General features: G+C 62.7%; 87 protein-coding genes, 2 tRNA genes, 3 rRNA genes and 10 pseudogenes (2 of these 102 running past the window's edge). 41 read left to right on the top strand and 61 right to left on the bottom strand.

Translation table 11 applies throughout. The features are described from left to right. Positions 1 to 1,363, top strand: the 3' portion of a protein-coding gene (locus B0G77_RS34670; RefSeq protein WP_208116538.1) for an iron ABC transporter permease. Its footprint begins 236 nt before the window's first position; only the last 1,363 of its 1,599 coding nucleotides appear in the window; its start codon lies beyond the left edge, outside the window; it ends in the stop codon at positions 1,361 to 1,363. A 38-nt stretch (positions 1,364 to 1,401) separates the two neighbouring features. Further along, entirely contained in the window at positions 1,402 to 2,475 is a 1,074-nt protein-coding gene (locus B0G77_RS34665) for an ABC transporter ATP-binding protein (protein ID WP_133666287.1), read from the top strand. On the opposite strand, the gene B0G77_RS34660 is transcribed toward B0G77_RS34665, so the two are convergent. Continuing rightward, positions 2,460 to 3,332: a LysR substrate-binding domain-containing protein gene (locus B0G77_RS34660; RefSeq protein ID WP_133666286.1), complete on the bottom strand. Its 873-nt coding sequence runs from the start codon at positions 3,330 to 3,332 to the stop codon at positions 2,460 to 2,462. The genes B0G77_RS34665 and B0G77_RS34660 overlap by 16 nt on opposite strands. Positions 3,333 to 3,438: 106 nt before the next feature. On the opposite strand from B0G77_RS34660, the gene B0G77_RS34655 reads away from it, so the two are divergent. Then, positions 3,439 to 4,359: a DMT family transporter gene (locus B0G77_RS34655; protein ID WP_133666285.1), complete on the top strand. Its 921-nt coding sequence runs from the start codon at positions 3,439 to 3,441 to the stop codon at positions 4,357 to 4,359. Positions 4,360 to 4,430: 71 nt separating this feature from the next. Here the strand turns inward: B0G77_RS34655 and B0G77_RS34650 are convergent, their stop codons facing one another. Next, entirely contained in the window at positions 4,431 to 5,729 is a 1,299-nt protein-coding gene (locus B0G77_RS34650; protein WP_208116537.1) for an MFS transporter, read from the bottom strand. 243 nt (positions 5,730 to 5,972) lie between these two features. Here B0G77_RS34650 and B0G77_RS34645 point away from each other — a divergent pair, with 243 nt between their 5' ends. The 8 genes and pseudogenes from B0G77_RS34645 (at position 5,973) to mdcH (ending at position 13,213) form a co-directional block, all read left to right on the top strand. Then, positions 5,973 to 6,770: a GntR family transcriptional regulator gene (locus B0G77_RS34645; protein ID WP_133666283.1), complete on the top strand. Its 798-nt coding sequence runs from the start codon at positions 5,973 to 5,975 to the stop codon at positions 6,768 to 6,770. 8 nt (positions 6,771 to 6,778) lie between these two features. Next, a pseudogene (gene mdcA, locus B0G77_RS34640) lies at positions 6,779 to 8,468 on the top strand (malonate decarboxylase subunit alpha). Between the two features lie 25 nt (positions 8,469 to 8,493). Further along, positions 8,494 to 9,579: a triphosphoribosyl-dephospho-CoA synthase gene (locus tag B0G77_RS34635; protein WP_243751424.1), complete on the top strand. Its 1,086-nt coding sequence runs from the start codon at positions 8,494 to 8,496 to the stop codon at positions 9,577 to 9,579. Next, the gene (locus tag B0G77_RS34630) at positions 9,567 to 9,881 is read left to right on the top strand and encodes a malonate decarboxylase subunit delta (RefSeq protein ID WP_133666281.1); all 315 of its coding nucleotides are present in this window, start codon (positions 9,567 to 9,569) and stop codon (positions 9,879 to 9,881) included. The genes B0G77_RS34635 and B0G77_RS34630 overlap by 13 nt, the downstream gene beginning before the upstream one ends. Then, entirely contained in the window at positions 9,878 to 10,756 is an 879-nt protein-coding gene (locus tag B0G77_RS34625) for a biotin-independent malonate decarboxylase subunit beta (RefSeq protein ID WP_133666280.1), read from the top strand. Before B0G77_RS34630 ends, B0G77_RS34625 begins: the two co-directional genes overlap by 4 nt. After that, entirely contained in the window at positions 10,753 to 11,577 is an 825-nt protein-coding gene (mdcE, locus tag B0G77_RS34620) for a biotin-independent malonate decarboxylase subunit gamma (protein ID WP_133666279.1), read from the top strand. Before B0G77_RS34625 ends, mdcE begins: the two co-directional genes overlap by 4 nt. Further along, positions 11,577 to 12,275, top strand: a complete 699-nt coding sequence (locus B0G77_RS34615) for a malonate decarboxylase holo-ACP synthase (protein ID WP_133666278.1) — start codon at positions 11,577 to 11,579, stop codon at positions 12,273 to 12,275. Before mdcE ends, B0G77_RS34615 begins: the two co-directional genes overlap by 1 nt. Further along, positions 12,275 to 13,213 (top strand): malonate decarboxylase subunit epsilon, encoded by a 939-nt coding sequence (gene mdcH / locus B0G77_RS34610; RefSeq protein ID WP_133666277.1) that lies wholly within the window; start codon positions 12,275 to 12,277, stop codon positions 13,211 to 13,213. The genes B0G77_RS34615 and mdcH overlap by 1 nt, the downstream gene beginning before the upstream one ends. A gap of 49 nt (positions 13,214 to 13,262) precedes the next feature. Here the strand turns inward: mdcH and B0G77_RS34605 are convergent, their stop codons facing one another. From B0G77_RS34605 to B0G77_RS34550, 10 genes and pseudogenes are all read right to left on the bottom strand, one after another. After that, positions 13,263 to 13,583 carry a type II toxin-antitoxin system PemK/MazF family toxin gene (locus B0G77_RS34605; protein WP_133666276.1) on the bottom strand — a complete coding sequence of 107 codons (321 nt, stop codon included), beginning with the start codon at positions 13,581 to 13,583 and terminating at the stop codon, positions 13,263 to 13,265. After that, positions 13,577 to 13,825 carry an AbrB/MazE/SpoVT family DNA-binding domain-containing protein gene (locus B0G77_RS34600; protein WP_133666275.1) on the bottom strand — a complete coding sequence of 83 codons (249 nt, stop codon included), beginning with the start codon at positions 13,823 to 13,825 and terminating at the stop codon, positions 13,577 to 13,579. The genes B0G77_RS34605 and B0G77_RS34600 overlap by 7 nt, the downstream gene beginning before the upstream one ends. Before the next feature lie 710 nt (positions 13,826 to 14,535). Next, a complete protein-coding gene (gene yjfF / locus B0G77_RS34590; protein WP_243751337.1) occupies positions 14,536 to 15,663 on the bottom strand; it encodes a galactofuranose ABC transporter, permease protein YjfF in 1,128 nt (375 codons plus the stop codon). Next, positions 15,660 to 16,691 (bottom strand): ABC transporter permease, encoded by a 1,032-nt coding sequence (locus tag B0G77_RS34585; protein WP_133666274.1) that lies wholly within the window; start codon positions 16,689 to 16,691, stop codon positions 15,660 to 15,662. The genes yjfF and B0G77_RS34585 overlap by 4 nt, the downstream gene beginning before the upstream one ends. Next, the gene (locus B0G77_RS34580) at positions 16,688 to 18,238 is read right to left on the bottom strand and encodes a sugar ABC transporter ATP-binding protein (RefSeq protein WP_243751423.1); all 1,551 of its coding nucleotides are present in this window, start codon (positions 18,236 to 18,238) and stop codon (positions 16,688 to 16,690) included. Before B0G77_RS34580 ends, B0G77_RS34585 begins: the two co-directional genes overlap by 4 nt. Positions 18,239 to 18,399: 161 nt before the next feature. Then, a complete protein-coding gene (locus B0G77_RS34575) occupies positions 18,400 to 19,377 on the bottom strand; it encodes an ABC transporter substrate-binding protein (protein WP_133666272.1) in 978 nt (325 codons plus the stop codon). Positions 19,378 to 19,631: 254 nt separating this feature from the next. Beyond that, positions 19,632 to 20,675: pseudogene (locus tag B0G77_RS34565) on the bottom strand (ISL3 family transposase). Then, a complete protein-coding gene (locus B0G77_RS34560; protein WP_133660564.1) occupies positions 20,582 to 20,857 on the bottom strand; it encodes a hypothetical protein in 276 nt (91 codons plus the stop codon). Before B0G77_RS34560 ends, B0G77_RS34565 begins: the two are co-directional and overlap by 94 nt. Before the next feature lie 327 nt (positions 20,858 to 21,184). After that, the gene (locus B0G77_RS34555) at positions 21,185 to 21,799 is read right to left on the bottom strand and encodes an alpha-ketoglutarate-dependent dioxygenase AlkB (RefSeq protein ID WP_133666269.1); all 615 of its coding nucleotides are present in this window, start codon (positions 21,797 to 21,799) and stop codon (positions 21,185 to 21,187) included. 259 nt (positions 21,800 to 22,058) lie between these two features. Then, a complete protein-coding gene (locus B0G77_RS34550) occupies positions 22,059 to 22,379 on the bottom strand; it encodes a hypothetical protein (protein ID WP_133667003.1) in 321 nt (106 codons plus the stop codon). A 432-nt stretch (positions 22,380 to 22,811) separates the two neighbouring features. On the opposite strand from B0G77_RS34550, the gene B0G77_RS34545 reads away from it, so the two are divergent. The 6 genes from B0G77_RS34545 (at position 22,812) to B0G77_RS34520 (ending at position 30,909) form a co-directional block, all read left to right on the top strand. Next, complete coding sequence (locus B0G77_RS34545) at positions 22,812 to 23,975, top strand: metallophosphoesterase (RefSeq protein ID WP_133666268.1); 1,164 nt, start codon at positions 22,812 to 22,814, stop codon at positions 23,973 to 23,975. A 215-nt stretch (positions 23,976 to 24,190) separates the two neighbouring features. Next, a complete protein-coding gene (locus B0G77_RS34540; protein WP_133666267.1) occupies positions 24,191 to 25,255 on the top strand; it encodes an AI-2E family transporter in 1,065 nt (354 codons plus the stop codon). Between the two features lie 379 nt (positions 25,256 to 25,634). After that, positions 25,635 to 26,903: an MFS transporter gene (locus B0G77_RS34535; RefSeq protein WP_133666266.1), complete on the top strand. Its 1,269-nt coding sequence runs from the start codon at positions 25,635 to 25,637 to the stop codon at positions 26,901 to 26,903. A gap of 34 nt (positions 26,904 to 26,937) precedes the next feature. Next, positions 26,938 to 29,352, top strand: coding sequence for a glycoside hydrolase family 31 protein (locus B0G77_RS34530; protein ID WP_133666265.1), 2,415 nt, complete (start codon positions 26,938 to 26,940; stop codon positions 29,350 to 29,352). Positions 29,353 to 29,812: 460 nt separating this feature from the next. Continuing rightward, on the top strand, positions 29,813 to 30,520 hold the full coding sequence (locus B0G77_RS34525; protein ID WP_133666264.1) for an MgtC/SapB family protein: 708 nt from the start codon (positions 29,813 to 29,815) through the stop codon (positions 30,518 to 30,520). A gap of 137 nt (positions 30,521 to 30,657) precedes the next feature. After that, entirely contained in the window at positions 30,658 to 30,909 is a 252-nt protein-coding gene (locus tag B0G77_RS34520) for a GlsB/YeaQ/YmgE family stress response membrane protein (protein ID WP_133666263.1), read from the top strand. A 69-nt stretch (positions 30,910 to 30,978) separates the two neighbouring features. Here B0G77_RS34520 and B0G77_RS34515 read toward each other — a convergent pair whose 3' ends face one another. From B0G77_RS34515 to B0G77_RS34505, 3 genes are all read right to left on the bottom strand, one after another. Further along, a complete protein-coding gene (locus B0G77_RS34515) occupies positions 30,979 to 32,493 on the bottom strand; it encodes an acetyl-CoA hydrolase/transferase family protein (RefSeq protein ID WP_133666262.1) in 1,515 nt (504 codons plus the stop codon). 188 nt (positions 32,494 to 32,681) lie between these two features. Then, a complete protein-coding gene (locus tag B0G77_RS34510; protein ID WP_133666261.1) occupies positions 32,682 to 32,912 on the bottom strand; it encodes a hypothetical protein in 231 nt (76 codons plus the stop codon). A gap of 133 nt (positions 32,913 to 33,045) precedes the next feature. After that, positions 33,046 to 35,220, bottom strand: a complete 2,175-nt coding sequence (locus B0G77_RS34505; RefSeq protein ID WP_133666260.1) for an FUSC family protein — start codon at positions 35,218 to 35,220, stop codon at positions 33,046 to 33,048. 165 nt (positions 35,221 to 35,385) lie between these two features. Between B0G77_RS34505 and B0G77_RS34500 the strand changes: the two genes are divergently transcribed. From B0G77_RS34500 to B0G77_RS34490, 3 genes are all read left to right on the top strand, one after another. Then, positions 35,386 to 36,393 (top strand): LysR family transcriptional regulator, encoded by a 1,008-nt coding sequence (locus B0G77_RS34500; RefSeq protein ID WP_133666259.1) that lies wholly within the window; start codon positions 35,386 to 35,388, stop codon positions 36,391 to 36,393. A gap of 187 nt (positions 36,394 to 36,580) precedes the next feature. Next, positions 36,581 to 37,978 (top strand): selenium-binding family protein, encoded by a 1,398-nt coding sequence (locus B0G77_RS34495; protein WP_133666258.1) that lies wholly within the window; start codon positions 36,581 to 36,583, stop codon positions 37,976 to 37,978. Positions 37,979 to 37,983: 5 nt separating this feature from the next. Beyond that, positions 37,984 to 38,652, top strand: coding sequence for a hypothetical protein (locus tag B0G77_RS34490; RefSeq protein WP_133666257.1), 669 nt, complete (start codon positions 37,984 to 37,986; stop codon positions 38,650 to 38,652). 66 nt (positions 38,653 to 38,718) lie between these two features. Here the strand turns inward: B0G77_RS34490 and B0G77_RS34485 are convergent. The 14 genes and pseudogenes from B0G77_RS34485 to B0G77_RS34425 all read right to left on the bottom strand — a co-directional run. Then, positions 38,719 to 38,943 (bottom strand): annotated as a pseudogene (locus B0G77_RS34485) (transposase domain-containing protein); the annotation flags it as partial. An 85-nt stretch (positions 38,944 to 39,028) separates the two neighbouring features. Next, a pseudogene (locus tag B0G77_RS34480) lies at positions 39,029 to 40,026 on the bottom strand (tyrosine-type recombinase/integrase). Beyond that, positions 40,023 to 40,421 carry a hypothetical protein gene (locus B0G77_RS44885; protein ID WP_243751442.1) on the bottom strand — a complete coding sequence of 133 codons (399 nt, stop codon included), beginning with the start codon at positions 40,419 to 40,421 and terminating at the stop codon, positions 40,023 to 40,025. The pseudogene B0G77_RS34480 and the gene B0G77_RS44885 overlap by 4 nt, the downstream one beginning before the upstream one ends. Continuing rightward, on the bottom strand, positions 40,367 to 40,594 hold the full coding sequence (locus tag B0G77_RS44880) for a tyrosine-type recombinase/integrase (RefSeq protein ID WP_243751422.1): 228 nt from the start codon (positions 40,592 to 40,594) through the stop codon (positions 40,367 to 40,369). Before B0G77_RS44880 ends, B0G77_RS44885 begins: the two co-directional genes overlap by 55 nt. 456 nt (positions 40,595 to 41,050) lie before the next feature. Beyond that, on the bottom strand, positions 41,051 to 41,995 hold the full coding sequence (locus B0G77_RS34470) for a tyrosine-type recombinase/integrase (protein ID WP_243751336.1): 945 nt from the start codon (positions 41,993 to 41,995) through the stop codon (positions 41,051 to 41,053). 322 nt (positions 41,996 to 42,317) lie between these two features. After that, positions 42,318 to 43,104 (bottom strand): annotated as a pseudogene (locus B0G77_RS34465) (IS66 family transposase); the annotation flags it as partial. Between the two features lie 43 nt (positions 43,105 to 43,147). Further along, positions 43,148 to 44,680, bottom strand: a complete 1,533-nt coding sequence (locus B0G77_RS34460; protein ID WP_133662131.1) for an IS66 family transposase — start codon at positions 44,678 to 44,680, stop codon at positions 43,148 to 43,150. A gap of 63 nt (positions 44,681 to 44,743) precedes the next feature. Next, on the bottom strand, positions 44,744 to 45,079 hold the full coding sequence (gene tnpB / locus B0G77_RS34455; RefSeq protein ID WP_133662130.1) for an IS66 family insertion sequence element accessory protein TnpB: 336 nt from the start codon (positions 45,077 to 45,079) through the stop codon (positions 44,744 to 44,746). Continuing rightward, positions 45,076 to 45,462, bottom strand: a complete 387-nt coding sequence (locus tag B0G77_RS34450) for a transposase (protein ID WP_243750967.1) — start codon at positions 45,460 to 45,462, stop codon at positions 45,076 to 45,078. Before B0G77_RS34450 ends, tnpB begins: the two co-directional genes overlap by 4 nt. Positions 45,463 to 45,661: 199 nt before the next feature. Beyond that, positions 45,662 to 45,775: ribosomal RNA gene (rrf, locus tag B0G77_RS34445) — 5S ribosomal RNA — on the bottom strand. Positions 45,776 to 45,989: 214 nt separating this feature from the next. Next, positions 45,990 to 48,975 (bottom strand): 23S ribosomal RNA (locus B0G77_RS34440). Between the two features lie 327 nt (positions 48,976 to 49,302). Beyond that, positions 49,303 to 49,378, bottom strand: a tRNA-Ala gene (locus tag B0G77_RS34435). A gap of 68 nt (positions 49,379 to 49,446) precedes the next feature. Beyond that, positions 49,447 to 49,523, bottom strand: a tRNA-Ile gene (locus B0G77_RS34430). Positions 49,524 to 49,588: 65 nt separating this feature from the next. After that, positions 49,589 to 51,119 (bottom strand): 16S ribosomal RNA (locus tag B0G77_RS34425). Together the 16S, 23S and 5S rRNA genes with 2 tRNA genes alongside form the textbook arrangement of a ribosomal RNA operon. A 501-nt stretch (positions 51,120 to 51,620) precedes the next feature. On the opposite strand from B0G77_RS34425, the gene B0G77_RS34420 reads away from it, so the two are divergent. After that, complete coding sequence (locus B0G77_RS34420; RefSeq protein ID WP_133666256.1) at positions 51,621 to 52,808, top strand: gamma-butyrobetaine dioxygenase; 1,188 nt, start codon at positions 51,621 to 51,623, stop codon at positions 52,806 to 52,808. A 239-nt stretch (positions 52,809 to 53,047) separates the two neighbouring features. Here B0G77_RS34420 and B0G77_RS34415 read toward each other — a convergent pair whose 3' ends face one another. The 7 genes and pseudogenes from B0G77_RS34415 to B0G77_RS34385 form a co-directional block, all read right to left on the bottom strand. Beyond that, entirely contained in the window at positions 53,048 to 53,848 is an 801-nt protein-coding gene (locus tag B0G77_RS34415) for a family 1 encapsulin nanocompartment shell protein (protein ID WP_133666255.1), read from the bottom strand. Continuing rightward, entirely contained in the window at positions 53,841 to 54,914 is a 1,074-nt protein-coding gene (locus B0G77_RS34410; protein ID WP_133666254.1) for a Dyp-type peroxidase, read from the bottom strand. The genes B0G77_RS34415 and B0G77_RS34410 overlap by 8 nt, the downstream gene beginning before the upstream one ends. Positions 54,915 to 55,305: 391 nt before the next feature. Continuing rightward, positions 55,306 to 56,503, bottom strand: a pseudogene (locus B0G77_RS34405) (fumarylacetoacetate hydrolase family protein). A gap of 233 nt (positions 56,504 to 56,736) precedes the next feature. Then, positions 56,737 to 58,164, bottom strand: a complete 1,428-nt coding sequence (locus tag B0G77_RS34400; protein ID WP_133666253.1) for an efflux transporter outer membrane subunit — start codon at positions 58,162 to 58,164, stop codon at positions 56,737 to 56,739. Beyond that, the gene (locus tag B0G77_RS34395; protein ID WP_133666252.1) at positions 58,157 to 61,366 is read right to left on the bottom strand and encodes a multidrug efflux RND transporter permease subunit; all 3,210 of its coding nucleotides are present in this window, start codon (positions 61,364 to 61,366) and stop codon (positions 58,157 to 58,159) included. The genes B0G77_RS34400 and B0G77_RS34395 overlap by 8 nt, the downstream gene beginning before the upstream one ends. Before the next feature lie 13 nt (positions 61,367 to 61,379). Then, positions 61,380 to 62,510: an efflux RND transporter periplasmic adaptor subunit gene (locus tag B0G77_RS34390; protein WP_243751335.1), complete on the bottom strand. Its 1,131-nt coding sequence runs from the start codon at positions 62,508 to 62,510 to the stop codon at positions 61,380 to 61,382. A 316-nt stretch (positions 62,511 to 62,826) separates the two neighbouring features. Further along, on the bottom strand, positions 62,827 to 63,288 hold the full coding sequence (locus tag B0G77_RS34385; RefSeq protein ID WP_133666250.1) for a response regulator: 462 nt from the start codon (positions 63,286 to 63,288) through the stop codon (positions 62,827 to 62,829). A 132-nt stretch (positions 63,289 to 63,420) separates the two neighbouring features. Between B0G77_RS34385 and B0G77_RS44875 the strand changes: the two are divergent. Then, positions 63,421 to 63,507 (top strand): annotated as a pseudogene (locus tag B0G77_RS44875) (MarR family transcriptional regulator); the annotation flags it as partial. Between the two features lie 32 nt (positions 63,508 to 63,539). Here B0G77_RS44875 and B0G77_RS34375 read toward each other — a convergent pair. From B0G77_RS34375 to badH, 5 genes are all read right to left on the bottom strand, one after another. Beyond that, positions 63,540 to 64,337 (bottom strand): enoyl-CoA hydratase, encoded by a 798-nt coding sequence (locus B0G77_RS34375; RefSeq protein WP_208116536.1) that lies wholly within the window; start codon positions 64,335 to 64,337, stop codon positions 63,540 to 63,542. A gap of 73 nt (positions 64,338 to 64,410) precedes the next feature. Then, a complete protein-coding gene (gene aliA / locus B0G77_RS34370) occupies positions 64,411 to 66,075 on the bottom strand; it encodes a cyclohexanecarboxylate-CoA ligase (RefSeq protein WP_133666249.1) in 1,665 nt (554 codons plus the stop codon). Between the two features lie 29 nt (positions 66,076 to 66,104). Beyond that, on the bottom strand, positions 66,105 to 67,256 hold the full coding sequence (gene aliB / locus B0G77_RS34365; protein ID WP_133666248.1) for a cyclohexanecarboxyl-CoA dehydrogenase: 1,152 nt from the start codon (positions 67,254 to 67,256) through the stop codon (positions 66,105 to 66,107). Positions 67,257 to 67,375: 119 nt separating this feature from the next. Beyond that, the gene (badI, locus tag B0G77_RS34360; RefSeq protein WP_133666247.1) at positions 67,376 to 68,158 is read right to left on the bottom strand and encodes a 2-ketocyclohexanecarboxyl-CoA hydrolase; all 783 of its coding nucleotides are present in this window, start codon (positions 68,156 to 68,158) and stop codon (positions 67,376 to 67,378) included. A gap of 25 nt (positions 68,159 to 68,183) precedes the next feature. Next, positions 68,184 to 68,951, bottom strand: a complete 768-nt coding sequence (badH, locus tag B0G77_RS34355) for a 2-hydroxycyclohexanecarboxyl-CoA dehydrogenase (protein WP_133666246.1) — start codon at positions 68,949 to 68,951, stop codon at positions 68,184 to 68,186. Positions 68,952 to 69,124: 173 nt separating this feature from the next. On the opposite strand from badH, the gene B0G77_RS34350 reads away from it, so the two are divergent. Both B0G77_RS34350 and B0G77_RS34345 read left to right on the top strand, forming a co-directional pair. Next, positions 69,125 to 69,601 carry a MarR family transcriptional regulator gene (locus tag B0G77_RS34350; RefSeq protein WP_133667001.1) on the top strand — a complete coding sequence of 159 codons (477 nt, stop codon included), beginning with the start codon at positions 69,125 to 69,127 and terminating at the stop codon, positions 69,599 to 69,601. 174 nt (positions 69,602 to 69,775) lie between these two features. After that, positions 69,776 to 70,438, top strand: a complete 663-nt coding sequence (locus B0G77_RS34345; protein WP_347814200.1) for a site-specific integrase — start codon at positions 69,776 to 69,778, stop codon at positions 70,436 to 70,438. A 232-nt stretch (positions 70,439 to 70,670) separates the two neighbouring features. On the opposite strand, the gene B0G77_RS34340 is transcribed toward B0G77_RS34345, so the two are convergent. The 5 genes and pseudogenes from B0G77_RS34340 to B0G77_RS34325 all read right to left on the bottom strand — a co-directional run bounded on the left by B0G77_RS34340 (position 70,671) and on the right by B0G77_RS34325 (position 72,934). After that, positions 70,671 to 71,105, bottom strand: a complete 435-nt coding sequence (locus tag B0G77_RS34340) for a hypothetical protein (RefSeq protein WP_133666244.1) — start codon at positions 71,103 to 71,105, stop codon at positions 70,671 to 70,673. 1 nt (position 71,106) lies between these two features. Beyond that, positions 71,107 to 71,595, bottom strand: coding sequence for a M35 family metallo-endopeptidase (locus tag B0G77_RS34335; protein WP_243751421.1), 489 nt, complete (start codon positions 71,593 to 71,595; stop codon positions 71,107 to 71,109). A gap of 189 nt (positions 71,596 to 71,784) precedes the next feature. Further along, positions 71,785 to 72,111, bottom strand: coding sequence for a hypothetical protein (locus tag B0G77_RS44870; protein WP_243751334.1), 327 nt, complete (start codon positions 72,109 to 72,111; stop codon positions 71,785 to 71,787). A gap of 34 nt (positions 72,112 to 72,145) precedes the next feature. Continuing rightward, positions 72,146 to 72,310 (bottom strand): annotated as a pseudogene (locus tag B0G77_RS45635) (PAAR domain-containing protein); the annotation flags it as partial. Positions 72,311 to 72,322: 12 nt separating this feature from the next. Further along, complete coding sequence (locus tag B0G77_RS34325; RefSeq protein WP_243751333.1) at positions 72,323 to 72,934, bottom strand: hypothetical protein; 612 nt, start codon at positions 72,932 to 72,934, stop codon at positions 72,323 to 72,325. A gap of 258 nt (positions 72,935 to 73,192) precedes the next feature. On the opposite strand from B0G77_RS34325, the gene B0G77_RS44865 reads away from it, so the two are divergent. Both B0G77_RS44865 and B0G77_RS34320 read left to right on the top strand, forming a co-directional pair. Continuing rightward, positions 73,193 to 73,453, top strand: coding sequence for a transposase family protein (locus B0G77_RS44865; RefSeq protein WP_243751332.1), 261 nt, complete (start codon positions 73,193 to 73,195; stop codon positions 73,451 to 73,453). Beyond that, positions 73,356 to 73,844 carry an ISAs1 family transposase gene (locus B0G77_RS34320; protein ID WP_243751420.1) on the top strand — a complete coding sequence of 163 codons (489 nt, stop codon included), beginning with the start codon at positions 73,356 to 73,358 and terminating at the stop codon, positions 73,842 to 73,844. The genes B0G77_RS44865 and B0G77_RS34320 overlap by 98 nt, the downstream gene beginning before the upstream one ends. A gap of 265 nt (positions 73,845 to 74,109) precedes the next feature. Here the strand turns inward: B0G77_RS34320 and B0G77_RS34315 are convergent, their stop codons facing one another. From B0G77_RS34315 to B0G77_RS34305, 3 genes are all read right to left on the bottom strand, one after another. Then, complete coding sequence (locus B0G77_RS34315) at positions 74,110 to 75,312, bottom strand: PLP-dependent aminotransferase family protein (protein WP_133666243.1); 1,203 nt, start codon at positions 75,310 to 75,312, stop codon at positions 74,110 to 74,112. Positions 75,313 to 75,489: 177 nt separating this feature from the next. Next, on the bottom strand, positions 75,490 to 76,662 hold the full coding sequence (locus B0G77_RS34310) for an FAD-binding oxidoreductase (protein ID WP_133666242.1): 1,173 nt from the start codon (positions 76,660 to 76,662) through the stop codon (positions 75,490 to 75,492). A gap of 93 nt (positions 76,663 to 76,755) precedes the next feature. Beyond that, positions 76,756 to 78,255: an aldehyde dehydrogenase family protein gene (locus tag B0G77_RS34305; protein ID WP_133666241.1), complete on the bottom strand. Its 1,500-nt coding sequence runs from the start codon at positions 78,253 to 78,255 to the stop codon at positions 76,756 to 76,758. 685 nt (positions 78,256 to 78,940) lie between these two features. Between B0G77_RS34305 and bcsD the strand changes: the two genes are divergently transcribed. The 7 genes and pseudogenes from bcsD (at position 78,941) to B0G77_RS34270 (ending at position 91,857) form a co-directional block, all read left to right on the top strand. Beyond that, complete coding sequence (bcsD, locus tag B0G77_RS34300) at positions 78,941 to 79,396, top strand: cellulose biosynthesis protein BcsD (RefSeq protein WP_133666240.1); 456 nt, start codon at positions 78,941 to 78,943, stop codon at positions 79,394 to 79,396. Positions 79,397 to 79,493: 97 nt separating this feature from the next. Beyond that, positions 79,494 to 80,294, top strand: coding sequence for a cellulose biosynthesis protein BcsP (gene bcsP, locus B0G77_RS34295; protein WP_133666239.1), 801 nt, complete (start codon positions 79,494 to 79,496; stop codon positions 80,292 to 80,294). Then, positions 80,291 to 81,118 (top strand): cellulose biosynthesis protein BcsQ, encoded by an 828-nt coding sequence (gene bcsQ, locus B0G77_RS34290; protein WP_133666238.1) that lies wholly within the window; start codon positions 80,291 to 80,293, stop codon positions 81,116 to 81,118. Before bcsP ends, bcsQ begins: the two co-directional genes overlap by 4 nt. Continuing rightward, positions 81,115 to 83,322 carry a UDP-forming cellulose synthase catalytic subunit gene (gene bcsA, locus B0G77_RS34285; protein ID WP_133666237.1) on the top strand — a complete coding sequence of 736 codons (2,208 nt, stop codon included), beginning with the start codon at positions 81,115 to 81,117 and terminating at the stop codon, positions 83,320 to 83,322. The genes bcsQ and bcsA overlap by 4 nt, the downstream gene beginning before the upstream one ends. Before the next feature lie 5 nt (positions 83,323 to 83,327). Then, the gene (gene bcsB / locus B0G77_RS34280; RefSeq protein ID WP_133666236.1) at positions 83,328 to 85,859 is read left to right on the top strand and encodes a cellulose biosynthesis cyclic di-GMP-binding regulatory protein BcsB; all 2,532 of its coding nucleotides are present in this window, start codon (positions 83,328 to 83,330) and stop codon (positions 85,857 to 85,859) included. 58 nt (positions 85,860 to 85,917) lie between these two features. Further along, on the top strand, positions 85,918 to 87,030 hold the full coding sequence (bcsZ, locus tag B0G77_RS34275; RefSeq protein ID WP_243751419.1) for a cellulose synthase complex periplasmic endoglucanase BcsZ: 1,113 nt from the start codon (positions 85,918 to 85,920) through the stop codon (positions 87,028 to 87,030). Beyond that, positions 87,021 to 91,857, top strand: a pseudogene (locus tag B0G77_RS34270) (cellulose synthase subunit BcsC-related outer membrane protein). The gene bcsZ and the pseudogene B0G77_RS34270 overlap by 10 nt, the downstream one beginning before the upstream one ends. 155 nt (positions 91,858 to 92,012) lie before the next feature. On the opposite strand, the gene B0G77_RS34265 reads toward B0G77_RS34270, so the two are convergent. The 3 genes from B0G77_RS34265 to B0G77_RS34255 all read right to left on the bottom strand — a co-directional run bounded on the left by B0G77_RS34265 (position 92,013) and on the right by B0G77_RS34255 (position 96,603). Further along, a complete protein-coding gene (locus B0G77_RS34265) occupies positions 92,013 to 93,158 on the bottom strand; it encodes a branched-chain amino acid ABC transporter substrate-binding protein (protein ID WP_133666234.1) in 1,146 nt (381 codons plus the stop codon). Between the two features lie 467 nt (positions 93,159 to 93,625). Then, positions 93,626 to 94,210 (bottom strand): flavin reductase family protein, encoded by a 585-nt coding sequence (locus B0G77_RS34260; RefSeq protein WP_133666233.1) that lies wholly within the window; start codon positions 94,208 to 94,210, stop codon positions 93,626 to 93,628. Positions 94,211 to 94,368: 158 nt separating this feature from the next. Then, positions 94,369 to 96,603 carry a SulP family inorganic anion transporter gene (locus tag B0G77_RS34255; protein WP_133666232.1) on the bottom strand — a complete coding sequence of 745 codons (2,235 nt, stop codon included), beginning with the start codon at positions 96,601 to 96,603 and terminating at the stop codon, positions 94,369 to 94,371. 201 nt (positions 96,604 to 96,804) lie between these two features. Between B0G77_RS34255 and B0G77_RS34250 the strand changes: the two genes are divergently transcribed. Beyond that, positions 96,805 to 100,116, top strand: coding sequence for an adenylate/guanylate cyclase domain-containing protein (locus B0G77_RS34250; RefSeq protein ID WP_133666231.1), 3,312 nt, complete (start codon positions 96,805 to 96,807; stop codon positions 100,114 to 100,116). A 435-nt stretch (positions 100,117 to 100,551) separates the two neighbouring features. Next, a complete protein-coding gene (locus B0G77_RS34240) occupies positions 100,552 to 101,484 on the top strand; it encodes an SH3 domain-containing protein (protein WP_133666230.1) in 933 nt (310 codons plus the stop codon). 80 nt (positions 101,485 to 101,564) lie between these two features. On the opposite strand, the gene B0G77_RS34235 is transcribed toward B0G77_RS34240, so the two are convergent. Further along, positions 101,565 to 101,846, bottom strand: a complete 282-nt coding sequence (locus tag B0G77_RS34235) for a hypothetical protein (RefSeq protein ID WP_133666999.1) — start codon at positions 101,844 to 101,846, stop codon at positions 101,565 to 101,567. A gap of 105 nt (positions 101,847 to 101,951) precedes the next feature. Further along, positions 101,952 to 102,248, bottom strand: a pseudogene (locus B0G77_RS44860) (MFS transporter); the annotation flags it as partial. Positions 102,249 to 102,311: 63 nt separating this feature from the next. Between B0G77_RS44860 and B0G77_RS34225 the strand changes: the two are divergent. After that, complete coding sequence (locus B0G77_RS34225; RefSeq protein WP_133666229.1) at positions 102,312 to 103,034, top strand: dienelactone hydrolase family protein; 723 nt, start codon at positions 102,312 to 102,314, stop codon at positions 103,032 to 103,034. 95 nt (positions 103,035 to 103,129) lie between these two features. Here B0G77_RS34225 and B0G77_RS34220 read toward each other — a convergent pair whose 3' ends face one another. Next, a complete protein-coding gene (locus B0G77_RS34220) occupies positions 103,130 to 103,684 on the bottom strand; it encodes a glycine zipper family protein (protein ID WP_133666228.1) in 555 nt (184 codons plus the stop codon). A gap of 320 nt (positions 103,685 to 104,004) precedes the next feature. On the opposite strand from B0G77_RS34220, the gene B0G77_RS34215 reads away from it, so the two are divergent. After that, the gene (locus B0G77_RS34215) at positions 104,005 to 104,634 is read left to right on the top strand and encodes an XRE family transcriptional regulator (protein ID WP_133666227.1); all 630 of its coding nucleotides are present in this window, start codon (positions 104,005 to 104,007) and stop codon (positions 104,632 to 104,634) included. A 27-nt stretch (positions 104,635 to 104,661) separates the two neighbouring features. Here B0G77_RS34215 and B0G77_RS34210 read toward each other — a convergent pair whose 3' ends face one another. After that, positions 104,662 to 107,700, bottom strand: coding sequence for an FAD-binding and (Fe-S)-binding domain-containing protein (locus B0G77_RS34210; RefSeq protein ID WP_133666226.1), 3,039 nt, complete (start codon positions 107,698 to 107,700; stop codon positions 104,662 to 104,664). 14 nt (positions 107,701 to 107,714) lie between these two features. Next, positions 107,715 to 108,743: a DUF1338 domain-containing protein gene (locus B0G77_RS34205; protein ID WP_208116572.1), complete on the bottom strand. Its 1,029-nt coding sequence runs from the start codon at positions 108,741 to 108,743 to the stop codon at positions 107,715 to 107,717. Between the two features lie 192 nt (positions 108,744 to 108,935). Between B0G77_RS34205 and B0G77_RS34200 the strand changes: the two genes are divergently transcribed. Both B0G77_RS34200 and B0G77_RS34195 read left to right on the top strand, forming a co-directional pair. Next, entirely contained in the window at positions 108,936 to 109,880 is a 945-nt protein-coding gene (locus B0G77_RS34200) for a LysR substrate-binding domain-containing protein (RefSeq protein WP_133666225.1), read from the top strand. A 196-nt stretch (positions 109,881 to 110,076) separates the two neighbouring features. After that, entirely contained in the window at positions 110,077 to 110,286 is a 210-nt protein-coding gene (locus tag B0G77_RS34195) for a hypothetical protein (RefSeq protein WP_133666224.1), read from the top strand. 53 nt (positions 110,287 to 110,339) lie between these two features. Here the strand turns inward: B0G77_RS34195 and B0G77_RS34190 are convergent, their stop codons facing one another. Both B0G77_RS34190 and pcaQ read right to left on the bottom strand, forming a co-directional pair. Beyond that, positions 110,340 to 111,461 (bottom strand): VOC family protein, encoded by a 1,122-nt coding sequence (locus B0G77_RS34190; RefSeq protein WP_133666223.1) that lies wholly within the window; start codon positions 111,459 to 111,461, stop codon positions 110,340 to 110,342. A 227-nt stretch (positions 111,462 to 111,688) separates the two neighbouring features. Next, positions 111,689 to 112,669, bottom strand: a complete 981-nt coding sequence (pcaQ, locus tag B0G77_RS34185) for a pca operon transcription factor PcaQ (protein ID WP_133666222.1) — start codon at positions 112,667 to 112,669, stop codon at positions 111,689 to 111,691. Between the two features lie 109 nt (positions 112,670 to 112,778). Between pcaQ and pcaH the strand changes: the two genes are divergently transcribed. Together pcaH and pcaG are read left to right on the top strand one after the other, a co-directional pair. Beyond that, a complete protein-coding gene (gene pcaH / locus B0G77_RS34180; RefSeq protein ID WP_133666221.1) occupies positions 112,779 to 113,486 on the top strand; it encodes a protocatechuate 3,4-dioxygenase subunit beta in 708 nt (235 codons plus the stop codon). 2 nt (positions 113,487 to 113,488) lie between these two features. After that, positions 113,489 to 114,076, top strand: a complete 588-nt coding sequence (pcaG, locus tag B0G77_RS34175) for a protocatechuate 3,4-dioxygenase subunit alpha (protein ID WP_133666220.1) — start codon at positions 113,489 to 113,491, stop codon at positions 114,074 to 114,076. Between the two features lie 222 nt (positions 114,077 to 114,298). Here pcaG and B0G77_RS34170 read toward each other — a convergent pair whose 3' ends face one another. Next, positions 114,299 to 114,823: a hypothetical protein gene (locus B0G77_RS34170; RefSeq protein ID WP_133666219.1), complete on the bottom strand. Its 525-nt coding sequence runs from the start codon at positions 114,821 to 114,823 to the stop codon at positions 114,299 to 114,301. A gap of 332 nt (positions 114,824 to 115,155) precedes the next feature. Further along, positions 115,156 to 115,343, bottom strand: the 3' end of a protein-coding gene (locus B0G77_RS34165; protein WP_133666218.1) for an NnrU family protein. It continues 391 nt past the right edge of the window; the window shows 188 of its 579 coding nt (coding positions 392–579); the start codon falls outside the window, past its right edge; it ends in the stop codon at positions 115,156 to 115,158.

Below are 115,343 nucleotides of genomic sequence, written 5' to 3'. Positions count from 1 at the left end.
GCTGACGTCGGCCGTTATCGGCACGGCGGCCGCGTGGTTCGTCGAACGCACGCATGTGCCCGGTCGTCGCGCCTGGGCGGTGCTGACCGCTGCGCCGCTCGCCATGCCGCCTTTCATCACGAGCTATGCGTGGGTGTCGCTCAGTCTCGATTTGCAGGACTTTGCCGGCGCACTGCTCGTCATTACGTCCGCGTATTTTCCGCTCGTCTATCTGCCGGTCGCCGCTGCCTTGCGCGGCATGGACCCGGCGCTCGAAGAAAGCGCGCGTGCACTGGGCTGCGGGCGGTGGGCGACCTTCACGCGCGTCGTGCTGCCGCAACTGCGCCCCGCCCTACTTGGCGGCATGTTGCTCGTCGCGCTCGGCGTGTTGTCCGAATTCGGCGCGTTCCAGTTGCTGCGTTTTCGCACCTTCACCACCGAGATCTACGCCGAGTACCGCACGAGCTTCGACAACAGCGGCGCATCGCTGCTCGCGTGCCTCCTGATCGCGATGTGTCTGGTGTGCCTTGCGCTCGAATTCCGCGTACGCGGCGGGGCGCGGTATGAACGTGTCGATCGCGGCACACGCCGAGCTGCGCTGCGTTACGAGCTGGGCAAGTGGCGTTGGGTCGTGACGGGCGGTTTCGCAGCGCTCGCCATTGCCACGCTCGGCGTGCCGCTCGGCATGATCGGCTTCTGGCTCACGCAGGAAGGCGCCGCCGCGGTCACGCCTACGGAAGTGTCGCCCGAACTGCTGTTCAACGCGACGATGTCGTCGCTGGGTTTCGGGCTCGCCGCTGCGGTCGTGACGACGCTGCTCGTCGTTCCGCTCGCGTTCCTGCTGGTTCGCTATCCTGGCCGGCTCGCGACGCTTTCCGAGCGCACCGTGTTCCTCGCTCAAGGCATCCCGGGGCTGGTGATCGCGCTCGCGATCGTGTCGCTTGCCGTGCATGCGCTGCAGCCGCTCTATCAGGGCGCGACCTTGCTCGTGATTGCGTACGCGATCCTGTTCATGCCGCTCGCGCTCGTCAGCGTGCGCGCGGCGTTGATGCAGGCGCAGCCGCGTCTCGAAGAGACGGCTCGCGCGCTCGGCCTCGACTGGAAGCAGACGCTGGTTCGCGTGATGCTGCCGCTTGCCGGGCCGGGTCTCGGCGCGGCGGCGTCGATGGTGTTCATCTCGGTGGCCACTGAACTCAACGCGACACTGCTTCTCTCGCCGATCGGCACACACACGCTCGCCACCCAGGTCTGGTCCGACACTTCGACGCTCGCCTTTGCCGCGGCCGCGCCGTATGCTGCACTGTTGACCGGTATTTCCCTGTGCGCGTCGGGCCTGCTGTTCGCGTTGCTGGGCCGCTCGGCCCTGGCTGGCAAGAGCACTTGAGCACCTGAGCGCAGCAACCGTATTTCCATCAGATTTCCATGAGCGAACTTCGTATCAGCGGCCTGCATAAATCGTTTGACGGCCACGCCGTGCTGCACGGCATCGACCTGTCAGTGGAGCGCGGCACGCTGCTGGCGCTGCTCGGTCCGTCAGGCAGTGGCAAGACGACCTTACTGCGCGTGCTGTGCGGCTTCGAGCGGGCCGATAGCGGCACCATCGAAATCGAGGGGCGGCGCGTCGCCGGCAACGATCTGCATCTGCCTTCCGAACAGCGCCGTATCGGTTATGTGCCGCAGGAAGGCGCGCTGTTTCCGCATCTGTCGGTCGCGGACAATATCGTGTTCGGGTTGCCGCGTGGCCAGCGGCGCGCTCGCCATCGCGTCGCGGAACTGCTCGAACTCGTGGGCTTGCCGGCCAGTTACGCCGAGCGCGCGCCGCAGCAGCTGTCGGGCGGCCAGCAGCAACGCGTCGCGCTGGCCCGCGCGCTCGCGCCGTCGCCGACCCTCGTGATGCTCGACGAACCGTTCTCGTCGCTCGATGCGGCGTTGCGGCTCGAAACCCGCCAGGCCGTCGCGAATGCGCTGGCGGCGGCGGGTGCGACCGCCGTGCTGGTCACGCACGATCAATCGGAAGCGCTGTCGCTTGGACGCGAGGTCGCCGTGCTGTGGGATGGCAAGCTGATCCAGAAGGCGACACCGGAAACGCTCTATCGACGCCCCGTCACCCGCGAACTCGCCTCGTTCATCGGCGAAGCCGTACTGCTGCCTGGCCTTGTGGCGCACGAGGTTGCCGTTTGCGCTCTCGGCGAACTGAAACTGTCGGCCCCCATCGCAGACGGTCCCGTCGATGTAATGGTGCGGCCGGAACAGATCCGCGTGCTCGCGGCCGGCGAGGCGGCGACGAACGGCACGCACACCTTCGATGCCGTGGTACGCGAAGTCACCTTCAACGGTCAGGACGCGAGCGTCCTGCTGCAACTGGACGCGCAACACGCCGCCACGACGCCATCTGCCGCGATTCGCGCCCGTGTGCCCGGCTATCGCAGCCCACATCCGGGCGACAGGGTACGGCTCGCCGTCGATGGCGATGTGACGGCCTACGCGCGCGCCTGAGTGGGCACGGACAGATCCTGCATCATCTGCGCGGCGAGATAGTCGCAGGTCGGCCGGTCGGATTTCGCGCTGCGGGCCACGACGATTTCGAGCGGCTCGATGTAAGGCAAACCCTGCGCCTCGCCGTAAATCGTCAGGCGCGACGGCACGCTGCAGCGCGCCAGCGCCACGATGGCCAGCCCCGCATCGACCGTCGCCACGAGCCCGAGCAGGCTCGCGCTGCTATACGCCGCGCGATATTTGATCCCGGCCTTGTTCAGCGCGTCGAGCGTGTGTGCCCGCGCCACGCATCCATGCTCGTACAGCCCGACGGGAAGCGGTGACGCGGCAAGCACCGAGGAATCTTCCGGCGAGCCGACCCACACCATGTCCTCACGCCGCACCAGATCACCGCGCAGCTTGCGGTCACGTGTGACGAAGGCGAGATCGATCTTGTTGTCGGCCAGCATTGGCGCGAGCGCCGTGCTCTGCGCGCAGACGATCTCGATCTCGACATGCGGGTACAGATTCGAAAAACGACGCAAAACCGGCGACAGCAACGAAGAAGCGTAATCATCCGGCGCGCCGAGCACGACACGGCCAGTCACCTCAGGCCGCGCAATCGCCGACCACGCCTCCTCATGCAGGTCGAGCATCCGCCGCGCGTATTCGAGCAACGTGTTGCCCGGCCGTGTGAGCGCCAGATTTCGCGTATCGCGCATGAAAAGCGTCGTGCCGAGCATGCGTTCGAGCCGCTTGATCTGCATGCTGACAGCCGCCTGCGACCGATGCACCGTCGCTGAAGCCTTTGTAAAACTGCCGGCCTCCACCACTGCAACAAACGTCCGCAAGAGATCGACGTCGAATTCCGGATGCATGATTTATCAATTCCGCTTATGGAATATCTCAATTTTATTCGTTTGTAAGCAGACGGCAAGTCATCGATACTCGGCCCAACGTTGTCATTGACCGGAGCCATCTCGCATGAACATGACTGAACGCCAGCAGGGCGCCGTGACGCTGGCAGCCGGCGGCTTGTTAATGGGCACGCTCGGCATCTTCATCGAGGAGGCGCGGCTTGGCGCGCTCACGCTCGTATTCTTTCGCTGCCTGTTCGGTTTTCTGGCGTTGTTTGCGTATTGCGCGTGGAAAGGGTTTTTCGCGCGCCGCTATTTCACGCGACGCACCGTGATGCTCGCGGTGCTCTCCGGTGTGCTGATGGTCACGCAGTGGGTCTGGTTCTTCGATGCGATTCACCGGACCAGCATCGCGGTGGCCACCGTCGTGTTTCACGTGCAGCCGTTCTGGGTAGTCCTGATCGGTGCAGCGCTCTTCAACGAACGGCTCGGCATCGACCGGCTCAGCTGGATCGCGACCGCCTTCGTCGGGCTCGTGCTGGCCTCGGGTGTGGTTGCCACCGATAACCTGCAGGGCCACACGAGCTATCTGATCGGCATCGGCGAGGCGCTGGCCGGCTCGGTGCTCTATGCCAGCGTCACGCTGATCGCGAAAAGCCTCGGTGACCTGCGCCCGCACCTGCTGACGCTCGCCCAGTGTCTGGTGGGCGTCGTCTGCCTGCCATTCATCGCGCCGCTGGCCGCCGCCCATATTTCGCCGCAGCAGTGGTTCTGGCTCGTGGGGATGGGCGTGCTGCACACCGGGCTCTCGTATGTGCTGATCTACGGCGCGCTGCCCAAACTCACCACGCCGGTCATCGCCGTGCTGCTCTTCGTGTATCCGCTGACCGCCATCGCCGTAGACGCAGTCGTGTACGGACGGGCGCTGTCTCCCGCGCAGCTCGCCGGCATGGCGCTCATCGTGGCGGCGAGCCTCGGGGTCAATCTCGGCTGGCCGCTTCTTTCGGCCATCCTGCCGCGCGGAAGCGCCAGCCGCCACGCCGATTGACGCCGGTTGACGACGCTTGCCGCGCGGCAGGCCGGCGCCGCGTGAGCGAACGCCGCGCCGCAACCGGCCATTTACTCGGGCAGCACTTGCCCCTTCGTCTCCGGTGCGAACGGAATGATGAAGAGGCCGAAGACAAAGGCGAGCGCCGTCAGCGCCACCGGCACGCCGAGCGTATGCATGTGCAGCACCGCTGCGCCGAGCAGGAAGTTCACCCCCGCACCGACAAACCGGCCAAACGATGTGCAGAATGCGAAGGCCGTCGCACGCACGCGCGTCTCGAACTGCTCCGGCAGCCACAGGCTGAAGAGCGCGAAATTGCCGCCGAAGAAGCCGAGCACCGTGAGCCACGCGATAAACGGCGCAAGACCGTTCGGCAGATAGAACGCCCACCCGAAGCTACCCACGATCGCCACGGCCATGCCCGTGAAATAGATCGCCAGGGTTTTCCTGCGGCCGATGCGCTCGGCGATTGGCGGCAGCGCAAGACAGCCGAGGATCGTCGCGATTGACAGCAAGCCGGTTGCGATCGACGCCATCTTGACCGACTCGGGTTTCGTCATGCCGGCCTTCGTCGCGAGCTGGATGACAGCCGACGGCTCGTAGACCGCCCCGGCCCACAGACCGATGATCGCGATCGTGAGCAACGCGCAGGCGACCCACGTGCGACGCCGGTACATCGGCCCAAGAATCTCCCGCAACGGTTTGGTGCGCACGGTGCGCGCTTCGGCCTTCTGCCACTTTTCCGTCTCTTTCACGCGCAGCAGGATCACGATCGCGCAGACGACAGGCACCGCGCCGGTCAGGAACATCGCGCGCCAGCCGAAATGCACGCCGATCGTGTAGTTGAGCGCGGCGGCGAGGAAGAAACCTGCGTAGTAGCCCGTCTGCAGATAGCCGGCGCCCATCTTGCGGCGGTCCTCCGGCCACGCTTCGGCGACATAGGTGCCCGCGAGCGCCCATTCGCCGCCGATCCCCACGCCTGCGATGAAGCGGTAGATGCCGAGTTCCCACACGTTTTGCGAGGTCGCCGCGAGTCCCGTAAAGATGGCGAACGTGAAGATCGTGCCGGCCAGCACCCGTGTGCGGCCAAAGCGGTCGGCGAGCGGACCCCAAATGAAAGACAGCCCCCATCCGACGAGGAACAGGGCGAACAGGATCGAACCGGCCAGCCCGACATTGGCCGGCGTCGCGGCGAAACCCGAGCGCGGCAGCAACTCGGTCAGTGCGGGCGTGAGGACCAGCGCGTAAATGAACGAGTCCATGCCGTCGAGCGTCCAGCCTGCCCACGCGCCCCAGAAACCAGCAATCTGCGAGCGATTGAGCGGCGTGCGCCGCCGCGCGGCAGTCGCGCGGTCCGTGATTGAATTCATCATGCTCCTCCAGTGATACGGTTTGGAATACGTGCTTCGGAACGACGCTGCGGTGCGCTTGTCGGGTCGATAGCCGGGTCAATAGCGGGGTCGATAGCCGGACGGAGTTTGCTGTCTCATTGGTGCTCGAGCAGAACCTGGCGCGGGATGCTGCCCGTGCGTGTGCGACAGGTGCCTGTGGACCGCAAACCCCGGGTTTCTCCGGCTGGAAAACGCGCTTTTTTATATATAATATTTGATCTCATGAGCGACGCAACGAATGGTTTTCCCTTACACGAAGGCACGGCGCCACTTCTTCTTCTGCCGGCGGCGGTGCCCCGGGCGAGCACGTCACGCGTGATCGCGGATGCGCTGCGCGCGGCGATTGTCGACGGCACGCTGGCACCAGGCGCACCGTTGCGGCAGGACGCGATTGCGCGGCATTTTTCGGTCAGCGCGATTCCCGTGCGCGAAGCACTTCGGCAACTCGAAAGCGAAGGCTGGGCGAAAGTCGAGATGCACAAGGGCGCGACGGTCGCGCCTTTGTCGGCCGACGAGGCGCGGGAAATCTACGAGATCCGCTCGGCACTCGAAAGCCTCGCGATCGGGCTGGCGATTCCGGCTCACACCGCTGAGACACTGCGCGTATCCGAAAAGCTCTGCGAGGCCGCCGGGCGCGAAACCGATCCGTCTCTTTATGTGACGCGAAATGAAGCCTTCCATATGAGCCTCTACGCGCCCGCCGGACGGCCACAGCTCACCGAGATGCTCGTCACGCTGCACCGGCGTGGCGAACGCTATCTGCGCCTGAAGTTCGGCCTGCCGAGCTACAAGGTCGAATCCGATCAGGAACATGACGCGCTGCTCGACGCCGTGCGTCGAGGTGACGTTGCCACCGCGCAGACGCTGGTTGCGCAACATCTGCTCGGCACCGGCGATCTGCTCTATCGTTTCCTGAACGAACGCGCACAGGCTGAGGCCGTGCAGACAAAAACCCGCAAGCCACGTGCGGCACGCGCGTCCCGCACGCGCACGACCATGCCCACTTCAACCGGGAGCTGAATCCGCCGATGAACCCATCCGTCGAAACGTCACCTCATACGGCCGCTGCGGCAGCCGGGCCCGCAGCGCGCTCCTGGACCACGCGCCGCGACGAAAAAAAAACGCCGTCTCGCGGCAATCGCGCCATGGCTGCAGGACGGCGTGCTACCGGCAGCACGCATCGTCGACGCGCTGGAAACATTGATTCGTCCGGGCGATCGCGTCGCGCTGGAAGGCGATAACCAGAAGCAGGCCGACTTCCTGTCGCGCTCGCTGGCGAAAGTCGACCCAGAGAAGGTTTACGATGTTCATCTGCTGATTTCGACCATCAACCGCCCCGAACACCTGACGCTGTTCGAGAAAGGCATCGCTCACAAGATCGACTTTTCGTTTGCCGGCCCGCAGAGCCTGCGCGTGGCGCAACTGCTCGAAGACGGGCAGCTCGAGATCGGCGCGATCTACACCTACGTCGAGCTATATGCGCGGATGTTCGTCGACCTGACGCCGAACGTTGCCCTGCTGTGCGCGGAAAAAGCCGACCGGCACGGTAACCTCTACACGGGACCGAACACCGAAGACACCCCCACCATCGCCGAAGCTGCCGCATTCCGGCATGGCATCGTGATCGTCCAGGTGAACGAGATCGTCGATGAACTGCCGCGCGTCGATATTCCCGGGTCATGGGTCGACGTTGTCGTCGAGGCGGACCGGCCCTTCGCCGTCGAACCGCTCTTCACGCGCGATCCCCGCCACATCGGCGACTTGCAGGTGCTGACCGCGATGATGGTCATCAAGGGTATCTATGCGCCGTACGGGATTACATCGCTGAATCATGGCATCGGCTTCGATACGGCCGCCATCGAACTGCTGCTGCCGACCTATGGTGAATCGCTGGGGCTCAAGGGCAAGATTTGCCGCAACTGGACGCTCAACCCGCATCCCACGCTGATTCCCGCGATCGAATCCGGCTGGGTGGAAAGCGTGCATTGCTTCGGCAGCGAGGTCGGCATGGAAGCGTATATCGAGGCGCGCCCCGATGTGTTCTTCACCGGCAGCGACGGCAGCCTGCGCTCGAACCGCGTGCTGTGCCAGCTAGCCGGGCAATATGGCGTCGACCTGTTCATCGGCTCAACGCTGCAGTTCGACGCGGATGCGAATTCATCGACGGTGACGCGTGGCCGGCTCGCGGGTTTTGGCGGCGCACCGAACATGGGCCATGACCCGCGCGGGCGGCGTCATTCGAGCGAAGCCTGGCTCAAGCTGCTGAAGGATCAAGGCCCCGTTTCGCGCGGGCGCAAGCTTGTCGTGCAGACGGCGGAGACCTACAAGAAAGGTGGCGAACCGACCTTCGTCGAAGAACTCGACGCGGTGGCGGTGGGCACGAAAAGCGGCATGCCGGTCGCGCCGGTGATGATCTATGGCGATGATGTGAGCCACGTCGTCACCGAGGAAGGCATCGCCTATCTGCACAAGGCGGAAGGCATTGAAGAACGGCGTTCGGCCCTGGCCGCGGTAGCCGGCGTGACGCCGATCGGTCTGCGCGCGAAGCCTGAAAAAACCGCTGAACTGCGCCGACGCGGCATCGTCGCGTATCCGGAAGATCTCGGCATCCGGCGCGGTGAAGCGAAACGCTCGCTGCTCGCGGCACGCAGCATCGACGATCTCGTCACGTGGTCAGGCGGACTGTACTCGCCGCCCGCGCGGTTCCGGAGCTGGTGAGCCCATGGCAGCGATGGCTGACACCATGGCGCCGCGGGGAACGTGCGCGAGTGCAAGTGTCGCGGCGGCTCCGGCTGAGCTGCCCGACGCGCAACTTGCCCGGCTCGCCGTCGATGCGTTGATCGATGAGGCGCACCTGACGCCCAAACCGGCGCTCGTCGACCGGCGCGGCAGCGGAGCACACCGCGACCTCGATCTGGCGAAGATGACCCGCTCCGCGCTGGCACTGGAGCCGACCTTCGTTGCGCTCGCGCGGGCATCGCGCAATCGCGTCCCCTCCGCCACGCTGCGGGCCGAACTCGGGCAGATCGGCCGCACCGGCGAAATCGCGATGATGCAGGCCACCGGCGGCAGCAACGCGCATCGCGGCGCGATCTGGATTCTCGGCTTGCTGGTTGCGGGCGCGGCGATCTACGAATCCACCTCTTCGGCTTCGAATCTGATCAAGGGCGGAGGCACGGCGGTCAATGAGTTTTCATGCGGCGATGACGATATGACTTCGGCCAATGTGGTATCGCGCGGCGCCCCTGGCTCTGCTGGAACGCGTACCGGCCCAGCGGCCCATCGCGCTGTAGCGACCGTCAGCAGAAACAGCGCGTCGCTTGCGGAATCTGCATTGCGTATCTGCAAACTCGCCGCCCAGATTGCCTGCTTCCCCGATAGATTCGCCGCGCCCACCGACAGCCACGGCGAACGCGTGCGCCGCAAATACCGCGTCGGCGGCGCACGGCTCGAAGCGCAGGAAGGCTTTCCGCACGTGATCGACGTCGGTTTGCCCGCGCTCGCTACGGCACGCGCAAACGGCATCGCGGAAGACGCTGCGCGCGTCGACACGTTGCTGGCGATCATGGCGTCGCTCGACGACACTTGCCTCCTCCATCGCGCGGGCCTCCCCGGCCTGCACGCCGGCAAGGAAGGCGCGCGCCACGCGCTCGCCTGCGGTGGCAGTTCCACCGCAGAGGGGCGTATGGCGCTCGCGGCGCTCGAGAGCAAGTTGACGTCGCTCAACGCATCCCCCGGCGGCGCAGCCGACATGCTCGCCGCCACCCTCTTCATCGACAAGCTGGCTTCGCACGATGCCGGCGGGAGTGCTGCCTCATGGAACATCTGACTTTCGACTATCCGGCGCGACGCGCCGTCACGACACGTGCACACGTCGGGGTGGTCGGCTCCGGCGACCTCGAAGTGCTGCTGTCGCCCGCCGCGACGATGACCGCGCAGGTGGTCGTCCGAACGAGCGTCGACGGCTATAGCCACATCTGGAAGAGCGTGCTGGACCGGTTCTTTACGCGCTTTGATGGCGCCGCACAGATCGAAATCAACGACTTTGGCGCGACGCCCGGCGTCGTCGCGCTGCGGCTTGCCGAGGCGGCCGAAGCAGCAGCCGCCGCCGAAACGGGAGACAACGCATGAATCCAGTTGCGACGCCTCCCACGCCCTTGCTGCGCGAGAGCTTCATCGAACTGTCCGCGCGTGAGCGCGCACGCGCACTGCTCGACGCCGGCACGTTTCGCGAACTGCTCGGACCGTTCGACCGCATCGAATCGCCGTGGCTGCCGATTCAGGGCATCGTCTGTCAAGCCGACGACGGCGCCATCATTGCACGCGGCACGATCGATGGCGAGCCGGCAGTGGTCGCCGCCATCGAATCGGCCTTCCAGGGTGGCAGTATCGGCGAGGTATCGGGCAGCAAGATCGCGGCCGCGCTCGAACTCACGCTGCGCGACTGCGAGCGTGGCCGGATCGTGCGGCCGGTTGTGTTGTTCGAGACCGGCGGCGTGCGTTTGCAGGAGGCCAATCTCGGTCTCGCCGTCATTGCTGAAATACAGGCAGCCATCGTTGCGCTGCGCCGGCATGTACCGGTGGTCGGCGTGATTGCGGGGATGGTCGGATGCTTCGGCGGGATGTCGCTGGCGGCCGCGCTCTGTTCGTATCTGGTCGTGACAAAACAGGGGCGGCTTGGCATGAACGGGCCCGAAGTCATCGAGCAGGAAGCGGGCATCGACGAACTCGACGCCAGCGATCGACGCCGCGTCTGGCAACTGATCGGCGGCGAGCAGCGCGCGGCGACCGGCCTCGCCGACACGCTCACCGAAGATGATTCCAGCGCCGTGCGCGAAGCCGTACGGCACGCGTTTGCCCAGGGTGTGCCGTCGGCGCATCGCAGCGAACAGGTCGATACCTATCTCGCACGGCTCGCGCAGATCGATCCCGTGACCGTCACCCCCGAATCGATGCGCCCGGTATTTGGCTCGCAGGCCCTGAACCCGTCGAAGGAGGACGCGTGAACGATACAACGCTGACACGCGGCGCGCGCTGGTTTCGCGCACTCGCGGGTGATATCCGCACGGACGCACCGGTCTGGAGTGGCGATGCGCAGCTGGGCGCCGAAAACGCGCGCTTTATCGCCGTCGTCCCGGACCCGGACAACCGCTTCCCGCGCGCGACCGACAATGTCGTCGGGCTCGAGCAGGGCTGGCGACTCGCCCGCGCCGTGCGAGAGGTTATCGACGAAGACACCCGCACCGGCAACACGGGCGTGCGCCGACCGATCGTCGCGATCGTCGACGTCAAAAGCCAGGCGTATGGCTATCGCGAGGAGATGCTCGGCATCCATCTCGCGTGCGCCGCGGCCGTCGATGCGTACGCGACTGCGCGCGCGGCGGGGCATCCGGTGATTGCGTTGATCGTCGGACCCGCGATGTCCGGCGCATTTCTCGCGCATGGTTACCAGGCAAACCGGATTGTCGCGCTCGACGCGCCCGGCACGATGGTCCACGCGATGGGCAAGGAAGCGGCAGCCCGCGTCACCCGTCGCACGGTCGAAGAGCTCGACGCTCTCGGCGAGAAGATCGTGCCGATGTCGTATTCGATGGCGTCTTTTGCGAAGCTCGGCCTGCTCGATGAATTGATCGAAGGCGTCGACGCCGATACTCCGGATGACGCACAGATCGATCGCGTTCGCCAGGTTCTGATCGACTCGGTTCGCAGTGCGCGTGAGGGATCGCGTGACCTGTCGCGTCGGCTGACATCGGGCGCCGCAAAAATGACGCGGGCCGCTTCGATCGAAGTGCGCCGACGGCTCGCCGAACAGTGGGATGCCGTGTGATGCCCGTGTGCGCCCCGCCACCGTTTCGCCTCGATACGGCCAGTACTGCGCCTTTGGGCGACACGCGCTGGCAGCCGCACGATCTGCTGAGACTGCGACGTCTCCGCCACGACGACAGTGAACCGCCGTGGGTTCGCGACGCGTTCGCGCGCGCACCGTTCGCGGTTGTGCGGCGTGCGCAGGCCGCAGCGGGCTTCATCGCGATCGGCGTACGGAGCGACACCCGGGAACAGCGTTACGGGGCGTGGGCCGAAGCCGACGACGTCGAAGCGGCCGTCACGCCTGAACAACTTCTGGACGTCGATCCTTCTGGCGAACGCCGTGCACTTCCCGCGTTCATCGCGTTGACCGCTCTCCGCAGCCACGCGGCGACGCTCGCTGCATTCAGATGGGGGCCGACGGGAAGCGTCGGTTTTGAACTCGCGACCGGGTTCCCGGCCGTCACGTCGTCAAGCGATCTCGATCTGCTGATTCGCGCACCCGCACGACTCACTCACGAGGCCGCGGTCGCGATGCTGAGCGAACTGCAGGCATATGCAGGACACGAGGGTATCCGGATCGACGCACAGGTCGAAACGCCCGCAGGCGGCATAGCCCTCGCGGAACTCGCAGCGGGCAAACCGCGTGTCATGGCGCGCCATTCGCAGGGTCCCGTGCTCGTCGCCGATCCGTGGTCGACCACCAACGGCGGCGACTGATGCTGACGTATCTGTTCCCCGGTCAGGGCGCGCAGCACGAAGGCTATCTTCGCCGACTGCACGAACAGGCAGCGTTCAAGGAAACGCTTGACGAAGCCTCACATATTCTCGACCTCGATATCCTGACGCTCGATACGCCAGACGCCCTACGTTCGACGGTCGCTGTACAGGTCGGACTTGTCGTGGCCGGTGTTGCAATGGTACGCGCCCTCGCTGCAGAACATATTGAGCCTGACATCAGTGCGGGGCTCTCGGTGGGTGCCTACCCGGCCGCCGTGAGTTGCGGGGCGCTGGCATTCGACGACGCGCTCCGTATGGTGAGAAAACGAGCGGAATTGATGGAGACGGTCTGGCCATCAGGCTATGGTCTTGCTGCGATTGCCGGATTGTCCGAGCATCAAGTGGAAAAGCTCGCTCACGATCACCAGCACGACGGCCATACACCGGTTTATATCGCCAACGTCAACGCTCCCCGCCAGATCGTGATGGCTGGCTCCGATGCGGCGCTCGGCGCCTTCATTGCACGCGCCCTGGCAGCCGGTGCGCGTAAGGCAACCCGACTGGCAGTCAGCGTGCCTTCGCATTGCGAACTGCTCGCCGAGGCCAGCGACGAACTGCTCGCCTACGCGAAAGACATCGCGTTTCGCGCCCCGCTCGGTCCGTATATCGACAACCGAGGCGGTCGCCCTTTACACACGGCCGACGCGATCCGCGCCGATCTCGCGACGAACATGCGTTATACGGTGCGCTGGTACGACGCGCTGACAGCGATGATCGAAATGGGCGGCCGCGTTCTGATCGAAGCCCCGCCGGGGCAGGTGCTGAGCGATATCAGCCGCGAAGCCTTTCCGGACGTAACCGTCGTCGCCGCAAGCTCAATGGCACTCGACCGGCTCGCTGCAACCATACGGCGACGCACTGGGGCTGACGGTGGTTAACGACCGCTAATGGCGGCTCGCAGCGGCTAACATCAAACCAGCCGACACCCTATTCGACGAAAAACTCCTGCAACGTCGACAACGCGTTCGACAGCGCCAGGTCCGATACTGCGCCCGCTTTCTTCACGAGCCGCGTCTTGTCGACAGTGCGGATCTGGTCGAGCAGCACCAGTCCCTTCTTGCGCTGAAAAGTCAGCGGCACGCGAAACGGCGCGGGCTTGCCGCCGGTGGTCATCGGCGCGACTATCACAGTGCGCAGATGATCGTGCAACTCGGGCGGCGAAACCACCACGCAAGGCCGCGTTTTCTGAATCTCGCTGCCGATGGTGGGATCGAGCGCCACGAGCCATACTTCGCCGCGCGCTACCACTCGAACCCCGCGTCATCCGCGTTCGGAAACTCGCCCATTACCAGACGATCGTCGCTCGACGCAGCCAGCGACTGGCTCGCATCTGCCCAGCCCTCACGCGCTTTTTTCGGTGGACGGCGCAATACCAGCGCATCCCCTTCTACCTGCATATCCACTTCGTCCTCCAGTCCCAGTTGGGTCAAGATCGGTTTCGGAATCAGTACGCCATGCGAATTGCCCATCTTGCGGATCGTCGTTTTCATGGCGTCACCTGAAGCAGAATGTTATGCGGTTGAGGATGAGATGTAAATACAATGTTGGTACATTCTAGCACGGCAAATGGCATAGGATGGATCTCAATGCGGCCGCCCGTCGTCGTCCCTCGTTGGCTGTCATCGCCAGTCATTGCCGGCTCGATCACGCGGCGATAGCACCGCATTCGCCTCGACGGACAGATCCACGAAAATTCGGCTGTACGCGTCGTTCAGCCGACGGATGGAGTGAGGCAAGCAGCCGACCCATCTCAAGACGGAAAAGCATCTGAGAGTAATCGGCACAGGGAGGTATCTGGGCGTCGTGATCGTCGGGCCGTACTGCGGCTATCCGACCGGCGCTTACGTCAGCGATCGTATCGGTCGCAAGCGTGAGTTCGTCACGTTCGCGGTGGCTTCATTTGAAATCGCGCTGATCTCAACGTCGGCCGCGCCGCCGGAGCGATGCTCCCGGTCCTGATCGCCTACGTGTCGAAGACGACGGCGCCTGGCGCACGCCATCGGCGTGTTCGCCGCAGCCGCGCATGGCATCGTGATTCTCGCGGCGTTGACGCCGCCTGAAACGCGCGGAAGGCAACTGCTCGCGTGAGTTCATCGCTTGACGCCTGATCTCGCACCGTCGCCGGATGAGCGCAAAACCAGCTGCCGCTCTCCCGGCAGAACCAGTACGGGCCAGGGCCTGTTCACGCTAATAACGGGCCCTAGCGCCCGCCCGACTTCTGCAAGGCACCCGCCGGCGTATGCCCCATCGCATTCGGATCAGGGTCGATCGCGTGTCCATCGCGTGACGATCTCGCGCGCTTCTTGCCTGCCGTCGCGACCGCTCCTGTCCCGCCCGGCCGCCGCGCGCCGCGCGCCTGACGCTCGATCAACCGTTGCAACAGACAGAACGCACAGAGCAGCGCGCCGATCACGATGCGCGTCCACCATGAACTGAGCGTGCCATCGAACGTGATCAGCGTCTGGATCGTGCCGAGAATACCGACACCAAAGAGCGAGCCCATCACGTAGCCGACGCCCCCAGTCAGCAACGTTCCGCCGATCACGGTTGCAGCGATCGCATCGAGTTCCATGCCCTGCCCCTGCAAGCCATATCCCGACAGCACATAGAACGTGAAAACCGCGCCGCCAAGCGCCGAACAAAAGCCGCTCAGCGCATAGACGCCGACTCTCGTGCGTGCGACCGGCAAGCCCATCAGCAAGGCGGATCGCGCATTGCCGCCAATCGCGTATACGTTGCGACCGAAGCGCGTAAAGTGCGCGACGTAAATCGCCACGGCGAGCGTCGCCATCGCGATCAACACATTCGCCGTTACCGAACCTGTGCCGATGTTCAGCCGATACGCGGAAATCGCCTTGAAGGTCGGGTCGGAGATCGTGATCGACTGAGTCGTGATCAGGAAGCACAGGCCGCGCGCGAAGAACATGCCGGCAAGCGTCACGATAAACGCCTGCAGACGGAAGAAGTGAATCAGCGCCCCTTGCACAGCGCCGAAGAGCGTGCCCATCAGGAGCACGATCGGCAGGATCAGCCACACCGAAAAATGCATACGCTCTGATAGCACAGCCTCAACGATCGTCGTCAGCGCGACGACCGAACCCACTGACAGATCGATCCCGCCGGACACGATCACGAAAGTCATGCCGATCGCCACGATCAGCAGGAACGCGTTGTCGACCAGCAGGTCAAGCAGCACCTGCCACGAGAAGAAGCCGGTGTACATCACCGAGCCGAAACCGAACAGCGCGCAAAACAGCGCGATCGTGACGGCAAGCGGCAATGTGCGCGGATCGACGATGCGGGCGCAGGCAGCAAAGAGGCGGTTCATCGTGCCACCCCGCGCGACGTGAAGAGCGACATCGCCATCGACCGCGCCGCCGGCGACTGGATCACACTCACCGCCAGCACGACTGCGGCCTTGACGACGAGCGTCGCTTCGGGCGGCACGCCGATCGAATAGGTGGTGTACGTGAGCGTCTGGATGATCAGCGCGCCCAGCACCGTCCCGGCAAGGCTGAACTTGCCGCCGAGCAGCGACGTGCCGCCCAGCGTGACCGCGAGAATCGCATCGAGTTCAAGGAGGAGGCCTGCGTTGTTGCCGTCCGCGCTGCGTACGTTCGAACTGATCAGAACGCCCGCGATCGACGCGGTCAGTCCGGAAAAGGCATACACGGCGAACACGATCGCCTTCGAGCGCAGGCCGACGAGCCGGGTCGCCACCGGGTTCACGCCGATCGCGCGAATGAAGAGTCCAAGCGCGGTGCCTTCGACCAGCAGCACCGTCGTCAGCACGGCGACGGTCGCGATCCACACGGAGAACGGCACCCCGAGCAGATAGCCGCCGCCGACGAACAGATACCCTGGCGCGCCAATCGGGATGATCTGCCCGGCTGTCAGCAACTGCGCGACGCCACGGCCCGCGACCATCAGGATCAGCGTCGCAATGATCGGCTGCATCCCGACGAAGGCAACCAGCAGCCCATTCCACATGCCGCTCAGCACGCCGACCACGAGGGCGGCGCACAGCGCCTGCGCGATCAGCGAGGAGGTGGGCACGGCATTGCTCGCCAGCACCGTCGCCGCCGCCGCCCCGGCAATCGCGACCACCGCGCCGACCGAGATATCGATGCCGCGTGTCGCGATGACGAGCGTCATGCCGGTCGCGACGAGCACGAGCGGCGCGGCGCGATTGAGGATGTCGATGGGTGCGCCGAACAGATGGCCTTCGAGGATGCGCATCGAAAAGAAATGCGGATTGACCCACAGGTCGAGCAGGCACAACAGCGCCAGCGTCACACAGGGCCAGACGAGTGGTCGGTCGGCGCCGTCGCGCCCGAGCCAGTTCGGGATCTTCATTCGGCGTTTCCTGCGATGAGTCGATAGATGTCGTCTTCGTTCGATACGTTGCCCGCGACTTCCGCGATCTTGCGACGGTCGCGCAGCACCGCCACCCGGTGGCTCACACGCACGACTTCGCTCACCTCGGACGAAATGAACAGGATGCCGAGGCCTTTACCGCACAGCGCAAGCATGCGGTCCATGATCTCGAACTTCGCGGCGACGTCGATACCGCGCGTGGGCTCGTCGAGAATCAGCAGCCTGGGGTCGGTGGCGAGCCAGCGCGCGAGGAGCGCCTTTTGCTGGTTGCCGCCGGAGAGCAGTCCGATCGGCTGCTCGGCGTCGGACGCCTTGATGCCGAGGCGCTCGATCCACATGTCGGCAATCTCCCGTGCGCGATAGCGGCTGATCTTGCGCAGCCAGCCACGCTTTGCCTGCAACGCAAGCAGGATGTTCTCGCGGATCGACAGGTCCGCCACGATGCCCTCTTTCTTGCGATCTTCCGGGCAGTAACCGATGCCATGGCGAACCGCGTCGTGCGGCGAACGCAGCCGCGCCGCCGCGCCGCCGATCGTGATCGTGCCGCTGTCCGCGCGGTCCGCCCCGAACAGCAGCCGGGCGGTTTCCGTGCGACCCGATCCCAGCAGACCGGCGAGGCCGAGAATCTGGCCGGGTTGCACGTCGATGTCGATCGGCTGGATCATGCCGCGGCGCCCGACACCGCGCAGTTCGACGAAGGGCGGCACTTTGGCTTTGTCCGCCGGCGCTTCGCGCGCGGCTTCCTTGAGCCGCGTGCTCATCCGTTCGTGGCCGACCATCTTCGACACAAGCCGGTCCGCCGACAGGTCGCGCGCCAGATATTCGCCTTCCCGCTCGCCGTTGCGCATGACCGTAATGCGATCCGAAATCGCGTAGGTCTGTTCGAGAAAGTGCGTGACGAACAGGATCGCGATTCCCGATTGCTTAAGCTTCCTTAGTATCTCGAAGAGTTGGGCGACCTCGCCGTCGTCGAGGCTCGACGTGGGTTCGTCGAGAATCAGCACGCGCGCATCCACGGAAATCGCCCGCGCAATCGCCACCATCTGCTGTACGGCGATCGGGTACGCGTCGAGCGACTTCGTCACATCGAGCGAGACGTTGAGCCGCGCCAGCGCAGCCTGTGCGCGGCGCTTGATGTCAGCCCAGTCGATCGCGCCGAACCGCCTGGGCTGGCGTCCCGCGAAGATGTTCTCCGCCACCGACAGGTTCGGGCACAGGTTGACCTCCTGATACAGCGTGCGGATGCCTGCGGCTTCGGCTTCCTGCGGCGACGCAAACTGCACGGGCTCGCCGGCGAGACGTATCTCGCCGCCCTCGGGCGCAAGCACGCCCGTGAGCACGTTGATCAGGGTGGATTTGCCCGCGCCGTTCTGGCCCATCAGCGTATGCACCTCGCCGGGATAGAGACGGAAATCGACGCTTTGCAACGCCTTCACGCCGGGAAACGTCTTGCTGATGCCGATCGTTTCAAGCACCGGCGCGGGCTCGCCCGATGCCTCGCCATGCGCGAGCGTGGCGGCGGACATCGGGCCGGTTAGAGAAGAGGACGGTTCGGGTGTCTGATGGGCCATAGACCGGATCGGGTCGGTTGAAAAGACGCCGTCCGTTATCGCTTTAACGGACGGCGTTGAGGCACCACACTGGAGAAAAGCAACCTGAGGAACTCGCTGGAAGCCGCTCCCAGCCGTCAATATTTGCGCGTCGGCAACGTCTGTTCCGCAACGCTCTGCGGGAACACAGTCTCTTGCGTCAGGATCCGCTTGGGCAAGGGCTTGCCGGCCACCACGTCCTTCACCGCCGACATCAGTTGCGGTCCAAGCAGCGGGCTGCATTCGACATCGACATTCATCTTGCCCGCCGCCATCGCCTGGAAGCCGCCCTTGGTCGCGTCGAACGATACAACGACGACGTCCTTGCCTGGATGCATGCCGGCCTCTTCCATCGCCTGGATCGCGCCGAGCGCCATGTCGTCGTTATGCGCATAAACTACATTTATTTTATTTCCATAAGTTTTTATAAACGCTTCCATGACCTGCTTGCCGCCGGCGAGCGTGAAGTCGCCACTTTGCGACGCGATGATCTTGAATTTCGGATCGTTCTTGATCACTTCGAGCAGGCCCGAATGACGGTCATTCGCCGGAGCGGATCCGACCGTTCCCTGTAGTTCGGCGATGTTGATGGGGCCCTGGTCGTTTTTATAGTGATCTGAGAGCCAATGCCCGCCACGCCGCCCTTCTTCCATGAAGTCCGAGCCGATCATCGTCACGTACAGCGAGGTGTCTTTCACATCGATGTTGCGGTCCGTCAGGATGACCGGAATCTTCGCCGCCTTGGCTTCGAGCAGCACCGGTTCCCAGCCCGACTCGACGACTGGCGAAAACGCGATCACGTCGACCTTCTGGGCAATGTAGGAGCGGATCGCCTTGATCTGGTTTTCCTGCTTCTGCTGGGCATCGGAGAATTTAAGCTTGATCTTCGCGTCGGCGGCTGCCGATTTCACCGATTCGGTATTGGCTGTGCGCCATGCGCTTTCAGCCCCGACCTGGGCGAAGCCCAGCGTAATCTGTTTGTCTTCGGCGTGCGCGCTGACCGCCGAGAACGTGAGTGCCCCCGCACCGGCGCAGGCAACGAGAGCGCGCAATGCGGCGCGTCGTGAAATCATCATGACTGTCTCCTGATCATTGTTTTGTGTCGATGGTCCCACCGCCCGGCCATGCGGCGATCTCATGGGGACGAACCTAGCGTAGTGGCTGACTACGGTACCGTCCAATTATTTGATTTGCGCAACCCATACCAGTTTTGATATCGAGCGCCCCGCCGTGTTGCCTGAAGCGGGATACGGCCCGGTCGCATGGGCACCGAGGTGTGTTTACATTTTCCGGATCTTCGCGGAAAAGTGTGATGAAAAATCGCCATTTTTCAGATTCGAGGCAGCATGCAAGTGAGGATCTTCAGGCGCAGATATTCCTCATCTCGCAATCCGTACGCGCGTCGCTGGATAACCCGAACCTTGTTGTTGAGTCCCTCAACGAATCCGAGCGACACCTTGTTTTCTGGCTTGCAATAGGAAGCAATCCCGTCCCAATGACGCTCGACCATCGCGGCAAACTTCTCGTAGGGCTTCAAACGCTGCCACTTCAGGCTGGATTTCCAGTTCTCGAAGAAGCGACGTGCCCAGCCTTCGCGCTCGTAGTCCCACAACTGCCCGAACGACTCCTTGAGCAGGTACGCGGTATTCAGACGTCGGTTCGCTGCGAGAAGCGTCTTCTACGAGTTCCTGCCTTCCATCGACAGGTTCTCGCGATGACTGAGCAGAACGTACTTCTGGCCTTTGATGTAGCGCCGCTGCTCGCCTTGCAGGCGAGCGTATTCGCTCTTGCGTACTTCATCCAGGGCTTCGTTGAGCTGCTTTATGACGTGGAATTTGTCGTACAGGATGGCCGCATGCGGCACGCGTTCCTGTGCGACGTTGTAAAACGGCCGCCACATGTCCATCACGACAAGCCGGATTCCGCGGGCCTTTTTCTCGCCCAGCCAGTCATAGAACTGATGCATGCTGGCCTCCTTTCGATCTTCGCCACCGAACCAGATCGCACGGCCCCGTATCAGGTCGCTCACAACAATGCGGTACGTCTGTCCCTTGCCAATCGAAATCTCGTCGATGCCGATGACCTTCGGCCCGGGCGTGCCGAACCGCTGCACTTGTGCCCGCATGTACTGCATCTCGAGGTCCTTGACCGTATGCCAGTGCAATTTCAGTTCGTCAGCCACGTCCTTGATCGTGCTGTCGCGACAGCGGCGACCGACGTACCACGCGAAGCGCTTCGTGTAGTGAGGGTTGTCCGCCAGAAAGCTCAGTCGTTCGCCTTTCACGCTGCCATCGCATCGACAGCGGACCCGACGAGCTTCGAGTTCCAGGTAAATCCGTACATCGCCGTTCGGCAGATCTCGAACGCGACGCACCCTGCGATCGTGGATTGAGCACCGCCGACCACATCCCTTGCAGGCCGTTTTTTTGAGCGCCGAAACAGCGTGACGACGCGTGCCATGCGATCACCGAAGACACCGCGCAGCGCTTCGCAAGGACGGAACCCGTCGAACCGGTATGCGTCGGAAAGACGCTTGAGTTTGCGTGAAGTAGCCATCGCGAAATCATGCCCGATTTCGAGAGGCCATCAAGACGCGCAAACCCTTGCCCAGATTGGCTCTTCGACATTTTCATCATGAAAAACCATCACACTTTTCTGCGAAGACCCCATTTTCCTTATATTGCGAACGGAAGTCTTTAGACGCTCCCTACGACACGTTCGCTAGTCTCGGCACGCGCGGCTACGCTCGAAAGGTGTATGCCCGCTGGCGGTATTTCAGCGATTTTGCCGATCCCGCGCTACCTTCCGCCCGCGACACCGCGTTCGCGCAACGGGCGACGGCCGCCGGTAGCCAGGACGCGGACGCTCCGGACACGGCGGCGGCTATCCGCGCGGCATCGCAGGGCGAGAGACCAGCCGGGAGACAAGGCGAAAGGTCAGATTGATCCGCTCGCCCTGCACGAGCGTTTCTTTCGGCACGCGGTGCCGCCATTCCGCCTGGGTTCGTCCGCGCATCACGAGGAGACTTCCGCCCTTTAACGGAAACGACTGAACGACGCCCGTTTTGTTGTGCTTCAGGTCAAAGGTACGCGCGACGCCCAGGCTCACGGACGCGATCACAGGCTCGACGCCCAGCTCGGGTTCGCGGTCGGCATGCCAGCCCATGCTGTCCGCGCCGCTCCGATAGCGATTCAGCAGCACGCTGTTAAAACGCGCACCGCAAATGGCTTCCGCGGCCGCCTTGAGTTCGGCGACAGCGGGCGTCCATGCATCGGGCACGTTGCGGATACCCGAATACACATAGACGGCGTCCGGCTCGCCCTGCCATGCGGTGAGCCTCGGCAGGGGCACACGGCCGGCCGGCGTCATCATCGTGTCCTGCTTCCACGCGACTTCCTCGACGATGCGCGCCTGCAGCCGCGCCGCCGCTTCAGGGGCGAGCCAGTCGGGGTACCAGTCGACGTCAGGTGCAGGAAGGTCGTTGAACAGATCGGACATGAGCAAACTTCTCGCGCACGCGCGTCGCGAAACGTCGAATAAGGGACCCCGCTATTATGAAGCGGCGCGGCCTGGGCGAATCATCCAGCCGCTTGCGCTTTCATTCGCGTGGGCCTTGGGACTCGACACCGGCCCGATGTCGGACTTCGATCCGCACAGGTCGTCGAGGCGTTCGTCGCGGGAACGATCGGGAAGTCGAACTGAGGCCGCGGGCATGGAAAATCGATGTAGTGTGTCGCGACGTGCGCGTCACGTCACTTCACGTCAGCAGCGCGATATAGAAGACGATCGCGCCGATCAGCGCGCCGACGAAGCAGAAGCCCTCTTCGGCTTCGTCGCCGTTGGAGCGTAACCATGCGCCGATGACCCCGAACATCCCGGCGATCCCCAACGCCACGAACACCATCACGACATCGAACAACGCGCTGCGGCCCAGTTCGGAAAACTCGATCTGCTGCACGCCGAAATACAGACCCAGCGCCATCAGCGACAGCACGACGAGCGGCAACATCACGTGACTGCCCTCGTAACCGACGTGATGCTCATGATGGCCGTGACCGTGCGTTTTCGTCAGCTTCATCATCGTTCGTCTCCCATGTCGCTCTCTGAACCGGCGACAGATCTATCCCGAACCGGCGCTGGTTTCGACCACAGTGACACCGTCATTAATCCGGTTCAACGAGGGAAAACCAGAGCCAGTTCCGAGCGGGCTCACTTTCAGAATAGGCGATCCAGGCACGCAATTCAAAACCTGTTTAGTTCATTAAGGCATGCTGGGCTGAACCGCGCGCTGCACGCTGAATCGCCGTCTCTTGGCGCGTAATTCAGCGCTTCATGCGATGCGTGATGGGCCCTGCAAGCAGCGAAAACACGCGCGAGGACGTGACCGGCAGCCGCGGCGAACTGTCGGTAGAATGGTTCGCCTGTCCGCCGTTTCGACGCCAGGCGCCGCTGCCCTCGCTGCGGCGCCATGCTCCCGGGTTCGTCTCAACTGCCCTCAACTGCCTTCCCTATGCGCCGCACATCGTTTCTGGTTCGCGTGATCTTTATCGGCATCCTGCTGCATGTCTATGTCGGCTTCCGCCTGATTCCGGATCTGCCGGTCGACACGCCGCTACGCGTGCTCGCCGCGTTGTGGCTCGTGCTTTCCGTCTGCGTGATTCCGCTCGGCGTGCTGGCGCGCAACTTCGAGCAACAGCCCCTCGCCGACCGTCTCTCCTGGCTCGGCCTGCTGGTCATGGGGTTCTTTTCGTCGCTGCTGGTGCTGACGTTCGCGCGCGACCTGCTACTGGCTTCGTTGCTGACCATCGATGCGATCCGCCCGCATATCTTGCCGCTCGCTACGTGGCGCACCAATAGCGCCGCTGCAGTGCCGTTGCTGGCGTTGCTGTCGACGACCGTCGGCCTCTTCAATGCGCGCCGCCGCGCGCGCGTCGTTACGATCGACATCCCGATCGACGACCTGCCCGCCGCACTCGACGGCTTCACGATCGTCCAGATCAGCGACATCCACGTGGGCCCGACCATCAAGCGTAGCTATGTGGATGCGATCGTCGACGCAGTCAACCGCTTGAAGCCCGATCTGATCGCCGTGACAGGCGACGTCGTGGACGGCAGCGTCGAACAGCTTTCGAGGCATACGCAGCCGCTGTCCCGGCTCACCGCGCTGCATGGCGCGTACCTCGTCACGGGCAACCACGAGTATTACTCCGGCGCGCATGCGTGGATCGACGAGTTCCGGCGCCTCGGGCTCACGGTGCTGCTCAATGAACACGTGGTCGTCGAACACAAGGGCGCGCAGGCAGTGATCGCGGGTGTGACCGATTATTCCGCCGGGCATTTCGATCCGGCACATGTCAGCGACCCTGCGGCGGCACTGACCGGCGCACCCGGCGACGTGCTGATCAGGGTGCTGCTCGCACATCAGCCGCGCAGCGCAGAAGCGGCCGCCGACGCCGGCTTCACGCTGCAGTTGTCGGGGCACACGCATGGCGGACAGTTCTTCCCGTGGAATTTCTTTGTCCGGCTCCAGCAGCCTTTCACCGCCGGACTCGCTCGCGTGAACGGGCTTTGGGTCTACACGAGCCGCGGCACCGGCTACTGGGGTCCACCCAAGCGCCTCGGCGCGCCGTCGGAAATCACGCGCGTGCGTCTCGTGCCTGCCGAGGGCCTTTAAGGCAGGCCCCTTGCGGGAGACTCCGTCATGAATCACTTACGGAGTCCGCAATGACCACCAGTACGCAAACGAAGGCGCAAACCCGCCACGCATAGCGACAATGCAATGGCGGACGATGGTCTGTGCGCCTTGCACTTCCTGCAACACAGCCGCCTCGCCTGCCCTCAGCCGTGATACAACGGACCTGTACAGGCATCGAAGGGTGACGACCGATTATGGATGGCAACAAGCCGCTGCATCAGACGAGTTTTTATCTTCTCCTGTTCATTGTATCGATCGCGCTGTGTTTCATTCTGGCGCCGTTCTTCAATACGATTTTCTGGGGCAGCATTCTTGCCTTGATTTTCCAGCCCGTGCAGCGCTGGCTGCTCATCCGGTTCGGCCGGCGCCGCAATCTTGCGGCATTCGTCACGCTGCTGCTGTGCGTCGTCATCGTGATCCTGCCGCTGATGCTGGTCGCCGGCACCCTGGTTCAGCAAGGTGCGCTCGTCTACGGACAACTGAGATCGGGCAATCTGAATTTCGGCGGCTACTTCGACCAGATCCTGCATGCGCTGCCTGATTCGGTGCAGAGCATGCTCGCGAGCGTCGGGCTCAACGATATCCGCGGCCTGCAGCAAAAGCTGACCGCGGGCGCGGCGCAGATCAGCCAGTTCGTCGCCGCACAGGCCCTCTCGATCGGACACAACACGCTGCAGTTCCTCGTCAGCTTCGGTGTGATGCTGTATCTGCTGTTTTTCCTCGTGCGCGATGGCCGTGAAATCTCACGCCTGATCCGCGAAGCGATTCCGCTCGACGAGGAGCGCAAGTTACTCCTGACGCGCAAGTTCACGACGGTCGTGCGCGCAACCGTCAAGGGTAATGTCGCGGTGGCGCTCGTGCAGGGCAGCCTCGGCGGGATCGCATTCTGGGTCATCGGGATTCAGGGCGCGCTGCTGTGGGGCGTGCTGATGGCGTTCCTGTCGCTGCTGCCCGCGATCGGCGCGGCGCTGATCTGGGGACCCGTCGCGATCTACTTCCTCGTGACGGGCGCGCTTGCCAAGGGTCTTGCCCTCTTCGCTTTTTGCGCGCTCGTGATCGGCATGGTCGACAACGTGCTGCGCCCGATTCTCGTCGGCAAGGACACCAAGATGCCCGACTGGGTCGTGCTGATCTCGACGCTCGGCGGCATGTCGCTGCTCGGCATCAATGGCTTCGTGATCGGGCCGCTTATCGCTGCGCTCTTCATGAGCTGCTGGGCGCTGCTCACGCGCGACAAGCACGGTGCGTCGACCCAGTGACACGGTTTGCCCGACGGACGCCGCCCAGGTGAACGGCTTGCGGTGTCGCGACCCACTGCAGGCGAATCGAAATGAAAATTCGCTCACACGATGTTCGATCGAACATCAACGCGCTTGACTGCGCTCGTTTACGAACATAGGATTCTGCTAACGGAGCGACATCAGTCATCAGACAATTGAAGTCACTCCGTAGTCGGGTCACAATGCGCGGCACGGCAAAGGCCCTTCACGTGGGCATTAGAACCCGCGCAGCCCAACGTGACAGAGTTATATCCAAGGCTGCCAGTCGTGTGACGACCTATCAGATGAGACAGCCAGGTCATCTTCAGGCTCGCGACCGGTCACCGGCTCGCAGGCGGAAGTCAGGATGGAGACAAAGTTGAAAACAATCAAGGGCTTACGCTGGTGGATCATCGTGCTGGTCTGCCTCGGCACCATCATGAACTACCTCGCACGCAATTCCCTCGGCGTCCTCGCGCCCGAGTTGAAGCACGTGCTGAATCTCTCGACCCAGCAGTATTCGTACGTCGTCGGGGCTTTCCAGATCGGCTATACGATCATGCAACCGGTTTGCGGGATCGTCGTCGACCTGATCGGCTTGCGGCTCGGCTTCGCGCTATTCGCGGTCTTGTGGTCCGCCAGCGGCGTGCTGCATGGCCTCGCGACCGGCTGGGTCTCGCTGGCCGGCATGCGCGGGCTGCTTGGACTGTTCGAGGCGGCAGCCATTCCGTCCGGCATGAAAGCCGTCGCCGAATGGTTCCCGGACAAGGAAAAGTCGGTAGCCGTCGGCTATTTCAATGCAGGCACCTCGCTCGGCGCCCTGCTCGCTCCGCCGGTCGTGATCTTCCTGTCACTGCGCTTTGGATGGCAGTCTGCATTCATGGTGACAGGCGCGCTCGGTTTCGTGTGGGCCGCGCTCTGGTACGCACTCTATCGCTCCCCCACCGAACATCCGCGTATTACCGAACACGAACGTACGCTGATCGAAACAGGACAGACGACGTCCCCGCCGGCCAGCCAGCGCCCTGTGCGCGACGTGCTCGGCTCGCGCCGCTTCTGGGCGATCGCGCTGCCGCGCTTCTTCGCCGAGCCGGCCTGGCAGACGTTCAGCTTCTGGATCCCGCTCTATCTCGTCACTGTGCGCCACATGGATCTGAAGGAGATTGCACTCTTCGCGTGGCTGCCCTTCCTTGCTGCCGATCTCGGCGGCATCTTCGGCGGCTACCTGTCGCCGTTCCTGATGAAGTATTGCCGCGTCCCGCTGATCTGGTCGCGCGTCGCGGGCGTCGTGCTCGGTGCGCTGCTGATGATCGGGCCGGCCTGCATCGGGCTCGTTGCATCGCCCTATATGGCGATCGCGCTCTTCTCGGTGGGCGGCTTCGCGCATCAGATGATCTCCGCACTCGTCAATACGCTGAGCGCCGACGTGTTCGATTCCGATGAAGTCGCGACTGCCAGCGGCTTTGCAGGCATGGCCGCGTGGATTGGCGGCCTCAGTTTTTCGCTGGTGGTGGGCGCGCTGGCCGATACGGTCGGCTATGGCCCGCTCTTCGCGTGTCTCGCCGCGTTCGATCTGATCGGCGCTACGTTGCTGGTCGTGCTGATCCGCGGCCAGTCGAAGCAGGAACGCTCACTCGCTCACGCCTGATGCGGGCGTGTCTGTCGCCATGAAAGGAAGTTTTATGGAGTCTTTATTGCATTCCCCGGTGTTCGAAACCGCCCAGCCCGACGGAAACCATCTGCGTCTGACGAGCCCTTCCGGGCCGGTCATCGATATCTTCGTGCTCGAAGACGATATCGTCCGCGTGCGCGTGCTGCCCGGCGGCGAGGCGCGCGGCCCGCGGACCTGGGCCGTTGCGCCGGGGCTAGACGACGTGCCGGTCGAAGGACGCGACCGGCTCGATCTGTCCGGCTTCACGCTGCCCTCTTTCGCACTGCACGAAGAGGCCGGCAAGCTTCGCATCGAAACGGCTCAGATCCGCTTGACGGTATCGCTGCAAGGCGGATTCTGCGCCTGGGAAATGCGTCGCGGCGATGCATGGCAACGCGTGCTGGAAGACCGTCCGACGCAAGCCTGCAACTTCGGCTGGTGGGACGATCGCGTATATCACTACGTCAAGCGCGAACGCGGCGAAATGTATCTGGGTCTCGGTGAGCGCGCGGGTTCGCTCGATCGGGCGAACCAGCGCTATCAGATGGTCAACATCGACGCGATGGGCTACAGCGCGAAATCGACCGATCCGCTCTACAAGCACATCCCGTTCTATCTGACGTGGCAACGCGACGCGTCGCTGGGCTTCGGTCTCTTCTATGACACGCTCGCCGACTGCACCTTCGACATGGGCCGCGAGCTGGATAACTATCACGGCCACTATCGCTACTTCGTCGCCGAACACGGTGATCTGGACTACTACTTCATCGCCTCGGCCGACACGCCGCTCGCTGGCGTGCGACGCTTCACCTGGCTCACGGGCCGCCCTGCGCTGATGCCGAAGTGGGGGCTCGGCTATTCGGGCTCGACGATGAGCTACACCGACGCGCCAGATGCCCAGCAGCAGATGGGCCAGTTCATCGAACGGTGCCGCGAACACGACATCCTGTGCGATTCGTTTCACCTGTCGTCGGGTTATACGTCGATTGGTCCGAAGCGCTACGTGTTCAACTGGAACCGCGACAAATTTCCAGACATCGACGGCTTCGTGCAAGGCTACCTCGACGAGGGCGTCAAGCTCTGCGCGAACATCAAGCCCTGCCTGCTGCGCGATCACCCGGAGTTCGAGAAGACCGCGCGTGACGCCCTGCTGATTCGCTCGAAAAGCGGCGCCCCGGCATGGGTACAGTTCTGGGACGAGGTTGGCGCCTATCTGGATTTCACGAACCCGGCCACGATCGCCTGGTGGCAGGCCCATGTGAAAGACGCGCTGTTGCGGCATGGCATTGCCGCAACCTGGAACGACAACAACGAGTTCGAAATCTGGAGCCCTGACGCCATCGCGCACGGCTTCGGCAAACCCTTTCCTGCGCGGGAAGCCAAGGTCCTGCAAACGATGCTGATGATCCGCGCATCACGCGACGCCCAGCGCGCGCATGCACCTGACAGCCGCCCGTTTCTCGTTTCGCGCTCGGGCGGCGTGGGCATGCACCGCTACGTGCAAACGTGGTCGGGCGACAACCATACGTCGTGGGAAACGCTGCGCTACAACCTCAAGATGGGGCTTGGGCTCGCGTTGTCCGGCGTGTCGAATATCGGGCACGACATCGGTGGATTTTCCGGTCCGGCACCGGATGCGGAACTGTTCGTGCGCTGGATTCAGTTCGGGATTTTCCTGCCGCGCTTCAGCATCCATTCGTGGAACGACGACGGCACCGTCAACGAGCCGTGGATGCATCCTGAAGCGACGCGCACCGTGTCGGATCTGATCAAGCTGCGCTATCGCTTCATTCCTTACCTCTATCATTTGCTGTGGGAATCGACGCAGCACTACGAGCCTGTGCTGCGTCCGACGTTCGGCGAGTTTCCGCACGACCCGAACTGCTACGTCGACGGCGACGACATGATGCTGGGTTCGTCGTTGCTGGTGGCGCCCGTCGTCGATGCGGGACAGACGCATCGGCAGGTGTATATGCCGGCCGGCGTGCGCTGGGTGTCGTACTGGAGCGGTGAAGCCTTTACCGGCGGGTCGACTGTCACCCTTCCCGCGCCGTGGGACCAGCCTGTCGTGCTGATCCGCGAAGGCAGCATCGTGCCGCTCAATGTCGCGGAACAACACTTCGCGCGGCCAGCCGATCGACGGGGCTTTATCGTGATTCCGCGTGAAGACACCGGCGTTACCGAAGGCGAATGCATCGAGGACGACGGCGAATCGGAAGCGTGGCGCAACGGCGACTACGGCTCATGGAAAGTAACCGCGCAAGGCGATGCCGGAACGCTCGCGTTGTCGGTCGAATGGCACGGACGTATGCGTCGGCCGGCCGGCCCGGTCGACATTCATCTCCCTGCTTCGGAAACGCGCTCCGTGACAACGAAGAACGGCAGGCTGACAGACGAAAAGCGCACGGGTGGCTGGGTCCAGTTCACCTATCATCTCAGCGCCTGATATATAACGATATCGATGCGGGTCTTGCCGGATCCGCATCGAAATACTATTGTCTTTCGACAACCCGCGCGCCATCCAACTGCGAAGCATGGATTGACCCGCCGTTGCGGTACGGCCTACAATCCGGCCATTCTTCAATAATGGAAACCGCCGTGGACAGTAGTTCCAGTCGATCTTCGATTTATCTGACTGCCTGACGGCAAGACCTCCACGCCAGCTTTTCTCCAGCCGCCGTCTTGCCTCCCAGGCAGAGGGTGCGCGCCGCAGTAATCCCCGTGCACTGTTGTTTGTCTCCGCAATTGATTGCGGATCGTGGCGTTTGCGTCGCAAGCTGTCGCTCGCGTGCGTTCTCGCGCCTGACGTTGCCCGCACGCTTTCGCGCAACTGTCATGTATATCGTTCAACCTGCAAGATTGCCCGCTCGCTGCGCGGGCAATCTTGCCTACCCATAACCCAACCGATGACAGTCGAATTCGTCCTCCGGCTTCTCGCCGCCTTCGCCTGTGGCGTCGCGATCGGCCTTGAACGGCAGATGCGGCAGCGCAACGCCGGCCTGCGCACCATCACGCTCGTCGCGAGCGGCGCGTGTCTGTTCGTCACGCTCGGCGTGCTTACCGGCAACGGCACCGCGGGCGTCACCCAGATCGCGGCCTATGTCGTTTCGGGCGTCGGCTTTCTCGGCGGCGGCGTCATCATGCGCGACAAGGGTTCGATCCAGGGAATCAATACCGCCGCGACGCTGTGGTGCTCGGCTGCTGTCGGCGTGCTGTGCGGCGCGGGACACTATGGCCCGGCGCTGGCTGGTACCGGCATCGTGTTGCTGACCAACACCGTATTGCGCGAAGTCAGCCGCATGATCAACGCGACGCCTGTTTCCAACGCCGATCTCGTGCGGGAATATGTGTTGACCGTCGTCTGCCGCGAGGATGACGAGATTCACATCCGCACGGTGCTGTCGAACTCGATGTACTCGACACCGCTGTCTTTTCAGAGCCTGACAAGCGAAGACGTCGAGGAACAGGAAGGCCGCATTCGCGTAACCGCTACCCTGAAGTTGCATCCGAAAGACCAGCCGAAGCTGGAGCAGATGGCGAGCCGCATCAGCATGGAAAAGAGTGTATCGAGCGTAAGCTGGACTGCCACGGAAGCTGAGCCTACTCCGGAGTGAAGTTCACGCTTAAGCGATCAGGCAGGGGGGTGGTTCACACATTGTCAATTCTGTCTGGCAAATGATGGACTGCGCTCACATCATCGACTAAGCTCACGCACTGTGATTAATTCACACTCAACCATGGAGTCCTGACTATGGAACACGGCATCATTGCATGGCTGATCATTGGCGCAATCGCAGGCTGGCTTGCAGGCGTACTGGTGAAAGGCGGCGGCTTCGGCTTGATCGTCGACATCATCGTCGGCATCGTCGGCGCGTTTATCGGCGGCTGGCTGGCCGGTTTGCTCGGTATTTCGCTTGGCGGCGGCTGGATTGGCTCGATCATTACAGCGTTGATCGGCGCCGTCATTCTGCTATTCATCATCCGGCTCATCAAACGAGCGTAGGTGCAGCAGGAGCGGTAGATGCTGTGACGTCAGGCGATCTGTAAATTACAATCGCCTGACATTTTTCTTTCAGACCTGCGTGCTCGCTGGCGGCAACATCGAACCGGTCTCGCTCAGGCGCATGTGAAAGGCGAATGCCTGTTGAAGCCGATGCGGCGTCTGCCCACCTGCCTTCAGTGCATCGCGGTAATAGTCGCGCAACAGATCCCTATACAGCGGATGCGCGCATTTCTCGATGATCTGCACCGCCCGCTCACGCGGGGCCAGGCCGCGCAGATCGGCAAGTCCCTGCTCCGTTACGACCACGTCGACATCATGCTCGTTGTGATCGACGTGCGGCACCATCGGCACCACGCTCGATATGCGTCCGTCTTTCGCCACCGATTTCGTCGCAAAGATCGCACACGAAGCATTGCGCGCGAAATCGCCAGACCCACCGATGCCGTTCATCATGTGCGTGCCGCCGATGTGCGTCGAATTCACGTTTCCGTAGATATCGAACTCGAGCGCGGTGTTCAGCGCAATCAAACCCAGGCGCCGAATGACTTCCGGGTGATTGCTGACTTCCTGCGGACGCAGCACGAGCTTGTTGCGATAGCGATCGAGATTGCCGAATACCTGCTTCTGCCGCGCGGCGGAAAGCGTGATCGAAGCGCCCGAAGCGAAGACCATTTTGCCTGCATCGATCAGATCGAAGGTCGAATCCTGCAGCACCTCTGAATACATCGTGAGCGCTTCAAACGGCGACTGGACGAAGCCAGCCAGCACTGCGTTTGCGATTGTGCCGATACCGGCCTGCAAGGGCGGCAATGGCGAAGGCATCCGTCCGTGCGCGACCTCATGCTGGATGAACTCGATCAAGTGACCCGCGATACGGGCCATGTCGTCGTCGGCTGGCAGAACCGTCGACGCGCTGTCGGGCTTGCCGGTGATGACGATAGCGGCAATCTTCTCCGGCGGAATTTCGATCGACGTCGTGCCGACACGGTCTTGTGGGCGCACGATCGGCAGCGGCTCACGGTCCGGCCGGCGGCCCGGGATCCAGATATCGTGCAGGCCTTCGAACGCCACCGGCTGTGCCAGATTGATTTCGACGATCACCTTGTCCGCCAGAATCGCAAAGCTCGCCGAGTTGCCTACTGAACTGGTTGGCACGATGCCACCCGTCCCGGTGATCGCGGTTGCTTCGATGATCGCAAGGTCGAGCTTGCCGAGCTGGTTCGCGCGCAACATCTCGACGGTCTCGGACAGATGCTGGTCGACGAACATCACGTCGCCGCGATTGATCGCCTGCCGCAGTGTTGTATCGACCTGGAAAGGCAGACGGCGTGCAAGCACACCCGCTTCTGTCAGCGTGCGGTCGACGTCGTGACCGAGCGATGCGCCCGTCATCAGCGTAATGCGCAGCGGCGTGCTGCTCTTTCGCGCGCGTTCGGCAAGCGCCAGCGGAACAGCTTTAGCATCGCCGGCTCGCGTGAAGCCGCTCGCGCCGACGCGCATGCCATCCTGAATCAGCAACGCTGCTTCGTCCGCGGACATGACCTTGCCGCGCAATGCGGCGCAACGAATGCGGTCTTCAAACATGTGAGTCTCTCCAGTGTCACCCGTGCCGTCTTTGCGGTTCGCAGGTCTTGTGTGTCCTTCGGATCCATCGGGGGTATCGCCAGGCCTTGCCGCGGCGCTCAGGTTCGGTGAATGGCGTCGCGGCGTGAGCCTGGTCGTGCGCACCAACGCTATACAGAAACAGCCTGGTTTCCTGCGGGGTTGCCGGATTAGCTGCCGAAGAAGATGTTGCAGAAGCTCACCGGGCCCACGCACTCGTTACCCTTCTGCGCCGTTGCCGGGGCATGCCGCGCGACACCACCTTCGGACGGCGTCGCATTCGACTGTGCGACCTGTTGCGCATTGATGTTGACATTGGCGTCGGTCGGAGCGGCGGTCTGTGCGTGAGCGATGGCAGCGGACAGCGAACATGCAACGAGTACAACCTTCAGCAGTTTCATTTGATTTTCTCCAGTACTTTCAGTGTCTGCGTGAGCAGTGATTAAACTATAGGGCTGGCGCGCACCGGGATTAAGCACCCGCCTAAGAAGGCATATTTCCATCCTGAGGAAAGATCGAAGCGGCGTCCGTCGATCAGCGGACATTGAACGGCGCATCCTTGTCCAGCAAGGCCGTTCGGATGAAGTGCAGGCAGCCGAGCACTCGCTGCAGATCGTGCCGCCTGTCGCGATCGGCGTGCACGGTTTCGAGAATCTGCCGGGCAACCCAGGTCGCCGCACCGACGGAAACGAGCGCGCGCGTCAGCAGCCTTGGGTCGGGTCGCTCGAAAAGCTGCGCAATGTCGTCGCTCATCTCCCGCAGAACAGGCCGCCATCGCGGATGGAGTGCCTCGGCGTAGCGCGCGCTCGCGGCTTCGTTGCGCAAATCGATCATCGCGTGACCGACTTCCAGCGTGAGGAGCATCCATCGAAGCGCGTGCCGGTGCGCCCGTGATGGCTTTCTGAGCAGCACGCGCAGTTGATACATGAGGTCGTGCGTGCTCGACTGAAAATGCTGGTTCAGCCCCTCCAGCTTGCCCTTACAGGCGAGTACGACCTGACATCGCAGATCGCGCCGGATCCCGTCGATGAGCCACGTCATGTGCGGCGGAAATACAATCGCGAAGCCCACGGCCGCGACCAGCATCGACACCACGATCGCGAACCCGTTGTTGATCAGCAGGTCTGGCGCGAATGTCACAACGTTGTCCGGCCCGGCGAGCAGACAGAAGAAGACCGAAAAGCCGATCCCGTATCCCGAAGTCCGTGGACGCGACGCGAGAAATGCCCCCAGCGCGAGCACCGGGGCGAGCGTCGCGCAGAGCAGCGGAAAGCCGTCGATGTTCGGATACACGTGGAAGTTGTAGAGATAGCCGGCCATCGTCGCCAGTGCTGCGCCGACGGCCATCTGCAGCGCGAGCCGCGACGCGTTTGGCGCTGTCGACGTCAATGCGCACGTCAGCGCCGCGCCGATCACGGCAAGCCCCCCAGTCGGCCAATCCGTCTCGATCCAGAACCAGCCGACAACGGCCACCACAACAGCTGTCCGCAGAAACGCCAGCGCCACCACGAATCCGTTTGTCTTGTTGATGTAGCGTGTCGCCAGCCGCTCGCGAACCGGATTGTGATCGGCGAGCGACGCGTACGTCTGTGTGTACCGAATGAACTCCGCGACAAAGCGATACAGCAGTTCGGCCGATGTGTCGAAGTCGGGCAACGCCTCTGGTATCGACGATTCGAGCGGCCGCCGCGTCTTGCGCACGCGCCGCGGCAAGGTGGCCTGAAACGCCGGGAGCGCATTCGCGACATGCGCGACGTGCAACCTGCCGCGTTCAAGCTGATTTGTCTGCGCGCTCAACAGAGACGAAAACTCCGCGAAATACGGCTCTACTGCATCGATCGTCGCGGTTGCGCCACTCGCGCGCAACCTCTTGAGCAATTGATGCAGCGCATGCAGACGGGTGCACGCATCCATGAATTCGCTATTCAGCCGCGCAAGGCGTTGACTGCGCGTACGCATGCCCGGGTCTTCGAACGCGGCAAACGTGCGTGTCGCCTCGAAACCGACGATTTCATCGACGAGGTCCGCAAAACGCCGTTCGTACGCTCCGCGCTCGACCCGGCTGCCCAGCACCGTCGCGGCAAACGCAGTAAAATTGAGATATCGGGCGTGCAGCGCGCTCTGCAACGCCGTACTCGATCTCAACGGTACGACCAGCGCGCTGACCGCACTCGAGCACAGGATGCCGACCGTGACTTCCACGGAGCGCGTCAACGCTGCGAGAAACAGGCCGTTCGGCTCAATCACCATCGGAATGCTGATCAACGCAGCGGTGTACCCCGCGAGCACAAAGCCGTACCACCGAAAATGCCGATACCGGACCGCCGCCGCTGTGCAGGCGCCCACCCAGCAAGTCAGGCCGAGCATATAGAGCTCAGGCTGCTGGACAAAGATCGCCCCCAGCACGAGCGCCGCGATCATGCCGACCGCAGTCCCCAAAATCCGGTAGAAGCTCTTGGCGAGCACCATGCCGCTCAATGGCTGCATCAGCACGAACACGGTCGTCATCGCGATGCGCGATTGCGGCAGATCCAGCAGCATCGCGACACCCAGCGCAAGCAGTGCGGCGAACACCGTTTTCAGCAGATGCAGCCAGACGAGGCCATCGGTCACGGCCCAGTCGCGTGCCGCCCAGATGACTGCTCGCAGCATGAGCGCTCCGCGCCAGCTGGATTCCGGCGTCCGCTTGTTCGCATGCTGGCATTTCATGAACAGGGAAGCGCGCCTCGGCGCTGTAACAGCAAGGTGCCGATTGTAGGAGCCGCAAAAGCTCGAATTAATGGCAGCCGCCAGAAACATCCGTTCCATCTCGAACAACAATGAGGTTGCCCGAGAGGCGGACAATACGATCTCTTTGCAGACAAAGAAGGATTGATGGATACGCTACAAAATATGCGGGTCTTCGTGCGCGTCGTCGAAGCCGGCAGTTTTACCGCCGCGGCTCAGTCGCTTAATTCGACGACCGGCGCGATGTCCCGTGCAGTATCGGAACTCGAGGCTCATTTGCGAACGCGGCTCCTGAACCGGTCGACGCGGCGCCTCGCGCTCACCACCGCCGGGGAACGGTATCTGAAGCGCTGTCAGCAGATCCTTGCCGACGTTGACAACGCGGAAGAAGAAGCAAGCTGCGCGCACGAGCGTCCAACAGGCGCACTCAGAATGCATAGTTTCGCGAGCGTGGGGCAGCACTATGTGCTGCCCGCTATTTCCCGCTATCGCGCGGTCTATCCGGAAGTGACAGTCGAATTGACGCTCTCCCAACGCATGCCAGACCTGTTCGAAGGCAGTAGTGACGTTGCGGTCGTCACGGCGTCCACTCTGCCCAACTCCGATCTCGTCTCGCATCAGCTAGGCTCGACGTTCAGCATCCTGTGCGCGTCGCCGGCGTATGTGCGCTCGCATGGTGCGCCGCAAGAACCGCGCGATCTCGCGCATCACGAGTGCCTGATCCTGCAGACGCCGGCGTTTCCGGCGCATGAATGGCAGCTCGAAGGGCCGCAGGGTCTGGAGGTGATGGAAGTCACCGGGCCGGTGCAGGTGAATATCGCGGAGTCGCTCGTGGTTGCTATCCGGGAGGGGATGGGCATTGGCATGCTGCCGTTGTACGCCGCGATCGACGGGCTGCGCAACGGCTCCCTGGTCCGCGTGTTATCCCACTACACGGCGCAGAAGATGAACGTCTACGCGCTTTACCCTTCGCGAAAGTTCGTCGATGCCAAGACCCGGACCTGGGTCGAGTTTCTACGCACACATCTGCCAAAAGTCATCGAGCGCGACGAAGCGCTGCTCGCGGAGCTGGCCAGCAAGGATACCGTCGAAGGCGGGCTGCCGGCGCATGCGGGTCTCGTCGTCGATGTGGCGCCTCATCGGCTGGAACACTGATTTGCGCGTGTGTTGCGATGCGGTACGTCGCAACACAAGGACGGCTACGGGCTCTAACAGGGCTATGAACCGCGCGCTCCCGATGAATTTGCTTATTCCATATTGAGCTTTACCGATCGCCGGAAGCGGCTACAGTTCATGATGTGCAGTCCTGTCGTGCCGCTTCATCGGCACCCGGAGGAACGCGATGAGCATCTGGAAGCCCGATCCAAGCTTTTATCCGTCACCTCGTCTCGCGGCGCAGGCGCCGCCCGAGAAACTCGCGTACGTCGCGGCGTTCGACCCCGACCGGGGTCTGCCCGACGCTATCGAGATCGTCGATGTCGATCCCGCCTCGTCCGATTATGCCAACATCGTCGGTACGCTGACGATGCCGAATACGGGCGACGAACTGCATCACTTCGGCTGGAACGCCTGTTCTTCGTGTCTGTGTCCCAATGCACCTCATCCGCACACTGAGCGGCGCTATCTGGTAGTGCCAGGGTTGCGCTCATCGCGCATCTATATCGTCGATACGAAAGCTGATCCGCTGAAGCCGAGCATCGTCAAGATCATCGAACCCGAGACGATCGCGAGCCGAACCGGTTACACGCGGCCACACACGGTCCATTGCGGTCCTGGCGGTATTTACGTGACTGCGCTCGGCAGCGCCGACGGTGGCGCACCGGGTGGCGTTTTCCTGCTCGATCCGCAAAGCTTCGAACCGCTCGGGCGCTGGGAAGTCGACCGCGGCTCGCAGCAACTGGCTTACGACGGCTGGTGGCATCTCGGCTATGACACGCTCGTGACGAGCGAATGGGGAACGCCGGACACGTTCGAAAACGGCTTGATTCCCGAGGTACTGCTAGGCGCGCGGTATGGGAGGCGATTGCACTTCTGGGACCTCACGCGACGCAAGCATCTGCAGGAAATAGACTTCGGGCCAGAGTATCAGCTTGTATTCGAATTGCGACCCGCTCACGACCCGACGAAGCCGTACGGTTTCGTCAATTGCGTGATCAGCCTGAAGGATCTGTCGTCATCGATCTGGGTGTGGCATCGCGACGACGGCCACAAATGGGCCGTCCGCAAGGTCATCGACATTCCTGCGGAACCGGCGGCCGCGAATTTACTGCCGCCGATGCTCGAATCGTTCGGCGCGGTACCGCCGCTTGTGACGGATATCGCTCTGTCGATGGATGACCGCTTCCTTTACGTTTCATGCTGGGGTACCGGAGATCTGCTGCAATACGACGTCTCTGATCCGTTCGCGCCGACGCTCGTGGGAAAAGTCAGAATCGGCGGAATTGTGTCGCGTGCCGCGCATCCGGCAGCACCCAACGATGCATTGAACGGCGGTCCGCAGATGGTGGAAGTCAGCCGCGACGGCAAACGGATCTATTTCACCAACTCGCTTTACGGAGTGGTCGACTCCCAGTTCTATCCTGAAGGTATCGACGGCTGGATGGTCAAGCTCGATGCTGCCCCGAACGGTGGGCTCGCCTTCGATCCGAAATTCTTCATCGACTGGCCGGCTGGGCACCGCCCGCATCAGATTCGTCTGCAGGGTGGCGACTGTTCGTCGGATTCGTACTGCTACCCGTGACGTCCATGAATCTATCGACGTCGCCTTGGTGGACGTGGGTGGTTATCGCCGGGTTGGGGGCGTTTCACGGACTCAATCCAGCGATGGGCTGGCTGTTTGCGGTCGCGCTCGGGCTGTATCGGCGCAGTCGGCGCGTCGTCATGTTATCGCTCATTCCGATTTCCCTTGGCCATGCCGTCGCGGCGGCTTGTGTGCTGACGGCCGGATTTTCGCTGAGCGCGGTGCTTGACCATCAAGCGTTGGGCCGGATATGCGGAGTGTTCCTGATTGGCTGGGCGGGATGGCATGCGTGGCGAGGCCATCGGATGCGCTCGCCCGTCGGCATGCAGGCCGGCTTCGTGGGCCTGACAGGATGGTCTTTTCTGATGGCTGGCGCGCACGGTGCCGGCTTGATGCTGATTCCGGCGCTGCTACCGATGTGCGACGGATTATCCACTAGCTCTGCGGCGGTGCGCGCATCGACTGATGTGTCCGCTAGCATATCAACCATTGCCACGATGGCATCGGCAGCGCTCTTTCTGCACACCGCTGCAATGCTGCTTACGACTGCCGTGATATCGCTGGTGGTTTTTGACCGTATCGGTGTGGCATGCCTTCGGACAAAGTGGGTGAACTTCGATCTTCTTTGGACAGTGTCGTTGTTAGGCTGCGGTGTTGCGCAACTGGGCCTCTGAATCGAGAAGACGTGAGCGGCTAGCCAACCCGTCTTGACGAGCGAGTCTAGGCGGCGGTCGAGAGAGCTGCCAGCAATGCGGCAGTAGCGCGTCGATGTCGTTGGCCTTGTGCGTCGGCAAGCGTGTCAGGACGTCCTTCAGGTAGGCGAGTGGATCGAGCCCATTCAATTGCGCCCAGCGGATCAAGCTCATGATGGCGGCCGCGCGCTGACCCGCACGCAGCGATCCGGCGAACAGCCAATTGGACCGGCCGACAGCCCGCGGACGGATCTGGTTCTCGACCCAGTTATGCCGACTCCCCGATTATGCCGCGTCATGAATCCACGCACACAACGGTTGGGCGAATCTCTATTCCTGGTTGCTCGGATTGTCGGCATTATTGGAGAGCCTCCAGGAAGGCGAGCAACGGATCTGGCGGTTTGTAGCGTGTCGGCGCGACGCCGCTCGCCGTGGCGTGCGCGAGCGCGCGTTCCTTGAGTTGCATGTCGGCGTGCAAGTAGATCTGAGTAGTCTCGGAGGACTCGTGACCGAGCCAGAGCGCGATTACGGTCAGGTCGACGCCGTGATGCATCAGGCTCATCGCGGCCGTGTGCCGAAGCGTGTGAGGCGTTATTGATTTTTTCTTCAGCGAAGGGCACGAGAGACGCGCGATTTCGGCGTTGTGCGACACGAGTCGCTGAAGAGCGTCGGCACTGAGATGACCACCGCGCCAACTGGGGAAGACCGGATCACCTGGTTCGCCTGGTTGATGCAACAGCCATTCTTTCAGGACGGCAACGACATCCGGTCGCAGCGGAGTGCATCTCATCTTTCTGCCTTTGCCAAGGCAACGGACGTGGGCGCCTGTGCCGAGTATCACATCCTGACGCCGGAGCGCGGTCAATTCGCCGTTGCGCAGACCCGTTTGAACCGCTACAAGAAGCAGAGTTCGGTCGCGGTTGCCGATCCACGTTCGTACGTCAGGCGCCCCTACCAGAGCGGCGGCCTCGCTTTCGGTCAGAAACTCAACAGGGCGGTGCTCGCAGCGTTTAGATGGAATTGCAAGAATGCGCTGACACTGCAGAAACAACGCAGGCTCGCTGACCGCGACGAACCGGAAGAAGGCATGCACGGCGGCAAGCCGCGTATTGCGTGTTCGCACCGAATTGCCTCTGCCGTGTTCGAGGTGCTGCAGGAATTCCTCGATCAACGACACGTCGAAGTCCTCGATTCGCAGTTTGACGGCGTGCGCCCCACATGCTTCGTGGCAAACGCTAGCAGCAGCCGGAACGTGTCACGGTAACTTGCCACCGTATGCGAACTCAGACCTTGCTGCTCGAGCAGGCGCTGGGTAAAAAACCGCTGAACGAGGGATGGGAGGCCGGCGGCGCTCACGGCCGCTCTCCCGGACAGTTCTTGTCGAGATAGGCTGCCGCAAGTTCAAGTAACTCAGGAACCGCTTCGATGTACCAGTACGTAAGGCCAACGTTGACATGTCCGAGGTAAGCGGCAAGTTTCGGCAATTCACGGCTCACGTCCAGACCGGCGCGATACCAATCGACCAGCCTTCCAGTCGCGAAGCTGTGCCGGAAGTCCTGGAGGCGCGGGCCGTAACCATCGCGCCCATCCTCTGTCGCCGATCGCAGACCGATCGCGCGTGACATTCTGACGAACATGCTTCGCGTTGTGCAGGCCTTCAGCCGGTTGCCGCGCTCACTAACCAGAAACGCCTCGCTCAATCGTAAAGGATAGACCTTATCGCGCTTCTGGGCATAGTGTTCGAGTGCCACCCGGTCGACTCTTGCACAGGAACAAAGCGAGACTTGCCGAACTTCGACTCCCGGATGGAGAGTATCCCGTTAACGAGGTCAACGTCGGACCGGTCGAGTCGAAGCGCTTCGCCTGGCCTGAGGCCCGTCGCTACAAGAAGCCCTATGAGCGTCGAATAGGTCAGTGCTCGCATGCCGGTTCGGGAGCGTAGTTGAGCGGCCTGGGTCATAAGCAGGTCAATTTCCTGTTCAGTGTAAATATGCGGGGCATTGCGCCGTCTTCGGGCAGTCAGGAGTCCTGCTGGAGGAATCTGGTTTCGACTGTCAATGACGTTCATCCATCTGGCGAATCCTCTGACTTGGGAGAGGCGCCGCCCCCAGGTGGCACGTTCGACGAGTACGGGAGCCGTCGCCCAGCGCAGAGCCAGATCGATGGTAATGAACTCGGCGCCTTCGTGTTCCAGAAGATCAACGAAATGACCGAGTGCCAACGCAGGTTCATAGAATGACGCCCCGAGAGCACGGCGGACCGCCACGTACCGTGCGAGAGAGTCAAGGATCGCAGTCATATTGCACCTCCTGCCATGGGCCACGAGCGCGATCCCGCGCAGGTCCTCAAACGCGACCTTTGCATAGATCGCGGTACTGTCCTACGAGCGGTGCCGCAAAACCTCGGCTATTTCCGCCATCGAGGCACCATGACGAATCATCGTCGTCGCCAGTCCGTGACGAAATAGATGTGCAGCGCCCCGGCACGCGGGCCGGAACCCGGCACGGGCGAAGGCCAGACGAACAATCTGGCCAATCGCCGACGGTCCTGCCAAGCCAATTCGCGGTGCCCACATGCGCAGGAAGACCCGTCGTGATGCGCTCACTCCGCGACCATCGCGAAGGTATGTCGCGATCGCCTCTCCAACCTCGGATGACAGCGGGACATGCTCCACCATTCGCCCCTTGCCATGAACGACGAGTTCTCCCGAACGCCAGTGAATGTCGTCAAGCTCGATTGCGACGATTTCTCCGGCACGTAGACCGAGCCGCGCCAGCAACAGCAGGATTGCATAGTCACGGCGACCGCACGGAGTCGACCGGTCTGCAGTTGCAATAAGAGCTTCTTGCTGCTCAGGCGTGAGGAACGTCGGCACAGTTGACTGTCGCCACTTACGAACTGAGGGCACTGACTCATACAGGTCTCGTGCCGTATCGCCGCGCAGAAAGAGGAAATGGCAGAACGAACGAAGCGCAACTGCCATCAGCCGCGTGTACTCCGACGACCGCCCTTTGCTGCGGGAAAGAAGGTGATTCCGGATCGTTACCGCGTCAAAGGCATCGGGCAATATACTTCCGTCGCCGGCCGCGTGGCTGTGGAGAAAGTCGCGAATGAAAGGCCCGTAGACAAGCAGCGAGTTCCCCGCGAGTCCACGATCCTGCCTCAGATGATCCAGGTATCGGCAATAGATGCGCGCGATCGCGGATTGGTCGCCCAACGTCGGCGAGTGCACGATGGCTTCGGCGCGCAGATAGGCGAGGAACTGCCGCAATGTGGCACGCTCGCGCTGGACGCGGTCTCGTGGGGCCTCGATCAGGCGCGTCATAAAACGAGTCGCGGCAGACTCATCGAGATCAATCAGGTCGATGTTCCTGCACTTCGTCCACCCAGAGAACGTACACAGGACTCTTCGTTTCTTGCGAAGCGTTACTTCGGAATAGTGTGCGGCGCGTAGACGATCAAGAAATGCATCAATGTGACGGGCCGGCAGCCCGCCGGATTCGCTGATTGTGCGTGTCGCCTTCATTTGATCTCTCCTGGCCAGCGAGATAGCCAGCCTGAGAAATCATACGGTTATGCCGACACAGCAATCACGAAAGACCATACCCACCGTCACGCGCATGCATGACGCGGCATAATCGGGAAGTCGGCACGTGTCCATCGACCAGATAACGCGTGAGCGCCTCCCAGCGCCTGAGGCTGTAGTCGAGCGCTTTGGCGATCGCCGATCCCTCGGAGACCAGTTTGCGCTGGGCGAGCATCCACTCATGTAAGGCATCGGCGATCGGCCGGGCACGCTCCTGGCGAACCTCGCGTCTTCGATCGGGCTTCAGTTCTGCGACGTCGCGCTCGACACCATAGTGCGCCGAAGTATTTCAGCGCCTGTTCGGCGATCTGACTCTTGTGGTTGGCGTGCAGCTCAAAGAACTTCCGTCTCGCATGGGCTACACATCCGATTTCAGTGAAACCCAGCTCGGATCCAGCCTTGTAGCCGCTGTGGTCGTCACATACCAGCTTGCCGCGCCAGTCACCGAGGAACCTGCGGGCAGGTTCGCCCGCTCGGCTATCGGCGAACTCATAGATCACGGCGCGCACGTCGGCGAACTGCGTGGTGGCATACGCCCATACGTACGCGCGCTGCGTCTTCCCTTTGCCGGGAACCAGCATCTGCACGGGTGTTTCGTCGGCGTGCAGTACGTCCTGCTGGAGAAGTACTTCGTGCAGCGCGTCGACCAGCGGCTGCAAGCGCACACCGCAAACTCCAACCCACTCGCCAGGCGTTGATTGAGCAATGGCCAGACCCGCGCGCTCGAAGATGCGTTCCTGGCGGTACAAGGGCAAGTGATCGCCGTACCTGGCGACTAACACCTGTGCGAGCAGTCCTGCAGTGGGAATACCCTTGTCGATCACATGAGGTGGAACAGGTGCCTGAACCGTAAGCGCCCGGCAATGGCACCCTGGGGAGTGCCTACAGCGATCAGGCGGTGATCGGCGCCCAGCGATGAGGCAGTAGCTGAGCGATGTGGTCGGCGCGATGCGTTGGCAAGCGATTCAGTACGTCTTTCAGGTAGACGTATGGATCATGGCCGTTGAGCTGCGCTGATCGAATCAGGCTCATAATCGCGGCTGCACGTTGGCCCGCACGCAAAGAGCCCGCGAAGAGCCAGTTCGCCCTTCCCAGGGCCCATGGACGAATCTGATTTTCCAGCCAGTTGTTGTCGATGGGCACATGCCCATCGACCAGGTAGCGTGTAAGCGCGTCCCATCGCTTGAGGCTGTAGTCGAGTGCCCTGGCGATCGCCGATCCCTCGGAGACCAGTTTGCGCTGACCGGTCATCCAGGCATGCAATGCATCGGCAATGGGTCGCGCTCGCTCTTGGCGCTCGATACATCTTCGATCGGGCTTCAGGTCTGCAACGTCGCGCTCGACGTCGTATAGCGCGACGAAGTATTTCAGGGCCTGTTCCGCGATCTGGCTCTTGTGGTTGGCGTACAGTTCGAAGAACTTCCTCCTGGCATGTGCCGCGCAGCCGATTTCAGTGATGCCCAGCTCGAATCCGGCTTTATAGGCGCTGTAATCATCACACACCAGCTTGCCACGCCATTTGCCGAGGAACGTGCGAGCATGTTCGCCAGCACGGCTATCCGCGAATTCATAGACCACTGCGCGCACGTCGGCGAACTGCGTGGTGGCATACGCCCATACATAGGCGCGTTGCGTTTTTCCTTTACCGGGAACCAGCATTTGCACCGGCGTCTCATCGGCGTGCAGCACACCCTGTTGCAGAAGCTCGTCGCGCAGCGCGTCGACTAGCGGCTGCAACCGCACGCCGCAAACGCCAACCCACTCGCCAAGCGTTGATTGGGGAATTGCAAGACCCGCGCGTTCGAAGATGCGTTCCTGACGGTACAGCGGCAAGTGATCGCCGTATTTGGCGACCAGCACTTGCGCGAGCAAGCCGGCGGTAGGGATGCCCTTGTCGATCACATGAGGCGGAACAGGCGCCTGAATCAGCGTTTCGCACGCCTTGCAGGCCCACTTGCCGCGAATGTGCCGCTCGACCGTGAACACGCCCGGCGTATAGTCCAGCTTCTCGCTGACGTCCTCGCCGATACGCACTCGCTGGCAACCGCAGGAGCACGTCTTGTCGTCGGGTTCATGGTGGATGTCGGTGCGCGGCAAGTGCGGAGGCAGCGGTGTGCGCCTGGGCTTCTGTCGTTGCTTATCCGGTGGTGTATCCGGCTGCAACTGCTCAAGTTCGATTTCGAGTGCTGCCAGATCGGCATCGATCGCCTCATTGAGCAGACTCAGTTGCTCGGCGTTGAGCTGCTCGCTGCGCTTGCCGAAATGCAGACGCCTGAGCACGGCAATCTCGTGTGTGAGCTGGTCGATGCGCGTCTTACGGTAGCGCAGTTCCCGCTCGTTCTCGCCGACCTGAGCCATCAACTGCGCAGCCAGTGTGCGCAGTTCGTCGGGGCTCAGAGCGTCGAGGTTGGCGGGCAGGTTCATGGGGCCAGTCTGCCAGAACCCAACCCGCTGCGGCAAGCAAGCCAGTTTACGTCTTTGGGGGTATTACACGACCGTAATCGCGTGATCGTGTGTGAGCGTCTGCCACGGTAGTCCGGTCACGAGCGCTCGCAACTGCTCGGGATTGAGCGCGGTGGCGATCGCCTGGTCCCCATTCGTCCAGATGAACCGCCCCTTGTTCAGGCGACGCGCAGCCAACCAGATACCGAACCCGTCGTACACCAGTACCTTCATGCGCGTCGAATGCTTATTGGCGAACAGGTAGGCGTGGTGCGGACGTGCCGCGCCGAACACCTTGACCACACGCGCCAGGACCGTGTCGATGCCGGCGCGCATATCGATGGGCTCCGTCGCCAGCCAGATCGCCTCGATGCGGATCATCGCAGCCACCCTTGCAACCAGGCGGCGCAATCGGCTGCGGCACAAAGCGGCCAGCGCACCATGACGGTCGCCGCTCCCCGGCGCACCTCGATCTGAATCTCCGTCGAAGCGGGCACCGCGCCCGGCGCCTGCAGTTGCAGCGGAACGAACTCCGCCGGCGGCACGCTCATCGACTGGCGCGCCTCACGTGCGAGGTCCTGTTCCTCCTGTGCAGCCACCCATCGGCGCAACAAATTCGCATTCAACTGGTAATGCAGCGCGACCGCAGCGATTGACACATTCGGCTGCATCGCCGCACGAATCACCTTCTCCTTGAACTCCTTGCTGTGCCGACGGCGCCGCCTCGGCTGCACCACTTCAGAACCCACTTCATTTTCGTTCATAGCGTACACGTGTCCATTAAAAAAATAGGTGGACACGATCGTCGCTTTCATGACCCGCCGGTTCAAGGTGACATGGCCGGGCGCTTACGATACAGCGGCCGCGACGCTGCATGGTGCCGTATGCACTGCTGCTGCGGGCAGGGTGTGTAAACGCAGAAACCCCACCTTTTCGGGGTGGGGTTTCTGGTGCTGCAGGGGAGCCTGACGATTACCTACTTTCACACGGGCAATCCGCACTATCATCGGCGTGGAGTCGTTTCACGGTCCTGTTCGGGATGGGAAGGGGTGGTACCGACACGCTATGGTCATCAGGCATGACTTGTTGTCGCGCTGCGGGGGTTCTGGGCCCGGGGCAGCACAACCAATCGGGAAGAAGTAGTTGCCGATGATGGCTCATCAGCGGGATGCGGGCTGTGATGTGTCGGGCACAACACCGGTCTCAACCTGAGCGCGTTACCCCCTTCGGGGGTGGGATCACTGTAAGCGCTGAAGCGCTAACATTGATCGACACAAAACACACTGGTTATAGGATCAAGCCTTACGGGCAATTAGTATCAGTTAGCTTAACGCATTACTGCGCTTCCACACCTGACCTATCAACGTCCTGGTCTTGAACGACCCTTCAAGGGGCTCGAAGCCCCGGGGATATCTCATCTTAAGGCGAGTTTCCCGCTTAGATGCTTTCAGCGGTTATCTCTTCCGAACATAGCTACCCGGCGATGCCACTGGCGTGACAACCGGTACACCAGAGGTTCGTCCACTCCGGTCCTCTCGTACTAGGAGCAGCCCCCTTCAAATATCCAGCGCCCACGGCAGATAGGGACCAAACTGTCTCACGACGTTTTAAACCCAGCTCACGTACCTCTTTAAATGGCGAACAGCCATACCCTTGGGACCGGCTACAGCCCCAGGATGAGATGAGCCGACATCGAGGTGCCAAACACCGCCGTCGATATGAACTCTTGGGCGGTATCAGCCTGTTATCCCCAGAGTACCTTTTATCCGTTGAGCGATGGCCCTTCCATACAGAACCACCGGATCACTATGACCTGCTTTCGCACCTGCTCGACTTGTCGGTCTCGCAGTTAAGCACGCTTATGCCATTGCACTATCAGCACGATTTCCGACCGTACCTAGCGTACCTTCGTACTCCTCCGTTACACTTTGGGAGGAGACCGCCCCAGTCAAACTGCCTACCATGCACTGTCCCCGACCCGGATCACGGGCCAAGGTTAGAACCTCAAACAAGCCAGGGTGGTATTTCAAGGACGGCTCCACGCAAACTGGCGTTCACGCTTCATAGCCTCCCACCTATCCTACACAGACCGGTTCAAAGTCCAATGCAAAGCTACAGTAAAGGTTCATGGGGTCTTTCCGTCTAGCCGCGGGGAGATTGCATCATCACAAACACTTCAACTTCGCTGAGTCTCGGGAGGAGACAGTGTGGCCATCGTTACGCCATTCGTGCAGGTCGGAACTTACCCGACAAGGAATTTCGCTACCTTAGGACCGTTATAGTTACGGCCGCCGTTTACCGGGACTTCAATCAAGAGCTTGCACCCCATCATTTAATCTTCCGGCACCGGGCAGGCGTCACACCCTATACGTCCACTTTCGTGTTTGCAGAGTGCTGTGTTTTTATTAAACAGTCGCAGCCACCAGTTTATTGCAACCCCTTCACCCTTCTGGCGCAGGCCAGTCAAGCTACCGGGGCGTACCTTATCCCGAAGTTACGGTACCAATTTGCCGAGTTCCTTCTCCCGAGTTCTCTCAAGCGCCTTAGAATACTCATCTCGCCCACCTGTGTCGGTTTGCGGTACGGTCATCGTGAAACTGAAGCTTAGAGGCTTTTCCTGGAACCCCTTCCAGTTGCTTCGCCGCCTAAGCGGCTCGTCCCATGCCCTTGAATTACGCGCCCGGATTTGCCAAAGCGCCTTCTCCAACACAGGAACCGGGACTTCCAACACCCGGACAACCTTCCGCGATCCGTCCCCCCATCGCATTTCACAATGGTGCAGAAATATTAATCTGCTTCCCATCAGCTACGCATTTCTGCCTCGCCTTAGGGGCCGACTCACCCTACGCCGATGAACGTTGCGTAGGAAACCTTGGGCTTACGGCGAGGGGGCCTTTCACCCCCTTTATCGCTACTCATGTCAGCATTCGCACTTCCGATACCTCCAGCACACTTTCCAGTGCACCTTCGCAGGCTTACGGAACGCTCTCCTACCATGCACATTGCTGTGCATCCGCAGCTTCGGTATATTGCTTAGCCCCGTTACATCTTCCGCGCAGGACGACTCGATCAGTGAGCTATTACGCTTTCTTTAAAGGGTGGCTGCTTCTAAGCCAACCTCCTGACTGTTTTAGCCTTCCCACTTCGTTTCCCACTTAGCAATATTTGGGGACCTTAGCTGGCGGTCTGGGTTGTTTCCCTCTTGACACCGGACGTTAGCACCCGATGTCTGTCTCCCGTGATTGCACTCTTCGGTATTCGGAGTTTGCTATGGCGAAGTAATCCGCAATGGACCCTTCAACCATGACAGTGCTCTACCCCCGAAGGTGATACACGAGGCACTACCTAAATAGTTTTCGGAGAGAACCAGCTATTTCCAGGTTTGTTTAGCCTTTCACCCCTATCCACAGCTCATCCCCTAACTTTTCAACGTTAGTGGGTTCGGACCTCCAGTACGTGTTACCGCACCTTCATCCTGGCCATGGATAGATCACCTGGTTTCGGGTCTACACCCAGCGACTGAACGCCCTGTTCGGACTCGCTTTCGCTACGCCTGCCCTAATCGGTTAAGCTTGCCACTGAATGTAAGTCGCTGACCCATTATACAAAAGGTACGCCGTCACCCCGCTTTAAGCGCTCTCGCGCTTAAATCCGCCCTAAGCGCGCAGCTGTCCTGTTTCAGACTCGATGTCTTTTGACGCACTCACTTCGTGAGCGCGCCCAAAGCGCTTAAAGCGGGGCTCCGACTGTTTGTATGCATGCGGTTTCAGGATCTGTTTCACTCCCCTCCCGGGGTTCTTTTCGCCTTTCCCTCACGGTACTGGTTCACTATCGGTCGATCACGAGTATTTAGCCTTGGAGGATGGTCCCCCCATCTTCAGACAGGATTTCACGTGTCCCGCCCTACTTCTCGTACACCCAGTTCTTCCTCGCTGTTTTCGCCTACAGGGCTATCACCTGCTATGGCCGCACTTTCCAGAGCGTTCGGCTAACAACAAAGATAAAGAGTACAGGCTGCTCCCATTTCGCTCGCCACTACTCTGGGAATCTCGGTTGATTTCTTTTCCTGCGGTTACTTAGATGTTTCAGTTCACCGCGTTCGCTTCACATGGCCTATGTATTCAGCCATGGATACCTCAAAAGAGGTGGGTTTCCCCATTCGGACATCTTCGGATCAAAGCTCGTTTGCCAGCTCCCCGAAGCTTTTCGCAGGCTACCGCGTCCTTCATCGCCTGTGATCGCCAAGGCATCCACCACATGCACTTGTTCGCTTGACCCTATAACGAGTGTGTCTTCCCGCCCTGTCCTCTGGGAACAGCAGCAGTTCAACATCGCTACAGGTTGAGTATTCGTGTTGCGCCGTATTCCAAAGCAATCTTTCGATCACCTTTAAAATACATCGATACAATCACAACCCTGATTCACCTACTCGGACACCCATCTCGAGGCACCCTTTCGTGAATCTCTTTACTACTTCTTCCTGATTGTTAAAGAACGACAGCCGATAGCATGATCACCGATCACCTATCACTCTGACTGGCTCAATCGCCAATGCAAAACGCTCTGCACCGCATACCGCCGGCAGAACACTGCGCATTGAGGATTGGTGGAGGATGACGGGATCGAACCGACGACCCCCTGCTTGCAAAGCAGGTGCTCTCCCAGCTGAGCTAATCCCCCAGTCATGCACGCACACCGCTGTGCGCATCCGCTACCCCAGGGGTGCACCGATCAGCCACCGCAGACAATGGTGGGTCTGGATGGATTCGAACCATCGACCCCCGCCTTATCAAGACGGTGCTCTAACCGACTGAGCTACAGACCCCTGAGTCTGTCTTTTTCACAGCCGATAAGCGTGAGCGCTCAACGTTGAACACGTGTTGGCTCGAGAAAGGAGGTGATCCAGCCGCACCTTCCGATACGGCTACCTTGTTACGACTTCACCCCAGTCATGAATCCTACCGTGGTGACCGTCCTCCTTGCGGTTAGACTAGCCACTTCTGGTAAAACCCACTCCCATGGTGTGACGGGCGGTGTGTACAAGACCCGGGAACGTATTCACCGCGGCATGCTGATCCGCGATTACTAGCGATTCCAGCTTCACGCAGTCGAGTTGCAGACTGCGATCCGGACTACGATCGGTTTTCTGGGATTGGCTCCCCCTCACGGGTTGGCAGCCCTCTGTTCCGACCATTGTATGACGTGTGAAGCCCTACCCATAAGGGCCATGAGGACTTGACGTCATCCCCACCTTCCTCCGGTTTGTCACCGGCAGTCTCCCTAGAGTGCTCTTGCGTAGCAACTAGGGACAAGGGTTGCGCTCGTTGCGGGACTTAACCCAACATCTCACGACACGAGCTGACGACAGCCATGCAGCACCTGTGCGACGGTTCTCTTTCGAGCACCCCGGCCTTTCAGCCAGGCTCCGTCCATGTCAAGGGTAGGTAAGGTTTTTCGCGTTGCATCGAATTAATCCACATCATCCACCGCTTGTGCGGGTCCCCGTCAATTCCTTTGAGTTTTAATCTTGCGACCGTACTCCCCAGGCGGTCAACTTCACGCGTTAGCTACGTTACCAAGTCAATGAAGACCCGACAACTAGTTGACATCGTTTAGGGCGTGGACTACCAGGGTATCTAATCCTGTTTGCTCCCCACGCTTTCGTGCATGAGCGTCAGTATTGGCCCAGGGGGCTGCCTTCGCCATCGGTATTCCTCCACATCTCTACGCATTTCACTGCTACACGTGGAATTCTACCCCCCTCTGCCATACTCTAGCCCGCCAGTCACAAATGCAGTTCCCAGGTTAAGCCCGGGGATTTCACATCTGTCTTAACGAACCGCCTGCGCACGCTTTACGCCCAGTAATTCCGATTAACGCTCGCACCCTACGTATTACCGCGGCTGCTGGCACGTAGTTAGCCGGTGCTTATTCTTCCGGTACCGTCATCCCCCCGCCGTATTAGGGCTGAGGTTTTCTTTCCGGACAAAAGTGCTTTACAACCCGAAGGCCTTCTTCACACACGCGGCATTGCTGGATCAGGGTTGCCCCCATTGTCCAAAATTCCCCACTGCTGCCTCCCGTAGGAGTCTGGGCCGTGTCTCAGTCCCAGTGTGGCTGGTCGTCCTCTCAGACCAGCTACAGATCGTCGCCTTGGTAGGCCTTTACCCCACCAACCAGCTAATCTGCCATCGGCCGCCCCTTGAGCGCGAGGTCTTGCGATCCCCCGCTTTCCTCCTCAGAGCGTATGCGGTATTAATCCGGCTTTCGCCGGGCTATCCCCCACTCCAGGACACGTTCCGATGTATTACTCACCCGTTCGCCACTCGCCACCAGGGTTGCCCCCGTGCTGCCGTTCGACTTGCATGTGTAAGGCATGCCGCCAGCGTTCAATCTGAGCCAGGATCAAACTCTTCAGTTCAAACCTGTTACTGTTTTTCGGTTGTTTTACCAACCGGTCGCTCACTCAACGTACTGACGAATGATCCAGCCGTCTCGCGACGGCCAAACCTTCCTTTCATTACTGTGTGAGACTTGATACCTTCGCCTGTCCTGACAGGCCCAGAAAGGACCCGCCAGCGCGTCGCCATCAAGCGCCCACACTTATCGGCTGTTAGTTTTTAAAGATCGATCCGCTTAAGCAAGCCGCTGCTTGCAGCTGCTTTTTTTTCGCGCCCCTCATCAGAAGGGAGGCGAATTATGCGGACCGACTCAGACACCGTCAAGCACATTTTGAAATTTTATTTTTGACGGCGGCCTCTGTCTCGTCATCCACCAGGAACAGGCATTCAATACGCAGCGCCTGCGTCGCACCTGAGCAAGTATGCGTCGCCGGCGGTCGCCTTCATCGAAATGACCTGCGATATTTTTTGCCACGTCGGCATCGAGCAGTTCAACCAGCAGGTCAATTCCAGGGCGAGCGATGAACACGACCGAAAAGCGAATCAGCGACTGGCGTACCTTCCATTCGGACCAGCACATCGAGGCACTGCGCACAAAACCCGACAAGATTGACCTCACCTGGTCAGACGGCCGGGTCAGTCCGTTCCACTTCGAGTGGTTGCGCGACAATTGCCCATGCAGCCTCTGTGTGCATGAAATGACCCGCGAACAGGTATTCGAGATCGTCGATGTAGAGGTGCAAGGGACGCCAGCGAATTCGGCTGTCGATGAATACGGCGAACTGTGCGTCGAATGGCAGGACGGGCATATCAGCCGCTTCGAGCCGGGTTGGTTACGCGCTCACGCCTACGACGCTGAATCTCGTGCCGAACGCGCCGCGCAAGCGCATGTCGCGAAGACCTGGGGCGCCGACTATCAGGGGGCGCTCGAAACCTTTCGCTACGCAGCGCTCATGGAAGACGATGCGGCACTGCTCGACTGGCTCAAGGCACTAGGCACCCGTGGAGTGACACTCGTAAGCGGCGTACCCGTCGAGCGCGGCACCGTGCGCACGCTCGCTGAACGCATTTCGTTCGTGCGCGAGAGCAACTTCGGTGTGGTTTTTAACGTCGAGTCCAGGCCCGATGCAAACAGCAACGCATATACGTCGCTCAACTTGCCCCCGCACACGGATCTTCCCACTCGCGAGTTGCAGCCCGGGCTACAGTTTCTGCACTGCCTCGTCAACGACGCGCAAGGCGGCAACAGCATCTTTGTGGACGGGCTCGCGATCGCCCACGCGCTGCGCGAACGTTGGCCGGACGAGTTTCACACCCTGACCACGTTGCCGCTCGAATTCCGGAACAAGGACAAGGCGACCGACTACCGCTGGACGGCGCCGCTGATTCAACTCGGCGTCAACGGCGAAGTGATCGAACTACGCGTGGCAAATTTCCTGCGCGGTCCGTTCGACGCGCCGGCGGACGAAATGCCCGCACTGTACCGGGCCTATCGACGGTTCGTCGCACTCACGCGAGATCCGTCGTTTCGAATCGTGAAGCGGCTGTGCGCAGGGGACATGTGGGTATTTGACAACCGCCGTGTACTGCATTCCCGCACGGAGTTCGATCCGTCGTCGGGCAAGCGTCATCTGCAAGGTTGTTATGTCGACCGCGATGAACTGATGTCGCGCATCCGCGTGCTCGAACGGACAATCGGTCAGGTTTGATCGGACATTACTCCAAGGGGGCACCATTCGATGCGCCAGTCCGGCGCACCCCTTGACGCGACTGCGACACACGCTTCATTGCGCGTCGGTCGCAATGAGTCTTGTTGGGGGACGCGCCTGCCCAGCACGAATCTACCGGAGCAATCGTTCGCCCCTGGCGTGCCGGTCGCACGCGAGGGCGACCCGCACAAGACTACGCGCACGCAAGCGCACATGAGCTTTCTGCCCCAACGGAACCGCTACTTCGGCAGTACCGCAACGGATGCCTCACTGGTCAACAGCAGGAATGTCAGCGATTCCTGCAGGTACAGACGGACCGTGTTGTCCGTGTGGCCGAGATACCCGATTGAAAGGTCCTGACCGATATGCAGATCGAAGTCGCCGCCGCGGGTCGATAGCACACTGCCGCCGTCGATGGCCGGAGCCCAGATAATCTCTCCATTCACCAGCCTTTTGATGTGTTCGAGCACAGGGTAACCCTGATCGCTCGCTTCGCTCACGGCGGTATAGGCATCGGCGCCGAGCAACACCGAGTACGGGCCGTCGACGCCGGCAAGACGCAGCTGTTCGAGCGCCTTGGCGATCACGGCCGGATAGTCGCTTAGCTCGGCCGGCAACGCGAGGACGGGGTTCGACGTACCTTCGCGGATGCCGACGATATTCGCCGCCTTGTAGCCGTCGAAAATGGCGCGGTCCTCGGCATAGGCCAACTGCATGGCGGCATCTTTCGCCGGCTGCCAGTCGGAGTCGTTCGCCCCGCGCTCGACATCGTCGATGGCCTCACGCTGCAACTCGAAGGGCACGCGCAGTTCGACCAGCGCCTTCACCTCGCGCTGTCGTGCGCTTACGCCTTCCTGCGGGGCTGCGATGATCGACTGGTGACCCGTGCCGACGGCTGACAGGTCGGCGCCACCGGGTCCCTTTAGATCGACGACGCGGCGTCCGGCCACCGAGCGCTTGAAAGTCCGCGCTACCTCTTCCTCGATCTGCGACCATGCGGCGGCGGAGATGGGGGCCAGTTCTCGATGCAGGTTATTCATTATTGGGTACTCCTTTCAGAGAGCCGATGTTCAGCGACCCATCGCTGACCGGCCTGGCGGACGGTATGGATCCGGAGTGTCCTGCGCTGCTCGCAGCGGCGGCCGGGCTGCGATCGGCGAGCGCTTCAAGCAGTGGGGCCGAAGGCACAAAGAACAGGCCACCCGTCACGGCGCGGCTGAAATCGAGCAGCCGGTCGTAGTTGCCGGGCGGGCGGCCGACGAACATGTTTTCCAGCATCTGTTCGATCGGCGCCGGCGAACGGGCATAGCCGATGAAATACGTCCCGAACTCGCCCGAGCCCGGCCGCCCGAACGGCATGTTGTCGCGAAGGATTTTGACTTCCTCGCCATTTTCCGTGAGCGTGGTGAGCGAACTGTGAGAGGAGGTTGGTTTGATCGCGTCGTCGAGTTCGATGTCGGAGAGTTTTGTGCGGCCGATGACGCGCTCCTGCGCTTCGACCGGCAACGCGTTCCAGCTGGCCATGTCGTGCAGGTATTTCTGCACGAGGACATAGCTGCCGCCGGCGAATTCGCCATCTTCGTCGCCGATCGTGGTGAAGGCGATTGCCTCGTTACCCTCCGGATTTTCCGTTCCGTCGACGAAACCGATGATGCTACGCTGGTCGAAATAACGAAAGCCGTGCACCTCGTCCACGCTCGTCACTGCGGTGCCGAGCCGGCCCATCAGTTGGGTCGCCAGTTCAAAGCAAACGTCCATCTGGTCGGCGCGAATGTGCAGCAGGATATCGCCCGGTGTCGATACAGCAACCCGCTCGCCCGAGCCGAATTCGCGAAACGGATGCAGACCGGCTGGGCGTGGCTCGCCGAAGAGCGTGTCCCATGCGGCGGAGCCGAAGCCGCACACGCACGACAAGCCAGCGGCAGGGACCCGCTTGCCCACCGCACGCACGAGTGCGGCAATGTCCGCGCACCATGCGCGCACGACGGCGTGGCTTTCGGCGTCAGGCGAGACGGTCAGGACGATGAAGATCGCGCTTCTCGTAACCGGCACGGATACGGCCTGGGGCTCGGCAGCGCCGGCAGCAGATATCGGGGTATCGGGCATCGCTCGGGGACCTGACAGTGAGGACTGGGCTCCAGCATATATAACCCAAAGCGGCAGAGAACGCCAGGCGCGGCCGCGATCGAATCCGCCCTTTGCGCGTGGCATTCCACCCGGCGTTCCGGCATGGACGGGCGAACGGACCGCAGGCGGGCTCAACCTGGCACGTTGCGTCGCGAGCGGGGCCGCACGCCTGACAGGGCACCTTCAACCCACTCCGGATGGAGTGCGGCCCAGCGGCGTAATGAAATGGTCACACTCATCCGTCCAGCGATGGCTTGCCGCGATTCGTCAGTGCGGCGGCAACGGACATTCGTCGATGATAGCCGTCCGTATTCCTGCTTCACGGCTCACGCGCGCCACGTCGCAGCGCACTATGCGCTTTCCCGGGCTGTCAGCGTGAACCCAAGGTTCCCGCATCGAGCAGGCCGCGGGCGGCCAGGTTCTGGTACAGCGCGCGCACACCGAACGTCCACGGTTCGATTTCCGTGCTCAGCCGCACGGTGTTGGTCAGCGCACCCAGTTGGGGTGTCGATATGGTCACTACGTCACCCAGGTGATGCGTGAACCCTGCGCCGCTTGCGTCACGGTCCTTGATGGGCGAGAACATGGTGCCAAGGAACAGCATGAAGCCGTCCGGGTACTGGTGGTGCCTGCCCCAGGTCTGAGCTACGAGACTTGCCGGATCACGGCTGATTTCGCTCATGTGGCTCACACCTTCAAGCACGAAGCCGTCGTCGGCACCGTCGACACGCAACGACACGCTTGCAGTGCGCACGGAGTCGAGCGTAAATGCGCCATCGAAGAGGCGCACAAACGGCCCGATGGCACACGAGCCATTGTTGTCCTTGCACTTGCCAAGCAGGAGCGCCGAGCGGCCTTCGATGTCGCGCAGGTTCACGTCGTTGCCAAGGGTCGCGCCGACCACCTCGCCGCGGCCATTCACCGCGAGCACGATTTCAGGTCCCGGGTTGTTCCAGGTCGATGCGGCCAGGAGCCCCCCACGTCGGCGCCAAAACCTACCGCCGACATCGGCTGCGACTTCGAAAATACCTCTGCATCCGGGCCAATGCCCACTTCCATGTACTGCGACCACGCACCACGGCGCTCGAGTTCGGCCTTCAGCTTCATTGCCGCATCCGAGCCCGGCGCGATTTTCGAAAGGTCCGTGCCGATGACCGAGGCAATGGTCTCGCGAACCTCATTTGCCTTTAAGGGGTCGCCGCCAGCCTGCTCTTCGATGACGCGCTCGATGAGACTCACAGCAAACGTCACGTCGCATGCCTTGATGGCCTGAACGTCGCACGGCGCAAGCAGTCGCACTGCAGGCGTCGCGCCGGGTACGTTGGCGGCAGGTCGCGCACTGCACCGAGTGATTCACCCGGCGCGGCGCGCGCGATATCCAGCAGGTCAGCGCGCTCGAAGAGGTCGGCGGTGGTCGGCGCGGCCGCGGTGATATCGAAGACTTCTCCGCTGCGCACGACGACCACGGACGGCCCTTCATGCCGCCCGACTTTGCGCCACACCCGGCCCACGAGCAGCGCCTCGTCGATATCGTCTGGAAGGAAACTGGGTTGAGAAGAAGTGGACATAGGAAAGGATGGTTTCTGAATAGTTGGAAGACCCGGAAAGCCGGGCCTCAAACCCGGCTTCACGCCTTGAGTTTAGTGCGAGTGCCGCGGATCGCCTCGCTCGGCAATCATCTTGAGATAGAGCGTCGCGGGTTCCAGGCATCCGCCCGTCGAGAGCTGCCCGACTGTCTGACCATACGCTACTTGCTAGCGCATCGTCGCGCCGTAGCTGCGCGCGCCTGCGTCAGTTCAGGTCATGGGGCATCCAGCCCGCCGCCCAGCGCGATGTAAAGAGAGACGCCGTTCTGCAGCGCAGTCGCACGAAGCTGGATCAGTTGCTGCTCGGCGGAGAACAGGTTGCGTCGTGCGTCCACCACTTCGAGATAGATCGAGATGCCATTCTCGTAGCGCAGCTCAGCCGCTTCGGCGAGCCGCCGCTGCGCCTCCACGGCCTCCTCCTGCGCCAGGATCTGCTCCTTGTAGCGCTGCCGTCCGATCAGTGCGTCCGACACTTCGCTAAAGGCGGTCTGCACGGTTCGCTGGTAATCCGCAACCAGTTCGTCGCGTCGCGCCCGTGCCTGGCCGAGTTGTGCCTGACGCTGGCCCGCATCGAAGACAGGCAGGCTCACCAGTCCACCGAACGACCACGCCTGCTTGGCCGGCACGAACAGGTCGCTCAGCTCGGACGAGACATAGCCGAAACTGCCGGTAAGCGATATCCGGGGGAAGAAGTCTGCACGCGCGGCGCCGATGTCTGCGTCCGCGGCCCGCAGCTGCTGCTCCGCCTGCTGGATGTCGGGGCGGTTCGCAAGCAGCGCCGAAGGCAGGCCCGCGTCCAGTGCGCCGAACTGGCCGGGATCTTCTATCGGGCGCGCCGCAGGAACCGGGCCGTCGACCGGCCCGCCGACAAGAATCGTCAACTGGTTGCGTAGCTGGCCGGTCGATCGGCTCAGTTCCGCGAGTTGCGTCTGGGCTTGAGTGACGAGAATGGCCGCCTGCTCATAGTCGACCGAAGAAGTCACACCGGCGTCGAGACGCAGCGTCGCAATCTCCAGTGCGTACAGGCGGCTCGTTACCGTGCGCTCGGCCAGTTCGATCCCCTCTTCGCCCGCACGGATCGCGTAATAGGTTGCCGCCACGTTGCTGATCAATGACAGGCGGAACGCGCGTTGGGCTTCTATCGTCGCCAGATACCGGCGGCGCGCCGCTTCACTCTGGTTGCTCACGCGGCCCCAGAAGTCCAGCTCGAACGACGCCACTGCAGCCTGAACGTTGTACTGGTTGAACCTGACAGTCGCATCGCTGTCCGCGAATTCTGGATCGAACGAACCTAGCGGAGCCTGGGTTCGCGTGGCTCCGGCGTTAGCATTGACCTGAGGCAAACGCGCCGCGTTCTGGATGCGGTACAGCGCGCGGGCCTGCTCGATGCGCGCCACCGACGCGGCAAGGTCGCGATTGCGCTCGAGCGCCGCGGCGATAAGGAACTTGAGTTGAGGGTCGCCAAAAAAGACCTGCCAGCCAATTTCCGTGGCGAGGCGGCCACTGCCCGCTCCAGCCCCCTCAGGAACCTCGGATTCGTCGAAGTGCCCGGCAACCGGCAGATCCGGCTGGCGATACGCGGGCGCCAGGTTGCACGCGGCAAGCACGCTGCAGGCGGCGATCAGCAGGAAGAACTTACGCATCGCCCGGGTCTCCGCGCCGGTCACGACGCTCCGCCTGAAGCGTCGCCACGTCCTCTTCCTCGCTATAGCGTCTCTTGCGGCTCAGCCACTTGCGTGCGGCCAGGTAGAACAGCGGCGTGAAGAAGATCCCGAAAAAAGTGGCCGTGATCATACTGCCCATCACACCGGTGCCGACCGCCCGCCGGCTCGCCGCGCCTGCTCCAGCTGCAAGCACAAGCGGCATCATGCCGAGCACGAACGTGAGACTTGTCATCAGGATCGGGCGCAGGCGTTGCTGCGCGCCATTCTTCGCAGCTGAAGCCGGATCTCTTCCCTCGGCCTCTTCCTTGATCGCGAATTCGACGATCAGGATCGCGTTCTTTGCGGCGAGGCCGATGATCGTCACAAGGCCGATGTTGAAATAAACGTCAGCTGACAGACCGCGCGCCATCGTCAGCAGCACGGCACCAAGCACCCCGAACGGAAGGACGAGCAGGACCGCCGCCGGGATCGCCCAGCTTTCATAAAGCGCCGCGAGCAGCAGGAAGACGACGATCAATGAAAGCCCAAGCAGCATGCCGATCTGGCCGCCCGCCTGTTTCTCTTCGAAGGCGGTGCCAGTCCATTCATAGCTCAGATTGCCCGTCAGGACCCGGTCGGCGATGCGCTCCATTTCGGCGATCGCCGAACCGCTCGACTGGCCGGCCGCAGCCTGGCCCGAAATCGTGGCGGACGGAAATCCGTTGTAGCGTTCAAGCTGTTGCGGTCCGGAGATCCATCGCACGCGCGTGAAGGCGGAAAAAGGCACCATCTGGTTCTGATCGTTGCGCAGTCGCATCGCGCTCACGTCCTCCGGTCGCATGCGCTGCGCCGCATCCGCCTGCAGAAAGACGCGCAGGACGTTACCTTCATAGACGAAGTCATTCACATAGTTGGAGCCGAACGCCAGCGAAAGCGCCCGGTTGACCTGACCGATCTGCAGCCCCAGCGCCCGTGCCTTGACGCGGTCGATCTCGACATAGAGTTGCGGCGCCGCCGGCAGGCCCTCCGAGCGTACACCGGCGAGGATATGGCTCTGCGCCGCCTCCATCATCATTCGCAGGGCCGCCTGTTGCAGTGCCGGGCCGCCCGCCCCACTGCGGTCCTGGATCTTCATCGTGAAGCCGGTCGCGTTGCCGAGCGATGGAATCGGAGGTGGGTCAAGTGCGAAGATCAGGGCCTCAGGAATCTGCCGGAAGGCCGCGTTGGCGCGCTGGACCAGCGCGCTCGCCGAGTTCTCGCGACCAGGGCGCTCGCCCCAGGGCTGCAGATCCACGAATGAGAGCGCGGCCGATTGCCCCTGGCCGAAGAAGCTGAATCCCGTCACCGAGGCGATGTTGCGCACCTGCGGCTGCTGCCGCAAAAACGCCTCAACCTGGTCGACCGCCTGCTGCGTGCGTCCCACGGTGGACCCGGGCGCGCCGGTGTAGGAGACGAAGATGTGCCCCTGGTCTTCGGTCGGCAGAAAGCCCCCCGGCAGCCGCGTGAACAGATAGACCGTGGCCACGCACGCGACAACGAAAACCAGCAGCCAGCGCACGGGCGCCCGCAGCATCACGTCGACGCTGTGAATGTACTTCGCGGTCGCCGTTTCGAGACCGCGGTTGAACCCACCGAATAGCCGGTGCAGCACCCTCGCCAGCCCGCGAGGGGCAGTCGGCTCGGTGTCGGGCGCACGCGCCGGGTCACCCTTGAGCAGTGTCGCGCACAAGGCAGCGCCGAGCGTGAGTGCGAGGAGCGTCGACAGGAAGATCGAGACCGTCAGCGTGACCGAGAATTGCCGGTAGATGCCGCCCGTCGAACCCGGGAAGAACGCCATCGGAATAAACACCGCGATCAGCACCAGGGTACTGGCTATCACGGCGCCGGAGATCTGCCCGATCGCCTTGACCGTCGCCTGACGCGCGTTGAGGCCCTCTTCGCGCATGACGCGCGCCACGTTCTCGACGACGACGATCGCGTCGTCATTGAGGATGCCGATCGCCACCACCATGCCGAACAGCGAAAGAATATTGATCGAAAGCCCGAACAGATACAGTCCGAAACATGTTCCGACCAGCGCTATGGGGACGATCAGCGTAGGAATCAGCGTGGCCCGCCAGTCCTGCAGGAACAGGAACACCACAACGGTGACCAGCAGGAGCGCCTCGATCATCGTGCGCAGTACGCCATTGACGGACGTGGTGATGAAAGGCGTCGTATCGAAAGGAACCGTCCAGACCACGCCCCGCGGGAACGTCGACTGCAACTCCGCCAGACGGTTGCGCACGTTAGCGGCAACGGCGAGCGCATTGGCACCGCTCGCCAGCTGGATCGCGATGCCAGCCGAGTCCTTGCCGTTGACCTTCAGCCGAAAACCGTAGCTGTCGTTGCCCAGTTCCACGCGGGCCACATCGCCGAGTCGCACGGTCGACCCATCCGGGTTGGCACGCACGATGATCTGACGGAACTGTTCGGGTGTCGAAAAGCGGCTCTGCGTCACGATCTGGGCATTGAACTCGGAACCGGCTGCGATCGGCTGATCGCCGAGTCCACCACCGGCGGTCTGGCTGTTCTGCTCCTGCACGGCCGTCAACACTTCGCTCGCCGACAGACCGAATCCCGCGAGCTTGTTCTGGTCGAGCCAGATCCGCATCGCGTAAGACGAGCCGAAGAGTTGCACGTCGCCCACGCCGTCGATGCGGCGCAGCTCGTTGACGATATTGTTGGACGCGAAGTTGCCCATTTCCACTGCGTCAGTCGCGCCGTCGGTCGACTGCAGCGCAATCAACATCAGAAACCCCGACGAAGCCTTGGTGACACTGATACCGAGCTGCCGAACCTCCTGAGGCAAACGGGGTTCGACGCGGCTCAGACGGTCCTGCACCTGCGTGCGGGCGATGTCGAGATTCGTGCCGGGCTTGAGTGTGACGGTGATCTGGGCGGTGCCGTTCGCGCGGCTGGTCGAGGACATGTAGAGAAAGTTCTCGATCCCGTTCATCTCGTCTTCGATGATGGAGGTCACGGTCCGGTCGAGTGTCTGCGCGTCGGCGCCGCTAAAGCTGGCCTGCACGGTGAGAGCCGGTGGAGCGACATCCGGATATTGCTCGACTGGAAGCAGCAGCAACGCGACGATACCGAACAGCACCATGAACAACGCGATCACCCAGGCGAACACCGGGCGGTAGACGAAGAAGCGGTTCATCGGCGGCGCCCGCTCAGCCCACGGATGGACTGGACGCCGGCGCCGGCTGGGCATTGACCCGCTGCCCCGGCTGGACCTTATGCCATCCGTCGACGATGACCCGCTCGCCTGGTTTCAGGCCGTCGCGAATCACCCACTCGCCTTTCTCCTGCTCACCCAGTCCCACATTCCGGCGGACCACGGTCCCATCTCCGGCGACAATCGCCACGCTGGCCGCGCCGTTGTCGATCTGCACGGCGCGCTCGGGCACGCGGATGCCCTTCAGGACCGTCCCCGCGGCGATACGCCCGCGCACGAACTGGCCTGGCAACAAAGTGCGCGCCGGGTTGGCGAACTGGGCGCGCACGGTCTGCGTGCCCGTGGAAGGGTCGACAGCGAGGTCGGTGAAGTCGAGGAAACCCGGCTCGGCATAGTCCTGCCCATCCGACAGAATCAGGTGAACCTCGATGTGGTTCATGTCGGGCGGCTTGAGTGCGCCGGACTGGATTCGCTGTTCGAAGTCGAGCATCGAGGTATTCGACTGGGTGAAGACCGCGTTGATCGGCGAAAGCTGATTGACCTGCGTCAACAGGGTGGCCGCACTGGCACTGACGAGGGCGCCCTCCGTGACCTGCGCCCGGCCCACGCGTCCGGCGATCGGCGATCGGACCGTGCAGCGGTCGAGCCTCAACTGCGCCAGGGTCACTTCGGCACTTGCGTCGGACACGTTCGCCTGCGCCTGCTGGAGCGCGGCCAGCGCCTCGTCATACTCCTGGGCACTGACCGCATGGCGGCCGACCAGCGGTTCAAAACGCGCGACGATGGAGGATGAATTCACGCGCACGGCTTCTGCACGCTGAAACGCGGCCTGGGCCCGTTGCAACTGGGCGCGGTAGTCACGTGAATCGATCTGGAACAACGGTGCGCCCGCTGCAACGTCCGTTCCCTCCTGGTACAGCCGGCGCTCGACGATACCATCGACACGCGCCCGCACTTCGGCCGTACGAACCGCCTCGATGCGGCCAGGAAGCTCCACGATGTTGGGAATCGGCGATGCGGTGACGGTGGTGACCAGAACGGTCGGAGGCTGGCCGGTGGCTGCCGGCGAATCCTGCCTGTTGCGGCAGGCGAAGCACGCGAGCGAAAGCGCCAGTACGGCGATCAATGCAGAGCGACGGCGCTGTCTGGTTGCGCAATAGGGCAATCGAAACTCCCTGGTCAAGGCGTTCGTTTCGCACTTCCACTTCCGACCGGCTACGGTATCGCTGTCGACGCCGTTTGAGCGGCGTTCTATCTCTGCTTTTGCTCTCGTATTTTGTGAAGCAAACGTTCACATTGGGCAAAGTATCACATCATTGAGACAATCGCGGCAAGCCGGTGTGCCCTATCGGGAAGGAATAAATGCAGTTTGCATTGGCTCGCTGATTGGGCGTTGGTGAACCACGGAAACTTGCACCAAGGGGGAACGCAATCCCGAAAGTTCAGTGCCCGGAAGGAGGCTCAGGTGAATCCGCGTGCGCTCCGCCCAGCAGAGTGTGAATCACCTTTGTCAGGTGAGCTATAGGAGCGGGCTTGCGCAAAAGTACGTCCCATAACGGCTCTTTCGGAACAGGCGGCAGCGCTGCCGACAACATGACCACTGGAATATCCGCCGTTGCAGGATCGCTCTTCAGGCGTCGGCACAGTTCAACGCCGTCAATGTGCGGCATCATCCAGTCGGTCACAATGAGCCCAGGACTTTCAATGGCCATTGCAGCCATCGCCGCCCTCCCATCCTGCGCCGTGACCACGCGGTATCCCTCCCGTTCCACCATCAGCTGAAGCGGGCGCAGAATATTCGGATCGTCATCAACCAGCAGTACGGTCGCCAATCCAGATGCCCCGGTTGCGTTGAAAGGACAACGCGTTGAAACAGCAATAAACGTACCCGGGACTTCCAGCATCGCGGACGCCCGTGCTGCTGCCGTGGCCGCCGCTGCCGTCGTGGTACGAGGACTGCAATTCATGTGGCATGGCAATTCGTCCATGCATCCCGGGCAGAAATTACAACCCGCAGAGCGCCATCGACGAAAGAAGACGCGCAGGAATTGCTGAGACTCGTGCGTAAGTTTGGGCATCTAAATAGCGATCAGAGCCGGGCAGCGCTGCGTGGTTCTGGCGATGATGCAACTTCCCGTTGGCAACTGAATGCGCGTCAGCGGTGTCCGAACACCGGCTTGCGTTTGTCGAGAAAGGCATTCATCCCTTCTCGTGCGTCTTCACTCGCAAAGCGCGCATGCAGCTGCCGCCGCTCGAATCCGATGCCCTCGGTCAGCGAGCATTCCCAGGCACGGTTGACCGACTCCTTGATCGCCATCAGCGCGGGCAACGAATAACTCGCAATCGTCGTCGCGAGCGCGATGCTTTCATCACGCAACGCGTCGGCCGGCACCACGCGTGCGACGAGGCCGCTGCGTTCCGCCTCGGCTGCGTTCATCGTGCGCCCGCTCAGACACATGTCCATGGCCTTTGCCTTGCCGATGGCACGCGGCAACCGCTGCGTTCCACCTGCGCCGGGCAGCATCGCCAGCTTGATTTCGGGCAGACCGAAGCGGGCGTCTTCGGCGGCGATCAGGATGTCGCAAGCCAGCGCCAGTTCGCAGCCGCCACCCAGCGCAAAGCCGGCCACCGCGGCGATCACCGGCTTGCGCACGCGGCGGATGGTCTCCCAGTTGCGCGTGATGAAATCGCTGCGATAGACATCCATGTAGCTCCAGCTCGCCATCGCTGCGATGTCGGCGCCGGCTGCGAATGCCTGTGCATTGCCGGTCATGACGATGGCGCCGATGCCGTCGTCGGCATCGAAGCGCAGCAGCGCTTCGCCCAGTGCATCCATCAGCGAATCGTTGAGCGCATTCATCTGCTTCGGCCGGTTCAGCGTGATCACGCCGACGCGCCCCACGGTTTCGACGACAACCGGTTGTTCTTCCACGGCTTCTGCTCCCTGTTTCATTTCAGTTCACGTGCGCGCGATGCTTCCAGAGACACCTGTGGCGTCGAGGCCCGTGATGCGTCGCCGCGTCCCACTAGCTCGAGGCTCGGCTGTCGCGCAACGCATCGCGCAGCCTGAACTTCTGGACCTTTCCGGACGGCGTGACGGGCAGCGCGTCGAGCACCAGAAGGCGTTCGGGGATGTAGTGCACCGCCACCCTGTGAGACTTCAGGAATTCGACAATGGCCGGTAGATCGATCTGCTCGCCCGGCCGCAGAACAACGGCAGCGCAGGCACGTTCGCCCAGGCGTTCGTCCGGGTAGGCCACGATCGCCGCGGCCGCAATCGCCGGATGGCGATACAGCAGCGCCTCGATCTCGACCACCGGGATGTTCTCCCCGCCGCGGATGATGACGTCCTTGCTGCGCCCGCTGATGCGGATATAGCCATGCGCGTCGATGTGCGCGAGGTCTCCGGTATCGAACCAGCCTTCGGCGTCGGTTGCATTGAGATGTGCACGATGCAGATAGCCGCCGAAAGCGGAGCAGGACCGCACCAGCAGCCGGCCGATCGAACCAACAGGCAACGGCGCGTCGCCGTGGTCGACTACCTTCGCCTCCACGCCAGGTAACGGACGACCATCTGTTGCAAAGGAACGCTCGTCATCGTCATCGAGTCCTGTCAGCGTGACTGCGCCCATTTCGGTCATACCCCAGGCCGAAACGATCTTCGCGCCAATCGCCTTGCGCGCCTGTTCGACCAGCGGCCCGGGAATCGGCGCGCCGGCACACAGGAACGTGCGCAGCGTGGGCACGGCGCCACCTGTTTCCGCCACCGTGGCGGCCAGATCGGTCAGGAACACGGTCGATGCCATCGTGAAGGTCACGCCTTCGCTACGCATCAGGTTGAGCGCCCCCTCCGGCTGCCATACATCCTGCAACACGGCTCTGGCGCGCAGCAGGATGGGCATCATCAGGCCATACATGAAACCCGTCTGGTGCGCCATCGGCGAGGCCATCAACACGACATCGTCCGCGTTCAGACGCATCGCGGCGGCGTAGGGAACGATGTTGGACATCAAGGTGTTGGACGTATGCATCACCCCCTTGGGCTCGCCGGTCGTGCCCGAGGTGTAGAGCAATTGCGTGACGTCGTCGGGGCCGGGGCGGTGGCGGCTCAGGATCGCCCGCGCATCGGGTTCGCGCTCCCATCGCGGACCGGAGAGCAGCGCCTTGAAGCTGTTGGCACCGGGCCGGCCGTCTGTTTCACCATCGACCACTACGACATGCTGCAGGTCCGGCAAGCTGGTCTTCAGGCCGGTCATCATCTGTTCGAAGTCGACGCCGCGAAACAGCTTAGGCACGATCATGACCTTGCTGCGGCTGTGGTTGAGCATGAACGACAGCTCACGCTCGCGGAAGATATGCATCAACGGGTTCAACACCGCGCCAATGCGCGAGCAGGCGAGATACGTCAGCGTGAACTGCCACCAGTTGGGCAACTGCAACGACACCACATCGTTGCGACCGACACCGAGACGCGTGAGCCCCACGGCGATGCGATCGGCCATCGCCGCCATTTCGCGGTAGGTGAAGCGCGTCGTGGTGCCGTCTTCCATCCGCACCGCGCTGAGGGCGATCCTGTTCGGGCACGCGGCGACACAGGCGTCAAGCTCGTCGTTGATCGTGCGGTCGTGCCACCATCCGCGGGCGATACTCATCGCTCGTCGTGGCGGGATCAGAACGGCGTCGAACTCCATGTTGCGTCTCCGCTTTGTTATGTGTGGGGTTATGCCGGCACCGCGTCGCGTCCTGCGCGCGTACGGGCGATGATCGTCTTCATGATCTGTGCCGTCCCATCGCCGATCTGAAAGCCGAGCACATCGCGCAGGCGCTGCTCCATTGGTCCGCGGTCGTAGCCGCCGTGGCCGAACGAAAGCAGACACTGGTGCACCACGTCGTAGGCCAGTTTCGGGCCCCACCACTTGCACATCGCCGCCTCGGCGGTGTGCGGCAGACCACGATCCTTCAGCCAGAGTGTCTGCAGGCACAGGAGACGCGCGGCTTCGACCTGGGTTTCAAAATCGGCCAGTGGATGCGACACGCCCTGAAATGCCGACAGCGGTTTACCGAACGCCTCACGTTGCGCGACGTATTCCCACGTCTCCTCCAGGCTGACTTTCGCCACGGCCAGCACTTGCAGGCCAATCAACGCGCGCGAGAAATCGAAACCCCGCATCACCTGCACGAAACCCTTTCCTTCGTCCCCAAGCAGGTGATCGACCGGCACGCGTACGTTCTCGAAGAACAGCGAGCCGCGGCCGATGGCGCGCTGGCCATGACAGTCGAAACGATTGCGGGTAATCCCCGGCAGATCCATCGGCACCAGCACGGCAGAGACGCCCCGCGCGCCGGCTTCAACGGTGCCGGTGCGGGCGAACACCACGGCTGCGTCGGCCTGATCGGCTGCGGAAATAGAGGTCTTCTCGCCGTTGAGCACGTAGTGATCCCCGACCCGCTCCATGCGCAGGCGCAGATTGGCGGCATCCGAGCCGCCGCGCGGCTCTGTCAGTGCAATGGCGAAGAGCGCCTTGCCCTGTGTCAGCCGTTCCAGCCAGGGCTTTGCAATTGCGGGGGCGGCGTGGTGAGCGAGAATCTGGCCATTCAGCGAAGCCAGCAGATTGATGTAGGACAGGCTCAGATCGGCGCGCGCGATCTCTTCATGGATGACGCCTGCTGCAAGACAACCGAGTCCCTGGCCGCCGTACTGTTCGGGCAATTCCGGCGCGATGAATCCCATCTCGCCCATCTCGAGCATGAGATCGCGGTCGAGCGTGCGGGTCCTGTCACGCTCGAGGAAACCGGGCGCAACGCGCCCCTGCGCAAAGCGCCGGGCGTGTTCGCCGAGCGCGGCGAGGTCTTCATCGAGGTAGGGGTTCATGATGTCTCCTGGGATATTCCTGCGATATTCCTGCGATATGGCTGCGATATGGCTGCGATATGGCAGGCCCGCGCGCTACGACGGCGCAGTACGGGCTTCTCGTGCGGGGGGCCGCCATGTTATTTCGCGTACTTGCGGAACTCAGGCTTGCGCTTTTCCTGGAACGCCCTGACGCCTTCGCGCGATTCTTCGGTGTCGTAGTACAGCTTGAGCGCGTACATGCCCATACCTGCAATGCCCGCCTGGTGCGCGGTGTCCATGTTGAAAGAGCGCTTGGCGATCGCGATCGCGGTCGGGCTCTTCTCCATGATTTCGTCACACCACTTCTGCACTTCGGCGTCGAGCTGGTCGTGCGGCACGACCGCGTTGACGAGACCCATCGCCAGCGCTTCGGCGGCCGGATAGCGGCGGCACAGATACCAGATTTCGCGGGCCTTCTTCTCGCCGACCACGCGCGCGAGGAAGGCCGTGCCGTAGCCTGGATCGACCGAACCGACCTTAGGGCCCGCCTGCGCGAAAACGGCCTTCTCGGAAGCAATCGTGAAGTCGCAGATCGTGCACAGCACGTTGCCGCCGCCGACCGCGAAACCCTGCACGCGTGCGATCACAGGCTTGGGTACATCGCGGATCGCGGCGTGCAGCTCTTCCATCGGCAGGCCGATGGTGCCGCGGCCATCGTATTGGCCTTCGTGGGCCGACTGGTCGCCGCCCGTGCAAAAGGCCCTGTCGCCCGCGCCGGCCAGCACGATGACGCCGATCTCGCGCGAATAGCCCGCCCTGTTGATGGCGTGGATCAGCTCGTCGCAAGTCCGTCCGCGAAAGGCGTTCATCCGGTCCGGCCGGTTGATCGTGATCCACGCCGCGCCATTGCGCACTTCGTAGAGGATGTCTTCGTAGTTCATGATGAATTCCTTGCGGATGAATGGATCAACCGGCCATCGTCAGGCCGCCCGACACGCTGAGCACCTGGCCGGTGATGAAGCCTGCGTCGTCGCTGGCGAAGAAAACAATCGCACCCGGCAGGTCGCCAGGCTGCCCGATGCGGCCGAGCGGAATCGAACGCTGGAACGCTTCCATCAGTTTCTCGGGATTGCCCGCGCCTTCCTTGTATTCGGCGAAGAGCGCCGTGTCGGTCGGGCCGGGGCACACGACGTTCACCGTAATGCCATGGCGGGCATGCTCACGCGCAATGGTTTTCGAAAACGACACCAGACCGCCCTTGCAGGCCGCGTATACCGCTTCGCCTGAAGAGCCGACCCGCGCCGCGTCGGAGGCAATGTTGACGATCCGCCCCGTCTTGCGTTGCGCCATGCCCGGCAGCACCGCGTGGTGCATATGCAGCGCACCGGTCAGATTGATTGCGATCAGGCGTTCCCACTGGGCTGGTTCCGTTTTGGTGAACGGCTTGAACACGTCCCAACCCGCGTTGTTGACCAGCACGTCGATCGGACCCAGGTTTGCCTCGGTCGCCGCCACGGCCGCGTCCACATCAGCGCGCCTCGTGATATCGCAGCGGATGGCCTCTGCCCTGCCCCCCGAGGCGCGAATCTCTCCGGCCACTTTTTCGGCGGCCTCTAGCGAAAGATCCAGCACGGCAACGCGCGCGCCTTCGGCCGCGAAACGGCGGCACGTCGCCCCGCCGATCCCACCGCCACCACCGGTCACGATGACCGTCTTGCCTTCGAGTCTTTGCACAATCGTCTCCGTCAGTTGCCAGGGTTACTATTGCCTCTGCGAACGCACTGCCCGCAGCTCAGATATACGTCAATATGTTGACGTATACTAGGACGATATTACAATGAACGCAAGAACAGACATGCCAGGAGAATCCCTTGGTTAAACCTCAAAACAAGGCCGGATCGATCAAGATGGAACTGGCTAACAGACTGTTTTTCCGTCTGTACCAATGTGCAAATATGTTGCACAAAACCGGAACCCGCGCAGTCGAGGAGGAAGGGCTGACGACGCAGCAGTGGGCCGTCCTCGGCGCGCTGTCGCGGCAGGAGGCGGAGCATGGAATGAGCGTGGGAGACCTGGCCCGCTATCTGATGGTGAGCCGGCAGAATCTTTCCGGGCTGATTAGCCGGATGGAGCGCGACGGGCACCTGACCGGCACCGCTGACGGTCGTGACCGCCGTTCGCGGCTGATCACCATGACCGACTCAGGCCGCAAGCTGTGGATCCATCAGGCCACGCCCAAGATTCACGGGTATTACGAGCAGGTGCTGGAGAATTTTTCGACAGACGACATCACCCACACGCTCCACTACCTGCTCAAGTTGCTCGATAACATGAAGCACCTGGACGATTCATCCCGGGCAACGAATGGAGAAGAGGGGGAGTAACGCGCCTGCTACTTCGGCGGCTGGTGACTTATCCCCAGATTTTGTTGGCAAGGCTGTGGATAAAATCATCCAGCAGCGCAACACAGGGTAGTGACATCTAACCTGTTTAACTTCAACAATCTACATGTCGTTCACCCCACGCCCTGACCACAATCGTTGCATCACGACTGATTTGTGGGGAACGATGTGGGGGAATCAGCAGCAAAGACGGCAGCCGTCTGGATCATGCTGTCCGCGATAGTGCGGATCAACGAGCTGTGCGCCGCGCCGTGGTCGAACGTCGATCTGCGCGCGGGCACGTGGTTCATCCCCGCCGACCAGAGCAAGAACCGCCGCAGCCACACGGTCTGGCTGTCGGACTTCACCCAGGCATGCCTGGCCGAGCTGCACGCGATGACCGGTCATACGCCGTGGCTGCTGCCGGCGAACAGGGAACGGCCCATCACCACCAGCGTATTACAGTCGGCCTTCAGCTACCGGCAGAGCGCCGCGAAGGAGTGGGGCAAGAAGAATGCCATCGCTGAAATCACCGGCTCGTCGCTGCTGCTCGACGGCGGGTCATGGAGCGCCCACGATCTGCGGCGTACCGGGGCCACCTTCATGCAGGTGTGCGGCGTGCCACAGCCGATCATCGAGGCGTGCCTGAATCATGCCCTGAGCAGCGAGGCGCGTGAGAAGAAGGTGAATCTGGCGCTGCCGCTGACCTACCAGCAGTACGACTACGCGCGGGAACGGCGCGATGCCTGGCAACGTCTCGGGCAGTACCTGGAGAACCTGGCGGCGGAACCGGCAGACGGCCCCGACATCGAGGAACTGCTGCTCGATGCGGCGCTGTAAGACTAGAAACTAGAAATCATACGGTGTGATTTCCGTCCGCTCAGGCCATCGCCACCACTGGTGCTGGACTGATCTTCTTGGGCGCATGCTTGCGTGCCTGCCACAGATCGTAGGCAGCTGCAAGCGTTCGCGAGCGAACTAACTGCGAACGTGACGCACGCAACGATAGCCAGCGCAAAGTGCTTTTTTCACGTTTGCTAATGGAGAAAGCCCCGCGAAAGCGGGGCTTGCATTACTGGCCGTCACAGCAATTATTAGGGCAACCGGGCACTAATGTAACCTCAGCACGAGTACCGATTGGCTCATATGCGCTGCCGGGTAACATCGGCTTGTATACCCGACCGATAACAGAAACTCTTGAAGCATGGATGCCAAAAAAATCAAGTGACCGGCTAACATTGGCCGCACGCGCTTCAGCTAGCATCTTAGGGTTGCTCTCTTTAGCATCCGCCAAACCAACAACCGAAGAACTCTCCAAAATCGGATACTTTAGGCGCAAATCTATCAACCAATTTGCAAGCGCAAGCATGTTCGTTCCGTCTATCGCACTGGAGTTCTGGGCAAACGTAACATCAATTGTTTCGCCTGGTCGATTCTCAGGGCCATCGCAAGCCAAGACACGTCCAACAGATAGCAATAGTATCCCAACTATCACAAACTGTTTCACTCTAGTGATCCCCCCAAACCACATAGCCCGCGATGCTATCGGCGTTAATAATTGCCAAGTCGGGATTCGTTTGCCCCCACGCCATAAGCTGAGGAACAATAGTGTATTTCTTGTCAAGCGTCGCCATTGTATCGACAAAATGCGTTACCTCATGAATCACCGTTGACACTCGCGAATCACTGTAAGCTGTCCATTGCCGCATCGCGCAAAATTTTGGGCTAATACTAATCGTATGCGTAGCGGTATCAGGCGCACAGACGTGCGCCGCTTCTTGGCCTGCACCCGCAGGGTTCGGCATGCATCCGGTAGCTCTGTCTCTGTCACTCCCGGTGCGGACGAAATTTGCAGGGGTCAAGCTGCGCAGTACGGAATGGACTCTGGTTAGGCCATTAAGCAATGTGGTTCGGGTTGTTTCGTCGCTTCGTCCAAACCAATGCGCTACACGCGAACGCTCGCTAGCTGGCCATTCCGATAGCGCGCTAACTCGCATTTCCACCAACGGAATAGTTCTATCCAGAATTTACTGAATAATTCCGCGAAATTCCTTATTACTCAGGTTTTCGCATATTTGTTCCGTGTTGATCTTCACGTGAACCATTGAACCTGGGTTCGTATTCGTGACTGCGCCAGAATGAACCTCGATCCAATCGCCATCTTCTTCTGTTTTGAAGTTATACATTTACAGACTCTCCTTGATTTCCAGCTTCAAATGTGCATCCGCGCTCGTCGTGACGCGCTGTGTATGGCCGTTCTCGTTTGTCGTCGCCGTAAGGACCTGTCCGTTAGCGAGGGTGATTCGATAGCGCACGTTTGGAAAGCGGGCGGCGCGCTTCATCAAGCAAGGTGAACTGCTCGTCGTACTGCTGCGCGGCTTGCTGTTGTGTAGCTTGCGCTGCTTGGCCCGCACTTGCGTTGTGCGCGCCTGTATCAATGTGCATGAACATTCCGGCATCTGCGCCCGCGATAACGCGATTCTTTCCGCACGGACATAGGACATGATCGCCATTGATAACAGCTGCGCGCGAGCCTACGCCAACGCCTTCCCCCGTAGCCACAACGTTCCATAGTCCCTTGCAGTTACCGCACGTTGCCTGATCTCCATGGAGCGCGATTTTCCGGCCGTCGTCGTGAATGGTCGCAGTGAGCGCAACGACCTTGCCGCGTGTAGTCGTTTCGTCACCGTGGCGCACAATTGCTATATGCATGACGGTTCCCGATTACTGGCGTGCAATCACGACGCCGTGCTCATCAATGGGAACAAAAACGGTAGAGGATCGCGAATCACGGTGCGGGCTGTCGGTAATGACATCGCCGTTATCCAGCCGACTGCCAACGACCGCATACTGGTTCAGTTCATCGCCCGGAATGCCGATCCCGGTCACGATGCGCGCGCGGGTTCCGTCTTTGTACTCGACAAAATCGCCAATCTTTCCCGCCTTGCGGTGCGCTCCGTCGATTTCCCAATCGCTCGAAACTTCACGCAGGACACCGCCGCGCGCAGTAGTCGCGCCAGACACGGCGAAACGTGCGCCCGGTTCGCGCGGCGGCGGGGTCCATTCCGGGTCAAACAGGCCTGGAATTGTCTTGCCCTCATCAACGAAAATGCCGTATTCCTGATCCTCCCAAGGTGTAGCCATGATCTTGTCACCGTTGCTAAGACGGCTTCCAATAAGGGCGGCAGGTTGATCGCTCATTACAGCGGCGTAGCCTGCACCGTCGATAATGACGGCCTCGCCGCCGCCGCTCGTTACACGCCCGCCGCACTCAGTGATTGCCCCGACCGTGACGAAGCTATAGAACTTGCCTTTGCGTTGTTGCTTGTCCGACATATGCAGTACTCCAAAGTTAAGTGCCTCGCAGCGCAGATTCGACAGCTACAACGAAGGGGGCGAATGCATCACGCCGAGCATGGAATGCTTCCCCGATTTTTCCTGAAACGCAATCAGACAAGTATCAAAAATGGTCAAATGCAATGCGCGCCACCAGGCGCCATCGCATGAAGCGCCGTTAACCATCAAGCACTTACGCAAGGGGTTGTAAACGAAAGGGTTTTGCGGGTTTACTGTCACATTTTGGGCTGCAGAAAGATGGACGAAATTCTGAGCATCGAAGAGGCGTTTGGCGACCTGAAAGACCCGCACAGCCGCACGCCAGAACATGACCTAACCGAGATGCTGGTGGTGGCACTGTGTGCCATCCTCGCGGGCGCGGACAGTTGGAGCGGCATCGAAATCTGGGGGGCAAGCCAAGCTGGACTGGCTGCGCCGCCATGTTCAACTGCGCAACGGCATCCCTTCGCACGATACCTTCCGGCGGGTATTCGCGGCTCTCAACCCGAAACAGTTTGAGGCGTGTTTCATACGCCGGATGAGCCGCCTGTGCCCGACGCTGACCGGACAGGTTGTGGCCATTGACGGCAAGACGGTGCGTGGCTCGCATCAGCGCGGCGAGCGTGCGATCCATCTCGTGTCGGCCTACGGCTGTGGGCTGGGTGTGGTGCTCGGACAGGTACGCACTGCCGAGAAAAGCAATGAAATCACCGCCATTCCCGGACTGCTCGATCCCCCAAGGGAACTCCCTTCGGGGCGTGCGCTCATGCTCAAGGGGGCAATCGTGACGATTGACGCGATGGGCTGCCAGCAAAACCGCACGCCAGAACGTCGATGCGGGCGCGCACTACGTGCTGTCGGTCAAGGAAAACCAGCGGACCCTGCTGGCGAACATGCGCGAGCCGCTTGAGATCAGCGCACGCGACCCGCAGCGATCTGGAGCAGGCGAGTACCGCGAAGTCGAAAAAGGCCACGGGCGGATCGAGACGCGTCGCTGCATTGCGATTGCCTGCCCGAAGCCTCTGGGTGCGCCGCTGCGGCCGCATGCGAAGTCAGTCGTCTTCGTGGAAGCGACCCGTGAGATGCGCCTGCGGGGTGTCGCCAGGCAGGCACTTGCCAGCGCGTTCCGATGCCCGCCCTTTTCATCGCCAGGGGTGCATCAAACGGGAACTCAGCTAGTCCGCAAATTTGTCCAGGGCGCTTTTCATCCGCAGCACACCGGTTTCGATATCGCCGACACCCGGCGCCGCGAACGAAAGCCGCAGCGATGCATGGTCGATGTTATCGCGAAAGAACGCGACACCCGGCACGAACATCACGTTGCTCGCGATACATGCCTTCAGATACGCCGACGCATCGTGTCCGGCAGCAAGCCTGCCCCACACGAACATGCCGCCGCCGGGCCGGTGAAACCCGATCGAGCGGCCCATATGGGTTTCGAGTGCATCGCATAGCGCGCCACATTTTTCCGCATAGGCTGCGACGATCATTGGCAGATGGCGCTCGAGCGCACCATCGGCGAGATAGTCGGCGGCGATGGCCTGCGTCCACGGCGAACTGCATAGATCGACGGTCTGTTTCGCGACGACGCATCGCCGCAGGATCTCGGCAGGCGCAATCGTCCAGCCGACTCGCAGACCCGGCGCCACGATCTTCGACAGGCTGGAGAAATGCACGATCCAGTCGCGTGCGCCTGGCACATCGGCGGCAAGCGCGAGCAGCGACGGCAACGGTTCGCCTGCGAAACGCAGATCGCCATAGGGATCGTCCTCGACAACCAGAAAACGATAACGCACAGCCAACCTGAGTAACGCCACGCGCCGTTCGAGCGACAGCGTCGCGCCGGTCGGATTCGCGAACGTAGGCACCGTGTAGAGCATCCTGGGCTGGCCAGCCAACGTACCCGCTTCAAGCAGCGCAGCGAGCGCGTCGACGTCGAGGCCATCGTGATCGACCGGCAGCGACACCACGTTCGCCTGCTGCAGCTTGAGCGCCTGCAGCGTCGCGGGATAGGCCGGCTGTTCCACCAGCACCACATCGCCCGGCGACACCAGCACGCGCAGAAGCAGATCGAAGCCCTGCTGCGATCCGGTTGTCACCATCAGATCATCGGGTGCGCATCGGGTGCCACGCCGCGCCATCAGCTTCGCAAGCTCTTCCTTGAGCACCGGCAAACCGTCAGTCGGGCCGTATTGCAGACACCGCGTCGTCTGCTTCGAGGCGCGCGCGGCCGCCGCCTCGATTCCGTCGCGGTCGAACAGGTCGCTTGCCGGATAACCGCCGGCGAACGAAATCATCCCCGGCTGCGCAAGGTATTTGAAGAGTTCGCGGATCGGCGAGCCGGTCGGCGCTTCGAAGGGGGGTGTGAATGTGTACATGGGTCGATTGTGGTGAGTGTCCGCGCACGCATCAAACGATATATATGCAGCACGTTTTGACTTTCCGGAATCATCTCCGCCGTGGCCCGCACAGAAAAAAACCCGGCACGAAGGCCGGGCTCAGTTCGCTGCATCCACCCTGGAGAGGTGTTTCGTTAGCCGTCTTCGAGAACGCGCTTACACCACGTTCTTTTCGATGATCGGCCGGTTTTCAAGCACGCGCGCAAAGCTGAGCGAAGACAGGTCGAGCGTCGTGTATCGGCCGTTCAGGATCAGTTCGCTGACACCGCGCCCCGTCGCCGGCCCCTGTTGCAGACCGTGACCGCTAAAGCCGTTCGCAAAGATGCAGTTATCGACGTCCGGGTGATAACCGATGATCGCGTTTTGATCGAGCACGTTGTACTCGTAGTAGCCCGACCAGCAGTTCTCGACACGCAGCGCTTCGAACTGCGGCACACGGTTCGCGAGCGTCGGCCAGATCACGTCGTCGAAGAGGGCGTGGTCGACTTCGTCGAGCGGCAGATCGTCGGGGTCGTTGTCGGCCGCCGGAGACGTGCCGCAGATGAACGACTTGCCTTCCGGACGGAAGTACACGCCGGTCGGATCGATCAACAGCGGGCAGTGCTCGAGCTGCCCCGGCGAACTCACGTTGAAGATACTGCGCCTGCGGGCAAACACCGGAAGCTCGACCCCGACCATCTCCGCGACCTTGCGCGACCACGCACCCGCCGCGTTCACGACCACATCGCAACTGTACGTTTCACCATCGGAAGTCACGACCTGCGTCACCCGCCTGCCCTCGCGGTGCAGTGCCGTCACATCGGCCGCGACATAATGCGCGCCGAGAGACCGTGCCTTCTTGCGCAACGCCTGGACGAGACCGTAACCATCGAACCAACCCTCGCCACTTTCACCAAACGCGCCTGCCGCAAGATCCTCGGTGTTCAACCACGGGAAACGTGCCTGCAACGCGTCCCGGTCGAGCAGGCTGATATCCGCGCCAAGACTTCTCTGCAGCGCGTGATTCTCGCGCAAGGTACTGAGGCCGGCGGGCGTCGCCAGAAACAGATAGCCGCCTTCATGCAGATCGATCGAAGGCTTCGCACCGTCGACTTCGAGCCTGTCGCCGATCGAGCGCAGAAACTCGATGCCGAACAGCGACATCTGGATCGATAGCGGCGTGGAAAACTGCTGACGGATCGACGCCGCCGACAGCGCCGACGACGAACGCGCATAAGTCGGATCGCGCTCGATGACGGTCACGCTCACCGAGGAATCGGACGCACGCAGGAAATACGCAATCGAACTGCCAATAACACCGCCGCCAACGACAACGACTTTCGAACTCACGTCTCACTCCAGGATCAGGCCGGCGCAGGACCCGCGTAACGCGCGCCCTGCCTCACACGTTGAAGAACTTCGCTCTTTGCCGCGCGGCGGCGTTCAGCCGATGTTGAAATCGATACCCTGGGCAAGCGGCAGCGCCGACGAATAGTTCACCGTGTTCGTCGCGCGGCGCATGTAGGCCTTCCACGCGTCGGAACCCGATTCGCGGCCACCGCCGGTTTCCTTCTCGCCACCGAACGCGCCGCCGATTTCCGCGCCGCTCGGCCCAATGTTGACGTTCGCGATGCCGCAGTCGCTGCCGGAATCCGACAGGAAGCGTTCCGCTTCACGCAGATCGGTCGTGAACACGCACGACGACAGACCATGCACGGCCGCGTTGTTCGCTTCGACCGCGTCGGCGAAATCCTTGTAGCGCAGCACGTAGAGAATCGGCGCGAAGGTTTCCTTCAGCACGACAGCCGTTTGCGACGGCATTTCAACGAGTGCCGGACGCACGTAGTAGCCGTTTTCGAAACCCTTCACTTCGACACGGTCGCCGCCGGTCACCTTGCCGCCTTCGCTTGCCGCCTGCTGCAGCGCTTCCTGCATGCGCGCGTACGACTGCCTGTCGATGAGCGGCCCCATCAGCGTGCCCTTTTCGAGCGGATTGCCGATCGGCACCTTCGCGTACAGCTGCTTCAGACGCTCGACGGTCTGTTCATACACGCTTTCGTGCACGAACAGGCGGCGCAGCGACGTGCAGCGCTGACCGGCCGTGCCGACAGCGGAGAACAGGATGCCGCGCAACGCGAGTTCCTGATCGGCGGTCTGCGTAACGATGCCCGCATTGTTGCCGCCGAGTTCGAGCAGCGAGCGACCGAAGCGCTTCGCCACTTCGACGCCGACCGTGCGGCCCATTTCCGTGCTGCCGGTCGCGCTGACGATCGATGCGCGCGGATCGGCCACGAGCTTCGAGCCGACATCACGGCCACCGTTGATGACGGCGGTCAGGCCGGCCGGCGCGTCGCCGAATTCCTGCAGCGCGTCGTTCAGGATCTGGTTGACGGCGAGCGCCGTCAGCGGCGTCTTCTCGGAGGGCTTCCAGATCACCGCATTGCCGCATACCAGTGCAAGCGCCGCATTCCACGACCACACCGCCGCCGGGAAGTTGAACGCGGAGATCACGACGCAGGTGCCCATCGGATGCCACGTTTCGGCCATCCGGTGACCCGGGCGCTCCGACGCGATCGTCAGACCATAAAGCTGACGCGACAGGCCGACCGCGAAATCGCAGATGTCGATCATTTCCTGGACTTCGCCGAGCCCTTCCTGAAGGATCTTGCCGGTTTCGAGCGTGATGATGCTGCCGAGCGCCTGCTTCTTTTCACGCAGACGGTTGCCGAGCAGACGCACGAGTTCGCCTCGGCGCGGTGCGGGCACATTGCGCCATGCGGCGAAGGCCTGTTTCGCATTGGCAAGCGCCGCATCGACTTCAGCAGCCGTGTTGCTGGCCACGCGCCCGATGAGTTCACCCGTGATCGGCGAGTGGACGGCGATATCGCCGGCTTCCGCGAGGCGGGCAATGCCGAGGTCGGCGAGGATGGTCGAAGCGTTCATGAGAGGATCCTTTGATTTCCAATACGAAACAAAAGTAAGTTCGGAAACTATACACGCGGGGTTTTACGGCGGCAACCCCGAAGAATGCCTGACACGCTGCGGCACTCCGCTGAATTAGGCATGCCGTGAAATCGCGTCGTACTTCACGACGCCCGGGCTGTCTGCGGACGCATCCCTGCGCAGGAGCGGCTGGATCGCGATTTCGTTTCTTATAGGAAAGTTTCGGGGCCAACCACACTTGCCTGACGACGCGCCCCGCAACGATCCCTCCGGCGCTCGCTGGCCTTTGTCGGCGTTCGGGCCGCTTGCGCACGCTCTTTTCTGTTTACAAAGGTGCACATTCCATTCATATTCGTCTGATTAATTATTTGTAAGCTTTTTAAGAGAAAATAGCGCCGGAGCATACAATTTCTTTCGATAAAATTGTATGACTATTGAATACAAATATGAGTCACGTCCTGTTCCCCTACGGAGCGAATAGACGCCGTATCCATGCGCTTTTCGGCCGATTCGTGCATCGGTGTCAATGCTAGCCTCGATAGTATTGAAACCTAAATGTGATGCAGTAGACTGCGCGAAACAGATGTCTCGAAGCGACGCGCGCGCCAATTCGCAAAAAATTCCGGTTTTCGGCAATTTATGCACGCTTTTATCGCCCGAATAAACCCGGCAACCTCCGGAAACCATGGTCCCTATCGTCGACTACCTGCTTGACCGCCAGATCGCTCCGCAATGGCGTGGCGTGCTCTCCGCGCTGGCCGCCGAATTCGAAACCCAGCTTGGGCCGGAAGAGTTGCGCCAGTTGATGTACCGCGTCGGCAGCCGGTTTGCGCTCGCGCATGAGCTTCCGCCCTGCGCGTCAACGAGCGAACTCAGCGAAGCGTTCAACGCCTGGTGGCGTGAAACGAACTGGGGGTTTGTCGAGTTATCCGACGAGGCCGAGTATCTGCGCATCGTTCATTACTGTGCGCCGCTCCAGGCCTTTGGCAACGCCGCGCTGACATGGACGCCTGCGTTTTTGCAAGGCGTCTACCAGACGTGGCTCACCGCGCTCGGTGCGCAGGGGTTGTCGGTCGAGCAGGCGAGCGGATTCACCGATGACGCCGCAGTCGAATTTCGACTCGGACGCCATCCAGTTTGAGGCAGCCTGGAAACCCGCGCAGTCAGGCAGACAGACGCCGCGGCGAACGGCGCTATCGGCACCAGGTAAGACAGGACAAGATCAGGACAGCAGCACCATGACCCTTTCGCGCGACATCGAAACACTATTCGATCACTTTGGCGGCAACGCTCAGGACTATCAGGAAATCGGCAGGGAAAACGAAGCGCGGACCGCGCGCACGCGTTGGCCCCTGCTCGTCACCCTCGACCTGACGCAGCCGTCGATCCCCGTGATCGCCCAGCGACGTGAAGGCGTTCCGGCAGCGGCCGGGGACGACGCCGCAGACGGTCCGTCCAGGCGGCCTGCCGCGCCGGGCCAGCGCGGCAAGCTGCCGCTTTTCGCGCGTGCGCACCGCAGGACCATTCCGCCTGTCGAGAACGTCAAGCTGCCGCCCGCTATCCCCGCGGGAACATTGCGGTTTTCCGCTGCGCCCGCGCCGGTTGCCTCAGATGTACCTGCCGGGCGTGTCGCAGCGCCCGGTACGGTCGCAGCCCCAGCAACTCCCGCCGGTCGCGCCGCCGCGGCGCCACTGCAAGGCGGGTCCGCGCCAGCCGCGATGGCGCACTTGCCACGCACGCCATCGCCGGCCTTTGCTACCCGGCCCGCTGCACCAGCCGCGCCGATGACACAGCCCGCACCTACGACCTCCGCGACGTCTCCAGCGCCCTCGATTCTCGGCAAGCTGTTCAAGGCTCCGGAAGCCCCGAAGCCGCAGCAGCAAGCCCCCGCGCCAGAGGCAGCGCCCGTCGCCCTGACGGCACTCTTCGAGCGCCTGCGGGGCGCAACCGCGCAGGGCTCCGTCGCGTCAGCCGCCGCACGCAAGGTCGCGGCGCCGGCCGGCAACGCGTGGCTCGTCAGCGGGCCTCGTCGCTCATGAAAGTCATTGCCGTCGTGTCAGCCAAGGGGGGTGTCGGTAAAACGACACTGGCGGCCAATCTCGCCTCGGTGCTTGCCTCGCGCGGCCGCCGGGTGATTGCGATCGATCTCGATCCGCAGAACGCGCTGCGACTGCATTTCGGCATCGCGCTCGACAGCATCGATGGCCTGTCGCGCGCCACGCTCAGCGGCGATTCCTGGCAGACGGTGATGATGGACGGCATCGACGGCGTGACCGTGGTGCCGTACGGCGCGGTGGTCGAAGACGACCGGCGCCGCTTCGAAGCCCATCTCGATCGCGACCCGCTGTGGATCGCGCAGACGCTGGCTTCGCTTGGCCTCGACGCAGCCGATGTCGTGATCATCGACACGCCGCCGGGCTCGTCGACCTACACGCGCAGCGCGCTCTGCGCCGCCAGCTTCGCGCTTAACGTGGTGCTCGCCGATGCGGCGTCGTACGCGGCGATTCCGCTGATGGAACGCCTGATCGAGACGTACGCCGCGCCGCGGCCGGAATTCGGCGGCGAAGGGTACGTGATCAATCAGGTCGATCAGTCGCGGCAACTCAGCAAGGACGTGCTGAAGGTCTTGCGCCAGCTGCTTGGGGCGAGGCTCTTTTCCGGCGTGATCCACGCGGACGAAGCCATCAGCGAAGCGCTCGCCTGCGACACCACGCTGATCCACTACGATCCGCTGAGCCAGGCCGCCGCCGATCTCCGCGCGTGCGGCGACTGGCTGCTCGCGTCGATCGGGCAGGCTGGCCTCGCGCCGGGTAGTGCGGGTAGTGCAGGCAATGCGGGCAATGTACCGAGGAATGTCGCATGAGCAGCGTCTCGTCCGGGAACAACGCTCCCGCCAACCCGAAGTCGCGCCTCGAACGCTTCGCCGACTCGCGGATCTGGGGAAGCCGTCCAGTCACGATCGTGCTCACGCTGTTCGCGCTGACAGCACTGTTCTTCGTATTCACGGTGCCGCTGGCATTCACCGAACAGGTGATGTTCGCCACCTGCTGCTTCGTCCTTGCGCTGCTGTTCCGCCGCCTCGAAGGCCGGTACGCGACGCTGGTGATGATCATGCTGTCGGTGGTCGCGTCCGGCCGCTATATGTACTGGCGGCTGACGACCACGACCTACTGGGAGCATCCGCTCGACGCCGTCTGGGGTCTCCTGCTGGTGTCGGCGGAGGTCTACTCGACGATCGTGCTGATGCTCGGCTACTTCCAGACGGCCTGGCCGCTCAAGCGCAAGCCGATGCCGCTGCCGGCTTCGCGTGACGCCTGGCCGACAGTCGACGTTTTCATCCCGACGTACAACGAGCCGCTGTCGGTCGTGAAACCGACCATCTACGCGGCGCTCGCGCTCGACTATCCGGCCGGCAAGCTATCGATCCACGTTCTCGATGACGGCCGCCGCGCGGACTTCAAGGCGTTCTGCGAAGAGGTGGGCGTGCACTGGACGATCCGCACGCACAACCGCCATGCGAAGGCCGGCAACATCAACGAGGCACTGAAGACCACGAGCGGTGAATATCTGGCGATCTTCGACTGCGATCACATTCCAACCCGCTCATTCCTGCAGATCGGCCTCGGCTGGTTCCTGCGCGACAAGCTGCTGTCGATGCTGCAGACGCCGCACCATTTTTTCTCCGCCGATCCGTTCGAGCGCAATCTCGGCACCTTCCGCAAGGTGCCGAACGAAGGCGAGCTGTTCTATGGTCTCGTGCAGGACGGCAACGACCTGTGGAACGCGACATTCTTCTGCGGCTCATGCGCGCTCCTGCGCCGCTCGATGGTGGAAGAGATCGGCGGCATCGCCATCGAAACCGTGACCGAAGACGCGCACACCGCGCTCAAGCTGCACCGGCTCGGCTACACGACTGCCTATCTGGCCATTCCGCAGGCAGCCGGTCTCGCAACGGAAAGCCTGTCGGGCCACATCGGCCAGCGGATTCGCTGGGCGCGCGGCATGACGCAGATCTTCCGGATCGACAATCCGCTCACCGGAAAAGGGCTGAAACTGGGTCAGCGCCTGTGCTATCTGAACGCGATGATGCACTTCTTCTACGGCGTCCCGCGCCTCGTATTTCTCACCGCACCGCTGTCGTTCCTGTTCTTCGGTGCGCATGTGATCGAAGCCGCCGCGAGCGCGATCGCGATCTACGCACTGCCGCACATGATGCACGCGAGCATCACGAACTCGCGAATGCAGCGCCTGTTTCGCCACTCGTTCTGGGCCGAGGTCTACGAATCGGTACTGGCGTCGTACATCACCGCGCCGACGCTCCTCGCGCTGATCAACCCGAAGCTCGGCAAGTTCAACGTGACGGCCAAAGGCGGCCAGATCGAGAAGAACTACTTCGACTGGGCGATCTCGCGCCCTTACCTGTTTCTGCTGCTGCTGAACCTGCTCGGTTTTATGGTGGGCGTCGTCCACATCTACCTGAACTGGCACATGCGCAGCGAGGTGCAGACCACCGTGCTGAACCTCGCGTGGACGGGCTACAACATGCTGATTCTCGGCGCGAGCGTGGCGGCTGCCAGGGAACGCCGGCAGATCCGCGCAGTGCACCGCGTGGCGATGAAAATGCCGGTCATGCTGAAGTTCGCGACCGGCCGCACGCTCGCCTGCGAAACCATCGACTATTCCGAAGGCGGCGTGGGCGTCGCATTGCCCGGGGCAATCGAAGTACCGATGCACGAGCGCGTGACCGTATCGCTCTTTCGCGGCGACGAGGAATACGCGTTCCCTGCAACCGTCGGCTTTACCGAACCCGGGCGTGTGGGCCTGCGGTTTTCGGCGCTCAGCAAGGAGCAGGAATTCGAGTTCGTCAAAACCACTTTTGCGCGGGCCGATGCCTGGATGGGCTGGGCCGAAGGGCGGCAGCAGGATACGCCGCTGCGCGGGCTGTCGCACGTGCTGCTGGTTGGCTCGCGCGGTATCGACGGCCTGTTTGAACATCTCTATAGCGACCTTCGGGCCTGGATGGGAAGCCGCCCAGTCGATCCCAAAAAGCTGGATACCAAAGACTGACTGATATGCGCAAAGGGATTGGGACACGGCGCCTTGAGGAACGGCAAGGCGACTGCGGCACGGTAGTGCGCACAAGACATCCGCGTTCACGACGGCTCACGCGCGCACTCGCGCTATGGCTCGCCATGCAGACCTTCATCGCGCCATTCGCAACGGCCGCGACCGTCGCCGCCGGCGCCGCGGCGGCCAAACCAGCAAGCGCCACGCCCCCGCTGCCGCCCGCCAACCAGGTCGCGACCGGCGTAGGTGCCGTACCCGCGCCGAGCCCCGCAGTGCCGCTGGATCCGCAGGCGATCGTGCAGCCCGAACTCGCCATGCCTGCCCCCGTGCTGGCCGCTTCGACGCCGAAAGCGCTCGGCGCGCGCACGCCGACCACGGCCGAGCCGGGCACGCTCGTGCCGGGCGGCCGGCGTCAGACGCTCACGTTCATGGATCTCGGCGCGCTCGATCCGCTGCAATTGCGCGGCACCGAAGGCCAGAACGGCGTGCCGTTCTCGGTGCGCAGCGACGAAGTGGTGACTGGCGCAGTGCTGCATCTGATCTATAGCTATTCACCTTCACTTTTGCCCAGCCTTTCGCAACTGAAGGTGCTCGTGAACGGCGAAGTCGCCGCGACACTGCCGGTGCCGCGCGAGCAGGCCGGCATCCTCGTTGCGCGCGACGTGTCGATCGATCCGCGCTTCATCACCGAGTTCAACCACCTGAACGTGCAGTTGATCGGTCACTACGCACCCGAGTGCGAAGACCCGGCGAATTCGTCGCTGTGGGCCACCGTCAGCAATCTGAGCTCGCTCGATCTGACTTACGCGTCGCTCACCAGCAAGCCGGATCTCGGCGCATTGCCGCTGCCGTTTTTTGATCGCCGCGACGTGCGGCGCCTCGAACTGCCGTTCGTATTCGCGCAGAAGCCGGGCATGCAGACTGTCGAAGCTGCGGGGATCGTCGCGTCCTGGTTCGGCTCGCTCGCCGGCTATCGCGGCGCGGTGTTCCCCGCGCAGATCGATAACGTGCCGCTGTCGGGCAACGCGGTCGTCTTCGCCACACCGGACCGGCATCCGGCGGGTGTCGCCATTCCGCCGGTTTCCGGCCCGACAATCGCCGTGGTCCCCCGCGAGGAGCCCGCGCGCGGCGAGCTTCTGCTCGTGCTCGGCCGCGACGAGGCCGAACTGAAGACCGCCGCCAAGGCACTCGGCATCGGACAAAACGCGCTAACCGGCACCAGCGCGACCATCACACAGCTGACCGAACTGGGTCCGCGCAAGCCGTACGACGCGCCGAACTGGCTGACGGCCACCCGTCCGGTGCGCTTCGGCGAACTGGCGGACGCGCGCGACCTGACCGTGACCGGCTACAGCGCCGGCGCCGTGCGTATCAATCTGCGCGTGCCGCCCGATCTCTTCATGTGGAACAGCAAGGGCGTGCCGATCGACCTGCGCTACCGATTCACGGTCCGGCCGGCGCCCGACCGCTCGTCGCTGAACATCAGCATCAACGACGGCTTCGTGCAGGCGATGCGAATTCCCGCGGTCAGTTCATCGACCTTCGATCTGGGCCGCTATTTCAGTCGCGTGCTGCCGGACAAGACGGCCGACGCCCGTCACCAGATCTACATCCCGCCCCTGTTGATGACGCCGCGCTCGCAACTGCGGATGCACTTCTTCTACGACATCCCGAACACCGGAGAATGCCGTGGCCGTCTGCTCGACAACGTCGTCGGTTCGATCGATCCGAACTCGACCATCGACGTGTCTTCGTTCCCGCATTTCATGGCGCTGCCGGACCTCGCCGCGTTTGCGAACAGCGGCTTTCCGTTTACGCGTCTCGCCGATCTGTCGGAGACCGCGGTAATCCTGCCGAACGATCCGGGTTCGAGCGACTACAGCCTGTTCCTGCTGGAGATGGGCCGCATGGGCGCCTCGACCGGATATCCGGTGACGGACGTCACCGTCGCCTCCGCGGAGCAGGTCGACCGCTTCGCCAGCAAGGATCTGCTGATACTCGGCGCGCCCGGACGCCAGCCACTGCTGCAGCGCTGGGCGAAATCGATGCCATTCTCCAGCGACGGCGACACCCGCACCTTCGAACTCTCGGATGTCGTCTTCATGCTGGAGGACTGGTGGCATGGCGTACAGGGCGTCGAGCGCATGCCCGCGCGGGCGGACCTGTCGCTGGTGAGCGCGAACAGCGACGCGCTGATCTCCGGCTTCGAGTCGCCGCTCCAGAAATCGCGCAGCGCCATCGCGCTGGTAAGCGCGGCGGGCCAGTCGGATGCCGACCTGAGCGCGGCGCTCCTCGACGCCGACGTGTTGCCGCAGATTCAAGGCGCGATGGTTGTGATCCATGGCCGCACGGTGACGGTGACGTCGAACGGCAACGCGTATTACGTCGGTTATCTGCCGCCTGTCGAGTACCTGCACTGGGTGCTGTCGTCGCATCCTCTGCTGCTCGTGCTGGGCGGCCTGCTGGCGGCGCTCATCATCGCGGCGCTGTTTTACCGTACCCTGCGCGCGATCGCCGCGCGACGTCTGAGAGATTGATATGCCGGTCAGATTCAAGGCAAGACCTGTTGCGCTCGCGTTCGGTGCCGTATCGTTGATGGCGGCCGCCAGCAGCGCGCCGGCCGCCACCACCGCAGGCCCTTGCGGCGACTGGCCCGCATACCGCACCTTCGTCGAACGTTTCGTCCAGGCGGACGGACGCGTCATCGATTTTTCGACGCCCGAACAGAAGACCACGTCGGAAGGACAGTCGTACGGCCTCTTCTTCGCGCTGGTCGCGAACGACCGCGCCACCTTCGACCGCCTGCTCGGCTGGACCCGCGCGAACCTGGCGGGCAACCAGTTCGATGCGTCGAATGTGCGGCTGCCGTCGTGGGCGTGGGGCAAGAAGCCGGACGGCTCATACGGCGTGCTCGACCCGAATTCCGCCTCGGACTCCGATGTATGGATCGCCTATGACCTGCTGCAGGCCGGCCGTCTCTGGCAGGAGCCCACCTACACGAAGCTCGGCCAGGCGCTGGCCGCGCAGATCGTGCGCCGCGAAGTGGCGGATCTCGCGGGGTTGGGCCCGATGCTGCTGCCCGGTCCGCAGGGCTTCCAGACGGGCGACGTCACACGGCTGAACCCGAGCTATCTGCCGCTCCCGGTCTTGCGCGGCCTCGCGCACGACCTGCCGGGCGGCCCATGGAACACGCTCGCCGGGAACGGCTACAAGCTGGTGAAGACCACTTCGCCGCACGGCTTCGCCCCTGACTGGGCGGCCTGGAGCACAGGCCAGTTCGTCGTCGATCCGAAGACCGGCGACACCGGCAGCTACGACGCGATCCGCGTCTATCTGTGGGCGGGCCTTGCGTCGTCCGCCGATCCGCTCGCGAAGCCCTGGCTTGCGGCGCTCGGCGGGATGCGCGAGCGCGTCGCGCAGACCGGCATACCGCCGGAGCGCGTCGCCGTCACGACGGGCGTCGGCACCGGCGAAGGGCCGCTCAGCTACTGGGGGGCGCTGGCGCCGTATTTCAAGGCGCTCGGCGACGAGCACGGCCTCGGCCTCGCCCGCATGCACCTCGCCGCGCTTGACGTCACCGGTCAAGGACACGACCCTGTCTACTACGACCGGGTGCTGGGCCTGTTCGGCACCGGAGCCATCGACGGCCGCTATCGTTTCGACGAAGCCGGCCGTCTCGTGCCGAGCTGGAGAACCGCATGCGATTGAGCAGGCTTGCACTGGCACTGACCCTGGCCGCACTCGGAGCGGCGATGGGCACCTCGCCGGCACTGGCGCAGTCGCAGACGCCGCCGGCGAACACGTCCGGCAATCCGCTGAATGTGCTGATCGATCAGGGCAAGTACTGGCAGGCGCATCATCGCGGCGACCTTGCCGAGCAGGCATGGCTGAAGGTGTTGCGCATCGATCCGAAGCAGCCCGATGCGCTGTTCGGCATGGGCATGGTGCTCGCCGACCGCAAGGACGGCGCGGGCGCGCAGCAGTATCTCGCACGGCTGCGGCAGGCTGCACCCGACTATCCGTCCATCGACGAACTCGGCCGGCGGCTTGGCGAAAGCAGCGTGCGGGACCAGACCGTCAACGACGCGCGGCGTCTGGCCCAAAGCGGCCAGAGCGCATCGGCGGTCGAGGAATATCAGCGGGCGCTGTCCGGCAAGCCCGCCACGCCCGCGCTGCAACTCGAGTATTACCAGGCGCTCGCGGCGACACCGCAGGGTTGGGACCAGGCGCGCCGCGGCCTCGAACAGCTCGCCCGCGACAACCCCGACGATCCCCGCTACGCCCTCGCGTTCGCGCAGCATCTGACCTACCGCGATGTCACGCGCCGCGACGGCATCGCGCGGCTCACGAAGCTCGCCGGCGACAGCACGGTGGGCGCCGCCGCGAAGAAGAGCTGGCGGCAGGCCCTGCTCTGGCTCGACGCGCGCCCCTCCGACGCGCCGCTCTATGAGGCCTATCTGCAGACTGCCGGTGACGACGCCGCCGTCAAGGCGCGCTTCGACAGCATGGTGCAGCAGGACAAGTCCGCACGCGAGCGTGCCCAGCAGAACGCGGCCGTCGACGCGCGCGGGCGCACGATCGCCGACGGCTTTGCCGCGCTCGATCGCGACGACATCGCGGCGGCGCGCGAGAAGTTTTCATCCGTTCTCGCGAATAGCCCCAACGACGGCGATGCGCTCGGCGGCATGGGCATCGCCGCGCTGAAGCAGGAACACTTCGCCGAGGCGCGCAACTATCTGGAACGCGCGTCGCGCGCGGGCAGCCCGGCGCGCTGGAAAGATGCGCTGACGAGCGCCACGTACTGGACCTACACGAGCGATGCGCTGGGCGCGCGCAGCAATGGCGAAATCGAGAAAGCGAAGTCGCTGTTCGAACGCGCGATTGCGCTGAATCCGTCCGACGTCACCGCGCAGGTGCTGCTCGGCGAGATGCTGCTCACCAACGGCGACCCACGCGGCGCCGAGCAGGCGTACCGGATGGCGCTGCGCCGCCAGGCCGACAACCCCGATGCGATTCGCGGCCTCGTCGGCGCACTCGCGGCGCAGGGTCGCGGCGATGAAGCGCTGGCGTTCGCCAACCAGCTGAACACCGAACAGCAGGCGAAGGCCGGCGGCATCAACCGGCTGCGAGGCGAAGCGCAGGCCGCGCAGGCGCGCGCCGCCGAAGCGCGCGGCGACCTGGGCAGTGCACGCAGCCTCTTCGAAGATGCGCTGCTGAATAATCCCGACGATCCATGGTTGCGGCTCGATCTCGCGCGTATCTACGTGCGTCAGGGCGCGGTTGGCAACGCGCGCAGCATGATGGACGACCTGGTTGCGAAGCACCCGGACATGACGGATGCGCTCTATGCGAGCGCACTGCTGTCGGCGGAAACGCAGGACTGGTCGGCGGGGCTGCAGCAGCTGGACCGGATTCCCGTCGCGAAGCGCACCGACGCGATGTCGGCGCTGCAACATCGACTATGGGTGCATCAGCAGGCCGACATCGCCAGCCGGCAGGCGCACAGCGGTCAGACACAGCAAGCGTTCGCGACGCTGCGTGCTGCGGAGCCTACCGCTGCGGGCAACCCCGAGCTGATCGGTGCGCTGGCGACCGGCTACCTGCAGGCCGGTGACCCCAGCCGCGCGCTGTCGCTCGTGCGCAGTGCGATGGCGGCCGCACCTGGCGACACCGCGCTGCTGCTGGAATATGCCGGCATCCTGCTCGCCACACAGCAGGATGCCGAGTTGGGTAACGTGATGCGCCGACTGTCCACCCTGCAACTGACACCCGAGCAACGCACCGACTTCGGCAATCTAAATCTGGCGATTGTCGTGAAACAGGCGGACAGCGTGCGTCAGCGTGGCGACCTCGCGGCCGCCTATGACGTCATCGCGCCGTGGCTCGCCGCGATGCCCGACAACCCCGATCTGCAGGCGGCGCTTGGACGCCTGTACTCATCGGCGGGTGACGATCGCAATGCGCTCGCCAGCTATCGCGTCGCACTCGCACGGCGCCCCGACAACCTCGACCTGCAAATCGCAACGATTTCCGCGGCCACAGGCGCGAAGGATTTCCGCTTCGCCGAGCAGATGGCGAATCAGGCGCTGCGCACCGCGCCGAACGATCCGCGTCTGCTTGCTGCCGTCGGCCGTATGTACCGGGCGCAAGGCAAGCTGTCGCTGGCGTCGACTTATCTGCAGCGCGCGCTCGTTGCGGCGAATACGCCGGTTGGCGCGCCGGGCCTTCAAAGCAGTGCGCCGCAAAGCAATGTGCCGCGCGGGTGGGAAACCGCCATGCAAAGGATTGGCGCGACGCCACTGCCCGGCACGAATCCATTCGCGGGGAAAACAGCCATCGATGTGCCGGCCAACGGAGCAGCGAATCAGTCCGGCGCACTCAACGCGGGTGCGCCGGCGATGCCCTACGCACCGCCCTATTCCCAGCCCTCTTATCCAACGCAGGACTGTGCCGACCTATCCGCCGCCTTCGCAACCCGCGCCGTATGTGGCTCCTTATGGCTTACCTGCGGTGTCGCCCGCAGCGCCGAACGGCGCGCCGCATTCGAGCGCCAATCCGGACGGGTACGGTCCGGATACTTACGGCTCAACCGGGTCGGGTGTGCCCACAAGCGCGCCGTTGCAGGCCTATCCCGGGCAGGGGCAGCAGCAGCCGTATTACGCACCTGCCTCGTCCGCGCCTGCGCCTTATCCTCAGTACCCCGCCGCTGACGACTATGTGAGCACGCCATGGCCGATGTCGCCCGCTGCGCGCGAGGCGCAGGCAAACGCCGGGTTGGCGCAGGCGCCTTATGGTGCGGGCACATCGTCGACATCCAGAAAGTCGACGGGCAAGAAGCAGGCGGCTTCGCGCAACGCAGCGAGTGCGACGCAGCCTTATGCCCAGGCGCCGTATGGTCAGCCAGGGTATCCGCAGCAGCCCTATGCGTATGGGCAGCAGCCTTATCCGCAGCAGCAGGGATATGGTCAGCAACCCTACCCGCAGCAGCAGGGCTATGCCCAGCAGCCCTACCCGCAGCAGCAGGGCTATGCCCAGCAGCCCTACCCGCAGCAGCAGGGCTATGCCCAGCAGCCCTACCCGCAGCAGCAGGGCTATGCGCCGCAACCGTATCCGCAGCAGCCATATGGCCAGCAGCCCTACATCCCGCAGCCTCCCACCGGCTACGCGCAACCGTACTACCCGCCGCAACCGGGTGCGCAACCGTCAACTGGCAGCGACGGCTATCCATCCCCCGCGCGCATCGCCAACACGCAGACGCTTGGAGTAGCGGAAGAACTCGCCCAGATCAATCGCGAGCAATCGAGCACGATCTCGGGCGGTCTTGTGTTCCGCAATCGCTCAGGCGAAGACGGCCTGTCGAATCTGACCGATATCGAAGCGCCCATCGAAGGACGCATCAGGGCGGGCAACGGTCACGTCGTGGTCTCGGCGACGCCCGTCACGCTCGATGCTGGAACGGCGAATACATCGAACGGGTCTACGGCGGCACGCTTCGGTGCCGGCACGTCGAACGTCGACTTTCGCGCAATCCTGCAAAATTTCGGAACCGCCGGTGTGACGGGGGCGATTGGCGCCCTCACCAGCCAGAATACCTACGGCTCGCAGAACACAAGCGGCGTGGGGCTGTCGGTCGGCTATGAAAGCAGGGCATTCAGCGGCGACGTCGGCGTCACGCCGCTCGGCTTTCCGGAGCAGAACATCGTCGCCGGTCTGAAATACAACGGCGGCATTACCGACAAAGTTTCCTATTCGCTCGCCGTCGCCCGCCGCGCGGTGACCGACAGCCTGCTGTCATACGCCGGTGCGCGCGATCAGGGCGCGAATCTCGAATGGGGCGGTGTGACATCGAGCGGCGCACTGGCCAACCTCGGCTGGGACGATGGCACGAGCGGCCTCTATGTCGACACGACGTTCCAGTACCTGTCCGGCCACAATGTGGAAAAGAATAATGCGGTGAAAGGTGGCGGCGGCGTCTATACGCGCCTGCTGAAAGACGCCGACCAGACACTGACCGTCGGCGTGAATACCACCTTGATGCATTACGACAAGAATCTGTCCTACTACACGTATGGTCAGGGTGGCTATTTCAGTCCGCAGCAGTATGTGATCCTGAACCTGCCGGTGGAATGGACAGGCCGCACCGGTGCCTTTACCTATGACCTGAAAGGCTCGATCGGCGTGCAGCACTATCGCGAAGATTCGTCCAATTACTTCCCGACAGACCCGACGAGGCAGGCCAACGCTGCAGCTAACGCAACCATTATCAACGCCGTGGCAGGAAGCAATGCGGTCGACCCCGGCGCGGTCTATCCAGGCCAGAGCAAAACCGGCGTGTCGTACTCGCTGAACGCGACCGGCGAATATCAGCTGGCACCGCAGCTCGCGTTCGGCGCCACCGCATCGCTTGGCAACGCCTATCAGTATCGCGAGTGGCTGGCCGCCGTGTACGTGCGTTACAGCTTCACGCCGCAGGCGGGGCTGCAACCCTTCCCGCCGAGTGCGTTCACTTCGCCGTATCTGTCGCTGTCGAACTGATACAACAGGCAAGAGCGTGAGCCTTCTCTGCCCGTCGCCATCAACCGGGTAATGAACAACGACGGCGTTATCTCGCGATAACGCCGTCGTGTGTATTCCTCTGGAAGTCCCCGGAGGTCCTGCGGACGTTTTCCGGGGACGTCACGCTCAAAGCCTCAGATACCCGCCTTTGTCGTCACCGGCACCCACGCGCCGTTCTTGACCTCATACAGCGTCGAGGTCGGGTTCTTCAGGTCGCCGTCCTTGTTAAAGGCAATCTGTCCGGTAATGCCGCTCGACTCGGTCGCCTTCAGTGCCGCGTTGAAATCTGCCGGCTTCACCGAGTTCGCCGTCTGCATCGCCTTGATTGCGACCCACGCCGCGTCGTACGCAAACGGCGAGTAAGCCAGCATGTCCGTGCCGTACTTTGCCTTGAACTTCGTCTCGAACGTCTTGCCCTGCGGCAGCGTGCTCAACGGCTGGCCGTATTCCCAGACCATCGCGCCTTCGGCGGCGTCCCCCGCGAGCTTGATGAAGTTCGCATCCATCACGCCGCCGCCAGCCAGAAACTGCGCCTTCATGCCGAGCTGGCGCATACGCTTCACAAACATCGCGCCCTGCGCATCGAGTCCACCGAAGAACACCAGGTCCGCATTCATGCCCTTGATCTTCGTGAGCTGTGCGCTGAAATCGACGGCCTTGTCGTTCGTGTACTCGCGCCCGACGATGTTGCCATTGCTCGCCTTCACTGCCTTCTCGAATTCATCGGCTTCGCCCTGCCCGAATGCCGTGCGGTCGTCGATGATGGCGATACGCTTCGCCCTGGCGACCTGCGCTGCGTAAACTCCCGCGTTGCCGGCGTTCTGGGCATCCGTGGCGATCACCCGGTAGACGGTCGGCAAACCGTTGCGGGTGATCTGCGGATTAGTGGCGGCCGGCGTGATCATCGGAATGCCGGCCTTCGCGTAGATCTGCGACGCCGGCAGCGTCGTGCCGGAGTTGAAGTGGCCGACCACCACCGACACGCCGCCGTCCACGAGGTATTGGGCGGCCTGAACGCCGATGCGCGGGTCGGCCTGATCGTCCTGCGACACCACCACGAACTTCACCGGCTTGCCGCCGATCGTCATCTGCTGGGCGTTCGCTTCGTCGACGGCAAGGCGCACGCCGTTATCGATGTCCTTGCCGTAGGCGGCGTTGCCGCCCGTCATTGGCGCAGCGACGCCCACCTTGACGACCTGCTGCGCCTGCACCGCGGCGCCAGAGAGCAACATGACGCCAACGAAAGCAGCGCGGAAAAGAGTGCCAGGACGTGCAACCATGTCAGATTCCCCAGATAAACAAACGTGAACGAATTGAATTCGGTTGGATCATTCGAGGCGCGGCGACTGCAGGCCTGAACCTCGGAGTACGTGAGCTACGGGTTCCAACCTCAGGCGAGTTTCATTGACGCGCCAAAAGTTTCCTATAGGAACCTAAAGCGAGTATAGCGACACGAATTGCGGAAAAAAAACAATTTAGCGGCGACGCGGCGTAGGGACTTACCCGAGCACCGGACCGATTGCGTGGAAGGCAGGAAGAGCATGGGTTGCAGCCAGATAGAGACGGCGGCTGCGAGGCGGTGCGAAGAGCGCAAGCGCAGGAAAATCGCGCGTTCACCGGCTTGCCGGAGATGCTCGTAAGACAGGGCAAACCCTTGACCAGCAAGGCGCACCGCCTGATCGACAGCGTTCCTCGTCAACTTGCGCGTGGAACCCCGAGTTGTTTCCTATAAGAGATAAAAAATCGCTCAGAAGCCGGATCCAACCGGCACAGGGTCGACTTCGAACGCCTCACCGGTAGCGAAGAACGTCCCGCCCGCGACGTAATGGCAGGTGCGTACATCGGGGTCATCGCCGAAGTGCCAGCGGTTGTTCGAGTAGACCCGGCTGTCCGCATAGGCGGCGACCACTTCGCCGATGATCAGGTCGTGCCGCTGGCTGTCGTCGGGGATCACCTTGCACTCCATCCACGCGACACAGCCTTCCAGCATCGGCACGTCGATCTGCTGCCCCCGAAACGTTTCCAGCTGGAATGCGCTGAACTTGTCCAGTTCCATGCCCGGTTTGGTGCCAACCGCCAGCGTCTGTCGCGCCAATACGCGGCTCGGCAGTTGCAGACCGAACACACCGCTCGCTTCGACCAGTTGGCGCGTCAGCGTGCGGCTGTCGATCACCACGACGACCTTGGGCGGACTGAAATCCAGCGGCATCGCCCAGGACGCCGCCATGATGTTCGAACGTTCGCCGTGCGCGCTCGTGATGATCGTCACCGGACCGTGATTCATCAGTTGCGTTGCGCGTGACAGTTCTACTGCTTGCCGGATGCCTTTCATAAATGGTCGTATCGTCGGGATCGGGGTTAACGGTTGGGTGCGGGATTCGATCATGCCTGCACGGCTGGCCGTCGTCATCATGGCAGACGATGCCGGGTCCTGCTTTCTCCTGCGCGAGGCGTTCCGGCGTGCCGCGTCGCATGAGGTCCGAGGTAGAGTCAGTGAGCCGCGCCCAGTTCCTCGTCCGCGACCGCCAGGCGCGAAGCCATCACCTTCACGACGAAGCGGTGAAACTGCTGCGCAGTGACGGGATCTTCCTGTTCGAGCGTACCTAACGCGGCGAGCGACAGCCGCCGAACCCGCGCGACACCGTCGGCGCGCACATCGGCGCCACGTGGCTTCTGCGTGTAGACCGCCATCTCGCCGACGATCGTCCCTGCTCCATACGAACGCAGCCGCACCGACCGACCGCCTGCGAGCGGCAGCGAAACCGTGACGCGGCCCCGCTCGACCAGGTACATCGCGTCACCCGGCTCGCCATGAAGAAAGAGTGCCTCGCCGGCAGCGAGATCGCGCACCTCCATGCAGGCCGCAAGTCTGTCGAGCGCGTGTGCGGTGAAGTGCGGCATGAGCGAGGTATAGAAATCCGCTTCGTTGCGCGACAAGCCGTGCGAATCCGCAGCCAGCAACCGGTCCTCGACCCATTCGAGTCCGGCGTCCAGCGTCGCAAACTCATGAATCCGCAGATTGAGCGTGCCGGTCTTTGCCAGCAGATCGCGCGAGTGTGCCGGCAATGCGGTGAGCACCAGGTCCGCATCGACGGCTGCGCACATCTGCCTGAGCTTCACGAAGCTGATCGATACTGACGCATCCATGCCGTTCGTCGCGGCGAAGTCGAGCATGACAAAGCGAACCGGAAACGTGCCGCGAGCGGCCAGCCGCTCGCGCATGCGCTGCAGGATCGAATTCGCCGTGCCGAAGAAGAGAAACCCCTGAAGGCAGGCACCGCATACCTGCGTGCCGAGTTCGCGCAGCCGTTGCGTGTCTTCGATGCTGCGTTCGACATTCGAGGTTCGGGTGCCCACATCGAACTCCATGCGCACACAACTGACGCGGCCATAAAGCAGCGCGAACATCACGCATGCGGCAATCACACCCGCCACCACACCGGCGACAACGCCGTAAAAAGCAACGACGCCGAGAATCGCGGGCACGAGCAGATACTCATGCAAGCCGAGCCTGGCATGGGCGCCTATCAGCCAGTGCAGCAACAGACGCAGTCCCATGAAAAGCTGCAGTCCGACGAGCACCGGCACAGGAAACAGCGCCACAAGATCAGGCGATGCGGCAAGCACGAAGAGACACACAAGCGATGCAAACACGCCCGCAAGGCGGCTTGTCGCGCCCACGCTGACATTGAGCATCGAGCGGTTGAACGACTGATAGCCGACCATGCCCCCAAGCATCCCGCTCGCGATATTCGCAAGGCCGGCGGCCCGCATCTCGCGGTTCAGATCGACGTCTTCGCCGGTGGCCGCGCCGATCGCGCTCGAGTTCATGAGGATCGTGATCGCCGACACCGATGTGACCACCAGCGTCTCCGGCAGATGGGCGCCGATCGCCGACCAGTCGACATCCCCGTGTGCAAGCGACGTGGGTAGATGCAGCGCCGGAATCTGCACCCCACGCAGCGGCACATGCGGAAGCAACAGTCCCATGTGACGCGCCTCTTCCGTCGACAGGCCAGCAGCATAAAGCAGCCCATAAAAGAGCGCCACGCCGAAGCCGAGCGTCAACGGCAGCACCGCAGCATGATTCCACACTCGCGATAGAAGCGTGAGCAGGCCGCCCACGATCACTGCAGGCAGCCATGCGAGCCAGTGCAGGTGCGCGAGCAACGCGAACAGGGTATGCCAGTGCGGCGCCTCGCCGGTCAGCACACGGAACGCGCCCGCCAGCAGCAGATAGCCGGTGCCCGCCAGAAGACCGCCCAAAACCGGATACGGCAGGAACTGCAACGAGCGGCTACGCTTTGACGAACCGATGGCAAACAGGATGACGCCAGTCACGATCGAGCACAACGCAATGGCGATCAGCACCGTGAGCAGGATGGTGCGGGGAGAACCGCCGTCGGCGCGCACGCTGCTCGCGACGCCCGCCGCCACACCGACAAGGAACGCCGTGGCGTTGCTATCGGGGCCGCCGATGTTCACCCGCATCGAACTCGTCAGCGCGATCACCAGTGCGGTGACGACGCAACTGACAAGCGCCGTGGGCACACCCAGTTCGGCGTAGCGCGCCAGATCGGCGCTGAAGATCATGGTGCCGAGGCTCATCGCGTAGCAGAGCATGACGATCGTCGAGACGGCACCGGCCGCGAGATCGCCGACCAGGCCACCGGCGCGCGAACCCGTGCTGACGGCGGTAGCGGAACCGGTTGTGCCTGGCTTCACGGCGCTCTCCCGATGCATGCGGCTCGACTCCTGGCTCGTCGAGTATCCGCCGCTGCATCGGCGCGTGTCAATTTCCCGGCGCCACGATGCGTGCGCGCTTCGGCCTTCACGTGCCCGCTTAAATCGACGCGACGTACACTGTGTTGTGAGCGCGCGAGGCAGCGCACCTGTTCTTCAGATGAACCGCTTTGGGCAACGGCGATGACTATCGATCAGTGGCTTGATGCATTGGAGCTTGGCCAATACACAAGCGCGTTCGCGCAGAACGACATCGATCTCACGGTGCTGCCGCAACTCACCGACGCCGATCTGAAAGAACTGGGCGTCTCCTCGCTGGGCCATCGCAAGCGTCTGCTCGCAGCGATTGCCGCGCTCAACACCACCGCGCCGGCGACGTCCGCACCGTCATCACCCGCCCCGTCAGCGACACATGCCACGCATGCACCGGCCGGCGACCGCCGCCAGGTGACCATCCTGTTCGCCGATCTGTGCGGCTTTACCGCGCTGTCGCAAACGCTCGATCCTGAAGAGTTGCGCGAGCTGACCGGGCGCTATACGACGCTCGTCGATGGCATCGTGCTCGGCTACGGAGGCACCATCGACAAGCACATCGGCGACGCCGTCATGGCGATCTTCGGCGCGCCGCGCGCGCACGACACCGATCCCCTGCGCGCGGCGCGTGCCGCGCTGGACATCCATGACGCGCTCACCGGGCTCAGCGTATCCGCGTCGCGCCGGTTGCAGGCGCATGTCGGCATCGCCAGCGGCGAGGTGGTCGCGGGCCCGGTCGATCGCGCCGACGTTCAGGACTACACGGTGCTCGGCGATTCCGTGAATCTCGCCGCGCGGCTCGTCGCTGCCGCCGGCCCAGGCGAAACCCTGCTCTCCGACAGCGTGCATCGCGTGCTCGACGGCAGCGTGTTGAGTGAAGCCATGGGCGAAATGCACTTCAAGGGCATCGACCTTCCTGTGCACGTCTGGCGCTTGCGCGGCATGGCCTCCGAAGCGTTGACGACGGCCCGGAGCCTTTTTGTCGGACGAAAGGCCGAGTTGGAACAGTTCAAGGGTATCGCCCGTGCCTGTCGCGAAGAGCACGCCGGACAGATCGTCTATGTGCGCGGCGAGGCGGGAATCGGCAAGACACGTCTCGTCGACGAGATGCGCCGCTTCGGCGATGCGCAAGGGTTTGCGGTTCATCGCGGCCTTGTGCTCGATTTCGGCATGGGCCGGGGCCAAGATCCGGTGCGCGCGATCGTCGGCAGCCTGCTTGGGCTACGGACAGCCGCTTCGCCCGAAGAGCGGGGCGCCGCTGCGGCCGCTGTCGCCGGGGCGGGTGTGGTCGGCGCTGACCAGCTCATGTTTCTCCATGACATGCTCGATCTGCCGCAGACCGGCGAATGGCGCACGCTCTACGACGCCATGGACAACGCCGCGCGCAACCGCGGCAAGCGCGCGGTCGCCGCGAGGCTCGCTGAAGACGCCTGCCGGCGCGGGCCCACGATGATCGTCATGGAAGACGTGCATTGGGCCGATCCTCAGGTAACGGCCTATCTATCCACCCTCGGCACGGCGATCGCGAATGGTCCCGGTTTGCTCGTGATGACGTCGCGTATCGAAGGCGACCCGCTCGACGCAGCCTGGCGTGCAAGCTGTCGCGGTACCCCCTTCGCCACCATCGACCTTGGTCCGCTGCGAAGCGACGAGGCGCTCAGCCTCGCCAGCAGTTTCATCGATGCGACGCAGCGGGTCGCGCTCGCCTGTATCGAACGGGCGGGCGGCAATCCGCTGTTTCTGGAGCAGCTTCTGCGCAATGCTGAAGAAGGCACCGACGAGGCCGTACCCGCGACCATTCAGAGCCTGGTTCTTGCGCGCATGGACCGGCTGGAACCGCTCGACCGCCAGGCGTTTCAGGCCGCGGCCGTCATAGGTCAGCGATTCGATCTCCAACTGCTGCGCCGGTTGATCGACGTGCCCGACTACGTGTGCGACCGACTCGTTGCCAACGCGCTTGTGCTTCCCGAGGGCGAAGATTTTCTCTTTGCACATGCGCTGATCCAGGAAAGCGCGTACTCGACGTCGCTGCGGGCGCGCCGGCGCGAGCTGCATCTGCGGGCTGCGGCCTGGTTTGCATCGAACGATCCGGTGCTCCGCGCGCAGCATCTCGATCGCGCCGAAGACGAGCGCGCGCCGCGCGCCTACCTGGATGCGGCGATCGCACAACGGGCCACGTACCTTACCGATGCAGCGCTGCGGCTCGTCGAGCGCGGACTGGAAATCGCCCGCAAGGACGACGATCGCCATGCGCTCACGTGTCTGAAAGGAGAATTGCAGCGGGACCTCGGCGACATCGCGGGATCGATCGTCACCTATCGCGCGGCGGTCGCTGGCGCCCCGGATGAAGTCAGCCTCTGCCAGTCCCAGCTCGGGCTCGCTGAAGGACTGCGGGTCAGCGAAGGGCTGACCGAAGCGCTGGCGCTGCTGGATGCGGCCCAACAGGCGGCGGAGCGCCTCGACATTTTGCCGGAACTCGCGCGCCTGCATCATCTGCGCGGCAACATCCTGTTTCCGCTCGGCAGAATCGAAGAATGCCGTGCCGGACATGAACAGGGGCTGGCGTATGCGCGTCGCTCCGGCCTGCCGGAAGCCGAGGCGCGCGCGCTCGGCGGTCTCGCCGATGCCGCCTACGCGCAGGGGCGGATGCGAACCGCGTTCGAGCATTTCAGCCGTTGCGTCGCGTTGAGCCGCGAACACGGCTTCGGCCGGATCGAGGTCGCGAATCGCCCGATGATGGGATTTAGCCGCGTCTACCTCAATGAGCTGCGCGAGGCGCGCGAAGACGGCATCGCTGCGGCGCGTGCGGCTGCGCTCGTGGGGCAGCCGCGCGCCGAGATGCTTGGCGAAACTATGGGTATCTTCTCCGCTTACGAACTCGGCGATGCGAAGGCGATGGAGCACCATCTCGAACACGCCATGCGGCTCGCGCGCCAGCTCGGCGCGCGCCGTTTCGAGGCACAGAACATGGAGATGCGGGCGCGCCTGTTGATCAGGAGTGGGCATCGCAAGGAAGCCGCCGAGCTGTTACGCGAAACGCTCGCGATCTGCCGTGACGTGGGCATGCAGTTCACCGCGCCGAAAGCCCTGGGCGCGCTGAGCCTTGTCGTCGATGACAAAGCCGAACGCACGCAAATCCTTGCCCAGGGTGTCGAACTGCTGCGCCGGGGCGCCGTCAGTCACAATCATCTGTGGTTCTACCGCGACGCCATTGAAGCGATGCTGCGTGCGGGCGATGCGGAGGGCGCGCTTCACTATGCGGCGGCGCTCGAAGACTTCACTTGCGCCGAGCCACTGCCCTGGGCCGAACTGTTCGCGGCACGCGGTCGCGCCCTTGCCGCCGCATTGCCGGGTTACCCCGACGAGGCGTTACGACGCGAACTCGAACGCGTGCGGACCGCGCTTGCGAATGCCGGGTTCAACGGTTACCTGTCCGCCGTCGATGCGGCGCTTGCCGAATAAGCGGGCCGCCCCGCTCGCCCGGAATGCGCGCGTCAACATGCGTCAGCGGTCGTTATCGGGAAAGTCCGCGCCATGCGTAGTGGCTTCCCATGTGTCGAAGTCGTTGCGCAACAACTAAGGCTTCCGGCGCGCACGCGGTCGCGCGCCTGATTGCCGCTGCGCGCTTCGTTCTGCTTGCGGTGCTCACCCGCGGTCGCCGCGTGCGCATCGATTCATCATTTGAGAACTCCTGTGCGTGTTTCAGGGACAAACAAGGTAAACGTACGAGGCAAAGGTCACAGCTGCCTGCGAAAACCAATGTGCGCCGCGAAATGCATGCCCGGGTTCCGACGCCGCCGAAGACGCCTGGCGTTACAGGAACCGGAAGCGAAGATCACATCCGGTACGGTAGAAAAAACCGCCGGTTGAAGCCGGGTCCGCACCCTGGGAGGAACGATGCGAAAACAGTTCATGAGCGGCATCTGCGCGGGTCTCGCCGCTCTGTCGATGTTGTCGGGCACTGCTTCCGCGCAGGAGGCCGAGGCGTACACGAACAGTCCGGTCTACCTTTATGCCGGGCCAGGGGAAGACTATCCCGTGGTGGCCGAGTTGCCGGCCAGCCTGCCGCTCACGGTGATGGGTTGCATCAGCGACTACACATGGTGCGACGTCGCCGGGTCCGACATACGGGGATGGGTTTACGCGGCCTATCTCAGCTACCCCTATCAGGGAAGCGAGGTTCCGATCATGAGTTACGGGACGGTGATCGGGCTGCCCATCATCACGTTTGCGATCGGGTCTTATTGGGGCCACTATTACCGCGACCGTCCGTGGTATCACGATCGGGATCGCTGGGCGCATCGGCCGCCGCCGGGGCAGCCGCGCAGCGAAGGACATCCGCCGGTGCCGTATCCGTGGCATGGCGGGGGTGGCGGTCGCCCGTCCGATTACGATCATGGTGGCGGTCATCCGGGCGGGCCGCCGCCGGGTCAAGGCGGCGGGGATGGTCATCCACCTGCGCCGCCGCAAGGCCATGGCGGCGGGGATGGTCATCCACCTGCGCCGCCGCAAGGCCATGGCGGCGGCGCTCAGATGGGCGGGCCGCCTCCAGGTCAAGGTGGCTGGGACAGCCGTCCGCACGCGCCGCCGCAAGGTCAGGGTGGCTGGGACAGCCGTCCGCACGCGCCGCCGCAAGGTCAGGGTGGTGAGGGCGCTCATCCGCCTGGGCCGTCGCAAGGCCATGGCGGCGGCGCTCAGATGGGCGGTCCGCCTCCAGGTCAAAGTCAGGGTGGCGGTGGTCATCCCGGGGGGTCGCCGCAAGTCCATGAAAGTGGCGGAGGCAACAGCCGCGGCCAGGCAGACCACGGGGGCCCGCCGCTACACAACTAGGGGCTGTTCACGCTAATAGCGGGCTTGCGCGGAACGATTTCGCACCGCCCTGCACCTGAACAAGTGCAGGGCTGACCCAGTCAATCAAAGGGACTTTTGACGGTGCCCGAGGTGTCTGTCGAATCTTCCGACAGGTTGTATTCGGCGCGTACCGCTTTGAGCACTCCGTCGATATCCCGCTCGTAACCGATCGCGTTGCCGAAGTGCTTCATCTCCCAGTTGCAACCCGACGGGTCGGGCTCTGTCTTTTGCGGGCGAGGGACGCGGATCTTCACGCCGTCTTCGACGATTTCATGAATGCGATGAATACGACGGCTAACCTCATCCTGCAGTCGCGATGCATTGAGCGTCTTACGTATCATGTCAGCTTCCTTCGTGACGTTTGAAGGCGGTTCCGGGCTGGCGCGTCGTGTTCCTTCCCGCGATTCTGGATCAAACTCCGGACGCTCGCACGCCACCGGCACGCACGCCTTCCTTCGGCCCAGCAACGGACCGCTCACCGACACCACGGCGCCGACTACCCCCATGTCGAGAGAGAGGGGCACGATGAGCGTCCGCGTCTGCCCACGGCCCGCGAAAAGACCGACGAGCAAACCCGCGAGAGGCTGTGTCATGTTGTTGAGCAGGATGATGACGCCTGTGGTCTTACCGTAATCCTTTGCCGGAATGATTTTCTGCCGGGCGCTCCGGATATAGACGCTGAACATCTTGTCGAATCCGGTGATCAGCACAAAGGCGGCCGCATATCCCCAATCGCTCGGACTCGCATCAGCAAACGCCCATCACCGGCGCTATGCTAGTGGCTTTATTCAACGGGGGACCGTCACATGAAACAGACACCTGGAACCATGGTTACCTTTCGCCGCCCTGACGGCCAGGACGTACAGGGCTATCTCGCCAAACCTCAAAAGATCGAGGGCGCGCCCGCCATCGTGGTGATTCAGGAGTGGTGGGGGCTGAACGACCAGATTCGCGGCGTGGCAGACCGGCTCGCCCAGTCCGGCTATCTGGCGCTCGTGCCCGATCTCTATCGAGGAAAGGCGACGGCAGAAGAGGAAGAAGCGCACCATTTGATGACGAGCCTCGACTTCGGCGATGCCACCGCTCAGGATATTCGCGGCGCGGTACAGTACCTGAAGCAGCAATCACAACGTGTCGGCGTGACCGGCTACTGCATGGGGGGCGCGCTCGCGCTGCTGGCGCTCAGTCAGATCCCCGAGATTTCGGCCGGCGTGGTGTGGTATGGCTTCCCTCCGCTGGACTACATCGACGCCAGCAAGATCAAGGTCCCGGTGCTCGGTCACTGGGCCGCGCAGGATGCCTTCTTCGCGGCAGAGACGGTCAACGCACTAGAGGTCAAATTGCGGGAAGCCGATGTTGACTTCGAGTTCCACCGCTACCTTGCGCATCACGCGTTCGCCAACGAAACCGCTGTCGGGCCTGGCCGTATCGCCCAAACCCAGTTCGATCCGGTGTGGTCGCAACTGGCCTGGGACCGGACGCTGACTTTTTGGGGCCGCACGATGTGGTCCGCAACCGGCACGCGCTGACCGAAATCGTCGCCGATACGTGGTCGGAAGCTCTCGCGCCTATCGCCGCCCATCGGCGACCTTCCGCCATCCGCGCAGTTCCGGGATAGCCGTCTTCAGTAATACGGATAGGGTGCGTACATCACGGGAGGGGGCGCGACATATCTCGGCGCCGGGGCAACATACACCGGCTGCGGTGCATAGACGGGCATCTGCGGTTGCGCGATCGTATCGCCCTTTGAAGTCATGCACTGCGCGTAGGCAGCGTCGTATTGCGCCTGAAGGCTTGCCGCTGAATACTGCGCGCCGTTTGCGCCGGCTGCGCCGCCGAGCAGCAGTCCGCTGCCCGCGCCGATCGCTGCGCCCGCGCCTGCGTTACCGCCCGCTGCCCCGAGCAGTGCACCGACGGCGGCGCCACCGAGGGTGCCGATCGCTGCGCTGTTGACGCCGTACGAGGTCGCATTTTGCGAGGCCCGGGCGGCATCGCTGGTGTGGAATGCGTAGTCGCGGCAGGCATAGTCGTTCTGCTGGAACTGGTTGAGCGGCTCGCCGCTGCGCGGCAGCGCGACCACGCTGGGGCCGCTCGGCGGCACGACCGCACAACCGCCGAGCGCAAGCGCGAGAATGCCGGCCGGTATCGCGACGCGTATCGATGTGATGCTGGAGACCATGTTGGTACGGGCTGAGTAACGTTGGATCAGAAACGTTAGACCAACCCGCACGGTCTTTGGTTACCGAATCGTTACCGAAAGTTTTTCGCCTGGATTTGCGTGCCGTAGTAGCGACAGGTACCTCGCCGCACGCCGCGCCATGGCGACCTCTCGTGTTTCCGATGGGAAAACCATCTGCCCTTTCACAAGTCGTGGTCTTGGCTGGCCCGACGCCACTCTGCTGAAAATGGGACGCTCCCCGCCCATCGGGGCCACACGGCCGCTCAAATGTTATGATCGGAAACACCTTGCGCCCGGAGCGCGCTTTCGATTGATCACCCATGGATACCCACACCATCAAACCGGCAGAATCGTCCACCTCGGATCTGGGCCGGCGCGTGCGTGCTGCGCGGCTTGCGCACGATCTGACGCTGGAAACCGCGAGCCGTCTGTGCGGCGTATCGCGCTCGACGCTGTCCAAAGTGGAAAACGGGCTGATGTCGCCGACTTTCGACGTGCTGCAGAAGATCGTCCACGGCCTGAAGATCGATCTTGGCGAACTGTTCGGTTCGACTCCGAAAGTCAGCGCCGGCGGCCGCCGCGCGCTAACCCGGAAGGATGCCGGCCAGCGCCACGCGTACCGCGGCTACCAGATGGAACTGCTCGCCACCGACCTTGCACACAAGGCGATGTTGCCGTTCCGTATCCGCATTTCCGCCCATACGCTCGATGCCTTCGACGACTGGGGCCGCCACGAAGGCGAGGAATTCCTGTACGTCATCAGCGGCAGCGTGTGTCTCTACTCCGAACTGTACGCACCGACGCATCTGAACGCCGGCGACAGCATCTACTTCGACAGCCGCACCGGTCATGCGGCCGTTTCCACCAGCGAAGAAGACGCCGAAGTGCTATGGATGGCCACGAGCGCCGACATACCGCAGCAGCCGGCGGACACCGCTCTGAAGAAGTAGCAGGCGCAGCGGTTTCACCCATCGGCGCTAGCGTCCCGATGCTGCGCGTTCGGTTCTGGTTTGCGCTTCGCCAGTCGCGCCCCCAGCAGGCCCACCGACGTGTTGGGACAATGACCACTTTGCCAGTTGCGCGATATGCAGGGCATGACGGCCCGTGCCCTGTTCGATCTGTTCGCGGCAGCTAAAGCCGTTGGTCAGCACGATCGTTTCGCGCGCGGCGCTGCGAATCGCCGGATAAAGCGAGTCTTCGCCGATTTTCTCCGACAGCGCATGATGTTTCGCGTTAAAGCCGAATGACCCGGCCATCCCGCAGCAGCCCGTATCCAGCAGCTTCCATTTCACGCCGAGCTTCGCGAGCAGCGACGTATCGCCCTGCATGCCAAACAGCGCCTTCTGGTGGCAATGGCCGTGGACAATCACGTCGGCATCGAGCGTCGGCCAGTCGAACGGCTGACGCACAACGAAATCGGAGAACAGGAACGTTTGTGCCGAAAGCTGCTTCGCGAGCGCGTGGCCGGGCAGCTGCCTGAGCAACTCATCCTTGAAGACCGACAGGCACCCCGGTTCGAGACCGACGAGCGGCACACCGGCGGCGATATCGTCAGCGAGATCGTCCAGCACGTTCACCAGCAGTTCGCGCGCCCGCTCCAGCAGCCCGAAATCGTAGAGCGGCCGGCCGCAGCACAAACGCCGCTTCGGCAGCACGACCCGCCAGCCAAGCGCGGTGAGCACATCGGCCGCGTCCTGCGCAATCTCCGGCGAGAAGTGATCGTTGAACGTGTCGACCCACAGAATCATTTTTTTCGCCGACGCAGCCGGCCGCACCGCGTTCGCGCTCACACTCGCATGCGCACGTCGCGCGATCTGCCGGTACGTCTGCCTCGCGAACTTCGGCAAGGTGCGCGCTTGAGCAACGCCTGCCATCCACTTGCCCACCGCTGCAAGACCGGGGGCTGACGTCATGAAATTCGTCAAACGCGGAAAATGCGCCGCGAACGGCGCCCATTCACCGATGCGTCCCATGAACATTGCCTGTCGCGGCCGGCCATGTGTCTCGTAGTAATGCGAAAGAAACTCGGCTTTGTACGAGGCCATATCGGTATGCGTCGGGCAATCCGACTTGCAGCCCTTGCAGGCGAGACACGTATCGAGCGCATCCTTCACCTCGCGGCTTTCCCAGCCGCTATCGATCACCTCGCCCTGGAGCATTTCCCAGAACAGATGGGCGCGACCGCGCGTCGAATACTTTTCTTCGCGGGTCACGCGATAGCTCGGGCACATCGTGCCGCCCTCGAGCGAGCGGCATTTGCCCATGCCGATGCAACGCTCGACCGCTCGCTGAAAGCCATCGCCTTCCGGGCTCGCGAAAGTCAGGTTCGTCTGCAACGTCACAGGCTTGTAGGCTGGCCCCATGCGCAGGTTTTCGTCGGCCCGGTAGGCATGAACGACCTTGCCGGGATTCAGGCGGTTCGCTGGATCCCAGATCGCCTTGAACTGCTCCATCGCCTGCATCAACTCGGGGCCGTACATGATCGGCAGAAACTCGGCCTTCGCCTGGCCGTCGCCGTGTTCGCCCGATAGCGAACCCCCGAATTCGACCACCAGGTTCGCCGCTTCGCGCAGAAAACTGCGCCATGTCGCAACGCCTTCGGCCGTACGAAGATCGAACGTGATGCGCGCATGCACGCAGCCATCGCCGAAGTGTCCATACAGACAGGTTTCGTAGCCGTAACGATCGACCAGCGCCTGAAAGGAGCGAAGATAATCGCCCAGGCGCAGCGGATCGACAGCGGCATCCTCCCAGCCGACGACCGGATCGGGCTTCGCCGGATCGACCGACAATGCCACCGCCGACGCCCCTGTCTCGCGAATCGACCACACCTTCGCCTGCAACGCGCGCGCTTCGACGAGCATTGTCGAAATGCCTTCACCCGCGTGACCCGCCGCGAAATACCTGGCCGCGGACTGCGCCTGTTGCAGCGCGTCCTCATGCGTGTCGGCGCCGAATTCGAGCACGACCCACGCGTCGCCGTCCGGGAGCAACGCGATTTCGTCCTTCTTCAGCCCGCGCGCCTGCAAGCCGCGGATGATCGCGCGATCGAGTCCCTCGATGGCGATCGGGTCGCAACGCATGAAGTGCGGAACCGCATCGGCGGCCGTGAAAATATCGGTGAAACCGACGACCAGCAGCACGCGCTGCGCAGGACTATGCACAAGCCGCACCTTCGCCTGCAGCGTGACCGCGCAGGTGCCCTCCGTGCCGACCAGCGCACGCGCGACGTTAAAGCCGTTTTCCGGCAACAGTTGATCGAGATTGAAACCGGAGACGCGCCGCCTGATCTGCGGGAATTTTGCCCGTATCAGACCGGCGTACCGGTCGCGCAAGGCTTTCAGCGCCGCATAGATCTGGCCTTGCCGGCCACCCGCCGCGATGATGCGCGCGAGTTCGTCGTCCGTAGTCGGCCCGACCCAGAAGCGTGCGCCGTCGTACGTGACGATCTCGAGCGCTTCGATGTTTTCGACGGTCTTGCCCGCCATCACCGAATGCGCGCCACACGAGTTGTTCGCGATCATGCCGCCGAGCGTGCAGCGGCTGTGCGTCGCGGGATCGGGCGCGAACGTGAGCCCGTGCCGCTCGGCGGCATCGCGCAACGTGTCGCAGACGACGCCCGGCTCGACAATCGCGGTATGCGCCTGTGCGTCGACAGAAACCACGCGGTTCACATACTTGCTGGCATCGGCGACCACCGCGACGTTCACGCACTGGCCGTTCTGCGACGTACCGCCGCCGCGAGGCAGAAACGGCACGTCGTTGCGCCGGCATGTGGCGACAGTCGCGACGAGATCGTCGATATCGGCGGGCACCACCACCGCAATCGGCACCTGTCGATAGTTCGAGGCATCCGACGCGTACAGCGCCTTCGACGCCTGGTCGAAGCGCACTTCCCCGCGCACATGCGCGCGCAAATCCGCCTCGATCGAGCGCAACACCTTGACATCCGCCCGGAACGGCGTGGCGGCACGAATGGACGTTGCCTGATCCGTGTTGTCTGCCTGCCGTTCCATGGTCAGCTCCCTCTTCACGCCGTCTGGCTCGCGGTCATCTTGAAGATGCCCTGTGCGTTGCCGGCGTCAAAGCGAAGATCGGTTTCCCAACGGCGCGAGTCTTGATCGAACGTGAGCTTGCGGGTAATGAATTCATAGAACGAGCCCGGCACCTCGCGCGTCACGATGCTGCCGTCCGCCTTGCGGAACTCGCGCCTGACGATATCCGCACGATACGCCGTCTGGAACACGCGGCCCGAGCGCGAACGCTCGACTTCCGGTTTCATCGGTCGGCCCTTCGCTTTTTCGGCGTCGGAAAGCTGGAACACGTCGGCGACGCGGTCGGTCGCGTGATTGAAAGCGTTGCCTTCGGTCGCGATCCACGCCATTTCCGCCGATTCCTTCAGCAGCACTTCATAGTCTGTTTCGTTCGGCGCGTCGTGTTGACGCGCGAATGCCCCGACGATCACCGGCAACAGTTCGTGCGCCGCCTCGATCGGTAGCACGCCTTCGCGTTCCAGTTCCCACAGGCGCGCGACGGCGACGGGCGTCAACGGATCGCGCGACGCGCCAATCACACTCGTCACGGCCTGCTGGAATTCCGGCGAAAAACGCTCCGGATGCAATTCGCTGACGAAGAACTGAGCGATCTCGTCGGGTGCGTCTTCATGCGCCCAGGCGCGGCCGGTCATACCGAGCCGGTCGAGTGGATAACGGCCGTTGACGCGAAAACCCAGCGGACGCAGGATGCGCGCAAATGCTGCCTCGCCTGGCGGCAGCGCGCCGCTTTGGTTCCAGCGCACGGTGCGCAGCGCGCCGTGATCGAAGTGCACACCGCCGCCAGCGGCGATCGCCTCCTGCGTATAGGCGCGGCCGTTTGCCGATCGTGCGAGGAGGTCTTCGAACAATGCCATGTTCATCGCCTGCGCCAGCTCGGCGCGCGTCACGACGCCGCTTTCCCACTCGATCAGCACGGCAGGATGGTTCAGGGTCGCCAACAGTGCCTCGGTCCTTTCCGGCCCCGCCAGTTTCAGCAGCAACCGCTCAACATTCGCATTTCTCATCGTCGACATGATCATTGGGTGGATGGCGCGGCGCAAAAACGCCTGCGCGGAAAAATCGCGCCACCAAAGCGCGTGCTGCAGGAAAAAGGCAGCGAAGCACACGTCCGGCATTGCATGACTGCGATTATTCAAACGCGCGCACCTGCCGTAAAGCGAGATAAAATCCAGACTTGATGCGTTCCTGGAATTAACATGCGCAAATACCGAATTCCCAGCATGGGCGCGCTGCTCGCCTTCGAGGCTGCCGCACGGCACGAAAGCTTTACCCATGCGGCGCGGGAACTGTTCCTCACTGAAAGCGCAATCTCCCGCCAGATCAATACGCTCGAGGGCAATCTCGGCGTGCGGCTGTTCGTACGCGTGAAGCAGCGCGTCGTGCTGACGCGGGCCGGCAAGGTGTACGGCGCGCAGGTGCGCCGCGCGCTCGAAAGCCTCGACCGCGACACCCTGTCGATCATCGCGCACGGCAGCGGCGGCGGCTACCTCGAACTGGCCGTGCTGCCCACGTTCGCATCGCAATGGCTCATTCCGCGCCTCGGCGACTTCAACGCACGCTATCCCGACGTGCGCGTCAACATGGGCGTACGCACCGACACCTTTCCATTCGCCGAGACTCACTTCGAAGCCGCGATCCACTACGGCAAGCCGACATGGCCTGGGACGTCGGCCGATTTTCTGTTTCGGGAGGAAGTGATTCCGGTCTGCGCGGCGAGCCTGCTGACGCAGCCAGTAAAATCGCCCGCCGATCTGCTGGACTACCCGCTGCTGCACTCGACGACGCGTCCCGACGGTTGGGCGACGTGGTTCGCGAATCTCGGGGTCGACGACAACCGGACGATGCACGGTGTGCGGTACGAGTTGCACACGATGCTGCTGAGCGCCGCCGCAGCGGGCTTGGGGATTGCCCTGGTGCCACGTTTCTTTGTCGATACGCAGCCGGAACCGTCGGCGCTGATCGTGCCGTTCGAGGCGCCTGTCGTGGCCGAATCGGCATACTACTTCGTCTATCCGACCGAATTGAGCCACGGCAAACCGCTCACGAATTTTCGCGAATGGCTGTTGCGGGAAGCGCTCGCCTGGCGAACGGCGCATCCGGTTCTCGATGCCGATGCGGACGTCGGATCGGGCCCCCGGTAACACATCGTTTCATATCCCAGCGCCCTCGCTGGGAAAATCTCCGGCGGCCAGCCCTGTAATCATCGAGAGTCTGGGCACGACCCGCCGCGCGCCAACCTGTAACGACGTAACATCGTGCAACACAACTGTAGTCTGACCGTTGGGCAAGGCGCTTACGATATTGGATTGCCTGTGAATCAACCGACGGAGGTGCCCGATGCTGAGCCATCACGAACTCTCGACACTTCTGCGGCTCAGGGACACCGAGCCGCGCCTCGCGGAACTCGACCCGGAAGTGCTCGCCCTGCGCCGCTACGAGCTGGTGGAAATCGGCCGGCACAACGATGTGTCGACGCTCAAGCTCACTCGACGCGGCCGCGAACTCGTACGCCGTCTGCGGATGGATGCGAGTGACGCCAATCAGTAACGGCGAATAAAAATAGCGGCCCCCCCGCCGGCGGGCGTTCAGCGAGCACCCCCCTATCGGCGGGCCTTTGCCAGCGCGCCGAGATTGCCTTCGCCGAAACCATGATGCCCGCGCCGCTGCACGATCTCGAAGAAGATCTCACCGGCGCCGGGCTTCATGAACGTCTGGAAAAACAGCAGCGGCACGCCATCGGCGCCGATTTCGCCGTCCACCAGAATCCGGTCGCGGCGCAGCCGCTCGATGTCGAGGCCGTGGCCCGGCAGGCGCGCCTCGATCTGCTCGTAATAGCGAGGCGGCGGCTCGACAAACTCGATGCCGTTCGCCATGATGGCTTCGACGCACGCGAAGATATCGCCCGTGGCAAGCGCGATGTGCTGCACGCCTTCGCCCGGATGATCGGGCAGATACTCATGCATCAGGTTCGTGCGCGGCGTGCCTTCCTCGTACAGCGGAATACGGATCGCGCCGCACGGCGACACCATCACGCGCGATTCCGCCGAAACGTGCCAGTTCGCGTGCAATTCGTGGATCTCGCGGAAGTTGAGCAGGTCGCGGTAAAAATCGAGCCATTCCTGCATCCGGCCCGCACCGACGGTCTGCGTCAGATGGTCGACCGCCACGAGCCCCGTGCCGGCGTGACTCAGATCGGCGTGGGCCGTGTCGATCTCGATCGGCCGAAAATCGATGTCGAAGATCGAGATGTCGCCGAGACCGCCGCGCTGGCCACCGCGTCCGCGCCAGCGGTCGATGAAGTAGATATGCGAATCGCCGATGCCCTGGATCGCCGGAATCAGCAGTTCGTTCTTGCCGACCCTCTCGCCTTCGAATTCCCACGCGCCGAGTTCGATCGCCCGATCGAACGCGCGCTGCGCGTCAGCCACGCGAATGCCGATTGCGCAGACGCCCGTGCCGTACTCCTCGGCGTAGCGCGCAGCGAATGAATCCGGCTCGGCATTGATCAGAAAGTTCATCTCGCCCTGCCGGTACAGCGTGACGTCCTTGCTGACGTGCCGGGCGATCGCCTTGAAGCCGAGTTGCGTCAACGTCTGCCCGAGCGACCTCGGATCGCGCGCGGCAAACTCCACGAATTCGATTCCGGCCGTGCCGAGCGGATTGTGCTCCGGGTCGGCAATGGCGCTGAGGGCAGCGGTCGGATCAGGCAGATCGCTGGGCATGGCATTCTCCTTTATGGCTGCAGGTGCTGCTGGTAACGCTTGACGGGGCATGGAGGCAACGGGGTAACGCCCGCCGACGGCAGATTTCGACGGCATTCGAACCGTGTTTGTACACCGTGTGCGTGACCTCCCGCAACCTGCATTTTGTACTGAACGGTTCATGCGGCGCTTACGTATCCGTGGTGACCATGATGACCTGTTGCGCCTCCCCGGCGGCCATGCGCGGTTCAGGGCGCCGCGCGGCGGCGTTTCGGCGAGCGTGTTTTATCGACGGCAGGGGCAATGCGCTGCCGCGTCACGTTGCGCACCGCATCAATCAGCGCGCGCGCCGCTGCCGACGGCTGGGTATCCGTGCGCAGGATTAGACCCACCGGCTCCTCGGTGCCGGCAAACGGCAGCGGCAGCCGCACCAGTTCGCCGCGCGACAGATCGTATTCGACCGCGCTGAACGGGACAAACCAGACCGCGTCGTTTTCGAGCGTCAACGCCCGGCCAACAGATACCGACAGCATTTCCACGAACGACGACAGCGGCGGTGCCCCCCAGGCCGTCAGCAGACTTTCGGCCGACTGCCGGATCAGCGTGCCGAACGGTGGCAGCACCACCATGAAGCGTTCGAGCAGCGCCGCCGGCGGAGCCGCGCCCGTCGACAGCGGATGGCCCGCACGGACCACCGCGATCAGCGGCTCGCGATACAGCTGCTCGAAGCTAAGGCCGATCATCCGCTCCGGATCCGCCAGCCGCCCCACCGCGAACTCGATCGTGCCGGCCTTTAGCCGCGCGAGCAGTTCTGTGTTCGACGCGGTCACCATCCGCACAACCACATGCGGCCATCGGGTTTGAAACAACTTCAGCGCGGGCGGCACGACCGCGGTCGCGACGGTCGGCAAAATGCCGAGATCGAGCGTGGCGGCCGCCGTGCCCTCCGCGCGCGCCAGCAGATCGACGCCTTGCCGCAGCGCGCTCACGCAGGCGCTTGCGTGCGGCATGAACAGCTGTCCCTCGCGCGTGGGCACCGCCCCGTGCCGGCCGCGCTCGAACAGCCTCACGCCGAGAATCGATTCGAGTTCGGCGACCGTCTTCGACACGGCGGGCTGCGTAATCGCCAGGCTCTCCGCGGCCTTCTGCACGCCGCCGAACTGCGCGACGGCCAGAAAGCACTGCAGATGACGGAATTTGACGCGGCTGTCCGCGAGGCTGCGTTGCATAACGACAGGTTATACGAAAGACGAAAAAACGTCATTTTGCATAACTTCCTGGAGCATATAAAGTCCCATAATCCCCAGCCGCTCAATAATCCCTCCCAGGAGACAAACAATGGACGATCACCTTGTCCTCACCGTGCGCGACTTCGCGTCCCATCCTCCCTATGTCTATCCCGGCTACGGTTCGTCGGTGAAGCGCGGCCCGAGCCGCCCGCTGATCCCGCTGAAAGAACGCCTGCGCAATCAGCGCGTGCCCGTGTACGGCGCGGAAGATCTCGGCGCGCTCGATAACGACCTGACGCGCAATGCCGCCAGAAATGGCGAGCCGCTTGGCGAGCGCATCATCGTCACGGGCCGCGTGCTCGACGAAGGCGGTCGGCCGGTGCGCAACACGCTCGTCGAAATCTGGCAGGCGAATGCTGCGGGCCGCTATGTTCACAAGGCTGACCAGCACGAAGCGCCGCTCGATCCGAACTTCCTCGGCGCAGGCCGCTGCCTGACCGACAACGAAGGCCGTTATCGGTTTCTGACGATCAAGCCCGGTGCGTATCCGTGGGGCAATCATCCGAACGCATGGCGTCCGAACCACATTCACTTCTCGCTGTTTGGCGACTACTTCGGCTCGCGCCTCGTCACGCAGATGTACTTCCCTGGCGACCCGCTGCTCGCACTCGATCCGATCTTCCAGGGCACGCCCGAGCACGCACGCGAACGTCTCATCTCGCGCTTCTCGATCGACACGACGGAAGAAGGCTATGCGCTCGGCTACGAATTCGACATCGTGCTGCGCGGCCGCAACGAAACCCCGATGGAGCGTTGAACATGACACTCAAGCAAACGCCTTCTCAAACGGTCGGGCCGTACTTCGCTTACGGTCTGTGCCCCGAACAGTACAACTTCGATCTGAAGAGCTTGTTCACGCCATCGCTCGCGGATCATGAAGCGGCCGGCGAACACATCACGATTGTCGGCCAGGTGTTCGACGCCGACGGTGCGGTGATCGGCGACGCCATGCTCGAGTTTTTGCAGGTCGACCCGCAAGGCAACTATCCGGCTTCAAGCGCGGACGTGACGAAGTCGGGCTTTCGCGGCTTTGCGCGCGTCGGTACGGGAACGGACCCGCAGAAGCGCTTTGTCGTCCAGACCGTGAAGCCAGGTGCGACCGGCGACGACGAAGCGCCGCACATCAACGTGATCGTGCTGATGCGCGGGATGCTGCTGCATACGTTCACGCGCCTCTACTTTGACGATGAAGCGGCGGCCAACGAGCGTGACGCGGTGCTTGCCTCCGTACCGGCCGAACGTCGCAACACGCTGGTCGCGAAACGCGAAACACATGCTGGCAGCACGGTGTACCGTTTCGACATTCACATGCAGGGCGAAAACGAAACGGCCTTCTTCGATCTCTGATGTTGATTGAAGTTGGATGAAGGTGCGGTTCGCACTTTCACGGAGTTTGCGCGGACGTTTCATACAGCAGCTCTGGAATCTCAAGCCGCGACCCGTTCGCGAAACTCCGGATAGCATTCGGCCCGCCTCGCGCGGGCCTTTTTTATCCGCCTGGACGGCGATCGAACGATGACCGAAACGTCACCGTTCGACGTGTCCGCCATCATGCATCCATGGCGCCGTTCAGTCGTAGCTGATCACGACCGCTACAGCGCTGTCCGCCGACGGACCATTGCCCGTCCGGGGCGTAAGCGACAGTGTTCCCCCTTCGCTGCCCAGACGGAACCGTCCATCCTTGTCTGATGCGACCGCATGACCAGTGCCGTCGACGAAGCGTGTCGCGATCGTCTTCGGAGCACGCAAGCCATCCACATCGAGCACCTGCAACCCGACGTTGGCGCAGGCAACGCCAACGGGCGCGTCGAACGTGACCCGCACTCCGGCTGCGCCAGAGGCTTGCCGGATGGTCGTGCCAGCCGCCGTCGACCCCACTGCCGGCGCGTACGAGACGCCGAACGGCGGAGCGACGACCGCGCCGCTAAAGTAGATTCTGCCGCTCGTTGCAGCCGTCGCCGCGCCTGGCAAGACGTAGAGCGCTGCCATCGCCGCAACGCCGACGAACTCTGTTAGACGTCGATTGCTCGTCCCCATCTCGACCTCCGCATTGGACTTCCTGACTACCGCCGGATGGCGGGCCTGTTCCCTCATGCATAACGGCAAGATGCCTCTTAACTTTAGTTCGAATTGCCAAATATAGTGACGATGGCGTGATTCCCGCTTCCTGAATCAAACGACTAGTTGTACTTATAAATTGCAACATACCAAAAGCGTCGAACGCGTTGTGCAAGTGGTGGCTCACAGCCCTGTGAGCCAGGTCTCGCTCAAGCCAGCGTATTTGAAACCTGCCTCGCACGTCATCGCATGACGACGCTGGATCTCATCCGCAAACATCGTCGACCGCCAAAGATGCGTGCGGATGAGCGACATCCATCACCTGCCCAGAATACAAGTAAGCATAGGACAGTAAAACAAAAAATCCATTACCCAAACGGCCGGACCCCGATCAACCATCCATGCAAGACAACGGCAAACACCACCCACACCACAAGCCCGGCAACGACCGGCATCACATCTTTTGACAGGACACCAGGTGGATAAACAACGCCCTGATCCAGGTCACGCCGCCGCGCAGCGAAATAGTCAACCACCGCCCAGACCAGAAAAGCCC

Origin of the sequence: Paraburkholderia sp. BL10I2N1, from assembly GCF_004361815.1 — a bacterium.
In the GTDB taxonomy this organism is placed as follows: domain Bacteria; phylum Pseudomonadota; class Gammaproteobacteria; order Burkholderiales; family Burkholderiaceae; genus Paraburkholderia.
This window is presented reverse-complemented; position numbering and strand designations above follow the sequence as displayed.

Coding starts and splice junctions, on each gene's coding strand:
- B0G77_RS34665 (WP_133666287.1), top strand. CDS start 1,402: ATGAGCGAACTTCGTATCAGCGGCCTGCATAAATCGTTTGACGGCCAC.
- B0G77_RS34660 (WP_133666286.1), bottom strand. CDS start 3,332: ATGCATCCGGAATTCGACGTCGATCTCTTGCGGACGTTTGTTGCAGTG.
- B0G77_RS34655 (WP_133666285.1), top strand. CDS start 3,439: ATGAACATGACTGAACGCCAGCAGGGCGCCGTGACGCTGGCAGCCGGC.
- B0G77_RS34650 (WP_208116537.1), bottom strand. CDS start 5,729: ATGAATTCAATCACGGACCGCGCGACTGCCGCGCGGCGGCGCACGCCG.
- B0G77_RS34645 (WP_133666283.1), top strand. CDS start 5,973: ATGAGCGACGCAACGAATGGTTTTCCCTTACACGAAGGCACGGCGCCA.
- B0G77_RS34635 (WP_243751424.1), top strand. CDS start 8,494: ATGGCGCCGCGGGGAACGTGCGCGAGTGCAAGTGTCGCGGCGGCTCCG.
- B0G77_RS34630 (WP_133666281.1), top strand. CDS start 9,567: ATGGAACATCTGACTTTCGACTATCCGGCGCGACGCGCCGTCACGACA.
- B0G77_RS34625 (WP_133666280.1), top strand. CDS start 9,878: ATGAATCCAGTTGCGACGCCTCCCACGCCCTTGCTGCGCGAGAGCTTC.
- B0G77_RS34615 (WP_133666278.1), top strand. CDS start 11,577: ATGCCCGTGTGCGCCCCGCCACCGTTTCGCCTCGATACGGCCAGTACT.
- mdcH (WP_133666277.1), top strand. CDS start 12,275: ATGCTGACGTATCTGTTCCCCGGTCAGGGCGCGCAGCACGAAGGCTAT.
- B0G77_RS34600 (WP_133666275.1), bottom strand. CDS start 13,825: ATGAAAACGACGATCCGCAAGATGGGCAATTCGCATGGCGTACTGATT.
- yjfF (WP_243751337.1), bottom strand. CDS start 15,663: ATGAACCGCCTCTTTGCTGCCTGCGCCCGCATCGTCGATCCGCGCACA.
- B0G77_RS34585 (WP_133666274.1), bottom strand. CDS start 16,691: ATGAAGATCCCGAACTGGCTCGGGCGCGACGGCGCCGACCGACCACTC.
- B0G77_RS34580 (WP_243751423.1), bottom strand. CDS start 18,238: ATGTCCGCCGCCACGCTCGCGCATGGCGAGGCATCGGGCGAGCCCGCG.
- B0G77_RS34575 (WP_133666272.1), bottom strand. CDS start 19,377: ATGATGATTTCACGACGCGCCGCATTGCGCGCTCTCGTTGCCTGCGCC.
- B0G77_RS34560 (WP_133660564.1), bottom strand. CDS start 20,857: ATGGCTACTTCACGCAAACTCAAGCGTCTTTCCGACGCATACCGGTTC.
- B0G77_RS34555 (WP_133666269.1), bottom strand. CDS start 21,799: ATGTCCGATCTGTTCAACGACCTTCCTGCACCTGACGTCGACTGGTAC.
- B0G77_RS34550 (WP_133667003.1), bottom strand. CDS start 22,379: ATGAAGCTGACGAAAACGCACGGTCACGGCCATCATGAGCATCACGTC.
- B0G77_RS34545 (WP_133666268.1), top strand. CDS start 22,812: ATGCGCCGCACATCGTTTCTGGTTCGCGTGATCTTTATCGGCATCCTG.
- B0G77_RS34540 (WP_133666267.1), top strand. CDS start 24,191: ATGGATGGCAACAAGCCGCTGCATCAGACGAGTTTTTATCTTCTCCTG.
- B0G77_RS34530 (WP_133666265.1), top strand. CDS start 26,938: ATGGAGTCTTTATTGCATTCCCCGGTGTTCGAAACCGCCCAGCCCGAC.
- B0G77_RS34525 (WP_133666264.1), top strand. CDS start 29,813: ATGACAGTCGAATTCGTCCTCCGGCTTCTCGCCGCCTTCGCCTGTGGC.
- B0G77_RS34520 (WP_133666263.1), top strand. CDS start 30,658: ATGGAACACGGCATCATTGCATGGCTGATCATTGGCGCAATCGCAGGC.
- B0G77_RS34515 (WP_133666262.1), bottom strand. CDS start 32,493: ATGTTTGAAGACCGCATTCGTTGCGCCGCATTGCGCGGCAAGGTCATG.
- B0G77_RS34510 (WP_133666261.1), bottom strand. CDS start 32,912: ATGAAACTGCTGAAGGTTGTACTCGTTGCATGTTCGCTGTCCGCTGCC.
- B0G77_RS34505 (WP_133666260.1), bottom strand. CDS start 35,220: ATGAAATGCCAGCATGCGAACAAGCGGACGCCGGAATCCAGCTGGCGC.
- B0G77_RS34500 (WP_133666259.1), top strand. CDS start 35,386: ATGGATACGCTACAAAATATGCGGGTCTTCGTGCGCGTCGTCGAAGCC.
- B0G77_RS34495 (WP_133666258.1), top strand. CDS start 36,581: ATGAGCATCTGGAAGCCCGATCCAAGCTTTTATCCGTCACCTCGTCTC.
- B0G77_RS34490 (WP_133666257.1), top strand. CDS start 37,984: ATGAATCTATCGACGTCGCCTTGGTGGACGTGGGTGGTTATCGCCGGG.
- B0G77_RS44880 (WP_243751422.1), bottom strand. CDS start 40,594: ATGCGAGCACTGACCTATTCGACGCTCATAGGGCTTCTTGTAGCGACG.
- B0G77_RS34470 (WP_243751336.1), bottom strand. CDS start 41,995: ATGACGCGCCTGATCGAGGCCCCACGAGACCGCGTCCAGCGCGAGCGT.
- B0G77_RS34460 (WP_133662131.1), bottom strand. CDS start 44,680: ATGAACCTGCCCGCCAACCTCGACGCTCTGAGCCCCGACGAACTGCGC.
- tnpB (WP_133662130.1), bottom strand. CDS start 45,079: ATGATCCGCATCGAGGCGATCTGGCTGGCGACGGAGCCCATCGATATG.
- B0G77_RS34450 (WP_243750967.1), bottom strand. CDS start 45,462: ATGAACGAAAATGAAGTGGGTTCTGAAGTGGTGCAGCCGAGGCGGCGC.
- B0G77_RS34420 (WP_133666256.1), top strand. CDS start 51,621: ATGAACACGACCGAAAAGCGAATCAGCGACTGGCGTACCTTCCATTCG.
- B0G77_RS34415 (WP_133666255.1), bottom strand. CDS start 53,848: ATGAATAACCTGCATCGAGAACTGGCCCCCATCTCCGCCGCCGCATGG.
- B0G77_RS34410 (WP_133666254.1), bottom strand. CDS start 54,914: ATGCCCGATACCCCGATATCTGCTGCCGGCGCTGCCGAGCCCCAGGCC.
- B0G77_RS34400 (WP_133666253.1), bottom strand. CDS start 58,164: ATGCGTAAGTTCTTCCTGCTGATCGCCGCCTGCAGCGTGCTTGCCGCG.
- B0G77_RS34395 (WP_133666252.1), bottom strand. CDS start 61,366: ATGAACCGCTTCTTCGTCTACCGCCCGGTGTTCGCCTGGGTGATCGCG.
- B0G77_RS34385 (WP_133666250.1), bottom strand. CDS start 63,288: ATGCTGGAAGTCCCGGGTACGTTTATTGCTGTTTCAACGCGTTGTCCT.
- B0G77_RS34375 (WP_208116536.1), bottom strand. CDS start 64,337: ATGAAACAGGGAGCAGAAGCCGTGGAAGAACAACCGGTTGTCGTCGAA.
- aliA (WP_133666249.1), bottom strand. CDS start 66,075: ATGGAGTTCGACGCCGTTCTGATCCCGCCACGACGAGCGATGAGTATC.
- aliB (WP_133666248.1), bottom strand. CDS start 67,256: ATGAACCCCTACCTCGATGAAGACCTCGCCGCGCTCGGCGAACACGCC.
- badI (WP_133666247.1), bottom strand. CDS start 68,158: ATGAACTACGAAGACATCCTCTACGAAGTGCGCAATGGCGCGGCGTGG.
- B0G77_RS34350 (WP_133667001.1), top strand. CDS start 69,125: ATGGAACTGGCTAACAGACTGTTTTTCCGTCTGTACCAATGTGCAAAT.
- B0G77_RS34335 (WP_243751421.1), bottom strand. CDS start 71,595: ATGCGAGTTAGCGCGCTATCGGAATGGCCAGCTAGCGAGCGTTCGCGT.
- B0G77_RS44870 (WP_243751334.1), bottom strand. CDS start 72,111: ATGGCGATCATGTCCTATGTCCGTGCGGAAAGAATCGCGTTATCGCGG.
- B0G77_RS34325 (WP_243751333.1), bottom strand. CDS start 72,934: ATGTCGGACAAGCAACAACGCAAAGGCAAGTTCTATAGCTTCGTCACG.
- B0G77_RS44865 (WP_243751332.1), top strand. CDS start 73,193: ATGGACGAAATTCTGAGCATCGAAGAGGCGTTTGGCGACCTGAAAGAC.
- B0G77_RS34315 (WP_133666243.1), bottom strand. CDS start 75,312: ATGTACACATTCACACCCCCCTTCGAAGCGCCGACCGGCTCGCCGATC.
- B0G77_RS34305 (WP_133666241.1), bottom strand. CDS start 78,255: ATGAACGCTTCGACCATCCTCGCCGACCTCGGCATTGCCCGCCTCGCG.
- bcsD (WP_133666240.1), top strand. CDS start 78,941: ATGGTCCCTATCGTCGACTACCTGCTTGACCGCCAGATCGCTCCGCAA.
- bcsP (WP_133666239.1), top strand. CDS start 79,494: ATGACCCTTTCGCGCGACATCGAAACACTATTCGATCACTTTGGCGGC.
- bcsQ (WP_133666238.1), top strand. CDS start 80,291: ATGAAAGTCATTGCCGTCGTGTCAGCCAAGGGGGGTGTCGGTAAAACG.
- bcsA (WP_133666237.1), top strand. CDS start 81,115: ATGAGCAGCGTCTCGTCCGGGAACAACGCTCCCGCCAACCCGAAGTCG.
- bcsB (WP_133666236.1), top strand. CDS start 83,328: ATGCGCAAAGGGATTGGGACACGGCGCCTTGAGGAACGGCAAGGCGAC.
- bcsZ (WP_243751419.1), top strand. CDS start 85,918: ATGGCGGCCGCCAGCAGCGCGCCGGCCGCCACCACCGCAGGCCCTTGC.
- B0G77_RS34265 (WP_133666234.1), bottom strand. CDS start 93,158: ATGGTTGCACGTCCTGGCACTCTTTTCCGCGCTGCTTTCGTTGGCGTC.
- B0G77_RS34260 (WP_133666233.1), bottom strand. CDS start 94,210: ATGAAAGGCATCCGGCAAGCAGTAGAACTGTCACGCGCAACGCAACTG.
- B0G77_RS34250 (WP_133666231.1), top strand. CDS start 96,805: ATGACTATCGATCAGTGGCTTGATGCATTGGAGCTTGGCCAATACACA.
- B0G77_RS34240 (WP_133666230.1), top strand. CDS start 100,552: ATGCGAAAACAGTTCATGAGCGGCATCTGCGCGGGTCTCGCCGCTCTG.
- B0G77_RS34235 (WP_133666999.1), bottom strand. CDS start 101,846: ATGATACGTAAGACGCTCAATGCATCGCGACTGCAGGATGAGGTTAGC.
- B0G77_RS34225 (WP_133666229.1), top strand. CDS start 102,312: ATGAAACAGACACCTGGAACCATGGTTACCTTTCGCCGCCCTGACGGC.
- B0G77_RS34220 (WP_133666228.1), bottom strand. CDS start 103,684: ATGGTCTCCAGCATCACATCGATACGCGTCGCGATACCGGCCGGCATT.
- B0G77_RS34215 (WP_133666227.1), top strand. CDS start 104,005: ATGGATACCCACACCATCAAACCGGCAGAATCGTCCACCTCGGATCTG.
- B0G77_RS34210 (WP_133666226.1), bottom strand. CDS start 107,700: ATGGAACGGCAGGCAGACAACACGGATCAGGCAACGTCCATTCGTGCC.
- B0G77_RS34205 (WP_208116572.1), bottom strand. CDS start 108,743: ATGAGAAATGCGAATGTTGAGCGGTTGCTGCTGAAACTGGCGGGGCCG.
- B0G77_RS34200 (WP_133666225.1), top strand. CDS start 108,936: ATGCGCAAATACCGAATTCCCAGCATGGGCGCGCTGCTCGCCTTCGAG.
- B0G77_RS34195 (WP_133666224.1), top strand. CDS start 110,077: ATGCTGAGCCATCACGAACTCTCGACACTTCTGCGGCTCAGGGACACC.
- B0G77_RS34190 (WP_133666223.1), bottom strand. CDS start 111,461: ATGCCCAGCGATCTGCCTGATCCGACCGCTGCCCTCAGCGCCATTGCC.
- pcaQ (WP_133666222.1), bottom strand. CDS start 112,669: ATGCAACGCAGCCTCGCGGACAGCCGCGTCAAATTCCGTCATCTGCAG.
- pcaH (WP_133666221.1), top strand. CDS start 112,779: ATGGACGATCACCTTGTCCTCACCGTGCGCGACTTCGCGTCCCATCCT.
- pcaG (WP_133666220.1), top strand. CDS start 113,489: ATGACACTCAAGCAAACGCCTTCTCAAACGGTCGGGCCGTACTTCGCT.
- B0G77_RS34170 (WP_133666219.1), bottom strand. CDS start 114,823: ATGAGGGAACAGGCCCGCCATCCGGCGGTAGTCAGGAAGTCCAATGCG.